The sequence below is a fragment of the Streptomyces toxytricini genome, from assembly GCF_014649915.1.
GTDB classification, from domain to species: domain Bacteria; phylum Actinomycetota; class Actinomycetes; order Streptomycetales; family Streptomycetaceae; genus Streptomyces; species Streptomyces toxytricini.
The window spans coordinates 180,995-278,374 of the sequence record NZ_BMTY01000008.1; the positions used below are offsets into that span (position 1 = coordinate 180,995).

Sequence of the window (97,380 nt, forward strand, 5' to 3'; positions counted from 1 at the left end):
AGAACAACCTCCCGGTCAAGATGCGCCTCGTGTCGTACGCCTTCGCCGGCGTCGAGCCGGAGGTCATGGGCTACGGCCCGATCCCCGCCACCGAGAAGGCCCTGGCGCAGGCCGGCCTGTCCATCGGGGACATCGGCCTGTTCGAGATCAACGAGGCCTTCGCCGTCCAGGTCCTCGCTTTCCTGGAGCACTACGGCATCGCCGACGACGACGCCCGCGTGAACCAGTACGGCGGCGCCATCGCGTTCGGCCACCCGCTGGCCTCCTCCGGCGTCCGCCTGATGACGCAGCTGGCCCGCCAGTTCGAGGAGCAGCCGCACGTCCGCTACGGCCTGACCACCATGTGCGTCGGCTTCGGCATGGGCGCGACGGTCATCTGGGAGAACCCGCACTTCGCCGAGGGAGAGTCCAAGTGAGCACCACCGCTGAGCTCCTGAAGGGCGCGGCCGAGCTGTTCCCGGACGAGGTCGTCACGTCGGCGCACGTCCGCCACCTGGAACTGCCGTACGGCGCGGGGCGCTTCGCGCTCATCACGCTGGACAACGGCTTCGACCACACCAAGCCGACCACCTTCGGCCCGCAGTCGCTGGCCAACCTGAACGCGGCGATCGACCAGGTCGAGCAGGAGGCCCTGGCCGGCTCCATCGTCGGCGCGGGCATCACCGGCAAGCCGTTCATCTTCGCGGTCGGCGCCGACCTCAAGGGCGTCGAGCTGCTGAAGCAGCACGACGAGGCGCTGGCCATCGGCAAGGGCGGGCACGACGTCTTCAAGCGCCTCGCCGCGCTGGCCGTCCCCACCTTCGCGTACTACAACGGCGCGGCGATGGGCGGCGGCGTCGAGGTCGGCCTGCACTGCACCTACCGCACGGTGTCGAAGGCCATCCCGGCCTTCTCCCTGCCCGAGGTCTTCCTCGGCCTGGTCCCCGGCTGGGGCGGCTGCACCATCCTGCCGAACCTGATCGGCGCCGAGCGGGCCGTCTCGGTGATCATCGAGAACTCGCTGAACCAGAACCGCCAGCTCAAGGGCAAGCAGGTCTTCGAGCTCGGCATCGCCGACGCGCTGTTCGAGGGTGCGGACTTCCTGGAGCAGTCCCTGCTGTGGACGGCCCGCGTCCTGAAGGGCGAGACCGAGGTCGTGCGCCCCGAGGTCGACCGCGGCGAGGCCTGGGACGCGGCCGTGGCCAAGGGCCGCGCGATCGCCGACTCCAAGGTGCACGGCGCCGCCCCGGCCGCCTACCGCGCGCTCGACATCATCGCGGAGGCCAAGGACGGCGACCTGCAGAAGGGCTTCGACGCCGAGGACACGGCCCTGGCCGACCTCATCATGGGCGGCGAGCTCCGCTCGGGCATCTACGCCTTCAACCTGGTCCAGAAGCGCGGCAAGCGCCCGGCCGGCGCCCCGGACAAGAGCCTGGCGCGCCCGGTGTCCAAGGTCGGCGTCGTCGGTGCGGGCCTGATGGCCTCGCAGCTGGCGCTGCTGTTCCTGCGCCGCTTGGAGGTGCCGGTGGTCCTCACCGACATCGACCAGGAGCGCGTCGACAAGGGTGTGGGCTACGTCCACGCCGAGATCGAGAAGCTGCTGGGCAAGGGCCGCATCAACCAGGACAAGGCCAACCGCCTCAAGGCGCTGGTGAGCGGTGTCCTGGACAAGGCCGAGGGCTTCGCGGACGCGGACTTCGTCATCGAGGCCGTCTTCGAGGAGATGTCGGTCAAGCAGAAGGTGTTCGCGGAGGTCGAGGCGGTCGCCCCGGCGCACGCGATCCTCGCCACCAACACCTCCTCGCTGTCGGTCAGCGAGATGGCCTCCAAGCTCAAGCACCCCGAGCGCGTGGTCGGCTTCCACTTCTTCAACCCGGTCGCGATCCTCCCGCTGCTGGAGATCGTCCGCGGCGAGCAGACGGACGACGCCTCTCTGGCCACGGCGTTCGCCGTCGCCAAGAAGCTGAAGAAGACGGCGGTCCTCACCAAGGACGCTCCTGCGTTCGTCGTGAACCGCATCCTGACCCGCTTCATGGGCGAGATCCAGAACGTCATCGACGAGGGCACCCCGGTCGAGACGGCGGAGAAGGCCATCGAGCCGCTCGGCCTGCCGATGTCCCCGCTGGTGCTGCTCGAGCTCGTCGGCCCGGCGATCGGCCTGCACGTGTCGGAGACGCTGAACCGCTCCTTCCCGGAGCGCTTCACGGTCTCCCCCAACCTGAAGGCGGTCGTCGAGGCCGGCAAGCGGGGCTTCTACGTGTACGACTCCGGCAAGCCGGAGCTGGACCCGGAGGTCGCGGCGCTCCTGGTGCAGGGCGACTCGGTGCTGACCGAGGAGCAGGTGCGGGTGCGCGTCCTGGACGCGGTGGCGCAGGAGATCGGCCTGATGCTGGAGGAGGGTGTCGTGGCCGAGGCCCAGGACATCGACCTCTGCCTCATCACGGGCGCCGGCTGGCCCTTCCACCTGGGCGGCATCACGCCGTACCTGGACCGCGAGGGCGTCTCGGAGCGCGTGAACGGCAAGCGGTTCCTGGCTCCGGGCGTGGCGAGCGTGCCGGCCTGAACCGCCGCGCGGCGGCCTGACGCCGTGTGAGCACTGCGGACGCCCGTCCCCCGTCGGGGGGCGGGCGTCCGCCGCGTTCGGCACGGGGTTTCGGCGGGGCGCGCCGCGGGGGCTGGCAGAATACGGACCGTGGCGCAGGACAAGAGGATTTTCAGCCGCCGGAGCGTGCTCCTCGGGGGCGGCGCGACGGCCGCCGCGGTGACCGCGGGCGGTGCGGCGTGGGCTCTGCGCCCCGGGCAGGAGTCCGGGTCCGCGTTCGGGTTCGGCTTCGGGTCGGGCTGGCGGGGCGGCTCGCAGCCGGTGGTGGGCGCCTTCGACATGCGCACGGGCGCGGAGGTCCTGGCGCCGTCGGCGCTGTTCAACTCGACGGGGCCGCAGTCGTTCGCGTTCGACGACACCAACGGGCAGGTGTTCACGCTCCAGACCGTGCAGGGCGGCCTCCTCCTCGACGGGGAGGACGGGCCGGTCGAGTACGGGGACCGCAAGTCCGCCGGCGATATGTGCCTGACCAGGATGACCGCGTCGGGGATTACGCTCGGGCACATGTATCTCCGGGGCTTCGGCCACGGAATTTCCTTCGGAGTGGAGCCGACGGGCCCGCGCACGTACATATGGCTCGAAGGGCGGGCGGATCCGGAGAGCGGCTATGGGCGCACGGTGGTGCGGGTGCCGTTCAAGGACGGTGCGGTGCTGAACAGTTCCGATGAATCGGTTCGGCATTTCGACCCGGTGCCCGGGTCCACCGATGTGTGCCCCGCCCTCGACCTGGCGGGCGGGCGGGTCCTGGTCAGCCACCAGCAGGGCGGGCTGCACCGGCTCTCCGTGTACGGCATGGAGGACTTCCTCGCGGGGCGGTTCACCCCGGCCCAGACGATCAAGGCGGGCGTGCAGGTCAAGGAAGAGGAATGGTTCCAGGGCTGTGCGCTGCACGGGGATTACGTGTACGTACTGACCGGCAAGCCGTACACCGGGAAAAACGGAAGCAATCCGAGGAAGTCGGGCGGCAACACGTTCGTGTCCGCGATCGACGTGCGCACGGGCCGGCCGCAGGGGCGCCACCACGTGACCGTGGCGCCGGACCTGCCCTACCGGGAGCCCGAGGGGATGGCGGTCCGCCAGGCGGCTTCGCAGCCCGCTTTGTGCGTGGGATTTTCGGTGAAGGCGGAGGACAGGCGCGAGCTGACGGTGTACGGGTTCACGGTGTGAGCAGTGCCGCCGCGGATGTGCCGCGGCATATTCGCAGGCCCCGCCGGTAATCATTGGCCCACGGTTCACGGCACGTTCAAGGGCCGTCCATGAGGCTGCTTATACTACTGCGACACTTCACGCGATTCTTATACCTCCATGGGGGAGGCTCCGCATCCATGGGCTCCAAGCGGCTGCGCGCCGTACTCGGCGTTCTGATCACCACTGGGCTCATCCTCAGCTTCCTGGGCATGCTGGTCGCGGTCGCGTTCGTCTCCCTCCCGCTCTTCGTCGGCTGCGCCGCGCTGAGCTACGTCGCCGACCTCATGCTCCACAACACCGAGTCGCCGACGCTGGAGAGGCTGCGCGACTCGCGCTTCGGCCTCACCATGCGCTTCCTGATCCGGCAGTTCCTGCTGCTGGGCCTGTGCGGCGCGATCGCCGACATCGAGTCGTTCGTGGCGCAGATGACCACCATCGGCCTGCTCCTGCTCTTCATCCTCCAGCTCGCCTACGGCGCCCTGCTCAAGCACGTCCGCAAGATGCGCAACGAGCTGCCGTTCACCACCCGCGGACTGGACCTGGAGGCGCTCGGCATCCGCCGCATGCCCCACCCGTTCCTGGTGAACAAGCACGTCCGCAAGACCCTGCACCTCGACATCCCCCTGGTCGCGGGCTCGCTGGCCACCATCGGGACGGACGACTGGCGCTGGGTCACGTACGGCATGATCACCACCGTCTTCCTCGCCTACTTCTTCCTGCTGGTGCTCGTCCCCGACGCGCGCAACGCGCTGAAGCTCCCGACCGCCGACGAGGCCATCGACGAGCTCAACCACCAGTTGGCCGAATACCGCCCCCAGGTCGCGCTGTACTTCACCTTCGCCGCCATCTCCAAAGACTTCATGTACCAGGTGAACATGTGGCTGGAGTCGCTGGAGGCACTGGACCTGCGCCCCATCATCGTGCTGCGCGAGCGGGCCACCCTGCGGTACCTGGACGCGACGCCGGTGCCGGTCATCTGCATCCCCAAGGCCGACAACCTCGCCCGCATCGAGATGCCCGAGCTGCGCGTCGCCCTGTACCCGGGCAACGCGGGCAAGAACGTCCACATGCTCCAGCGCGCCGAGGTCAAGCACGTCTTCATCGGCCACGGCGACAGCGACAAGCTCGCCAGCAGCAACCGCGTCAGCAAGGTCTTCGACGAGATCTGGGTGGCCGGCCGGGCCGGCCGCGACCGCTACGAGCGCATCAAGCACGCCGTCTCCCCGAACCAGATCGTCGAGGTCGGCCGCCCCCAGCTGATGCCCCTGCACCGCTGGACCGGCCGCGTCGCCGGCCCCGTGCCCACCGTCATCTACGCCCCCACCTGGGAGGGCTGGACCGACGACGCCTGCTACACCTCCGTCATCCCGGCCGGCGAGAAACTGATCAAGGCGCTGCTCGCGTACGACCGCGAGATCCGCATCATCTACAAGCCCCACCCGCTCACCGGCTCGCGCTCCGCCGAGGCCGCCGCAGCGCACCGGCGCGTCATCGCCCTCCTGGAGGAGGACAACGCCCGGCGCTTCGGCCGCAACATGACCGACTCCAAGGCCGCCGCGAAGAAGCTCGCCCGGATCGACAAGCGCATCGCCGAGCTGTCCGAGCGCGGCGTCCGCTCCAAGTACCCCGACCTCACCGAGGAGGAGCGGACCGCCCGCATCCGGCGCAGCCGCAACCAGGCCGGCGCCCTGTACTGGTCGGCCGTCCCGGACGCCGCGCACCACGTGGTGACCGAGCGGATCCCCGCCCTCTACGACTGCTTCAACCACTCGGACCTGCTCATCGGCGACATGTCGAGCGTCGTCTCCGACTTCGTGGCCACGCTCAAGCCGTACGCCATCTTCAACCTGGAGGGCCTGCCCGACCAGGACTTCCGCAACGAGCAGCGCACCGCGTACGCCTCGTACCTGCTGGACGCCGACTGCAACGGGCTGACCGAGGCCATCGAGGCCACGCTCCACCCGGAGCAGGACCTGATGGCACCCCACCGCGAGCAGCTCAAGGAATACCTGCTGGGCGGCGAGTACCCGCCGTCCATCGTCCGCTTCAACGCGGCCGCCAACGACCTGTACCGGCGGGGGCTGAGCGACTTCCCCGTCGAGTACCCCGACGAGGCGGCCTTCCCCGTGTAGCCGGACCGCGCCCCACCCCTCCCCCGCACGCCCCCGCGTGCCCCGCTGTGCCGCACCCCCAGCCCAGGAAGTAGGAGACCGTTGTCCTCCCATCCCGCCCCCCGCCGCACCATCGCCGTCGTACTCGCCGGGGGGACCGGCCAGCGCATCGGGCTCGAAATACCCAAGCAGCTCCTCAAGATCGCCGGAAAGTCGATCCTGGAGCACACCCTCCACATCTTCGAGAACGCTCCGGACGTCGACGAGGTCATCCTGCTGATGACCCCGGCGTACGTGGACGACGCCCGCCGCATCGTGGAGAAGGCCCGCCTCGCCAAGGTGACCGGCGTCCTGGCCGGCGGCGCCACCCGCAGCGAGACCACCCGCATCGCCATCCGGGCCGCCTCCGAGCGCCTCGCCGGCGGCGAGGACTGCAACCTCCTCTTCCACGACGCGGTGCGCCCGCTGCTGTCGCAGCGCGTGGTCCGCGAGTGCGTCGAGTCCCTTGAGCGGTACCAGGCCGTCGACGTCGCGATCCCCTCCTCCGACACCGTCATCGTCACCCGCACCCACGGCGACGACGGCGAGTTCATCACCGAGGTCCCCGACCGCTCGCGCCTGCGCCGCGGCCAGACCCCGCAGGGCTTCCGCCTCTCGACGATCGCCGCCGCCTACGAGCGGGCGGCCGCGGACCCGTTCTTCCAGGCGACCGACGACTGCTCCGTGGTCGTCAAGTACCTGCCGGACGTCCCCGTCCACGTGGTGACCGGCGACGACTACAACATGAAGGTGACGCAGCCCGTCGACGTCTTCATCGCCGACAAGCTGTTCCAGCTCGCCTCGCACGCCGCGCCCGCGCAGGCCGGCGAGGCCGCCTACCGCGAGCAGCTGGCCGGCAAGACGATGGTGATCTTCGGCGGCTCGTACGGCATCGGCTCCGACATCGCGCGGATCGCCGAGGGCTTCGGCGCCCGCGTCTTCGCGATGGGCCGCTCCACCACCGGCACCCACATCGAGAACCCCGACCACGTCGAGGAGGCGCTGGCCCGGGCCTACGCCGAGACGGGCCGGATCGACTACGTCGTCAACACCGCGGGCGTGCTCCGGGTCGGCCGCCTCGCCGACACCGACGACGCCACCGTCCGCGAGGCGCTGGAGGTCAACTACCTGGCGCCGGTGAACATCGCCCGCAGCGCCTACAAGTACCTCAGCGAGACCGGGGGCCAGCTGCTGCTGTTCACCTCCAGCAGCTACACCCGGGGCCGCGCCGAGTACAGCCTGTACTCCTCGACGAAGGCGGCCATGGTGAACCTGACGCAGGCCCTCGCGGACGAGTGGGCCGAGGACGGCATCCGCGTCAACTGCGTCAACCCCGAGCGCACCGCCACCCCGATGCGCACGAAGGCGTTCGGCCAGGAGCCGGAGGGCTCGCTGCTGACCTCCGAGTCGGTGGCGCTGACCTCCCTCGACGTCCTCGTCTCGGAGATGACCGGCCACGTGATCGACGTCCGCAAGCAGGACCCGACCTCCGCCCCGGCGTCGCAGCGCTCCGGGTTCGAGGCGGCCCTGGCGGACGTCCTGATCCGGACCACGGAGGACCAGGGGGTCTAGGCGTGACGTACGCACCGGAACAGCAGCAGGCACGGCGGCCGCGGATCTACGTGGCGGGCGGTTCAAACGCGGTCGGCCGCCCGTACACCTTCCTGCCCATGGCGGGCTGGACGCAGGCCCTCCCCCTCTTCCTCACCGAGGCGGTGGAGGTCGTCAACTGCGCCCGCGCGCGGGCCAGCTCGAAGAGCTTCCGCGAGCGCGGCCGGCTCCAGTGGATCCTGGAGGACATGGCCCCGGGCGACTACCTGCTCTTCTCCTTCGGCCAGAACGACATCAAGCCGGACCCCGGCCTGCACACCGAGCCGTTCTCCTCCTTCACGGAGCAGATGGCCGCGTACGTGCACGGGGCGCGCGAGCGGCAGGGCCACCCGGTGGTGATGCTGGGATACGAGCGGCGGCGGATCGACCGGCACGGCAACGTCGCCCGCTTCCTCGGCGACTACACCCTGGCCGCCCGGCAGCTCGCCGAGGACGAGCACGTACCGGTCGTCGACCTGTACGGGCAGAGCCTGCAGTGGTGGGAGGAGCTCGGACCGGAGGCGACCAAGGCGGTCTTCACCTACCTGCGCCGGGGCGAGCCGCTCCAGCCGGACGTCCTCGACGGGGACAACGTGCACGTGCGGGCCGAGGGCGCGATCGAGTGCGCCCGCTTCGTGGCGCGGAGCCTGCTGGAGCAGGGCGTCATCCCGGCCCACTGGGGCCGCGGCCTCGACCGCACCCGCTTCGACTACGACGAGATGGGCTGGCTGGACGAGGAGACGTTCCGCCGGCGCACCGCGTCCCGCGTGTCCACCTTCCCCGGCGCCTGAGGAGTCCCGCCCGTGAACCACCTCCTGTGCCGGGGCCGGGCCCTCGGCGAGGATCCCGCCCAGGGCGCCGTGTACGCGGCGCTGTACAGCTCCGCCGACCCGCGCCGCGGCGTGGCGCCCGGCGAGACGTTCCAGCTCGGCCTCTCCGTGGCGCCCGACGGGGGCGCCCCGCGCGGCTGCGCGTACCTGCTCCAGGCGCCGCTCGCCGCATCCGCCGAGGTCGTCGGCGTGCAGGGGCTGGAGTTCTTCCCGCGGCAGCGCTGGTTCCGGCTGCGGGCCGAGCCCGGCGAGAACGCCGCCGGCGTCCTGCACCTGCGCGTCCGCGACACCGCGGCCGAGCCGCGCATCCGCCCGCAGGTCATGGTGGGCGTACCGGACGCCACGGGCCGCCGGACGACCCGCACCGGGCGGCTCGACGCGGAGGCCCTGCCGGTGCGCCGGCCCGTCGCCCGCGGGCTGCGGCTGACGGCGGAGCCGGGCGGTACCGGATCGGTGAACGTGCTGTCCGCGTGCCCTCCGGGGTGCACGGCCGTCACCGTGACGACCCCCCGCAACGGCGACGCGCAGCTGTCGTACGACGGCTGGGTCACCTACACCCCGGCCCCCGGCTTCACCGGCTACGACCGCTTCGCGTACACGGTCGCGACCCCGGCCGGCGAGCAGCTGACCTCGCACGTCAACGTCTTCACCGGCCCGCTCGACGCCGTGCCCGGGGCGTTCCCCGCGCAGCCGTCGGAGGTCGCCTTCCGGCCCTGGCAGTGGCCCGAGCTGACCGGCGAGATGCCGTGGCCCCGCACCGCACCGTCCGCGACCGACCGATGAGGAACCCCGCAGCATGAACAGCGCCGTCGTGCACCCCGCCGACATCAAGGACGTCTCCGTCGCGGTCCGGGTGAGCAACCAGGCGGCGGCGCTCGACGCCTGCCTGGCCTCGCTCTTCGTCCAGACGATCGGCACGGACCGGCTGGAGGTCATCGGCGTCGACGACGGGTCGACGGACGAGAGCGGGTCGGTCCTGGCCCGGGCCGCGCACCAGTACCCGTCGTTCGTCCGGGTCGGGCAGGTCACGCAGGGCCTCAGCCCGGCGGCGGCCCGCAACTGGGCGCTCAGCCAGGTCCGCGGCCGGTACGTGATCTTCCTGGAGGCGGTGGACCGGCTGGCCCCGGACGCCCTGGAGCGGATGGTCGCCGCGGCCGACGCGAACGAGGCGGACGTCGTCCTCGGCAAGCTGGAGAGCTCCGGCCGGCACACCGTCCCGACCGCCATGTTCCGCAAGAACCAGGCGTACACCGACGCCTGGTCCTCGCGCGTGTACTGGTCGCTGACCCCGGACAAGCTGTTCCGGACCAGCCTGCTGCACCGGCGCGGGCTGTCCTTCCCCACCGACATGCCGATCGGCGACGAGCAGGTCTTCACCGCCGGGGCGTTCATCGGGGCGGACAACGTCTCCGTCGTCGGCGACGCGCCCTGCGTGGTCAAGGGCCCGGACCCGGCGGACCGGGCGACGCTGTCGGACCGGGTCGCGCTGGCCTCCCGGATGCTGGCGCTGGTCGCCTCGCAGGTGCCCGAGGGCCCGCGCCGCGACCGGCTCCAGGCGCGGCACCTGGAGGTGGAGCTCGGCAAGGCCACCGCCGCGGCCCTGCTGTCGGCCGCCGACCCGGCGGAGCGCGACCGGACGCTGTGGGAGGCCGCCGAGGTGCTGCGCACGCAGGCCGCCCCGGGCGCCCTGGCGCTGCTGCCGCGGATGGTGGCGGTCCGCTTCGCCCTGCTCGCGCAGGGCCGGCTCGCCGAGGCGCAGAAGATGGCGGCGTTCGAGGCGGACAAGGACCGGCCCGCGGTCCGCAAGACCGTGGAGGGCGGGCGGGTCTTCACCACCCTGCCGTTCTTCCGCGACCCGCAGGTCGGACTGCCGGACGGGCTGTTCGACATCACCGCCGACATGACCGTCAGCCACGAGCTGCAGAAGGCCCGCTGGGACGGCGCGATGCTGCTCCTCGACGGGTACGCCTTCTTCGAGCAGCTGTCGACGAAGGACCGCGCGACGCGCGTCCTGCTGCGCGAGCGGTTCACCGGCGCGCAGGAGAGCCACGCGGTGACGGCCCGCCGGGACGACACGCTGACCAACGCCAAGGGCAAGACGCGCGCCATGGGCCGCTTCTCGGCGCGGGTCAACCTGGCGCAGACCTCCAGCGGCTGGCCGCTCCCGCCGGGCACCTGGGACCTGTACCTGTCGGTGAGCTTCGAGGGCGTGACCCAGGAGGTGCGGCTGGGTACCCGGCGGGCGGCCGACCTGGACTCCACCGCGCGGATGCCGGTGCGCATCGCCGACGCACCGGGCGCACAGGGGATGGAGCTGGCCGCCACCCCGTACTACGCGGAGGACGGGGGCCTCACCGTCGAGGTCGCGCAGCGGATGCCGCTGCCGGGGCGCGGCTGACGCGTACGGGCCCGGCCGCCGCACAGGGGCCGGGCCCGCACCCGTTCCTGACGCGGGGTCAGGCGAGGTACTCCCACGGGCCGAAGGCCAGTCCCCCGGCGGCGGTGTCCTGCCGGGTGCACATCGGTACGCCCTCCTCGTCGAAGGCGGCGACGACGACGCGGCCGGCCGCGTCGACCGCGACCTGCGGGGCGCGGGCGCCGTGCCCGCCGAGTGAGGCCCACCAGGTGCCGTAGCCCTCGTTCTCCGTGACGTAGGCGGTGACCTCGACGTCCCCGTCGGCGCCGATCTGCGCCAGGACCGTGCAGTCGTAGCCGCCGAGCACCGCGCGGGCGACGCCGGGCGCGCCCCGGCCGCCGGCGCCGCCGAGGCCCATCAGGCCGCCCTGGACGCCCTGGCGGGGGGCCCGCCAGGCGACGAGCGAGCCGTCCCCGGGATAGCGCCAGAAGTACGTGGCCCGGCGCGGGCCCGTCTCGCAGACGGCGGCGCTGCCCGGGACGACCGGCGTCGGGATCCTGTCGGCGAGCCCGAACCGGCCCTGGCCCATGCCGGTCCAGCGGTCGGCGTGCCCCTGCCCGGGGGCGAGGACCTCCAGCGTGCCGCCGGCAGGCATCAGCGGGGTCACGTCCCCGCGGTAGGGCTGTCCGGACACCGGCTTCCACCCGCCCCAGACGCCCTCCGCGTTGCGGCTGCGCCGCAGGATGCCCGAGTGCCGCAGGGAGACGATGACGTGGGTGGAGCCGGATCGCTGGTTCACGGCGATCCGGGGCGGCCCGGACAGGCTGTCGTCGTCGGGCCCGCCGCGCAGCCCTGGCGTTTCGAGGCCCCGCCAGTCCATCATTCCGCGGCCCGACTGGAACTGGGTGGAGACGATCACCTCGGGGCTGCCGGATTCGCCCTCCGCGGAGCGCAGGGCGGCGAAGTGCACGTACCCCTCGCGGCTGCGGGCCATGGCGGCCGGACCGGCCCATCCCTCGACCTCGAAGGGCTCCGGCCCGGTCCAGCCCGTCCGGGGGGCTGCGGCCTCGGTCCAGCGGAGCAGGCCGCGCGGGGTGCACGCGTAGGCGGTCAGGCGGCCGTCGCCGCCGGCGAACAGCCAGTTCCCGACGGGCGGGGAGGAGCCGTGGGGGCCCCGACCGCCCTTGGGCGCGCCCTGCGCACCGCGAGCCGAAGAGGCAGTCCGGTCACTGCCTTTGCCTCGGATCACGCAGCTGTCCACCCTTCTGACGAATATGTCCGTTTTGGGGCCGGGGGTGTTCACCCGAGAGAACCAGCCACTCGAAAGCGTGTCTTATGATGCACCCCATTCGATGATAGAAGGGCACTGCCTCCATGACCGACCGCCCCTCGGCCACCCCCGCTCCCTCCCGGCGCAAGCCGCGGCGCGGCGGCAAGCGCGTCCTGCGGATCGTACTGCTGGCGCTGGCGGTGCTCGTGCTGGCGGCCGGCGGCGCCGGCTGGTGGGCGTACAGCCACCTCAACGGCAACATCGACAGCGTCGACCTCGACCAGGCGATCGGGGACGACCGCCCGAAGAAGGTCGTGCCGGGTGCCCAGAACATCCTCGTCCTCGGCTCCGACTCGCGCGCCGGCGCCAACGGCGATCTCGACCACGGCGACGTGGCCGGCGCCCGCTCCGACACCGCAATGCTGATCCACGTCCCCGAGGGCCGGGCGAAGGCCACCGCGGTGAGCATCCCCCGCGACACCCTCATATCCCGGCCCGAGTGCAGGAAGGCCGACGGCAAGACCGTCGCGCCCGCCGAGCGGGTCATGTTCAACTCGGTCTACACGCTCGCCGGGCCGGCCTGCGTGGTCAAGACCGTCGAGCAGCTGTCCGGGATCCGCGTCGACCACTTCGTCGAGGTCGACTTCGCCGGATTCAAGGGCCTGGTCGACGCGCTCGGCGGCGTCACCGTCACCCTCGACCAGCCGATGAGCGGCGCCAAGGGCGGCCTGAAGCTCGACCCGGGCACCCACCGCCTCGACGGCGAGCAGTCCCTGAAGTTCGTCCGCACCCGCTACGGCTACGGCGACGGCAGCGACCTCGGGCGCATAGGCCTCCAGCAGCAGTTCATGATCGCCATGCTGTCGGAAATGAAGAAGCAGGACGCCCTCGGCAACCCGGCCCGCCTGTACAAGCTCGCCGACGCCGGCACCAAGTCGCTCACCACCGACTCCGAACTCGCCTCGCTGACGGCGCTCGCCGACTTCGCGCAGAGCATGAAGGGCGTGAACCCGGAGACGATGGAGACCATCATGCTCCCGGTCGCCTACGACAAGGTCGACCCCAACCGGGTCGTCGTGGCCCAGCCACAGGCCGGAATGCTGTGGGAGGCGCTGCGCACCGACCAGAAGATCCCGGCGGAGGCGAAGAAGTCCCCCGCGAGCGGTTCCAAGGGCTGACGCGCGCGCAGGGTGCGACCGGTCGGGACCGGCCGCACCTGCGCCTTCGCAGGATCAGTACTTGGCGTCCTGGCCCACCTTCGCCAGGCGGCTGTTGCGGCGCCCGTAGGCGAAGTAGACGACGATGCCGACGGCCATCCAGATGCCGAACCGGATCCACGTGTCGACCGGCAGGTTGAGCATCAGCCACAGCGAGGCCGCCATCGACAGGATCGGGATGAACGGCACGAGCGGCGTGCGGAACGACCGGTGCAGGTCGGGCCGGGTCCGGCGCAGGATGATCACGCCGAGGGCGACCACGACGAACGCGAACAGCGTGCCGATGTTGACCAGCTCGGCGAGCTTCTCCAGGCTCGTGAAGCCGGCGACGACCGCGATGACCACGCCGAGCAGGATAGTCGCCCGGTACGGGGTGCGGTACTTGGGGTGGGTGACGGAGAAGACGCGCGGCAGCAGTCCGTCGCGGCTCATCGCGAAGAACACGCGGGTCTGGCCCAGCAGCAGGATCATGCACACGGTGATCAGGCCGACGGAGGCGCCGAGACTGATGGCGCCGGCGAAGAACGGCTGGTTCACCGATTTGAACGCCTCGGCGAGCGGGGCGCTCGGCGACATCTGCGCGTAGTTCTGCATGCCGGTGACCACCAGCGTCACGGCCACGTACAGCACGGTGCAGATGAGCAGCGAGCCCAGGATGCCCCGGGGCATGTCCCGCTGCGGGTTCTTCGTCTCCTCCGCCGCGGTCGCCACCACGTCGAACCCGATGAAGGCGAAGAAGACGAGCGAGGCCGCGGTGAAGATGCCCATGACGCCGAAGTTGGTCGGAGCGTACCCGAACAGCACTTGCACCAGGGGTGCGTGGAGGCCGCCCCCGGCGGGCTGCGGCTCGGCCGGCGGGATGAACGGCGAGTAGTTGTCGGCCTTGATGAAGAACAGGCCGGCGATGATGACCAGCAGCACCACGGTCACCTTGATGGCGACGACGATCGCGGTGATCCGCGCCGACAGCTTCGTCCCGACGACCAGGATCGCCGTCAGGACGAGCACCAGCAGGAACGCGAACAGGTCGAAGGTGCCGCCCGCATCCGGCCCGGACAGCGCGGCCGGCATCTCCCAGCCGAGGTTCGTCTGCATCAGGTGGCGGATGTAGCCGGACCAGCCGACCGCGACGACCGCGGTGCCGAGGGCGAATTCGAGCACGAGGTCCCACCCAATGATCCAGGCGGGCAGCTCGCCGATCGACGCGTACGAGAACGTGTACGCCGAGCCCGCCACCGGCACGGTGGACGCGAACTCGGCGTAGCACAGGGCGGCCAGTGCACAGACGATGCCTGCGGCGACGAAGGCCAGGGCGGTGGCGGGGCCGGCATTGTTGCGCGCTGCGATGCCCGTCAGGACGAAGATGCCGGTGCCGATGATGACACCCACGCCGAAGACGGTGAGGTCCCAGGCCGACAGCGACTTGCGGAGCGCGTGTTCCGGCTCCTCGGTGTCGCGTATGGACTGTTCCACCGTCTTCGTGCGGAAGGGGCTGTTGAGATCCGTACTCACCGACGCACCTCCGAAAGGCGACGACGCAACGGAACGGGCCGGGAGGCCCACCCCCTCCAGGGTGATCTCCCGGCCCGTGTGCTGCAACCGCGCACGGCCTCCGCGGCGGCGCGCCGCGTGGGTCCGGCTAGTCGACGGCGGCGGCCGGCTCGCTGTCGAGGCGGCCGTCCAGCTTGGCGACCAGGCCGGTGACCTGGCGGGCGATGTCCGGAGCGGTCAGGCCGATCTCGGCGAGGATCTCCTTGCGCAGCGCGTGGTCGAGGAAGCGCTGCGGGATGCCGAAGTCGCGCAGCGGGACGTCGACGCCGGCGTCGCGCAGGGCCTGCGACACGGCGGCGCCGACACCGCCGACGCGGCCGTTGTCCTCGACGGTGACGACGACGCGGTGCTGCTCGGCGAGCGGGGCGAGGGCCTCGTCCACCGGCTTGACCCAGCGCGGGTCGACGACGGTGGTGGAGATGCCCTGCCTGTCGAGGAGGTCGGCGACCTCCAGGCACATCGGGGCGAGGGCGCCGACCGAGACGAGGAGCACGTCCGGCCGGGTGACCTCGGGGGCCGGGCGGCGCAGGACGTCCATGCCGCCGATGCGGCCGACCGCCGGGACGGCGGGGCCGACGACGCCCTTGGAGAAGCGGACGACGGTCGGTGCGTCCTTGACCTCGACGGCCTCGCGGAGCTGGGCGCGCAGCTGCTCGGCGTCGCGCGGGGCGGCGAGCCGCAGGCCGGGCACGACCTGCAGGATCGACATGTCCCACATGCCGTTGTGGCTGGCGCCGTCGTCGCCGGTGACGCCGGCGCGGTCCAGGACGAAGGTGACGCCGCACTTGTGCAGGGCCACGTCCATCAGGACCTGGTCGAAGGCGCGGTTGAGGAAGGTGGCGTAGACGGCGAAGACCGGGTGCACGCCGCCGGTGGCCAGGCCCGCCGCCGAGGTGGCGCCGTGCTGCTCGGCGATGCCGACGTCGTAGATGCGGTCCGGGAACTCCTCGGCGAACTTGTTCAGGCCGACGGGGTGGAGCATGGCGGCGGTGATGCCGACGACGTCCGGGCGCTCGCGGCCGATCTTGACCATCTCGTCGGCAAAGACGGAGGTCCAGCTGGCGGCGGCCGTCTTCACGGGCAGGCCGGTGTCCGGGTGGATGACGCCCACCGCGTGGAAGCGGTCCGCCTCGTGCTCCAGGGCGGGCGTGTAGCCGCGGCCCTTCTGGGTGAGGCAGTGGACGATGACGGGGCCGCTGAAGCGCTTGGCGCGCTGCAGCGCGGACTCCAGGGCCTCGATGTCGTGGCCGTCGATGGGGCCGATGTACTTCAGGCCCAGGTCCTCGAACATGCCCTGCGGGGCGATGAAGTCCTTCAGGCCCTTCTTCGCGCCGTGCAGGGTCTCGAAGAGCGGCTTCCCGACGACCGGGGTGCGCTCCAGGATCTCCTTGCCGCGGGCCAGGAAGCGCTCGTAGCCGTCCGTGGTGCGCAGGGTGGCCAGGTGGTTGGCGAGGCCGCCGATGGTGGGGCCGTAGGAGCGCTCGTTGTCGTTGACGACGATGACGAGCGGGCGGTCCTTGGCCGCGGCGATGTTGTTGAGGGCCTCCCAGGCCATGCCGCCGGTGAGCGCGCCGTCGCCGATGACGGCGGCGACGTGGTGGTCGGCCCGGCCCAGCACCTCGTTGGCCTTGGCGAGTCCGTCGGCCCAGCCCAGCACGGTGGAGGCGTGGGAGTTCTCGATGACGTCGTGCTCGGACTCGGCGCGCGAGGGGTAGCCGGACAGGCCGCCCTTGGTGCGCAGCCCGGCGAAGTCCTGGCGGCCCGTGAGCAGCTTGTGGACGTACGCCTGGTGCCCGGTGTCGAACAGCACCTTGTCCTTGGGCGATTCGAAGACCCGGTGCAGGGCGATCGTCAGCTCGACCACACCGAGGTTGGGGCCGAGGTGCCCGCCGGTCTTGGAGACGGCGTCGACGAGGAAGGACCTGATCTCGGCGGCGAGCTGGGTGAGCTCCTCCTGGCTGAGCCGGTCCAGATCGCGCGGTCCCTTGATGCGGGTCAGCAGCACCCGTGCCTCCTTGCAGTTGCTGGCTGGTCTGTCGAGTCTAATGTTCCGTCGGCGACGCCGGTCATCGGGCTGCCGCAGGCGGGTCACAGCTTTGTCATTCCTGCACGGATCACCCCGGCGCCACACATCACATCCGGGTGCTTATCCGCACAATTGCCCGCACTGACGCACGCGGGGACGTACGCACGGGTGCCCGGCGCCACACGGGTGGCACCGGGCACTGTGACCGGTCTTACCGCCGGGGCGCGTCCTCAGACGCGTCCGGCCGTCCTCTGGGTCTTGCGGGTGACCGAGTCGATCACCACGGTGGCCAGCAGCACCGCACCGGTGATCATGTACTGGACGGGAGTGGCGATTCCCTCGAGGGCCAGACCGTACTGGATCGAGGTGATGACCATGACACCGAGGAGGGCGTTCCAGGTCCGGCCGCGGCCGCCGAAGAGGCTGGTGCCGCCGATGACGGCCGCCGCGATGACGTTCATCAGCAGGTCGCCGGCGCCGGCGCTCTGGTTCGCCGCCGCGATCTTGGAGGCCCAGAAGAGGCCGCCGACGGCGGCGAAGGTGCCCGCGATGGAGAAGACCGCGATGCGGATGCCGGTGACGTTGATGCCGGCGCGGCGGGAGGCCTCGACACTGCCGCCGAGGGCGAAGACGTTCCTGCCGAAGGTGGTGCGGCGCAGCACGAAGTCCGTTCCGACCAGGACCAGCACGAAGAGCACCACCGCGAGCGGGAGGCCCTTGTACTGGTTGAACACCGCGGCGGGGCCGAAGGTGAACACCGCGAGCAGGCCGGTGCGCAGCAGCAGCTCGCTCATCGGGCGGGACGGGACGCCCGCGGCCGCCCGGCGCTTGTTGTCGGTGAAGGCGGCCAGGAAGTACGCGGCCGTGGCGACCGCGGCGAGGCCGTAGGCGGCGGCCACGTCGGTGAAGTAGTACGTGGTCAGCTGTCCCACGACACCGTCGGAGTCGATGTTGACCGTGCCGCTGCTGCCGAGGATCTGGAGCATGGCGCCGGACCAGAACAGCAGGCCCGACAGGGTGACGGCGAAGGCCGGCGCTCCGATCTTGGCGAAGAAGAAGCCGTGGATCGCGCCGATCAGGGCGCCGCCGCCGATCGCCGCCAGGACCGCCACCCACTCGTTGACCCCGTTGGTGACCGCGAGGACGGCGAAGAGGGCGCCCGAGACGCCGCTGACGGAGCCGACGGAGAGGTCGATCTCGCCGAGCAGCAGCACGAAGATGATGCCGACGGCCATCATGCCGGTGGCGACCATCGTGATCGCGATGTTGGTGAGGTTCTCCGGGGAGAGGAAGTTCGAGTTCAGCCCCTGGAAGATGCCCCAGATCACGATCAGGCCGACGACGACGGGCAGCGAGCCGAGGTCGCCGGCCTTCATCTTGCGGCCGAACTCGCTCAGGTAGCCCGAGAGGCCCTGCTCGCGGACGAGCAGGCGCGGGTCCACGGCGGGGATGGCGTCGGCCGGGGCCGCGGGGTTGGCGAGCTGCGCCACGTCTTCGGCGTGGTGGTGGTGGGTGCTCACTTGCGGGCCTCCCCGGTGCGGGCCGCCCGGCGGGTCACGGCGTTGTCCGTGGCCCCCGTGATGGCCGAAATGATCTCTTCCTGCGAGGTTTCGGCGACCGTGAAGACACCGTTGTTGCGGCCCAGCCGCAGGACCGCCACACGGTCGGCGACGGCCTTCACATCGGCCATGTTGTGGCTGATGAGGATGACGGCGTGGCCGCGCTCGCGGAGCCGCTCCACCAGGTCGAGCACCTGTGCGGTCTGCTCGACGCCGAGGGCGGCGGTGGGCTCGTCGAGGATGACCAGCTTCGGCTCGCCCAGCATGGAGCGGGCGATGGCCACGGTCTGGCGCTGGCCGCCGGAGAGCGAGGCGATGGGGATGCGGACGCTGGGGATCCGGATGGACAGGGTGGTCAGGAGCTCGCGGGCGCGGCGCTCCATCTCCACCTCGTCCAGGACGCCGCGGCGCTTGAGCTCGCGTCCGAGGAAGAGGTTGCCGACGACGTCGATGTTGTCGCACAGCGCGAGGTCCTGGTAGACCGTCGCGATGCCCAGGTTCTGGGCGTCGTGGGGCTTGGTGATCGCCACCGGCTTGCCCTCCCACTCGATGACGCCGTCATCGATGGGGTGGACGCCTGCGATCGTCTTGACGAGCGTGGACTTGCCGGCGCCGTTGTCGCCGACCAGGGCGACCACCTCGCCGGAATGGATCTCGAGCTCTACGTCGGTCAGCGCCTGGACGGCGCCGAACCGCTTCGAGACCCCTCGCAACGCCAGCACGGGCGCAGCGGACACATGAACCATCTCCTTCGCCGCCAACGGCGGGGATGTCGTGCAAATAAGTGCAGGAGCGGGGTGGAGGAATCGTTTCTGCCCGGCGGCCCCGCCTCCGGCGGGGGATGGTGGGGCGGGGCGCCGGGCAGGCGCGGGGGTCCTGGGCCGGACCGGAGGCCGCGGGGGCGGGGCCTCCGACCGGGAGGACGCTGGGCCTACTTCAGGCCGAGGGAGGCGCAGGCGGTCGCGTACTTCTCGGTGCAGATCTCGTCCGCGGTGTAGACGCCGTCCTTGATGACAGTGTCCTTGATGTTGTTCTTGGTGAGCGAGATGACCGGGATCAGGACCGAGGGGACGCCCTGGGTGGTGGGGCTGTCGACCTTGTTGTTGATGATCCCGTCGATCTTCTCGCCCTTGGCGAGGGCGACGGCCATCTCGGCGGCGGCCTCGGCCTCGGGGGCGTACGGCTTGTAGACGCTCATGAACTGCTCGCCCGCGACGATGCGCTGCACGCCCGCGAGCTCGGCGTCCTGGCCGGTGACCGGCGGAAGCGGGTTCATGCCGGCGGCCTTGAGGGCGGTGATGATGCCGCCGGCCATGCCGTCGTTGGCGGAGTAGACGCCGACGATCTTGTCCTTGCCGAGGGCGGAGATGGCGCCGGCCATGTTGGTGTTGGCGTTCTCCGGCTTCCACTCCTTGGTGTCGTACTCCTTGCCGATGGTCACCTTGCCGTCGAGGACGGAGTGGGCGCCCTTCTTGAAGAGTGCGGCGTTCGGGTCGGTGACCGAGCCGTTCATCATGACGATCTCGCCGGACTTCGCCTTGTCGCCGAGGGCCTCCAGCAGGGCCTTGCCCTGGACGCGGCCGACCTCTTCGTTGTCGAAGGAGGTGTAGGCGTCGATCGGTCCCTCCGCCAGGCGGTCGTAGGCCACCACCGGGATGCCGGCGTCCTTGGCCCGCTTGACCGCGCCCGCGATGGCCTTGGAGTCCACCGCGTCGACGATCAGCACGTTCACCTTGTTGGTGATCATGGTGTCGACCTGGGAGTTCTGCGTGGTCGCGTCCTGCTTGGCGTTGGCGTAGACGACCTCGCCCTTGCCGCCCGTGAGCTGCGCGACCTTCTTCTCGATGAGCGGCTTGTCGAACTTCTCGTAGCGCGCGGTCTGGTTCTCGGGCAGGAGCAGCCCGACCTTGATCGCCCCGTCCGCGGCCGCGGCCGTGCCGGTGCCGTTCGGCTGGGTACCGGCCTCCTTGGCGCTGCCACAGGCGGCGAGGGAAACGGCTGCGGCGCCGGCGGCGACGACAACGGCGGCTCTACGCATACGCGTGTTCATTTCTTGAACCTCCCTGACGAGGCCGCAACGCTGCGGCCGAGGTGGGTGCGAGTCAACCCGGCCGCCACTTTGCCGTCAAGGAGTGAATCCTTAACGAGATGGCAACGGTGCCATCCGTTATCTAACTGAAGACAAGAGCTTCGGCGACGCGGAATCGGCCAAGAGGGTGGAATCGCCCATTTCGCTCAGGACCAGCGCGAGGGCGCCGAGCACCTCGGCACGACTGCCCAACGAGCCGGTCAGGACGGACAGTTGGCGGGCCGCGCTGGGGATGGCGTACCGCCCCACGGACTCGCGTATGGGGGCCAGGACGAGCTCGCCCGCCTCGGCCAGGGACCCTCCGAGCACGACGCGCGTCGGGTTCAACAAATTGCAGAGGTTCGCCACGCCGCTGCCCACGTGCCGGCCCACGTCGGCGATGACGCGGCGGCATCCGGGGTCGCCGTCGCGGGCCAGCTCGACCACCCGCTCCATGGTCAGCTCGGGCCCGTGGGTGCCCTGGAGCAGCGGCAGGACGTACCGGGCCGCGGCGAAGGTCTCCAGGCAGCCGCGGTTGCCGCAGCGGCAGACGGGGCCGGACTCGTCGAGCGTGATGTGCCCGATCTCGCCGGCCGTGCCGCCGGGGCCGCGGTAGATCTGGCCGTTGATGACGAGGCCGGAGCCGACACCGCTCGCCACCTTGATGTAGGCGAGGTCCTTGACCCCCCGCCCGCTCCCCCACACCAGCTCGCCGAGCGCGCCCAGGTTGGCGTCGTTGTCGACGTGCACGGGCACGCCCAGGCGCCGGGAGAGCTCCTCGCGCGGGTTGATCCCCGCCCAGCCCGGCAGGATGGCCGTGGAGCCCAACGTCCCGGACTCCACGTCGATCGGGCCGGGGACGCCCAGGCCCACCCCGATGACCTTGCCCAGGTCCACGCCTATGCCCGCGATCAGCTCGCCCACCAGGGCTTCCGCCCGGTCGAAGCCGTCGGCCCAGGAGGCGTCCACGTCCAGCGGGGCGGCCTCCTCGGCCAGCACGCGGTGGGCCAGGTTGCCGACCGCGACCCGCAGGTGGGTGTGGCCGAAGTCGACGCCGATGACGATGCCCGCGTCCCCGCTGAGGGAGACGCTGCGCGCCCTGCGGCCCCCCGAGGAGGTGTCGGTGACCTCGACCGTCCCGCCCTCCTTGAGCTCCCGGACGATGTTGGACACCGTGGCCGCCGACAGTCCGGTGGACCGGGCGATCTCCGCCTGGGTCAGCGAACCCGCGAGCCGTACGGCCCGCACGACCCGTTCGAGGTTCGCGCGGTGCAGCGAGGACTGCGATCCGGGAGTCTGCACGACTCATCCACTCCTGCCCATTGGGCGGCGGCAGGCCGCCGCCCTCCGGCCGGTGGCCGCGGCTGACGGCTCCGAGACCCCGGCGTCTCCAACTTGTGAACCCTTAGTCGAACCCTCGGACATCCACACGTCAAGAGGCGGACACGGAGCAAAACGGCCCTTATGGGTCATAAGTATGGGAGATGTCGAGCAGATCCTGCCATGGGCGGCCCGGACCGGCGACCGGAGGCCTCCGCGCGGCCGGGCTACTTCAGGGTGCCCGAGGTCAGCCCCGCTTGGATCTGGCGCTGGAAGGACAGGTACACCACCAGCATCGGCACCATCGCGAGGGTCACGCCGGCGAACAGCACCGGCAGGTCGGTCTCGTACCCCATCTGGTACTGGAGCTGGATCAGGCCCTGCGTGAGCATGTACCGCTCCGGGTCCGAGCCCGTCTGCGGCTGCATCAGAACGGACGGCAGGATGTACTGGTTCCACTGGCCCAGGACGTTGAAGATCCCGACGCTGATCAGGCCCGGCTTGGCCATCGGCAGCATCACCTGGAAGAAGATCCGCGTGTCGGAGGCCCCGTCGAGCACGGCCGCCTCGTGCACCGCCGTCGGCAGCGTCCGGAAGAAGGAGTGCATGAAGAAGACGGTGAACGGCATCGAGTAGGCGACGTACACCAGGATCAGGCCCTGGTAGGTGTTCAGCATGTCCAGGCGCTTGACCATGAAGAAGAGCGGCACGAGCGCCAGGAACACGGGGAACATCGCGCCGCTGACGAAGAAGAAGTACACCACCCGGTTGCCCGGGAAGGGGTAGCGGGCCAGCACGTACGCGGCCATCGACCCCAGCAGCATCGTCAGCGGCACCGAGAAGGACATCACGATCAGCGTGTGCGCGAAGTAGTCGCCGATCCCCTTGTCCCAGGCGCGCGCGAACGCGTCGAGGTTCCAGTTGGTCGGCCGGCTCAGCGCCGACCCGCCGATCTCGGAGTCGGTCTTGAACGAGCCGAGAGCCAGCCACACCAGCGGCAGCACGATCAGCACCGCCCACACGGCGAGGAAGCCGTGGGAGAAGACGTTCAGCACCGCACCGTCGGAGCGGCCACCGCCCGGCGCGGCGGGGCGGCCGCCGCCGGCCCTCTCCGCCGAGGACTCCCCGGGCGCCTTGATCACAGTGGTCATCGTCGTCTCCCGGTCAGAACTCGATGCGGTCGCGCCGGGTGGCGCGCAGCACGACGACGGAGAGGGCCATGGTCAGGACGAGCATCACGACCCCCATCGCGCACGCGTAGCCGCTCTTGCCGAAGTACAGGAAGTTGCGCATCAGCACGGTCGCCATGACCTCGCTGTGGTGGTCGGGGCCGCCGCCGAACTGCCCGGACGTCATCGTCGAGACCAGGACGAACATGTCCATGGCGGCGATGCCCAGGTAGACGGCGGACGTCTGCACCGAGTCCCACAGCAGGGGCAGCGTGACCCGGAAGAAGGTCTGGGCGCGCCCCGCCCCGTCGAGGAGGGCGGCCTCGTAGACGTCCTTGGGGACGGACTGCATGGCGGCCGAGAACAGGACCAGGTAGAAGCCGACCCCGTGCCAGACGACGACCAGCAGCAGGCACCACAGCACCAGGTCGGGGTCGTTCAGCCACTCGACGGGCCGCCCGGCGTCGACGAGGCCGAGCCGGATCAGCAGGCCGTTCAGCAGGCCGCCCTCGTCGCTGCGGTACACGGCGCCGAAGAGGACGGCGAGGATGGCGAGGGAGAGGACCTGGGGGAAGAAGTAGACGATCTTGTAGAAGGAGGAGCCGCGGACGCCGCGGACCCCTCCGGCCCCGCTGCGCCCTCCCGCGTTCACCATGAAGGCGAAGAAGAGGGCCAGCAGGATGGTGGTGGCGGGGACGAACACGAGGAGGAGCAGGTTGTGCCAGAGGGCGCCGCGGAAGACCCCGTCCTCCATGAGGGCCGCGTAGTTCTCCCAGCCGACGAAGTCGAAGGTGGGGGACTGGCCGGACCAGTTCGTGAAGGAGTAGCCGAAGGTCTGGATGTACGGCCAGATGACGAATGTCAGGTACAGCGCTAGCGGCAGGACGAGGAAGCCGGCGATGAAGCCGGCCCGTCCGCGCCCCCGGGCTACGTGGCTCATGGTGTCCGTCCGTCCCTAGGCGTCAGCTGCGGCGGTTGTTCTTCGCGTTGGGGTCCTTGGCAGCCTTGTCCACCGCGGCCTGGGCCCGCTTGATCCACTCCTTGGGCTGGATCCGCTTGGCCATCAGTTCATTGGACGCGTTCTGGATCTCGGTGTCCATTTCGCTGTACCAGTCGGGGTACAGGTACTGGAAGGTGTTGCTCCCGGCGGCCTTCACCGCGGCCACGGCGGAGCGGGTGCCGGGGCGCAGGGAGACCCCGGGGTCGACGCCGTCCTTGAGGACGGTGAGGGAGTTCGCCTGCTGGGCGAAGACCGTGGACCATTCGCGTGACAGCATCGAGCGCAGGAACTCCAGACCGGCGGGCTTGTTGGCGGCCTTCTCGGGGACGATGAAGGGCTCGCCGGCGCCGGCCCGGATGGCCTCGAAGGGCAGCTTGCTGTGGGGGAGCAGCGGGACCGGCAGGAACTTCATGTCGAAGTCCTCCGGGGTCTGCTTGAGCTGCTCGTTCTCCAGCCAGGAGCCGGAGGGGATGAACGCGGCCTTGTACTGGTTCCAGGCGGTCTGGGACTCCGTGTGGGTGAGCCCGTTGGTGCCGGCCATGAGGAGGCCCTTCTCGACGACCTCGTAGACGGCCTCGACGGCGGCGAGGGCGGCCGGGTTGTCGGCGAAGGCGTTGGGCTCCAGGTTGTCGATGGCCTTGACGGCGTCGAGGCCGCCCTTCTTGGCGATCAGGTCCATGATGACGACGTTGATGTAGTACGGGTACTTGCCCTGGTGGGCGAGGCCGCCGATGCCCGCGTCGCGGGCCTTGGTGCACACGTCGAGGAACTGGTCCCAGGTCTTCGGCTCGGTCCAGCCCTTCTCCTTGAAGAGCTTGCCGGAGTACCAGAATCCGAAGACGGTGTAGACGTAGTTCAGCGCGACGAACTTGCCGCCCTGGGTGCCCTGTTCGACGGTTCCGGGGATGAGGAGGTCGCGGACCTTCCGGGCCGGGTCGTCGAGCGAGGGCGCGTCGAGGACCGGGGTGAGGTCGGCGAGCTGGCCGCCCTTCGCCAGGACGTCGATCTTGATGGCCTGGGCTCCGGCGTCGTCGACGACGTCCGGCGGGTTGCCGCCGTTGAAGCGGGGCTGGAGCTTGGCCGCGATCTCCTGGGTGCCCAGGTGGGAGCTGGTGGTGCCCCACTTCTTGTCGAAGGAGGCCTCCCAGGCCTTGGCGTAGTCGTCGCCGAACCCGCCCTTGAAGACGACGACGTCGAGCTTGCCGCCCTTGGCTACGCCGAACGGGTTCTCCCTGGTGACGGCCGCCTTGCCGGGGCCGTTGGTCGCAGCCTCGCCGCCGGAGGCGCAGGCGGACAGGAAGCCCATCGCGGGCGTGGTGATGAGGCCGAGTGCCGCGGAGCGCTTGATCAGGTCGCGGCGGCCGAAACCGCCCTCGCCGGTGGATCCCATGCTCATGTCCTCGCCTTCGTCCGAGTGTGAAGGAGGCCGGGGAGCAAGGGCGTTGCGGCACGCGCGGGCACAGCCGCAGGTCCCCGCCCATCCCCCCGTCCGGCGCCGCTGGACCGCCGCGGGCCGGACGCGCACAGGTATAGTCCACTTCCACTGGTGTGAGCAAGATCATGCGCAGCCATGTCTGGCAGCTTTTCCGAGTTGAGACCTCGGTGAAACCTGGGGCCTCCGCCATCCGGACAGACGGGAAGGGCCGCACCCCCGGGAGGGGTGCGGCCCTTCGGCAGCGGCGCGCCGGGCGCCGCTCAGGCGGTTCAGCCGCGGATCAGGTTCCGCAGGACGTACTGCATGATGCCGCCGTTGCGGTAGTAGTCCGCCTCACCGGGGGTGTCGATGCGGACGACCGCGTCGAACTCGACACCGGTGTCGGTGCTCACCTTGACGGTGCGCGGGGTGGTGCCGTCGTTCAGCTCGGTGACGCCGGTGATGGAGAAGGTCTCCTCGCCGGTCAGGCCCAGGGAGGCGGCCGAGGCGCCCTCCGGGAACTGCAGCGGCAGGACGCCCATGCCGATCAGGTTCGAGCGGTGGATGCGCTCGTAGGACTCGGCGACGACGGCCTTGACGCCGAGCAGCGCGGTGCCCTTGGCGGCCCAGTCGCGGGAGGAGCCGGAGCCGTACTCCTTGCCCGCCAGGATGACCAGCGGGATGCCGGCGGCCTGGTAGTTCTGGGAGGCGTCGTAGATGAAGGAGACCGGGCCGCCCTCCTGCGTGAAGTCACGCGTGAAGCCGCCCTCGGTGCCCGGCGCGATCTGGTTGCGCAGGCGGATGTTGGCGAACGTGCCGCGGATCATGACCTCGTGGTTGCCTCGGCGGGAACCGTACGAGTTGAAGTCGCGGCGCTCGACGCCGTGCTCGGTGAGGTACTTGCCGGCCGGGGTGTCGGCCTTGATCGCACCGGCCGGGGAGATGTGGTCGGTGGTGACCGAGTCGCCCAGCTTCGCCAGCACGCGGGCGCCGGCGATGTCGGAGACCGGGGTGGTCTCCATGGTCATGCCCTCGAAGTAGGGGGGCTTGCGGACGTAGGTGGACTGCGGGTCCCACTCGAAGGTGTTGCCGGTCGGGATCGGCAGCGCCTGCCACTGGGCGTCGCCCGCGAAGACGTCCTGGTAGGACTTGGAGAACATGTCCTCGCCGATGGCGTTGGCGACGACGTCGTTGACCTCGGCCTCGGACGGCCAGATGTCCTTGAGGAAGACCGGGTTGCCCTCGGTGTCGGTGCCGATGGCGTCCTTGGTGATGTCCACCTTCATGGAGCCGGCGATGGCGTACGCGACGACGAGCGGCGGGGACGCCAGGTAGTTCATCTTGACGTCGGGGTTGATGCGGCCCTCGAAGTTGCGGTTGCCGGAGAGCACCGAGGTGACCGCGAGGTCGTGCTCGTTGATCGCCTTCGAGATCTCCTCGTCCAGCGGACCGGAGTTGCCGATGCAGGTGGTGCAGCCGTACCCGACGAGGTTGAAGCCCATCTTGTCGAGGTACGGGGTCAGGCCGGCCTTGTCGAAGTAGTCGGTGACGACCTTCGAGCCCGGGGCCAGGGTGGTCTTGACCCACGGCTTGCGGGCCAGGCCCTTCTCGACCGCCTTCTTGGCCACGAGCGCCGCGGCGACCATGACGTAGGGGTTCGAGGTGTTGGTGCAGGAGGTGATCGCGGCGACCGTGACGGCGCCGTGGTCGATCTCGAAGGAGGAGCCGTCGGCCAGGGTGACCAGGGTCGGCTTCGACGGGGCGCCGTTCGGGTGGTTCGCCGGGGCGTCGGAGGCCGGGAAGGACTCCTTGCCCGCCTCGTCCACGTCGTCCACGTAGTTGCGCACGTCCAGGGCGAACTGCTCGGCGGCGTTGGCCAGGACGATGCGGTCCTGGGGGCGCTTCGGGCCGGCGATGGACGGGACGACCGTCGAGAGGTCGAGCTCCAGCTTCTCGGAGAAGTCCGGCTCGGCGGCCGGGTCGAGCCACAGGCCCTGCTCCTTGGCGTACGCCTCGACGAGCGCGACCTGCTGCTCGGAGCGGCCGGTGAGCTTGAGGTACTTCAGGGTCTCGCCGTCGATCGGGAAGATCGCGGCGGTGGAGCCGAACTCCGGCGACATGTTGCCGATGGTGGCGCGGTTGGCCAGCGAGGTGGCGGCGACGCCCTCGCCGTAGAACTCGACGAACTTGCCGACGACACCGTGCTTGCGCAGCATCTCGGTGATGGTCAGCACCAGGTCGGTGGCGGTGGTGCCGGTGGGCAGCTCGCCGGTCAGCTTGAAGCCGACGACGCGCGGGATCAGCATGGAGACCGGCTGGCCGAGCATGGCGGCCTCGGCCTCGATGCCGCCGACGCCCCAGCCGAGGACGCCGAGGCCGTTGACCATGGTGGTGTGCGAGTCGGTGCCGACGAGGGTGTCGGGGTACGCCTGGCCGTTGCGGACCATCACGGTGCGGGCCAGGTGCTCGATGTTCACCTGGTGGACGATGCCGGTGCCGGGCGGGACGACCTTGAACTCGTCGAACGCGGTCTGGCCCCAGCGCAGGAACTGGTAGCGCTCCTTGTTGCGGCCGTACTCCAGCTCGACGTTCTGGGTGAAGGCGTCCTTGGTGCCGAACTTGTCGGCGATGACCGAGTGGTCGATGACGAGCTCGGCCGGGGCCAGCGGGTTGATCTTGGACGGGTCGCCGCCGAGCTCCTTCACGGCCTCACGCATGGTGGCGAGGTCGACGACACAGGGGACGCCGGTGAAGTCCTGCATGATCACGCGCGCCGGCGTGAACTGGATCTCCTGGCTCGGCTGGGCCTGCGAGTCCCAGCTGCCGAGGGCCCGGATGTGGTCGGCGGTGATGTTCGCGCCGTCCTCGGTGCGGAGCAGGTTCTCCAGCAGCACCTTCAGGCTGTAGGGCAGGCGGGCGGAACCCTCGACCTTGTCCAGCCGGAAGATCTCGTACGACTCGTCGCCCACCTGCAGCGTGCTGCGGGCGTCGAAGCTGTTCGCCGACACGACAGTCTCCTTCATGCATGAAATTCGCGCGTATAACCGCAATCCTGCCGCCACGCCCTGTGGCCAATCCGCTAAGGTAAGGCTAAGTTAGGTCACCCTTACCCGATGTGGCGGCTGCGGTACGCCTTCGGCAGATATCTCGATGTCGAGATAACTCTAGTGCATCCCCGCCGGAAGGTCATGCCCGGCATGCCCGCCCACTGCCGCGGCGGCGTCCGAACGGCGCAGTGGGGCCGCCCCGAAGCGCGCCCCGAACGACAGCCGCCGACCCGCGGATCGGCTGGGGACGTCCACAGGGGATCCTCGACGTGAACCGCACGGAGGAGACGGGTTTGCTCACGGAACACCAGCGGCGGCGGCGCGAACGCTACCTCGCCGCCGCCGTCATGCCGGCCCCCGCACCATGGCAGCCGCTGGGCAGCATCGCCGTCGGCGGACTGCTGGGCGTCGGCTTCGCCACCGACCCGGCGCGCGGACGCGACCTCGTCATGGTCGTGTCGAGCGCCGGGCACGGTCTCTTCGACGCGGTCACCGGCGAGGGGATCGCGCGCGACCGCGATCCCGATCCCGCCCACAGCACCCCGGACGCCCACCCGGACCTCGTCTGCCCCGGCCTCGGCCCCCTCGCGGGAACCCCGGTCCGCATCTCCGGCCTCTTCGGCGGCGGGCTGCACCGCACCACCCCGGACGGCTGGACGCTGGACGTCGTCAGCCCCGACTGGCCCCACGACCGCGTCATCCTCTCCGCCGACGGCGGAGCGAACAGCGGCCCGCCCGGGGGCACCTGGTGGCACGTCTTCCACTCCGAGCGCTCGGAACTCCGCGCCGCCGGATTCTCCCCGTCGGGCCTCGCGCTGGCAGTCGCCACCAGCAGCGACCTCACCCTCTGGACCCGCCCGGAACTCGACGCCGGGGACTGAGGGCGCTCCGGGGGGCGGGCCGTGCGGGTTGGCTTTACAAGCCCCACTTGGGGGCGACGCGGACAGCAGGCTCTCCCCGTCGCGGAGGGTGACCGTATCCGCCGTGGCGGAGCTTCCCGCGCCCAGGATCCAGCCGGCCATCTCGTACACGACCTTCTCCTCCGCCGGCGGCCCCGCCGCGCGCACCAGCGCGCGGAGCTCCGCGTCCACGGTGTCCCGGTCGGCCGTGGCGGCTTTCGCCGACGCTGACGACGGCTTCGCGCCGCCGCCGGGCCCCGCCCCTCGCCCCCTCACCGAACCCCGGGGGTGCCGTCCGGTGCGAACGCATGCCGAAACGTGAAGGCGTACGGCTCAGGACCGCGGTCGTGCAGGCGCTCCAGCCGCGACACGCCCTCCTGCCACGTGGGTATCTCCCCGTCGGCGACCCACCAGAACACGTACGGCGGGTGCCCGGTCCGCTCAAACCAGTCGTGACGCCTGTTCAGCGCCTCGCGGTGCAGTCCGGAGTAGATGGCGTCGCGGGCAAGCCGCAGACCGGTCCATACGGAGAGCGTCGCGGCCAGGGCAACACGGTCCGCCGTCCGGCCCTTGTCGTACCACCACGGCACGGCGAACTCGCCCCACACGCCCCAGTCCAACGCGAAGTGCGTGCCCCGACCGCCGGGCGCCGGCTCCGCATGGGCGACGTATCCGGGCTGCCGGGCGATCTCGGGGTAGACGGCCTCGCCCCCGTCGTGGAGTTCGCGCGTGAGCGGTCCGGGATCGGCCAGAGGCGCCTTCAGGACACCGAACGTGTACAGAGCAAGCTGAGGCATACGTCTCCCCCGATGGTTGGCGCCGTGCGCGACCGCCGCACGCCGAATGCCCCGTGAACGTAGCCACCTCTGCGCGCCTTGTCGAAGTTGCGTTTTTGCTCCCGAAATGGCCTCCCGCAGTCGGAGCCCCATCGACGCGCCCGGCAGCCGCCAAGCCAGCGGCAGCGCGTAGCGATCCGAAGCGCCGCGCCCCGCCGCCTGCCTGCTCCGACGGGAGCCAAGTGGGCCTCTCTGCCCCGACCCGTTCCCCCGGGGGCTTCCCGGCAGTCTTTCGGCGTTCCGGGGTGGGCCGTCCTGTCAAGGGTGGCCGAAGGCCATCGCGCAGCGACGCGACGACGGAGGAGGAGCGCCCTTGACAGGGCGGCCCACCCCGGAAGGACGATGGGACTGACGGGAAGCCCCCACCGCCGAGCCCCGTCCACTTCCCGAGCACGGGCACCGGCCCACATCGAAATCCGCTTGCCCGCCCCCCGCCGCCCTGCGAGCGTCCCCCGCATGCCCACCTTCACCTCGTACGACGGCACCCTCCTCAACTACCGCGTCCTGGACGGGCCCGGCCCGGACCTGGTCTGCCTCCCCGGCGGCCCGATGCAGGATTCCGCGTACCTCGGCGACCTCGGCGGCCTGGCCGCGCACCGCCGCCTGATCCTGCTCGACCCGCGCGGCACGGGTGCCTCGGCCGTCCCCGCGGACCCGGCCACGTACCGCTGCGACCGCCAGGTCGCCGACCTCGAAGCCCTGCGCCGGCACCTCGCCCTCCCCCGCATGGACCTGCTCGCGCACAGCGCCGGCGCGAACCTGGCCGCGCTGTACGCCGCGCGGCATCCGGAGCACACCGGACGGCTCGCACTGATCACCCCGAGCGTCGCCGCCACCGGCATCACCATCACCGCCGACCAGCGGCTGGCCGCCGCGCGGCTCCGCCGCGACGAGCCGTGGTTCCCGGCGGCGTTCGCGGCGCTGGAGCGCATCACCACCGGACAGGCCGGCTCCGACGACTGGACGGCGGTCGAACCCCTCTTCCACGGCCGGTGGGACGACTCCGCCCGGGAGTTCGCCGCCGACTCGGCACGCCGCAAGAACCAGGAGGCGGCAGCAGCCTTCGGCGCGGACGGCGCCTACGACCCGGACGCCCTGCGGGCCGCGCTCGGCCGCTCCGAGTCCCCCGTCCTCGTACTCGCCGGCGAACTCGACTTGCAGGGACCGCTCTCCGCGATGACCGAGTACGCCGCCCTCTTCGCACACGCCAAGCTCGCCGTCCACCCGGGAGCCGGCCACTTCCCGTGGCGCGACGACGCGGCCGCCTTCACCTCAACCGTGGCAGCGTTCCTGGCGAACTGACGCGCGGGGTGCGGGCAGGCCCCGCACCCCACATCCCCGCACCTCACGCCCCCGCCCCCAACCCCACCCCACCCCGACCACACCGTCACCCATTTGCCCGATTAACCACACAATCACCCCAGCCGCCTGACGGTCGATAGCACCCGTCCACCACACCCGACAAGCACCTCATCTCATATCTGAGATACGGTGCACCCATGGCAGACGACTACCTCGTACGCATCGGCAAGCTCATCCGTGACGCCCGGCAACACCGCGGCTGGACGCAGAGTCAGCTTGCAGAAGCCCTGGGCACCAGCCAGAGCGCCGTGAACCGCATCGAGCGCGGCAACCAGAACATCAGCCTCGAAATGATCGCGCGGATCGGCGAAGCGCTGGACAGCGAGATCGTCTCCCTCGGTTACGCCGGCCCGATGCACCTGCGCGTCGTCGGCGGCCGCCGCCTCTCCGGCTCCATCGACGTCAAGACGAGCAAGAACGCCTGCGTCGCCCTCCTCTGCGCCACCCTCCTGAACAAGGGCCGCACGGTGCTGCGCCGCGTCGCCCGCATCGAGGAGGTGTACCGGCTCCTGGAGGTCCTGAACTCCATCGGCGTCCGCACCCGCTGGATCAACGACGGCGTCGACCTGGAGCTCGTACCGCCGGCGGACCTCGACATGGACGCCATCGACGCGGAGGCAGCGGTCCGGACCCGGAGCATCATCATGTTCCTGGGCCCCCTGCTCCACCGCATGGACCAGTTCCGCCTCCCCTACGCGGGCGGCTGCGACCTCGGCACCCGCACCATCGAGCCGCACATGATCGCCCTGCGCCGCTTCGGCCTGGACATCACGGCGACCGAGGGCATCTACCACGCCAAGGTGGAGCCGAACGTCAGCCCGGACCGCCCGATCGTGCTGACCGAGCGCGGGGACACCGTCACCGAGAACGCGCTGCTGGCCGCCGCCCGGCACGACGGCGTCACCGTCATCCGCAACGCCTCCTCCAACTACATGGTCCAGGACCTGTGCTTCTTCCTGGAGGCGCTGGGCGTACGGGTCGACGGCGTCGGCACCACGACCCTCACCGTCCACGGCGTCCCGAACATCGACGTGGACGTCGACTACTCCCCCTCCGAGGACCCGGTCGAGGCGATGAGCCTGCTGGCCGCCGCGGTCGTCACGGAGTCCGAGCTGACCATCCGCCGGGTCCCGATCGAGTTCATGGAGATCGAGCTCGCGGTCCTGGAGGAGATGGGCCTGGACCACGACCGCTCGGCGGAGTACACGGCCGACAACGGCCGCACCCGCCTGGTCGACCTGACGGTCCGCCCGTCGAAGCTGGAGGCGCCGATCGACAAGATCCACCCGATGCCGTTCCCCGGGCTGAACATCGACAACGTCCCGTTCTTCGCGGCCATCGCGGCCGTCGCCCAGGGCCAGACGCTGATCCACGACTGGGTGTACGACAACCGGGCGATCTACCTCACCGACCTCAACCGCCTCGGCGGCCGCCTCCAGCTCCTGGACCCGCACCGCGTCCTGGTGGAGGGCCCGACGCGCTGGCGCGCGGCGGAGATGATGTGCCCGCCGGCCCTCCGCCCGGCGGTGGTGGTCCTCCTCGCGATGATGGCCGCGGAAGGCACCTCGGTCCTGCGCAACGTGTACGTCATCAACCGCGGCTACGAGGACCTGGCGGAACGCCTGAACTCGGTGGGCGCCCAGATCGAAACCTTCCGCGACATCTAGGTCTCCCGCCCCAACCCGGCCTCTCCCAAGGCGGCCGGGAAGAGAAGAGCGGCGTGACACACGGTTGCCCCGGACCCCCCGAGGGTCCGGGGCAACCGCCGTCACGGCTCTACCGGCTCGCGAAGCCGACGAAGGCGGTCCACGCCGGGCCGCCGACCACGAGCCCCGGGCGGCTCGTGTCTTTGGAGTCGCGGACGTGGACGCTGCTCAGGCGCTCGGCCACCTCGACACACTGGCCGCCCTCGCCACTGCTATGGCTGCTCTTGAACCAGGCGAGCGCATCATTCTCGCGCCTGGGCTGCTTCGCATTCATTGTCTCCCAGCAACCTCTCGATCAGAGCCCCGCCCGGTGTACAGACGGGCGCATCCCCGTCACGGCTCTACCGACCGGCGAAGTCGACAAAGGTAGTCCACGCCAAGCCGCCGACCACGAGCCCCGGGCGGCTCGTGTCCTTGGAGTCGCGGACGTGAACGCTATCCGGGCTCGCGGCCACCTCGACGCACTCCCCGCCCGATCCCGTGCTGTAGCTGCTCTTGAACCACGTCGACTCGTTCGCGGCCCCGGGGCGCTTTTCGGTGTTCATGACTCTCCCAGCAACTTCTCGACGAAGACCAGCGATGCCCGCGGAGTGAGCGCTTGGGCCCTGAGGAGGCCGTACTGCTCCTCCAACTCACGGACCGGCTTGCGATCGGTGTGCAACCGACTGTCCTTGTACCCCTCCACGTATGCGATCCTCCGCCCGTCACGCGTTTCGATCAAGGTGAAGGGGCCCTCAAGTCCAGCGTGCTCCTCCAAGTCGGTGGGTACCACCTGGATCGCGACGTTTCGGCGTTGGCCGGTCGACAGCACGTGCTGGAGCTGACCACGCATCACGGTCCGTCCACCCAGCGGTCGTCGCAGCACCGCCTCCTCGATGACGAAGCTGATCGTCGGCGACGGTCGCCCCGTCAGGATCTCTTGCCTCGCGAGCCGTGCCGCGACACGTTGCTCCACGATCTCCTCACTCAGCAGCGGCCGCGACATCGCGAACACGGCTCGGGCGTAGTCCTCGGACTGGAGGAGGCCCGGCACGGCCTTGGTCGCGTACACGTGCAGCTCGACCGCTTCCGCTTCCAGCCTGGCCGCATCGCGGAAGAACGCCGGATACTGCGCCCGCGCGACCTCCTCCTTCATCTCCTTCAGGACCTCGCCCGCGTCCAGCAGGTCGTCCGCCTGGTCGATGAAGCGCGGCGGCGGCACGCGCCGCCCCTGTTCGTACGCGGCGATGGTCGATGCCGAGTAGCCCAGCCTCGCCCCCAGCTCGGTCCGCTCCACCCCGGCCCGGACCCGGAACCGTTTCAGCTGGCGCCCGAAGACGCGCAGGATTCCGGAGCCGGAGTCCGGCGCGGCGTCGCCCGGGTCGTCGTCCTCCGACTGCCGGGTGGGTTCGCTCATGCCCGCCATCACCTCCACCGGCCAACGCCGCTCCGCATCGGCCGTCACGCTCCGCACCGCCTACACGCACCGACACCTCGCGTACCGCCACCGCCTGTAGGCGCTCCGTGTCTTACCGAGCGTAAGCAGCCCCCGGAAGCCTGTGCCCCATGAACAGCGAAACTTCCCCCGCACAAGCCACCCTCGAATTCTCGATGCGTTTCACGTCCTCGCCCCGCGGCGCCCGCCTGGCCCGTCGGCTCGTCTCGCACTGCCTCACCACGTGGGGCCACCCGTACGCCTCCGCGGCCAACCAGAAGCTGACGCTGATCGTCGCCGAGCTCACCGGGAACGCGGTCCGTCACGGCCACGTCCCCGGACGGGACTTCCACATCCGGCTGACCGGTTCGTCCGACACCCTGCGCATCGAGGTCACCGACACCCGCACCGAACGCGTACCGCTGCTCCCCGCGCAAGAGCCGCGCGAGGACGCCGAGTCGGGGCGCGGGCTGCTCGTCGTGGCACGGCTGGCGAGCCGCTGGGCGGTGGTGCCGCGGGTCGGTGCGCCGGGGAAGACGGTCTGGGCGGAGGTGTGCCTTTCAGGCTGTTGACCGGCACGCCCTCCCCCACCGCTCCGCCCGCCGGGGGCCGGGCGGGGCGGCCGGGGCGTCGACTCCCCAGAGCATGTCCGGCCGATCATGCGCCAGGCTGTGCGGACGTACGCGGGTCGGAGCCGGCGATACGTTCGGCGAACCGGCGGACCTGGTCCTCGACGGGTTCGTTCCCGGTGACGGCCATGGTGTAGTGGCGCCACGCCGTCAAGTGGAACGAGTCCTCGACGCGGAACCTCATCGTGATGTAGGCCTTCTCGCCACGGCCGCCGACAGAAACGCCGAGGCCCGGGGGCGGGGGCGGGCAGTTCCAACGCCGGTACCAGTCGAGGACGGCCAGCTCCCGGGCAAGGAGGCGTGCGGCCGTGTCGACCGGTTCCTCCCAACTGTGGTCGGCGACGAAGCGGTCCAGCTCGGCGTCGTACAGTTCTGCGTCGAAGTGGGAGTCCGGTGGCAACCGCACCCGGATGTCGTCGGTGTTCTCCCACGTCCACACCACCAGACCGCCACACCGCTGGATGGTCACGAAGACGCCTCCGCAGCAGCCGGTATCGCAGTAATTGTTCGACAGCTCGACCCGCCGCGGTTCACTGCCCGCCCTCAGCGGCCACGTTCCGGGCGGGCCGATCAGCATCTCGTGAAAGAGGCTCGAATCGCTCTCGGGGTGGATCGACTCCACGACGTCCACCCCGTCGATCATCAAACGGATCCGCGCCGACGGCCGCCATGACCCCGGATGCGCGGGGAGATGGCGAAGGGAAAGGACGTTGAACGGGCTGGAATGCTCCACCGGCCCATGATCACACCTCCAGAACCGAGGCAGCCAGACACCCACCGTTCCGCCGCGGGGCGTTCCAGCCCCTCGTCCCCCTTTGGGACGGCGGGGGCCGGCGGCGGGTCGGTGCGGGCACCGGCCGCGTGCTGGTGAGCGCGCACGATGGTGGAGTCGACCGCCCTGCTGGAGCAGACGCTCCCAGGTGCCGTCGGCCGACCACAGGCGGTGGCGTTCCTGCCGTCACATGGCCGGCACGACACCTTCGTGCCGGCCACCCTCCGGTCTGGAGAGGAAGACCCGGCGGGTTAGCAGCTCGATTTCCGTGACGACCACGGCGATCTCTCCGACCTCGAAGTCTTCCACCGGACTCACCGCTGGCCGGCCGTGGGCTTCTCTGAAGGGGGCCAGCCCGACAATCCCGTCCCCGAGGTCGACGAAGACGCCGAAGGGAAGCACCTTCTCAACCGTCCCGCGGAGTTCCTGGCCCACTGCTGTGCGGTCGGCGAAATCCTGAAGAGGGTCAGGTTCCAGTGCCTTCAAGGACAGCCTGTCCTCTGCGTTATAGGTGTCGAACCGGAGGAACTCGCACGAGACACGCTGGCCTGCCTGAACGACATCGGTGGCAGCGTCGATGTGCCGCCATGACGGTTCGGGGACGACGATGAACCCGACACCGGGTAAGAGGGGATGGGCAGGCCCGTCGTCCAGGGCTGCGAAGACCCCGAATCGTTCGATCGCCGCAACGGTGCCGGACAGGATGTCGCCGCAGTGCAGGGACTCCAGGAACGCCCAGAGTTCCGGGCTCTCAGACTGCCAATCCGGACACCCAGCCGCACACGAATTCGCTCGTTCACGCCCGGATCCGGCCACCAGCCCGTAGCTTGATTCGCTCAAAGCACCTGCCCTCACCCAGGAGTTCCCTGTGACCCACCCGCCCGGCGGCAGCCGGATAAAGGCGCGCTGCGCAGGCGCATTCGCTGCCATGGCCATCGTCCTGTCGCTCGCCGCATGCGACCCCGCGGCGTCCGGCACCGTCCCGAGCACCAGCGGTACGGCGAGCGCGCCGGTGACCCCGTCGGGGACACCGACTTCGAGCCCCACCCCCACCCCCACCCCCACCCCGAGCGCCGCCCCGAGCACGGCTTCGCCGACGCCGTCGGCCCCGCCGTCCGCCGAGCCCACCGCCAAGGCTCCGGCACCGGCCCCGCCCGCCCCCTCGCGCACACAGGCGCCCGCGCCGGCGCCCACGAAGGCGGCAACCGACTGCTATCCGAAGTCCAACGCCGGGAACTGCTACAGGGCGGGCCAGATCTGCCGAAAGGCCGACGTCGGCACCTCCGGCCGCGACGCCAACGGCCGCACCATCCACTGCCGTGAGGACAGCAGCGTCGGCCAGCGCTGGGGGTACTGACCGAAAGCGCACGGTCGTCCACGCACTGCCCCGGCAGCGGCCGGTCTTCCGGGAAGAGTTCCCTCACGACCGTGAAGGGCGACCACCCCGCGAGGAGGCCACGACATGAGCGATGCGTCCTGGGAGAAGTTCGGGCACCTGCCGGCAGCCGAAAAGCCCTGGGAGCGGTTCTCCTGGACGCAGTACGGCGGCGACCACGGGCCCGGCCTCGAAATCCTGCACACCGGGCCCGGGAAGCGCGTGCTGGAACTGGGCATGGGCAAGGGCGACAACCTTGCCCTCGTCGCGCGGACCGGGGCCTCGGCCGTCGGCGTCGACATCTCCGCCCCGCAGATCGAGGCGGCCCTCGAGCGGTTCGGCGGTCTGATCGAGGCCTGCCACGGGCGCGCCGAGGAGTACCTGAGCGGCCGGGAGGCGGAGTTCGACAGCATCTACTCCGTCTTCGGCGCGGTCTGGTTCACCGATCCCGCCGTACTGCTGCCGCTGGTCCGCCGGGCCCTGAAGCCCGGCGGCCGGTTCGCGTTCTCGCACCTCCCGCCGTCCGGCGAGTGCCCCGGCCCGCACGAGTACGACCTGTACGGCCCGGGCGACGAGCTCCTCGCCATCACCCGGTGGTGCTTCCGCCCCTACATGTGGGAGGAGAAGCTCCGCGCCGCCGGTTTCGCCTCGGCCTCGGGTCAGCGGCTTCCGTGCCCGAAGGACCGGCAGACGATCGGCACGCTCATCGTGCAGGCGACGGCATGAGCATCGGCCCCCTCGCCCGTCAGGGTGAATGGGCGGGCGACTCGCCCGGGGGTGGGGCGGGGTGCGGGCGATCATGGGTTGCGTGTGCACGCGACCGCGTGCCGGCGGAGCTCCGGAGGGCGGATCCATGGCCGACAGGATCACCATCGACACCGACGTCTGCATCGGCAGCAGCCAGTGCGCGCTCAGAGCGCCCGCGGTGTTCACCAGTGACGACGACGGCTTCGGGATGGTCATCCCGGGCCGCGAGGACGGCGGCGGCGACCCGATGCTGAAGGAGGCCGCCCGCGCATGTCCCGTACAGGCGATCACACTCCCCGGCACGTGACCTCGGGCTGGCTGCCCGCCGAGGAGTTCGCCGCGACCCTGCCCAAGGCCAGCGCGTTCGGCTGCCTGTTCTTCACCGACGAGGACGACCGGCCCGTGCAGCTGCGGGCCGTGTACTCGCGCAGCCACCCCTGGCAGTGGCCGGGCGGCTGCATGGACGAGGGCGAGCGCCCGTGGGAGACCGCGCTGCGCGAGTGCCGGGAGGAGACCGGCATCGTGTACGAGGGCCCCCGGCGGCTCCTGGCCACCGTCTTCGGGCTGCCGGGGAAGGAGTGGCCGCTGAGCTCCATCGGGTTCGTCTTCGACGGGGGGCGGTTGACCGCCGAGCAGCTCGACGGCATCGTCCTCGACCCGGCCGAGCACGACGACGTGCGCGCGCTGCCGCTGGAGCGGTGGCGGCCGCTGATGCCGCCGCGGGACTTCGAGCGGCTCGAGGCCGTCATGGAGGCCCGGCGGGCCGGGACCGCCGCGTACTTCGACACCTGGGACTGGGACGACTGACGCCGCCGTCCGGATACCGCCCACACGGCGATTTTCGGCCAGCCAGGGCAGCGGATCGGGCCCCTCCGCCCGGGGACGGGGCAGAATCAGCAGGCCGGAACAGGTCCGGCAGGGGTACGGAGTCGAGGGGGCGGCCATGGCCACAACGGGCACGGGGACGAGCACGGGAGCGAGCAGCGACACCGGCGCGAGCCCCGGCCGGCGGGTGCCCGTGCTGGCCGGGAATCCGCTGCTCGGCTCCCTCTCGGAGCTCACGTCCGACGCTCTCGGCACCTACCTGCGGGCCCACCGCGAGCACGGCGACGTCGTCCGGATCTCCGCGGGCCCGCCCGGGCTGCGCCAGGACCTGTACTGCGTCTTCTCCGCGGAGGGCGCGCAGCAGGTCCTCGCGTCGGAGTCGGCCAACTTCCGCAAGGACAACCCCTTCTACCAGGAGATCCGCGACTCCTTCGGCAACGGCCTCCTCACCAGCCAGGACGCGGACTACCTGCGCCAGCGGCGCCTCGTGCAGCCGCTGTTCACCAAGCGGCGCGTCGACGGCTACGCCGCGGCCGTCGCGGCGGAGGCCCGTACGACGGTCGCCGCGTGGGAGCGGCTCCCGGACGGCGTCGTCGACGTCTCCGAGGCGATGATGCAGCTCGCGCTGCGCGCGGTCGCGCGGATCCTGTTCGGGACGGACGTCGACACCACCGTCGACGTCGTCGACCGCTGCTTCCCCGTGATCACGGAGTACGTGCTGCGCCGCGGCTATTCCCCCGTCAACATCCCGCGGACCTGGCCGACGCCCGGCAACCGGCGGGCGGCGGAGGCGCTGGACGAGCTGTACGGGGTCTGCGACCGGATCATCGCCGAGCGCCGCTCCGGCGGGGAGGACGCGCAGGGTGAGGACCTGCTGGGGCTGCTGTCCGCGGCGTCGAGTTCCGAGGACGGCGCGTTCGACGCCGCCGAGCTGCGCGACCAGGTGCTGATCTTCCTGCTCGCGGGGCACGAGACGACGGCGACGTCCCTGGCGTACTCGCTGCACCTGCTGGCCCTGCACCCGGAGCAGCAGGCGCTGGCCCGGGAGGAGGTCGCCCGTGTGCTGGCCGGCCGGGAGCCGGAGGCGGCCGACCTGGAGCGGCTGCCGTACCTGACGCGGGTGCTGAAGGAGGCGATGCGGCTGTACCCGGCGGCGCCGGTGATCGGCCGCAACTCCGTTGCCGCGACAGAGATCGGCGGGTACGCGGTCCCGGGCGGCGCCAACGTGATCCTGGCGCCGTGGGTCACGCACCGGCACCCCCGCTACTGGCCGGACCCGGAGCGCTTCGACCCGGACCGCTTCACCCCGGAGGCGGAGGCGGGCCGGCCCCGGTACGCCTGGTTCCCGTTCGGCGGCGGGCCGCGCGCGTGCATCGGGCAGCACTTCTCGATGCTGGAGTCGGTGATCTCGCTCGCGGAGCTGCTTCGGGCGTACGAGTTCGAGGCGGTCGACCGGGACGTGCCGCTGAGCGCGGGCATCACCCTGCGCACGCACGGCGCGCTCCGCTGCCGCGTCCGCCGCGCGGCCGGCTGAGGGGTCCGTGGCCGCGCTCGTGTACTTCCGGAAGGTCTTCGAGACCGAGGGGCTCGTGGAGTACGAGTTCGGCGGCGACCCGGACGCCTCCGGGCGGCGGCTGGCCGTGGACAAGGCGTCCCGCACCTCGACGGTGCGGGACGGGCGGGTCGACCACGCGTTCCTGCTGGCCTCGCGGAAGCTCCGCGTGCTGTACGCGGAGCGGGGCGTGTGGCCGGAGCGCGGCATGAGCGCGACCTGACTACGGGTGCGGGCGCCCGTCAGGCCCCCGCCGACGTCGGCTGCTTGCGGCCGCGGAGGCGTTCGAGGTCGGAGGGGCGGACCTTGATGGCGAACACCGCGATGAGCGCGCCGACCAGGGTGAACGCGGCGGCGACCACGAACGCCGCGTTCACGCCGGCGGTGAGCACCTGGTCGCCCCAGGGGTCGGGCAGCCGGCCGGTGCGCCGGAAGGCGAGGAGCTGCTCCGGGGTGGCGGTGGCGAGGAAGTCGCGGGCCTGGGCGCGGCCCTCGCTGCGGCCGGCGGTGCCGAAGACGGTGACGAGGACGGACAGGCCGAGCGAGCCGCCGACCTGCTGGGTGGCGTTGAGGAGCCCGGAGGCGGCGCCGGATTCGCGGTCGGTGACGTGGGACAGCGCCATGAGGGTCAGGGACACGAACTGCAGGCCCATGCCGAGGCCGAAGAGGAGCATCGGCCCGAGGACGCTGCCGAGGTAGGTGGAGTCGGCGTCGGCCCGCGTCAGCCAGGCCAGGCCGGCGGAGCAGCACAGCGCGCCGGTGACCATGAACGGTTTGGGGCCGCGGACGGGCAGCAGGTGGGAGGTGATGCCGGCGCCGACGGCGATGATCGCGCTGACCGGCAGGAACGCGAGGCCGGCCTCCAGGGGGCTGAAGCCGAGGACGTTCTGCACGTAGAGGGTCAGGAAGAAGAACATGCCGAAGATCGCGCAGGCGAGGAAGAGCATGATGCCGTAGGTTCCGGCCCGGTTGCGGTCGGCGAACATGTGCAGCGGGGTGATGGGCTGCGTCGAGCGCCTCTCGTTGGCGGCGAACAGCGTCAGCAGCACCACCGCGGCGCCGAACGAGGCGAGGGTGAGCGGGTCGCGCCAGCCCTCCTGGGCGGCGCGGATGAATCCGTACACGAGGGACGCCATGCCGAGCGTCGACAGCAGGGCGCCGGCGATGTCGAAGTGCCCGGGGTGCCGCTCGGACTCGTGCAGGACTCGGGCGGCGAGGACGGCGATCAGCACGGCGATGGGGACGTTGACGAAGAGCACCCAGCGCCAGTCGAGCCACTCCACGAGCATGCCGCCGGCGAGCAGTCCGATCGCGCCGCCGGCGGCGGAGACGGCTGCGAAGACGCCGAAGGCCCGGCTGCGGGCGGGTCCTTCGCGGAACGTGGTGGTGATCAGGGCGAGCGCGGTCGGGGAGGCGATGGCTCCGCCGGCTCCCTGGAGGGCGCGGGCGGCGAGCAGTTGGCCCTCGTTCTGGGCGAAGCCGCCGAGCAGCGAGGCCAGCCCGAAGAGCAGGACGCCTGCGATGAAGACGCGTTTGCGGCCGAGGATGTCGCCGGCCCGGCCGCCGAGGAGGAGCAGTCCGCCGAAGGTCAGCGTGTAGGCGTTGACGACCCAGGCGAGGCTTTCGGTGGTGAAGCCGAGGGCCGTCTGGATGTGCGGCAGGGCGATGTTCACGATCGTGATGTCGAGGACGACCATGAGCTGGCACGAGGCGATGGTGAAGAGGGCGAGCCCGCTGCCGTTGCCGCGGCCGCCCGCGCTGCCGGTGCCGCTCGTGCCGCCGCCCGCGCCGCCTGAGCCGTCTCCCGCGCCGTCGGTCCCCTTGCCGGGTACTGCGTTGGGGTCCACCCTGCCGACGCTAAACCTGCTACCTCCGGTACACCACTCGAATGGCCTAAGCGAACACCACCGAACGCCACATGTACAGTGTGCCATTTCACATGGCACACTCCCCTCCATGGACGATTTCCTCCGGCTCTCCACCACCACCGGCCGCTTCGCGTACGGCGCACCGCGCGCCTTCTCCTTCGGCGACGACGGCCGGCTCCTCTGGTTCCTCCGCTCCACCGGCCCCACCGACCCCCGCGACTCCCTCTGGGTCCTCGACACCTCCACCGGCACCGAGACCCTCCTCGCCGACCCGCGCCGGCTCGCCCCCGAGCCCGGCCCCCTCCCCGAGGCCGAGCGCCGGCTGCGCGAGCGGATCCGGCTCACCGCCGCCGGCATCGGCGGGTACGCCCTCTCCGGCGACGGCCGCCACGCCGTCTTCGCCCTGTACGGCACCCTCTACCGCGTCTCGTACGCCGGCCCCGGCGCCCCCGCAGCACCGCCGACCGAGGTCCCCACCGCCGGGCCCGCCTTCGACCCGCGCCCCAACGGCGACGGCTCCCGCACCGCCTACGTCGCCGGCGACGCCCTGTACACCTCCCCGGGCGGCCGCGTCAGCCCAGCCGACGGCGCTCGCTGGGGCGTCGCCGAGTTCGCCGCCGCCGAGGAGCTCGGCCGCGACCGCGGCCACTGGTGGTCCCCCGACGGCGTCACCCTGCTGGCCGCCCGCGTCGCCGAAGGCGCACTCCAGCGCCGCCACTTCGCCGACCCGGCCCACCCCGAGCTGCCGCCCGAGGACTTCGCCTACCCGGAGGCCGGCGGGCCCAACGCCGACGTCCAGCTGTGGGTGCTCGGCCCGGGCGGCCACCGCGTGCGCATCCACTGGGACACCGGCCGCCACCCCTACCTCTCCGACGCCTGCTGGGAGTCCTCCGAGGAGATCCTGCTCACCGTCCAGGACCGGCTCCAGCAAGACGTCCTCCTGCTCGGTGCCGACCCCGCCACCGGCCGCACCCGCGAGCTGTCCCGCACCACCCACCCCCAGTGGGTCGACCCGCTCCCCGGCACCCCGGCCCGCCTCCCCGACGGCCGGATGCTCACCGCCGCCGACACCCCCGACGGGGCCGCCCGCACCCTCGCCGTCGACGGCCGGCCGCTGACCGGCGACGGCGTCCAGATCCGCTGCGTCGTCGGCCTCCACCAGGGCCGCCTGCTCGTCGAGGCCGGCCTGCGCGACCCCGCCGAGCAGCAGGTGCTCCTCCTCGACCCCGACTCCGGCGCACACACCGTCCTCGCCGACGACACCGGCGTCCCCACCGTGCACACCGCCGTCGCCTCGGCCGGATCGCTGCTGCTGACCGCCGCCAACCGCGACGGCATCCGCCGCACCCTGCACACCGCCGACGGGCGGCAGTTCACCCCCGGCGACCTCTCACAGCCGATGCCGTACCGGGTCGCCCCGCTGCTGGAGCGCGTCACCGAGCACGCCGTCCCCACCGCGCTCGTCCTGCCCCGCGGGCACGTCCCCGGCAGGCGGCTGCCCGTCCTCGTCGACGGCTACGGCGGGCCCGGCTTCCAGGACGTCAGCGCCGAGCCGCGCCGCTGGCAGTACCGCCAGTGGTGGGCCGACCAGGGCTTCGCCGTGGTGACCGTCGACAACCGCGGCACCCCGTACGTCTCCCCCGCCTTCACGCACGCCATGTACCGCGGCTTCTCCGAGGTCACCCTGGAGGACCAGGTCGCCGCCCTGCAGGCGCTCGGCGCCCGGCACCCCGACCTCGACCTGGGCCGCGTCGGCGTCCGCGGCTGGTCCTACGGCGGCTACCTGGCCGCGCTCGCCGTGCTGCGCCGGCCCGACGTCTTCCACGCGGCCTCCGCCGGGGCCGCGCCCACCGACTTCCGGCACTACGACACCGCGTACACCGAGCGCTACCTCGGCCTGCCCCAGGACCACCCCGAGGTCTACGAGCGGGACTCGCTGATCCCCGACGCGCCGAAGCTGACCCGGCCGCTGCTGCTCGCCACCGGCCTCGCCGACGACAACGTCCACCCCTCGCACACCCTGCGCCTGTCGCAGGCGCTGACCGACGCGGGCCGCCCCCACCAGCTCCTGGCCCTGCCCGGCGTCACCCACATGACCCCCGGCGGCGTCAAGGAGAAGCTGATGGCGCTGGAACTGGAGTTCTTCCGCCGCGAACTCGCCGCCTGAAGCCGCACGGCCGGAAACGGCGAAGGGCCCCGGAGCCGATCGTGTCGGCGCCGGGGCCCTCACCTTCCCGGGTTCACCCGTCAGTCACCCGGGAAGTGGCAGGCCACCTCGCGGGAGGCGGCGATCCGCAGCAGGGGCCGCTCGGTGCGGCACACCTCCTGCGCCTTGGGGCAGCGCGGGTGGAAGGAGCAGCCCGGCGGCGGCGCGGCCGGGCTCGGCGGGTCCCCCAGCAGGACGATCCGCTCCCGCCGCCGCTCCGCCGCCGGATCGGGCAGCGGTACGGCGGACAGCAGCGCCCGCGTGTACGGGTGCTGGGGGGCGTCGTACAGGTCGCGCTTCGCGCCGATCTCGACGATCCGGCCCAGGTACATGACCGCCACCCGGTCGCTGACCCGCTTCACCACGGACAGGTCGTGCGCGATGAACACGTACGACAGCCCGAGCTCCTCCCGCAGCCGCTCCATCAGGTTGACGATCTGCGCCTGCACGGAGACGTCCAGCGCGGACACCGGCTCGTCGGCGACGATCAGCCGCGGCCCGGTGGCCAGGGAGCGGGCGATGCCGATGCGCTGCGCCTGCCCGCCGGAGAACTCGTGCGGGTAGCGGTCGATGTGCTCGGGGATCAGGCCGACGAGCTCCATCAGCTCGGCGGCGCGGCGCCGGGCGTCGGCCGCCGACCAGCCCTGCACGAGCAGCGGGTCGGAGATGATCCGCGAGACGGTCTGGCGCGGGTTCAGTGAGGAGTGCGGGTCCTGGAAGACCATCTGGACGTCGCGGCGCAGGGGCCGCAGGGCGCGCTGCGACAGGCGGGTGACGTCCCGGCCGTCGAAGACGACCGAGCCCGAGGTCGGCTCCAGCAGGCGGACGAGCATCCGGCCGGTCGTGGACTTCCCGCAGCCCGACTCCCCGACGAGTCCGAGGGTCTCCCCCGCCGCCAGGTCGAAGGAGACCCCGTCGACGGCGCGGACCGGTGCGCCCCGGCGGCCGGTCGCGGAGCGCCGCCCGGGGAAGGCCATGGCCAGGTCGCGCACCGACAGCAGGGCCGCCGGGCCGGCCTCGGCCGGGCTCCCGGCGGGCGGCGCGGCGTGGGTGGGTGTGGTCATCGGGCCGCCTCCTCGGCGATGGGGGATCCGGCGTAGTGGCAGGCGGCCGCCCGGCCCGGGAGGTCCCCGTACGGCAGGAGCGGCGGCCGCTCCTGCGTGCAGCGGTCCCTGGCCACCGCGCAGCGCGGGGCGAAGGAGCAGCCGGGGGCGGGGGCGAGCAGGGAGGGCGGTGAGCCGGGGATGGCGCGCAGCGGGCCGTCGTCGCCGTCGTCCGCGAGGCGGGGCATGGAGTCGAGCAGGCCGCGGGTGTAGGGGTGGGCGGGGTCGGCGAACAGGGTGTCGACGTCGGCCTGTTCGGCGGCCCGGCCGCCGTACATGACGAGCACCTCGTGGGCGACGCGGGCGACGACGCCCAGGTCGTGGGTGATCATGACGATGCCGAGGCCGCGGTCCTGCTGCAGGCGGGCGAGGAGTTCGAGGATCTGCGCCTGCACGGTGACGTCGAGGGCGGTGGTGGGCTCGTCCGCGATGAGCAGGTCGGGCTCGCAGGCCAGCGCCATGGCGATCATGGCGCGCTGGCGCATGCCGCCGGAGAACTGGTGCGGGTACTCGCCCGCGCGGCGGGCCGGTTCGGGTATCCCGACCTCGCCGAGCATCTCGACCGCGCGTTTGCGGGCGGCCGCGCGCCCGCTGCGGAAGTGGACGCGGACGTGCTCGGCGATCTGCTCGCCGACGGTGTAGTAGGGGTGGAGGCTGGAGAGCGGGTCCTGGAAGATCATGGCCATCTTCCGGCCGCGGAGCCGGGACAGCTCCTTCTCGGACAGCCCCGTGAGCTCCTGTCCGGCGAGGCGTACGGAGCCCTCGACGTCGGCGCCGCGGTGCAGGCCCATGACGGCGAGCGAGGTGACGGACTTCCCGGATCCGGATTCGCCGACGATGCCGAGGGTGCGGCCGGACTCGACGGTGAAGTCGAGGGAGTCGACGGCGCGGACGGGCCCGCGGGGGGTGCGGAAGGTGACGCCGAGGCCGCGTACCGCGAGGAGCGGCGCGTCGGCGGTGCGGGTGGCGTCGGGAGCGTCGGTGGCGTCGGTGGCGGCCATCAGTACCTCACCCTCGGGTCGACGACGGCGTACAGGAGGTCGACCGCGAGGTTGGCGACGACGATGAAGAACGCGGCGAGCAGGGTGACGCCGAGGACGACCGGCTGGTCGGAGCTGACGAGTGCGCCGTAGAACAGCCTGCCGATGCCGGGGAGTCCGAAGATGGACTCGGTGATGACGGCGCCGGCGAGGAGTCCGCCGAGGTCCATGCCGAAGATGGTGAGGATCGGCGTCATGCCCGAGCGCAGGCCGTGTTTGACGACGACGGTGCGTTCGGGCATGCCCTTGGCGCGGGCGGTGCGGATGTACGGCTCGGCCATGGCCTCGATCATGGATCCGCGGCTCTGGCGGGCGTACATGGCGGCGTAGAGCAGGGCCAGTGCGGTCCAGGGCAGCAGGAGGTTGGAGGCCCAGCCGAGCGGGTCGGAGCCGAAGGGCGTGTAGGTGGGGTACGGCAGCAGTCCGGCGATGCGGATGACGCCGTAGATCAGCATCACGGAGGTGAAGTACACCGGCAGGGAGGCGGCGGCGACCGCGCCGACCATGAGGGCCTTGTCGGTGGCGGTGTCCTTGCGCAGGGCGGCGGTGACGCCGGCGCCGAGGCCGAGGACGAGCCACAGGGCGGCCGCCCCGAGGGCGAGGGAGGCGGAGACGGGCAGGCGGTCCATCAGCAGGTCCCACACGGGCAGGGAGTTCTCGTACGAGTAGCCCAGGCAGGGGAAGTCGCAGCGGACGGCGTACTGGCCGGTGCCGAGGGTGCGGCCGGTGAAGATGCCGGTGAGGAAGTCGGCGAACTGCCGCCACAGGGGCAGGTCCAGGCCGAGGTAGGCGCGGACGTCGGCGATCCGCTCGGGGCTGCACGTCTTGCCGCAGGCGGCCGCCGCGGGGTCGGAGGGAAGGACGTAGAAGATGAGGAAGGTGACGGCGGCGATGGCCAGGAGCACGCCTGCGAGGGCGAGCAGCCGGCGGGCGAGGTAGAGGATCAACTGCGGCTCCCCCTCGGGTCGAGGATGTCGCGCAGGGCGTCGCCGAGCAGGGTGAAGGCGAGGACCGCGAGGAAGAGGAAGGTGCTGGGGATCACGAAGTACATCGGGTCGGTCTCGTAGTAGGCCACGGACTCGGCGATCATCTGGCCCCAGGAGGGGGTGGGCGGGCGGACGCCGACGCCGAGGTAGCTGAGGGCGGCCTCGGTGCTGATCATGCCGGGAATGAGCAGGGTGGTGTAGGCGATGACCGGGCCGGAGACGCCGGGGAGGATCTCGCGGGTCAGGATCCGCCAGGAGCCGGAGCCGGCGACGCGGGCGGCGTCGACGTACTCGCGGTGCTTGAGGGAGAGGGTCTGGCCGCGGACGACGCGGGCGACGCCGGGCCAGCCGAAGACGCCGATGACGGCGGTCATGAGGACGATGCGGTTGACGTCCTTGGCGACGGACAGCATCGCGATCATGAAGATGAGGGACGGGAAGGACATCGTCAGGTCCATCAGGCGGGACAGGACGGCGTCGGTGCGGCCGCCGAAGTAGCCGGCGGCGATCCCGGCCGCGGTGCCGGTGACGACGACGATCGCGGTCGCGGCGAACGCGATGAGCAGGGAGACCTGCGCGCCGGTGACGACGCGGGCGAACAGGTCGCGGCCGGTGACGGGTTCGACGCCGAGCCAGTGCTCGGGGCTGATCCCGCCGAAGGAGCCGAGGGGGAGGCCGCCGAGGTACGGGTCGACGGCGGACTTGTCGAACTCCTCGGGGGACCAACCGCCCAGGGCGCCGAGCCAGGGTGCGGTGGCGGCCATCAGGACGAAGAGGGTGACGACGCAGAGGCTGATGCGGACGGCGGGGCGGCGGCGGAGCTCCCGCCGGGCGAGCTGCCAGGGGCTGCTGCCCGGGGGGAGCGTCTCGGCCGTCGCGGCCTCGGGGGCTGCGGTGGCTGTCATGGGTGTCGTGGGTGTCGTGGCTCGGGTCCCGCGGCCGCTCAGCCCTGGCTCTTCGAGGGGTCCTTGAGGCCGACGGTCGCGTAGTCGATGGTGCCGGTCCACACGGGGTGGCCGAAGGCGCCGGCGATGTTGGTGCCGACGAGGAGGGGCTTGCGCTCCAGCAGGACGGGGATGGAGGGCGCCTTCTTCATGATCTCGGCGTCCAGGTCGATCCAGGCCTGGTTGGCCTGCTTGGCGTCGGCCATGGCGTTGATCTCGTCGATGCGCTTCTGGACGGCCTCGTCGCGGAACTGGGCGTAGTTCCCCTGGTTGCCCTTCTCCTTGACGGTGCGGCCGTCGAAGACGAACGGGATCCAGGTGGAGCCGGAGGGGTAGTCGGGGCACCAGCCGGTGAAGGTCATGTCGGGGGTGGTGGAGAGGTCGCCGATGACGTCGTAGTAGGCGCCGGGGTCGACGGTGTCGATGACGACCTGGACGCCGGCGCGGGCCAGGCCCTGCTGGATGGCCTCGGCGGCGCCCTTGTCGCCGGTGGAGACGGAGAGGGAGACCTTCAGGCTCTCCTTCCCGGCGGCCTTGAGGAGCTCCTTGGCCTTGGCCGGGTCGCCGGCCGGGGCGATCTTGAGGGTGTCGGCCTGCTTGCCGCCGGTGAGGGCGGGCGGGAGGTAGGCGGTGGCGATCTCGTTGAGGGCGGGGCCGCCGCCCGCGGTGATGACCGCCTCCTTGTCGAGGGCGTAGTGCATGGCCTCGCGGACCTTCGGGTCGTTGAAGGGGGCGCGGGAGTTGTTCAGGTGCAGCATCGTGGTGCAGCCCTGGGACTCGGCGAGGAGGCGGGACTTGACGTCGGGCTTCGGCAGCACCTTGGGGGCGCTCTCGGGGCGCATGTCGGAGTACTGCACGGCGGAGGCGTCGGCGCCTTCGGAGGCGATGATGCGGTCGTCGATCTGGCCGCCCTTGAGGCCCATGACGACGACGAACTTGTCCGGGTAGGCCTTGCGGACCTGGTCGGTCGCGGGGTCCCAGTGCTCGTTGCGGACGAGGACCAGCTGCTTGTCCCGGTCGTAGGTTTCGATCTTGTACGGGCCGGAGGAGAACGGGCGGGCGTCGTACTGGGTGCCCTTCTCCTGGGACTGCGGGACGGGCGCGAAGGTGGGGAGGGTGGCGGTCGCGGAGAACTCGGCGACGGGCCGCTTCAGTTCGAAGACGATGGTGCGGTCGTCGGGGGTCTTCACGGAGTCGAGGTGCTGCCCCTGGAGCGGGCCCTTGTAGTTCTCGCCGCCGGCGAGGTACTGGGCGGCGTAGTCGGGGCCGCCGGTGAGGTCGGGGGCGAAGGACCGCTCGACGTTGTACTTGATGTCCTGGGCCTTGATCGGGGTGCCGTCCTCGTACTTCAGGCCCTCCTTCAGGGTGAAGGTCCAGGTGCGGCCGCCGTTGGAGGGGGTGCCGAGGTCGGTGGCGAGGTCGGGGACGAGCTCACTGCCGGCCTTGCCGGGCTCGGCCTTGAAGGTGACGAGGGTGCGGTAGAGCAGCCGGGTGCCGAAGTCCATCGCCGGCATCGTCCAGTTGCGGGCCGGGTCGAGGTGGGAGAAGTCCTGGTTCGACAGGACGGTGAGGGTGCCGCCCTTGACCGGCGTGCCGCCGAGGACCTTGCCGTCGTTGGCGGCGGCGGGGTTGGCGGCGCCCTTGTCGGCGGAGCCCTTCTTGGGGTCGGAGCATCCCGTCGCGCCGAGTGCGATGGCCGCCACCAGGGCGGTGGCGAGGGCGAGTTGGCTGCGCTTGGTCATGGTCACTCCAGTGAAGGGCCGCGCTCTATGATGTGACCGGTAACATAGTAATGTGAAATTGCACTGACAAGGGATCGGAACCGCCGTTATCCAGCCGTGTCCAAATCCGGCGGGAGGCCCTCCGCTCCAAGGGGCCGTCGGCACACCCGGGCAGGCGTGTGGCGCGCTGCTCCGGCTCCCCGGCGGGCGGGCACGCCGGACACGCGGCCGGCCCTGCCGGCCGGCAGGGCCGGCAGGTCAGCCGGTGAGGCCGGAGCCGAGGCCGCCCGGCGCGGGGCGGCCCACCGGCTCGTCGCGGCCCTCCGCCCACAGGGAGCGGACGTGGCCGAGGTGGCGTGCCATGCACGCCTCGGCCGCCTCCGCGTCGCCCGCGATCATCAGGTCGAGGAGTTCGAGGTGCTCTTCGGCGGAGGAGGTCAGCTTGCCCGCCTCGTCCAGGCCCGTGAGCCCGTAGAGGCGGGAGCGCTTGCGCAGGTCTCCGACGGTCTCCACGAGGCGCTCGTTCCCGGCGAGGCCCAGCAGTGTCAGGTGGAAGCGGCGGTCCGCCTCCAGGTAGCCGATGAGGTTGTGCTCGCGGGCACTGGTGACGATCTCCTCCGCGATCGGGCGCAGGGCCTCCAGCTGCTCGCGGGTGGCCATCCGGGTGACCTTGCCGACGGTCGGGACCTCGATCATCGTGCGGAGTTCGGTGTACTGGTCCAGGTCGCGTTCGCTGACCTCGGTGATCCTGAAGCCCTTGTTGCGGACGGGCTCGACCAGGCCCTCGCGGGCGAGGTCGAGCATGGCCTCGCGGACGGGGGTGGCGGAGACGCCGAGCTCGGCCGCGAGGCCGGGGGCCGAGTAGACGCTGCCGGGGCGCAGTTCGCCCGCTATCAGGGCCGCTCGGAGGGCGTGGCCGACCTGGTCGCGGAGCCGCTCCTGGGCCTTGATGAGACTGTGCTGCTTCAGGTCACCCATTGCTTGTCCTCCGAGAGATCGCAGAGGAACAGCGTACAATGTCACGTTTCGCTGTTCTTCCCGGCAGCCGCGTACAGCGCCACCGCCACGGCGAGATCCTCCCAGGCCATGCCCACGCTCTTGAAGAGCTGTGGACAACCGGCCGGGCCCGGCCCCGGCGCCCGCCCCGCGACCAGGTCGGCCAGGGTGGCCGTGATGTGGCCCGGCCCGATCGCGCCCTCCGCCTCCGGGACCAGCAGGTCCCCCGCCTCCCGCAGGGCCGCCGACCGGGCCTCGACGTACACGGCCGAGCGCCGCACCAGCGCCGTGTCCGTCTCCCGGGCGTCCGGCTCGTGCGAGCCGACCGCCACCACCACCGCGCCGGGCGCGACGAGCCGCCCGTCGAAGAGCGGGGTGCGGGCGGTGGTGCAGCACAGCACCAGGTCCGCTCCGTCGACGTCCGCCGCCGTGCCTGTCCGCGCCGGGATGCCCAGCGTGCGGGCGTGCTCCGCGAGGGCCTTGGCGCCCGGGCCGTCCGGGTCGCGGCCGACGATCACGGCCCCGGCCAACTCCCGTACGGCGGCGACGGCTTCGAGGTGCCCGTACGCCTGCGGACCGGTCCCGAAGAGCACCAGCCGCAGCGGCCGCCCGGCCGGGGCCAGGTGTCGCAGGGCCAGCGCGGAGACCGCCGGGGTGCGCAGCGCCGTGAGGGCGGCGCCGTCGAGGAGGGCGACCGGGCGCAGGGTGGGCCCGTCGAGGAGGAGGTAGGAGCCGGTGATCCGGGGCAGGCCCCGCGCCGGGTTCCCCGGCGCCACCCCGGCGATCTTGACACCGGCGTACGCCCCCTGCGCGGCCGGCATCAGCAGCAGTTCCCCGCCGCCCGGCACGGCGACCGCGCTGCGCTGCGGGCAGGACTCCGGATCGAGCCCGGCGCGCAGGGCTGCGGCCAGGGCGTCGGCCGCCGCGGCCGGGCCGAGCAGGGCGGTGGTCTCGGCGGCGCCGATCTGCCGGATCAAAGCAGGAACCCAGCGCCGAGCGCGTCGTGCGGGTCGAGCGTGAAGCGGTGCTCGCCGGTGCGGTACGCGCTGCCGGTGACCTCGGTGACGAGGCCGGCCGGGTCCGGCCCGGGCGCGGCGGCCCCGGGGACGATCCGGCCGGTGAACACGGTCCCCGCCACCGACTCGTGCAGCAGGGAGTCCTCCGGCCCGATGCGGCCGTCCTCGGCGAGGAGGGCGAGCCGCGCGGACGTGCCGGAGCCGCAGGGCGAGCGGTCCACCTGCCCGTCGGCGAAGACGGTGACGTTGCGCTGGTGCGGGCCGAAGGGCGTGTCGGGGAGCTCCTCGTGGAGGATCACCCCGTAGACGCCGGAGAGCAGCGGGCCGTCCGGGTGCCAGGTGGCGGGGTGTCCGGCGAGCGCGGTGCGGATCTCGCGGCCGGCGCGCACCAGGTCCCCGAGCGCGGCCCGGGAGACGTCCAGGCCGAGGTCGCGCGCCCGCACGGAGGCGTAGCAGGCTCCGGCGTGGGCGATGTCGGCCTCGGCGATCCCGAAGCTCGTGGCGACGGGGACCTTCCGCGCGCCCACCCGGGCCGCGACGTTGCGGAAGGTGACGCCGGTGGTGCGGCCGCCGCTGCGGTGGACGGTGGCGGCGACCCGGCCCGAGGGCACGTCGATCCGCACCCGGACGTCGCCCTCGTCGGGGGCGGGCACCCGGCCGGTGTCCACGGCCCAGGCGCCCAGCGCCATGGTGCCGTGGCCGCAGGCGGTGGAGTAGCCGTCCTTGTGCCAGAAGAGGACGCCGAAGTGGGCGCCGTCGTCGTCCGGCGGAACGACGAACCCGCCGTACATCCCGGCGTGCCCGCGCGGCTCCTGCACGAGCATGCGCCGTACGGAGTCCAGCGCGCCCGGCCGCGGCGCGGTGCCGGAGCCGCCGGGGCCGATCGCGGTGGCGCAGCGCTCGGCGACGGTGTCGCCGGGGGCGGGCGGGAGGCCGGGGTCGGCGGTGTCGACGATCCGGAAGGGCTCTCCGGCCGCGTGGTAGTCGGCGGTGCGCACCTCGGGCACGGCGGGGTCGTCCGCGGTCATAGCAGGAACCCTCCGGGGAAGGGGTCGGACGGGTCGAGGAAGTACTGGGCGGTGCCGGTGATCCAGGCCCGCCCGGTGACGGTGGGCACGACGGCGCCGTAACCGCCGACGGTGGTGCGGCCGACGAGCCGGCCGGTGAACTCGGTGCCGATGAAGGACTCGTTGACGAAGTCGGCGCCGAGGTCGAGGAGGCCGCGGGCGTGCAGCTGGGCCATGCGCGCGCTGGTGCCCGTACCGCAGGGCGAGCGGTCGAACCATCCGGGGTGGATGGCCATGGCGTGCCGGGAGCGGCGGGCGTCGGAGCCGGGGGCCGCGAGGTAGACGTGCTTGACGCCGGCGATGGCGGGGTCCTCGGGGTGGACGGGCCGGTCGGCGGAGCCGTTGATCGCGTCCATGATCGCGAGCCCGGCGGCGATCAGGTCGTCCTTGCGGGCGCGGTCGAAGGGGAGGCCGAGGGCGTCGAGTTCGACGAAGGCGTAGAAGTTGCCGCCGTAGGCGAGGTCGTAGGTGACGGTGCCGTATCCGGGGACGTCGGCCTTGAGGTCGAGGCCGGCGCAGTAGGCGGGGACGTTGGTGAGGGTGACGGCGGTGGCCGCCCCGTCCTCGACGCGGACGTCGACGGAGACGAGTCCGGCGGGGGTGTCGAGGCGGACGGTGGTGACCGGCTCGACGGCCGGCACCATGCCCGTCTCGACGAGGACGGTGGCGACCCCGATGGTGCCGTGCCCGCACATGGGCAGCAGGCCCGACACCTCGATGTAGAGGACGCCGAAGTCGGCGTCGGGGCGGGTGGGGGGCTGCAGGATCGCGCCGCTCATCGCGGAGTGGCCGCGCGGCTCGTACATGAGCAGGGTGCGGACGTGGTCCATGTGCTCGATGAAGTGGAGCCGTTTCTCGGCCATGGTCGCGCCGGGGATCACCCCGACGCCCCCGGTGACGACCCGGGTCGGCATGCCCTCGGTGTGCGAGTCCACCGCGTGGTAGATGTGGCGCGTGCGCATGGGTTCCCCCCGGTCGGCTAGTTGAGTCCCTCGGCGAGGGCCTTCTCGGTCGCGGCGCGGACGGCCGCCTCGGTCTCCCCGGTCAGCGGGTAGCGCGGCGGGCGGGTGGCGCCGCCCGGGCGGCCGGCGAGGTCCATGGAGAGCTTGATGGCCTGGACGAACTCGGTCTTGGAGTCCCAGCGCAGCAGCGAGTGCAGGGACTTGTACAGCGGCAGTGCGGTGTCCAGGTCGCCGGCGACGGCCGCCCGGTAGAGGGTGGCGCAGGCGGCGGGCAGGGCGTTGGGGTAGCCGGCGATCCAGCCGACGGCGCCGGCGAGGGCGAGTTCCAGCAGGACGTCGTCGGCGCCGATCAGGAGGTCCAGGCCGGGGGCGAGTTCGGCGATCTCGTAGGCGCGGCGGACGTCGCCGCTGAACTCCTTGACGGCGACGATGCTGCCGTCGGCGTGGAGCCGGGCGAGCAGGGCGGGCGTGAGGTCGACCTTGGTGTCGATCGGGTTGTTGTACGCGACGACGGGCAGGCCGGTGCGGGCCACCTCGGCGTAGTGGGAGCGGACGGCGTCCTCGTCGGCGCGGAAGGCGTTGGGCGGCAGCAGCAGGACGGAGCCGGCGCCGGCCTCGGCGGCCTGCTCGGCCCAGCGGCGGGCCTCGGCGCTGCCGTAGGCGGCGACGCCCGGCATGACGCGGCTGCCGTCGCCCGCGGCCTCGACGGCGGTGCGCACGACGCGGGCCCGCTCCTCGTCGGTGAGGGTCTGGTACTCGCCGAGGGAGCCGTTGGGGACGACGCCGTCGCAGCCGTTGGCGATGAGCCACGCGACGTGGTCGGCGTAGGCGTCGTAGTCGACGGAGAGGTCCTCGCGCATGGGCAGCGCAGTGGCGACCATGATGCCGTGCCAGGGGCGGGTGCGCGGGTCGGCGGCGGTGGGCGCGGGGGTGTGCGCGTCGGTCATGAGAGAGCTCCCTAGTGTGGTGTGTGACATTTTACTAGTGGGTTGAACTCGGCCACAAGACTCCGGACGGGCCGGGTCGTGCAGGCCGGGGGCAGAAGGGGGCGCAGCGCGCGGCGCGCCCTGCCGCCCGCGGACGTCAGCCGTCGGCGGGCGGCAGGCCGGCGAGCAGGCGCATCGGCACCGGACAGGACAGCGGCCGCCGGTCGGGCGCCTGCTCCTCGCCGGCGAGGGCGGCGACGGCCGGTCCGCACATCCGGCCCTGGCACCAGCCCATTCCGGCGCGGGTGAGCAGCTTGGCGGTACGGGCGTCCCCGGCCCCGAGGTCCGCGACGGCCTCCCGGATCCGCCCGGCCGGCACCTCCTCGCAGCGGCACACGTCCGTGTCGTCCCGCAGCCAGCCGGTCCAGCCCTCCCCGGGCCGGTGGGCCCGGCCCATCGCGTCGGCGAAGGCCCGCAGCCGCGCGCGGCGGCGCACCAGGGCCGCCGGGACCGGCCGGCCGGCGACGGCGTGGGCCGCGATCTCCCCCTCGACCAGCGCCGGCTGCGCACCGGCGATGCCGCCGGTCTCGCCGGCGGACCAGATGCCGGGGACGGAGGTCCGCTGGAGGGCGTCGAGGTCGAGCGCGGCGGTGCCGTCGGCGGCGCGGCGGGTGGCGCAGCCGAGGCCCGTGGCCAGCTCCAGCTGCGGGACCAGGCCGTGCCCGACGGCCACGGCGTCGCAGGGGATGCGGCGGGCGGTACCGGGCAGCGGCCGCCAGTCCGCGTCCAGGCGGGCCACAGTGACGGCCTCCACCCGGTCGGTGCCGTGCGCCTCGGTCACCGCGTGCCGGGTGAGCAGCCGCACGCCGTGGCGCAGCAGGGCCCCGCCGTACACGGCACCCTCGGCGAGCTTGGCGGGATTGCGGAGCAGGGCGGGCAGGGCGGGGGCGTAGCCGGTGTAGGCGGCGGCCTCGACGACGGCGGGTACCCGCGCCCCGGCGGAGGCGAGGGATCCGGCGACGGCGAGCAGCAGCGGGCCGCTCCCGGCGACGACGACGCGGCGGCCGGGCAGGACGAGGCCGCCCTTGAGCATGGCCTGGGCTCCGCCGGCGCCGACGACGCCGGGCAGGGTCCAGCCGGGGAAGGGCAGTTGGCGCTCGTAGGAGCCGGTGGCGAGGAGCACGGCGCGGGCGCGGACGGCCACCGCGTGCTCCTCGGGCCCGGCGACGGCGTGCAGCACCCAGGCGGCGGGGGCCCGGCCGGCGGCGTCCCCGGCGGGAGCGGCGTCCTGCGGGGCGTCCTGCGCCGCGTCCTGCGGGACCACGGTCCACACGTGGTGGCCCGGCAGGTACGTGACGCGGCCGGAGGCGGTGTGGGCGCGCAGGGCCCGCTCGCGGGCGGCGAACGCGGCCCAGCCGTGGTGGAGGGCCTCGGGCCGCTCCGCGCCCAGCTGCGGGGCGGGATGCCGGTAGAACTGCCCGCCGGGCCGCTCCCCCGCGTCGATCAGGGTGACGCGCAGGCCGAACCCGGCGGCGGTGACGGCCGCGGCGAGGCCGGCCGGGCCGGCGCCGACCACGGCGAGGTCGGCGAGGCCCTCCTCCGGGTGGTCGGCGGCGTCCTGGGCGCCGGGGCCGGGGAGGTCAGACGGCGAGGTCGGCACGGCCGGTCCCTTCCTGGGTGGTGACGGCGTCCCCGGGGCGGGCGGGGACCAGGCAGGCGCGCTGGTTGGGGCGGCCGTTGACGGTGACGAGGCAGTCGTGGCAGCTGCCGATCCCGCAGAACGCGCCGCGCGGGGCGCCGCCCTGACGGGTGGTGCGCCAGGCGAGGATCCCGGCGCCCCACAGCACGGCGGCGATGGACTGCCCGGCCTGGGCGGTCAGCTCGCGCCCGTCGAAGCGCAGGGTGTACGTGGCGTCGGGGCGCCCGCCGACGAGGTCGCGCGGGGACCGGCGGTGCGGGCGGTCGGTCATCGGCCGGTCTCCTTCGGCTGCGCCGCGGGATCGGGGAAGCGGTCCGGGCGGAAGGGGTGGAGCGGGAGCGGGGGTTCGGCGCCGGTGAGGGCGGCCGCGACGAGGACCCCGGTGGCGGGGGCCAGGCCGATGCCGGCGCCCTCGTGCCCGCAGGCGTGGAGCAGTCCGGGGACCCGGGGGTCGGGGCCGATGGCGGGGAGGTGGTCGGGGAGGTAGGGGCGGAAGCCGTGGTAGGCGCGCAGGACGCGGGCGTCGGCGAGGACCGGGAAGAGGGCGGCGGCCTGTCCGGCGAGGCGGCGCAGGGCCTCCGTGGACAGCGACCGGTCGAAGCCGACGCGCTCCCGGGTCGCCCCGATCAGCACCGGCCCGGCCGGGGTGCCCTCGACGACCGCCGAGGACTGCAGGGCCGCGGAGCCGCTCGCGACGTCCGCGATGTAGTCGGCGGCGTACACCTTGTGCCGTACGACCCGGGGCAGCGGCTCGGTGACGAGGACGAAGCCGCGCCGCGGCAGGACCGGCAGGGCGGTGCCGGCGAGCTCCGCGATGCGGCCGCCCCAGGTGCCGGCGGCGTTGACGACGGCGGGGGCGGCGAGTTCGCGGCGCGTGGTGCGCACCCCGCGGACGGCGCCGCCGGCGGTGAGGACTGCGGTGACCTCCTCGCCGAGGTGGAGTTCGGCGCCGGAGGCGGCGAGCAGGCGGGCGGCCGCCTGTGCGGGCTGGACCTGAGCGTCCTGGGGGTAGAGGAAGCCGCCCGCCCGCCCGGGCGCCAGGTGCGGCTCCAGTTCGCGCAGCTCGGCGGGGCCGGCCTCGACGGCCTCCACGCCGACGGCGCGCTGCCCTTCGGCGAAGGCGCGCAGGGCCTTCAGGGCGGTCTCGTCGGGGGCGATGACGAGGCCGCCCTTGGGCTCGTATTCGATTTCCTCGGGGAGGTCGGCGGCCAGGTCGCGCCAGAGGCCTGCGGACAGCAGGGCGAGGTCGAGCTCGGGGCCGGCCTCCTTGTCGGAGACGAGGAGGTTGCCCTCGCCCGCGCCGGTCGTCCCGCCGGCGACGGGGCCGCGGTCGACGACGGCGGCGCGGAGGCCGGCGCGTGCGGCGTAGTAGGCGCACGCCGCTCCGACGACGCCGGCTCCGACGATCACGACGTCCAGGGGATGTCTCTTGGGCACGGCAGTAATATGTCACATTCTTTTGCGGCTGCCCAGAGCGTGCAGCAGCGGATGGTCCGGCGGCCGGCCCTCCCCCCGCTCCGGGGGTCTCCCGGAAGGCAGGGCCGGCCGCCGGCGGCACGGGGTCAGCTGCGCAGCGGGCCCTCGCAGCTGTAGGGGGAGGTGCCGGCCGTGCGGTTGTCCCAGATCTCCACCGGGCCGAAGGAGCAGTTCATGTCCGCCAGGTTGTTGGAGGCCGCGCCGGCCCGGTCGAGGAGGAAGTAGTCGACCGTCTCGGACATGTCCTTGAAGTTCTGGTCGTCACTGCGCCAGTTCTTCAGGTTCGCGGTGATCCGGCCGGTGCAGGTGAACCGCCGCTTGCCGGGGTCGCCGTTCTCCACGCAGTCCGGCGTGTTGTAGGTGGCCGCAGCGAACGAGGACTTCACCGAGGCGAGCGCGGAGTCGCGCAGCTGCTCGTTCGGCGTGTACGTGGTGTTGGGCACGAACAGCTGGTCCACCTTGGCGATCTGCGCGTCCAGGAAGCGGTCGTAGTCGCGCTGGAGGTAGCTGTCCGAGCCGAGGCGGTGGCGCCAGGCGTCGTACTTCGCCACGTCGTTGTTGCGCAGGTGGGTGTACATCTCGCGGAGCAGGGACGGCTTCTCGGTCCACAGGAACTCGAAGAACGTGCCGGCGTAGCTGTAGAAGCGGAAGCCGTCGCCGTCGTACGTGGCGTTGAGGATCTGCCCGACGCTCATGCGGGGGCCGCCGCCCGCCGTGTCACCGATGATGCTCTTGACGAGCGACTTGCGCACGGCGATGCCGTCGGAGCGGGTGGCCCCGTCGAAGAACTCGGCCGTGCCCTCGTCCATGGCGGTGGTGCGGTCGCCCTCGTACCAGGGGCCCTGGCCGAAGAAGCCGTGCACGGCGAAGCGGCCGTTGAGGTAGTGCACGTACTCGTGGCGGAAGAGCTCTTCCAGGGTCAGGGTGGAGTCCTGCGGGACGCGGCGCTGGTAGGTGTAGAAGGTGGCGCCGTTCTCGATGTAGATGCCGCCGTTGTTCGTGTCGTACCCGGTCAGGATCGGGTGGTAGTTCACGTAGTCGGCGCGCGAGGCGTACAGCACGATGTTGAGGGTGCTGTTCGGGTCGCCGGCGAGCGGCTGGTCGGTGCCGATCACCCGGTGGTACTGCGCCTTGACCTGCTTGCTCGCGTAGTAGAGCTGGTCGACGGTGGCCCGGTCGAGGGCGGTGCGGACCTTGATGGCGCCGTTGTCGTAGGTGAAGGTGTTCGGGAAGAGCTGCTTCTCGATGTCCTCCTTGCAGACCCCGTACGGCTTGCACGCCTCGTAGAAGTTGAGCCAGGAGACGATCTTCGCCCACTGCTCGCTGCCGTCGCCGAAGGTGGTGCGGGCCGTCGACAGCAGCCCGCCGAGGTCGGCCACGGTCCGGTCCTTCAGGGAGGGGACCTGGCCGAAGCGGCCGTACTCGCCGAGGGCGTCGCGGGCGACCCAGGCGTTGGCGGTGCCCTTGAGGTGGCCGTAGCCGGCGAACGCCTTGAACAGGTCGCGGTAGGCCGGGTCGGCGGCGACCGCCGCGTGGAAGGCGGCGTCCTGGTTGCCCGGGTAGACGCCGAGGTAGTTCACCGACAGCGCGGCCAGTGCGGCGCCCGCCCAGTTCGGGTCGTGGTGGGTGGCCGGGTGGCCCGGGTCCATGGTGGCCAGGACCTTCTTGATCAGGCCGATCTGGTGGTGGCGCAGGCCGGGAGCACTGCCGGCGTAGAGGGCCTCGCGCAGGGTGCGGGCGTTGGAGGCGGTCGTGTCGAAGGTGCGGGCGGCGGCGCCGAAGTCGGCGATGGCGCGGCGCATGGCCTCGACGGTCGGCGCGTCGGTGACGTCGATCTCGGAGCGCGAGTGGTCGTGGTAGGCGACGGCGTGCAGGTAGGTGAACATCTCCTCCAGGTGGGAGGAGTTCTTGCCGTCGTGCGCCGCGGCCAGGGCGGATATGCGCCGGGAGACGGCCTGGACGTGGGCGTCGGACATGACCCGGGCCAGGCGGGCGTCCCAGTTCCAGATGATGCTGCGCAGGCAGCCGTCGGCCGTGACGGCCTCGTCGGCGAGGAAGTCGGCGAACTGCTCCGGGGACAGCCCCGTGACGCCGTCGAGGGTGCAGGGGACGCCGGCGGCGAGGGTGCGGCCGGTCGCGGGGGCCGCCGCGGCGGCCTTGCGGCTCTTCTCGCTGCGCTCGGAGGCCGGCGCGGCCGCGGTCGGGGCGCCGGGGGTGCGGCCCTGGGCGGCCTGGGCCGCCGCGGCGTCCGCGGCGGAGCGGGCGGCCTGGCCGCCGGGGGTGCGGCCGGCGCCCGGCGCGACGGCGGACGCGGGGGCCGCCTCCTTCGGCGAGGCGAGGCGGTCGACCTCGTCGAACGGGTTCCCGCCGCGCGCCCCGGCGGCGGGGGCGGCAGGGGCGGCGGCCGCACCCTGCGCCGGGGCGGGCACCGCGGTCTCGGCAGCCACCGTCACGGCCTGGCCCGCCGTGGCGAGGAGCGTGACCGCCACGGCGGTCGAGAGGAGGGAGGAACGCACAACTCTGTGCTGGGACACCAAGGACTCCTGGAAGGGGAGGTGGGGGACATGGCGGACACGGCGCGGGGGTGCTGCGTGGGACGTGCCGGACGAGCGGTCGTGCGTGAACTGCCCTGCGCCACACGGCATTTGACGGGGATTAACGCGCCGCGGTGTGAGCTGTAACATAGTAATGTGAAATTGCACTGACAAGACCTGTGCGCACACCAGTTCACGTCTTTCCCAGGGAGCCCCCGTGACCGAAGCCCTCTCCCGCCTCAACACCGGGAGTCACGACCTGCCGGTATCCGCCGAGTTGTCCCGGTACATGGCCGGCAACTGGGCCCCGTCACCGCTGCCGGACTCCGAGCGCGTCGCCGCGTACGCCGTCACCCCGGCCCGCCGCGCCCGCCTGTCCGCACTCTTCCCGGGCGAGCGGCTGATCGTCCCGGCCGGCGAGCTGAAGGTCCGCTCCAACGACTGCGACTTCCGCTTCCGCCCGCACAGCGCGTACGCCTGGCTCACCGGGCTCACCGGCGAGGACCAGGTCGGCCACGTGCTCGTGATGGAGCCCTCCGGCCCGCACGGGCACGAGGCCGTGCTGTACCTGCGCCCCCGCTCGCCGCGCACCGGCGGCAGCGAGGAGTTCTACCGGGACCGCCGGTACGGGGAGTTCTGGGTCGGCCGGCGCCCCGACCTCGCGGAGGCGGAGCGGCTGACCGGGCTGCGCTGCGCCCACCTGGAGGCGCTGGGCGACCCGGCCGGCCGCAACGCCGCGACCGACGCCGAGCTGGCCACCGCCCTGTCCGAGCTGCGCCTGGTCAAGGACGCCTGGGAGGTCGAGCAGCTCCAGCTGGCCGTCGACCACACCGCCGCCGGATTCGAGGACGTCGTACGGGCGCTGCCGCGCGCGCTCGCCCACCCTCGCGGCGAGCGGTGGATCGAGGGGGTCTTCGGCCTGCGCGCCCGGGCGGAGGGCAACGGCACCGGCTACGACACCATCGCCGCGTCCGGCGCACACGCGTGCGTGCTGCACTGGATCCGCAACGACGGGCGGCTCGACGCGGGCGACCTGCTGCTGCTCGACGCCGGCGTGGAGACCGACACCCTCTACACGGCCGACATCACGCGCACGCTCCCGCTGTCGGGGCGCTTCTCCCCCGTCCAGCGGCAGGTGTACGAGCTGGTGCTCGCCGCGCAGGAGGCGGGCATCGCCGCGCTTCGGCCGGGGGCGAGCTTCCGCGACTTCCACCGCGCGGGGATGCGGGTGATCGCGGAGGGCCTGGCGGACTGGGGCGTGCTCAAGGACGCCGAGGGCGACCTGCACCGCCGGTACACGCTGTGCAGCAGCGGCCACATGCTGGGGCTCGACGTCCACGACTGCGCCAAGGCGCGCGCGGAGACGTACCTGGACGGGGTGCTGGAGGAGGGCCAGGTGCTGACGGTCGAGCCGGGCCTCTACCTCCAGCCGGACGACGAGACGCTGCCGCCGGAGCTGCGCGGCATCGGTGTGCGCATCGAGGACGACCTGGTCGTCACCGCGACGGGGGCCCGGCTGATGTCGGGGGCCCTGCCGCGGACGGTGGCCGGGATCGAGGAGTGGATGGGCGGCCTGCTGGAGGGCTGAGCCCGCCGCCCCGGCCGCCCCGGCCGCGGCGCGGGAGGGGCGGCCGGGGCGGACGGCGGTGACGGCCCGCGCGGGATGCGCGGGCCGTCACCTGCCGGTTCCCTCCGGCGTGTTCGGGATGCGGAATGAACGGGCGGCTCAGTTCCGGTGTGCGGAGTTACTTGCCGCCACCACCACCGCCACCGCCGCCACCGTGGCCGCCGCCGCCGTGGCCGCCACCGCCGCCGTGGCCGCCGTTGCCGCCACCACCGCCGTCGCCGCCACCGCCGCCACGGCCTCCGCCGTCGTGGCCGTTGCCGCCGTTGCCGCCGTAGCCGCCGTCGTGGCCGTTGCCGCCGTAGCCGTTGTGGCCGTTGCCGCCGTAGCCGTTCCAGTCGTGGTCGTTGTAGTCGCGGTAGTCGTGCCGGTCGTAGTCGCGGTTGCTGTGGTGGACGTTGTCCCAGCACCAGTCGGGCCGGTCGTCCCACCGGTTCCACCGCTCGCAGCAGTCACGCCAGTCATGGCTTCCGCGCCGGTCGTCCGAACACCGCCAGTCCTGCCGGGTCTCCGGGGTCAGCGAGGTCTGCGCGGCAAACGCTCCGCTCACCGGCGTCAGGCCGAGAGCGACGCCTGCGGCGCCCGCCACGGCTGCCGCAATGATCCCACGGCGCATGATCATGCACCTCCGAGCATCTTGACAATTGATCCCAAAGGGGGCATTTCCACACTCCCCCCTTACCTGCTCCCTGTCAAAGGCCGCTCGCCGGCCCCGCACCCCGGGACCCCCCGCAAGCCGCTTCCCAACTGGGATCCCCGCCTTGTGGAATTGCTTCGGACGGACCGTCAAGGACGGCGATACCGTCCAGTTCGACCAGGGCTTCCTCGTCCCAGAGCCGGACGATGCCCACGACCGCCATCGCCGGGTAGTCGCGGCCCGCCAGACGCCGCCAGATGCGGCCCAGTTCGGGGGCGTGCGCCCGGTAGTCCGCCACGTCCACCGCGTACACGGTCACCCGCACCAGGTCCGCCGGCGCGCCGCCCGCCGCCGCCAGCGCCGTCAGCAGACCGGACAGGGCCCGCTCGAACTGCTCCGGCAGCGTCGCCCCGACCACCGCTCCGTCCGCGTCCAGCGCGGTCTGCCCCGCGAGGAACACCAGCCGGGAGCCGGTCGCCGCCACCGCGTGGGAGAAGCCCGTCGCCGGCGACAGCTCCGCCGGGTTGATCCGCTGCGGGCTCACCGGTACAGCTCCCGCGCGATGATCGTGCGCTGGACCTCGCTCGCGCCCTCGTAGATGCGCGGGGCCCTGACCTCCCGGTACAGGTGCTCCAGCAGGTGGCCCCGGCGCAGGGCGGCGGCCCCGTGCAGCTGCACGGCGTGGTCCACCACGTACTGCGCGGTCTCCGTCGCCAGCAGCTTGGCCATGGCCGAGCGGCGCGGGACGTCCGCGTCCCCCGCGTCGTACGCGCCCGCGGCCGCGTAGACCAGCAGCCGGGCCGCCTCGGTCCGGGTCGCCATCTCCGCCACCCGGTGCCCGACCGCCTGGAGGTCGCCGAGCACCCCGCCGAACGCGGTGCGGCTCGCGGTGTGCGCCAGCGTCGCGTCGAGGGCGGCGCGCGCCATGCCCACCGCGAACGCGCCCACGCTGGGCCGGAACAGGTTCAGCGTGGCCATCGCCACGGCGAAGCCGCGCCCGGGCCGGCCCAGCAGGTCCTCCGGGCCGACGGGGACCCCGTCGAAGACCAGTCTGCCGATGGGGTGCGGGGAGAGCATCTCCAGCGGCTCCCCGGACAGTCCGGGCCGGTCGGCCGGGACGAGGAAGGCCGTGACGCCCTTCGCCCCGGGAGCCTCGCCGGTGCGGGCGAAGACGGTGTAGAAGTCGGCCTCCGGGGCGTTGGAGATCCAGCACTTCTCGCCGCTGAGCCGCCAGCCGCCCGCCGCCCCCGGGTCGGCGCCGGCGTCGGGCTCCGCCGCGAGCGCCAGCGCCGCCGCGTCCGAGCCGGCCCCCGGCTCGCTCAGCGCGAAGGCCGCCACCGCCCGGCCGGCCCGCACCTGCGGCAGCCAGCGCTCCCGCTGCGCGTCCGTGCCCGCGCTGAGCACCGGGTGCGCCCCGAGCCCCTGCAGGGCCAGCGCCGTCTCCGCCTCCGTGCACCCGTACGCGAGGGACTCCCGCAGCAGGCACAGCTCCAGCGCGCCCGAGGTGAACAGCCGGTCCAGCAGCCCCAGCGCCCCGAGCTCCGCGAGCAGCGGACGGTTGACGCGTCCCGGCTCCCCCTTGTCCGCCAGCGGCCGCAGCCTCGTGGCCGACAGCTCGCGCAGCTGCCCGCACCACTGCTCCTGTTCCGCTCCGAGCGCGAATCCGGTCATCCGAACATCCCCGCTTCTATCGCGTCCTGTTGACTCCCGTCACCATCACGATACGCTCGTGGGGCAAGCGCACGGCCGGCTCCACCCGTTTCGGCCCCGACCAGGGGGCGCAGCCGTCGCAAGGGGGCGAACCCGCCTTGGAGCTCAAGCCTTCGGCCCATGCCGACACCTTCGCGCGCGACCACCTGCCGCCGCCGCACGCGTGGCCGGACCTGCTCTTCGAACTGCCCGAACTGGCCTACCCGGACCGCCTCAACTGCGCGGCGGAGCTGCTCGACGCCACCATCGCCCGGCTCGGGCCGGAGCGCCCCGCCTTCCGCAGCGGCACCGGCGAGACCTGGTCGTACGGGGAGTTGCGCGACCGGGTGGACCGCATCGCGCACGTCCTGACGGCCGACCTCGGGGTGGTCCCCGGCAACCGGGTGCTGCTGCGCGGCCCGACCGGCCCCTGGCTCGCCGCGTGCTGGCTCGCGGTGGTGAAGGCCGGTGCGGTCGCCGTCACCGTCCTGGCGCAGCAGCGGGCGCACGAGCTGGCGACGGTGTGCGCGATGGCCCGGGTGGGGCACGCCCTGTGCCACGAGTCGGTGCTGGAGGACCTCGCCCGCGCGGACGTCCCCGGCCTGCGCGTCACCCCGTACGGCGGGACCGGCCAGAAGGACCTGCTCCGCCTCGTCGAGCAGCACACGGAGCCGTTCCCGGCGGTCGGGACCTCCGCGGACGACGTGGCGCTGATCGCCTTCACCTCCGGCACCACGGGCCGGCCGAAGGGCTGCATGCACTTCCACCGGGACGTGCTGGCGATCGCCGACACCTTCTCCCGGCACGTGCTGCGGCCCCGGCCCGACGACGTCTTCGCGGGCAGCCCGCCGCTCGGCTTCACCTTCGGCCTCGGCGGCCTGGTCGTCTTCCCGCTGCGCGCCGGCGCCAGCGCCCTGCTGCTTGAGCAGGCCGTACCGCGCGTCCTGCTGCCGGCCCTGGCCGAGCACCGGGTCACCGTGCTGTTCACGGCGCCCACCGCCTACCGGGCGATGCTGGACGCGCTCGACGGCGAGGCCCACGACCTGTCGGCGCTGCGCCGCTGCGTCTCGGCGGGCGAGAACCTCCCCGCCGCGACCTGGCAGGCCTGGCACGAGCGGACCGGGCTGCGGATCATCAACGGGATCGGCGCGACGGAGCTGCTGCACATCTTCATCTCCGCCGCGGACGACGACATCCGCCCCGGCACCACCGGCCGCGTCGTGCCCGGCTGGCAGGCCCGCGTGGTGGACCGCTCCGGCCGGCCCGTCGCGGACGGCGAGCCGGGGCTGCTCGCCGTGCGCGGCCCGGTCGGCTGCCGCTACCTGGCCGACCCGCGGCAAGGGGACTACGTACGGGACGGCTGGAACCTCACCGGCGACACGTACATCCGCGATGCGGACGGCTACTTCCGCTACGTGGCCCGCGCCGACGACATGATCGTCTCCGCCGGGTACAACATCGCCGGCCCGGAGGTGGAGGAGGCGCTGCTGCGCCACCCGGACGTCGCCGAGGCGGCCGTCGTGGGCCGCCCGGACGAGCGGCGCGGCCAGATCGTCGTGGCGTACGCCGTCCCCCGTCCGGGCGCGGTCCTGACGGAGGACGCCCTGCGGGAGTTCATGCGCGCCGAACTGGCCCCGCACAAGTGCCCGCGCGCGTTCGTCTTCCTGCCCGAGCTGCCGCGGACCCCGACGGGGAAACTTCAGCGGTTCCGGCTGCGCGATCTACAGTGAACCCGTGGCCGAGCAGCACACCCCGCGATCCCTGATCGTCACCTTCTACGGCGCCTACGGGCGGGCCTTCGAGGGGCCCGTGCCCGTGTCGGCGCTGGTCCGCCTGCTGGGCGCCGCGGACGTGGACGCCCCGTCGGTGCGCTCCTCGGTGTCCCGGCTCAAACGGCGCGGCTTCCTGCTGCCCGCCAGGGCCTCGGACGGCTCCGCCGGGTACGAGCTCTCCGACGATGCGCGCCGGCTCCTCGACGACGGCGACCGGCGCATCTACGGCGACCGGGCCGTCCGGGGCACCGGCGAATGGCTGGTCGCGGTGTTCTCCGTCCCGGAGCAGGAGAGGCACAAGCGGCACCTGCTGCGCTCCCGGCTGGCGCGGCTGGGCTTCGGCGCCGTGGCCCCCGGCGTGTGGATCGCGCCGGCGCACCTGTACGAGGAGACGGGGCACACCCTGGACCGGCTGCACCTGACGGCGTACGTGGAGCTGTTCCGCGGCACGCACCTGGGCTTCGCTCCGACCGCGGAGGCGGTGGCCCGCTGGTGGGACCTGACCGCGCTGGCCAAGGCGCACGAGGAGTTCCTCGACCGGCACGAGCCGGTGCTGCGCGCCCTCCAGCAGGGCGGTTCGCCGACGCCGGAGCAGGCCTACCGGGACTACCTCCGGGCCCTGGACGGCTGGCGGCGCCTGCCGTACGCGGACCCGGGGCTGCCGCGCGACCTGCTGCCGTCGGACTGGCCGGGCGACCGGGCCGCGGCCGTCTTCGCGGAGCTCCACGCCCGGCTGCGGGACACCGGCGCCCGCTTCGTCCAGCCGTAGTCCGGCGGACGGCCGGGGCGGGCGGAATTCCGGGTGCGGCGCGGTGCGGGCGGGCGCCATGATGGGCCATGACCTGGACCTTCACCCATGATCTGGCGGCCTACCGGGCCGCGGCCGGGGCGGCCGTCGCCGCCGACCCCGTCTCGAACACGCTGCTGCTGACCGTGGAGGGGGCCCTGCTGCGTCGCGGCCCGCACGCCTTCTCGGACCGGGACCCGGTGTTCGGCTGGTGGACCGGCGCGGACGGCACGGTCGCCGGCGGCCTCCTGTGCACGCCGCCGTACCCGCTGGTCCTCGGCAGGGTTCCCGGCGAGGCGGTGGCGGCGCTGGGCGAGGCGCTGCGGCGGGAGCCGCTGCTGGGCGGGGTCGGCGGGTTCAATGCCCGGCGCGCGGACGGCGAGCGGCTCGCGGAGGCGTGGGGGCGGCCGGTCGGCGAGCCGGAGGTGCTGCGGCTGTACCGGCTCGGGGAGCTCGCGGCGCCGGATCCGGCGCCCCAGGGGCGGGCCCGGGCGGCCGTGGAGGCGGACCTGCCGCTGGTGCGGGAGTGGTGCGCCTCCTTCGCGGCGGAGGTCGGCGACCCGCCGCCCGGCGAGGGCGCGGCGCGGGACCGGGTCGCCGGGGGCGGGGTGCTGCTGTGGGAGGACGCCGCGGGCCGTCCGGCGGGGCTCGCCGCGTTCAGCCCGCCCGACGGCGGGACCTCCCGGATCGGCCCGGTGTACACACCGCCCGAGCACCGCCGGCGCGGGTACGCGGCGGGTGCCACGCATGCGGCGGTGGGCGCGGCCCGGGCGGCGGGCGCCCGGGAGGTGCTGCTGTTCGCGGACACGGCGAACCCGACGAGCACGGGGGTCTACCTGCGGCTCGGCTTCGTGCCGGTGGAGGACCGGGCGGTGTTCGCACCGCGCTGAGCGGTGCGGCCACCGCCCGCTGCCCGGCCGCTCAGCCCTTTCCGGTGGGCGGTTTGCGGCTGCCGGCCCGGTAGGGCGCCGGCCAGGGGGCGGCGGGGCCGGCGTACTCCTGGTCGGCGGCCGCGTGCAGGGTCCAGTGCGGGTCGTACAGGTGGGGTCGGCCGAGGGCGCAGAGGTCGGCGCGGCCGGCCAGGAGCAGCGAGTTGACGTCGTCCCAGGAGGAGATGGCGCCGACGGCGATGACGGGGACGCCGAGTGCGTTGCGGATCCGGTCGGCGTACGGGGTCTGGTACGAGCGCCCGAACTCGGGGGCCTCGTCGGGGACGACCTGCCCGGTGGAGACGTCGATGGCGTCGGCGCCGTGCTCTGCGAACGCGGCGGCGATGCGGACGGCGTCCTCGGCGGTGGTGCCGCCGGGCGCCCAGTCGGTGGCGGAGAGCCGGACGGTCATGGGCCGGTCCTCGGGCCAGACGTCGCGGACGGCGTCGAAGACCTCCAGGGGGAAGCGGAGCCGGTTCTCCAGCGGGCCCCCGTAGGCGTCGTCGCGGTGGTTGGCGAGCGGCGAGAGGAACCCGGACAGCAGGTAGCCGTGCGCGCAGTGCAGTTCGAGGAGGTCGAAGCCGCAGTCGGCGGCGCGGGCGGCGGCCGCCGCGAAGTCGGCGCGGATCGCGGCGAGCTCCCGGCGGTCCAGGGCGCGGGGGACCTGTGAGACGCCGGGCCGGTAGGGCAGGGGGGAGGCGGCGGCGACGGGCCAGTTGCCCTCGGGCAGGGGGTCGTCCATGCCCTCCCACATGAGTTTGGTGGAGCCCTTGCGGCCGGAGTGGCCGAGCTGGACGCCGAGGGCGGTGCCGGGTGCGCAGGTGTGGACGAAGTCGGCGATGCGCCGCCAGGCGGCGGCCTGCGCGTCGGTGTAGAGGCCGGTGCAGCCGGGGGTGATCCGGCCCTGCGGGGAGACGCAGACCATCTCGGTCATGACGAGGCCGGCGCCGCCGAGGGCGCGGGCGCCGAGGTGGACGAGGTGGAAGTCGCCGGGGAGGCCGTCGCCGTCGGCGGCGGAGTACATGTCCATCGGGGAGACGACGACCCGGTTGCGCAGGGTCAGCCCGCGCAGGGTGAACGGGGTGAACATGGGCGGGGTGCGGTCGTCCGGGCAGCCGAAGTCGCGTTCGACGGCGCGGGTGAAGCGCTCGTCGCGCAGCCGCAGGTTGCCGTGGGTGACGCGGCGGCTGCGGGTGAGCAGGTTGAACGCGAACTGCCGGTCGGGCTGGTCGACGTACCCGGCGAGTTCCTCGAACCAGCGCATGCTGGCGGCCGCGGCCCGCTGGGTGGAGGCGACGGCGGGCCGGCGGGCGGCCTCGTACGCGGTGAGTGCGGCGGGGACGTCCGGCTCGGCGGCGACGGCCTCGGCGAGGGCGAGCGCGTCCTCGACGGCGAGTTTGGTGCCGGAGCCGATGGAGAAGTGCGCGGTGTGGGCGGCGTCGCCGAGGAGGACGGTGTTGCCGTGGGACCAGCGCTCGTTGACGACGGTCCGGAAGCCGGTCCAGGCGGACCGGTTGCCGTGCAGCGGGCGGCCGCGCAGGGCCTCGGAGAAGACCTTGGCGCAGCGGTCGGCGGATTCGGCCTCGTCGCACAGGTCGAGGCCGGCGGCGCGCCAGACCTCCTCCCGCATCTCGACGATGACGGTGGAGGCGTCCGGCGCGTACGGGTAGGCGTGGAGCTGCATGACGCCGTGCTCGGTCTCGGCGATTTCGAAGCGGAAGGCGTCGAAGGCGAAGTCGGCGGCGAGCCAGATGTAGCGGCAGCGGCCGCTGGTCAGGGTGGGCCGGAAGTGCTCGGCGGCGGCCTGCCGAGTGGCGCTGTGGACGCCGTCGGCGGCGACGACCAGGTCGTGGGAGGCGGCGAGGGCGTCGGCGGGCGGGGCGGGGGTGCGGAAGCGGAGCGTGACGCCGAGGGCGGTGCAGCGTTCGTGCAGGACGTGCAGGAGGCGGCGCCGGCCGAGCGCGGCGAAGCCGTGGCCGCCGGAGGTGTGCATGCGGCCGCGGTGGACGATGTCGATGTCGTCCCAGCGGACGAACTCGGCGCCGAGGGCCCGGTACACCTCGGTGTCGGCGCGTTCGATGCCGCCGAGGGTCTCGTCGGAGAGGACGACACCGAAGCCGAAGGTGTCGTCGGGCGCGTTGCGCTCCCACACCTGGACCCGGTGGCCCTGCCGGGCCAGCAGGGCGGCCGCGTACAGGCCCCCCGGTCCTCCGCCGATCACTGCGACGTCGAGCGTGTTCCCGAGGGGCACGGCGCTACCTGCCTTCCCACTCCGGCGGCCGCTTCGCGGTGAAGGCGGCGTGGAACTCGGCGTAGTCCCGGCCGTTCATCAGCAGGGCCTGGGTGCTGGCGTCGAGTTCGACGGCCGCGGCGAGCGGCATGTCGAGCTCGGCGGTCAGCAGGGCCTTGGTCTGCGCGTACGCCAGGGCGGGCCCGGCGGCGAGGTGCGCGGCGAGCTCCGCGGCCCGTACGTCGGCCTTGCCCTCCTCGGTGAGCTCGCTGAGCAGGCCGATGCGCTCGGCCTCGGGGGCCCGTACGGGCTCGCCGAGCATGAGGAGGCGGGTGGCGTGGCCGAGGCCGACGACGCGCGGCAGCAGGTACGCGGCGCCCATGTCGCCGCCGGAGAGGCCGACGCGGGTGAAGAGGAACGCGAAACGCGCGGTGGGGTCGGCGATGCGGAAGTCCGCCGCGAGCGCGAGGACGGCGCCGGCGCCGGCGGCGACCCCGTGCACGGCGGCGATCACGGGAAAGGGGCATTCGCGGACGGCGCGCACCACCTGGCCGGTCATCCGGTTGAAGTCCAGGAGCTGCGCGGTGTCCATGGAGAGGGTGGCGCCGATGATCTCGTCGACGTCTCCGCCGGAGCAGAAGCCGCGGCCTTCGCCGCCGAGGACGAGGGCGCGCACGGACCGCTCGCGGGAGAGCTCGGCGAGCAGGTCGCGGAGGTCGGCGTACGCGCCGAAGGTGAGGGCGTTGAGCTTCTCGGGGCGGTCGAGGGTGACGGTGGCCACGCCGTCCTGCCGGGTCACCCGCAGGTGGCGCCACTGTTCTGTTGCCTGGGTGGAACCGGTGAAGGGGCTCACGCACCCGAAGGTATCACCGGATCCTGACTTCCGTCACGGAAACGCGATAGACGGGTGAGGGGGCGCGAATCGGGATCCCCCGCCCCTCCCCCGCACCGGGCCGTCAGGCGGTGCCGGCGGGTGCGGCGAGCGTGGCGACGAGCACGGCCTTGATGGTGTGGAGCCGGTTCTCGGCCTCGTCGAAGACGACGGAGTGCGTGGACTCGAAGACCTCGTCCGTCACCTCCAGCGACTCGAGGCCGTGGCGGGCGTGTATCTCGCGGCCCACGGCGGTGCCGAGGTCGTGGAAGGCGGGCAGGCAGTGCAGGAACTTCACGTCCGGGTTGCCGGTGGCGCGCAGGACGTCCATGGTGACGGCGTACGGGGCGAGGGCGGTGATCCGCTCGTCCCACACCTCCTTGGGCTCCCCCATGGACACCCACACGTCGGTGGCGACGAAGTCGGCGCGGGCGACGCCCTCGGCGACGTCCTCGGTGAGCAGGATCCTGGCCCCGCTGACGGCGGCGAGGTCGCGGGCCCTGTCGATCACGGACGCGGCCGGCCAGTAGGCCTTGGGTGCGACGATGCGCACGTCCATGCCGAGGAGGGCGCCGGTCACGAGGTAGGAGTTGCCCATGTTGAAGCGGGCGTCGCCCAGGTAGGCGAAGGCGATCCGCTCGACGGGCAGGGCGCTGTGCTCGGTCATGGTGAGGACGTCGGCGAGCATCTGGGTGGGGTGCCAGTCGTCGGTGAGCCCGTTGTAGACGGGCACGCCGGCATGGGCGGCGAGCGCCTCGACGGCCGCCTGGCTGTCGCCGCGGTACTGGATCCCGTCGAACATCCGGCCGAGCACGCGGGCGGTGTCCTTGACGGACTCCTTGTGCCCGATCTGGGAGCTCGCCGGGTCCAGGTAGGTGGTGTTGGCCCCCTGGTCCGCGGCGGCGACCTCGAAGGCGCAGCGGGTGCGCGTCGAGGTCTTCTCGAAGACGAGGGCGATGTTGCGGCCCTTGAGGCGGGGCTGCTCGGCACCCGCCTTCTTGGCGGCCTTGAGCTCGGCGGCCAGTTCGACCAGGCCGCGGAACTCGGCGGCGGTGAAGTCGAGCTCCTTCAGGAAACTGCGGCCGGCGAGGTCGATGGCCATGGGGGTACTCCAGGGTCGCGGGGCGGGAAGCGGGAGACCGGAAGTCTATACGATGCTCTGTATTGATATACAGACCCCGGGTGCCCTGCCCACGCCTTCCGCCCGGTGCTCCCCGCCTCCTCCCGATTCATCCTGCCTCGTCAGACGCCCTGCGCCCGCCAGGCTGCGCCGCCCGGCGCCCCGCCGCCCCTCAGACGGCGTCGCGTTCCACCGGACAGCTCATGCAGCGCGGCCCGCCCCGGCCCCGCCCCAGCTCGCTGCCGGGGATCTCGATGACCTCGATGCCCTCCTTGCGCAGGTGCGTGTTGGTCGTCACGTTCCGCTCGTAGGCGACGACCACGCCCGGCTCCACGGCGAGGACGTTGCAGCCGTCGTCCCACTGCTCGCGCTCCGCCGAGTGCACGTCCTGCCGGGCCGTCAGCACCCGGATGGCGTCCAGGCCGAGGGCCGCCGCGATGGCCCGGTGCATGTGCTCCGGCGCGTGGTCGGTCACCTTCAGCTCGTGCGCGCCGGCGCCCGGCTCGATGGTGTACGAGCGGAGCATGCCGAGGCCCGCGTACTGGGTGAAGGTGTCCCCGTCCACCATCGTCATCACCGTGTCCAGGTGCATGAACGCCCGCCGCTTCGGCATGTCGAGCGCCACGATGCTGGTCGCCGAGCCGGCGGCGAACAGGCCCCGCGCGAGCATCTCCACCGCCTGCGGGGTGGTCCGCTCGCTCATCCCGATCAGGACGGCGCCGTTGCCGAGGACGAGGACGTCCCCGCCCTCGATCGTCGACGGGTAGTCGGCCTGCCCCTGCGACCAGTAGTGGAAGGCGCCCGACGCCGTGAAAAGCGGGTGGTGCCTGTAGATCGCCTCGAAGTGGACCGTCTCGCGCTGCCGGGCCGGCCAGCGCATGGCGTTGATCGAGACGCCGTCGTAGATCCAGGCGGAGGTGTCCCGGGTGAAGAGGTGGTTCGGCAGCGGCCCGAGCAGGAAGTCGTCCAGGTCCATGGCGTGGAAGCGGACCGAGACGGGCTCGGCGTACCGCTCCAGGTACTCGCGCTTGGTCATCCCGCCGACCAGCGCCTCGGCGAGGTCCGCCGCCGGCAGCCCGTCGAAGACGGCGCGGAGGTGGTCGGTGGCGAGCGGGCCGTACTCCTTCTCGTCGAACACCCGGTCCAGGACGAGGTGCCTGGCCTCCGGGATGTCCACCGCCTCCCGGAGCAGGTCGCCGAACAGGTGGACCTCCACGCCGCGGTCCCGCAGGACGTCGGCGAAGCCGTCGTGCTCCTGCCGGGCCCTGCGCACCCACAGGACGTCGTCGAAGAGGAGCGCGTCCTTGTTGCTCGGCGTGAGCCGCTTCAGTTCCAGATCGGGCCGGTGGAGGATGACGCGGCGGAGCCGTCCGGTCTCGGAGTCGACATGGAATCCCATGGCGTACACGTTCGCAGACCGGACGGCTTTTTGATGCGGCGTTGGCGCAGGAGGTCCGGCGGACGGCCGGGACCCGCCCGGGCCGGGCGCCGGAGGCCGGGCCGGGCCGGGCGCCGGGCGTTCTCAGCCGAGGCCGAGGAGCGCCGAGGGGGCCCCGGTCAGCTCCGGGGTGGTCAGGCCGAGCTTCGGGGTGGTCAGGTCGGGGATGCCGAAGTTGCCTCCGTCGGGCATCGTCAGCGGCGCCCCGAGGACGACGCCCGGGGTGCGGGCGACCAGGTCGGTCGCCGGGGAGGTGACCGAGCCCTCGGAGTCGGTGGCGGGGTCGCCGAGCAGGTTCGGCACCGGCGTGCTGACGAGGGTGCGGCCGAGCTCCGTGCCGACGGGCAGGGACGGCACCACCGGGGTGGGCAGCAGGTCGCCCTTGTGGTGGCGGACCTCCGGCGCGCCGACGACCGGGACCGGGACCCCTGTGCCCACGCGCGGGGTGTCCACGCCCAGCGTGGTCTTCACGGCGTCCAGGGGCACGCTGACCGGAACCGAGTCGGCGGCGGCCGGGGCGGCGCCGCCGGCGGCCGCCATGCAGGTCATGAGCGCCGCAATGCTTCCGCGCGCGGTCATCTTCATAGGTGACGTTCCGTCCTTCCTGGTTCGCGGACACTCCGCTGCCCTGGATGAACGATCCCGCCGGCGCTTTCCCCGGCGTTGACCGGGAAAGTTCCCCCATACGACCTAATTCGGGGCCGTGCACGGGCGCCGCCTTTACGCGCCGCCCGCACACCGCCGGCGCGGCCGGCCCCCGGGCGGGGCCGGCCGGGGAGCCGTCAGAGCGGGGGAGGCGTCAGAGCCGGGGGTCGACCGGCTCCGACTCCAGGGCGAGCACCGCGAAGACCGCCTCGTGGACCCGCCACAGCGGCTCCCCCGCCGCCAGCCGGTCCAGGGCCTCCAGGCCGAGCGCGTACTCGCGCAGCGCCAGCGACCGCTTGTGGCCCAGCGCCCGCCCGCGCAGCCGGTCGAGCTGCTCCGGGCGCGCGTACTCCGGCCCGTAGACGATCCGCAGGTACTCGCGGCCGCGGACCTTGATGCCGGGCTGCACGAGCCGCCCCTTCCGGTCGCGGGCGTACGCCTGGAGCGGCTTGACGACCATGCCCTCGCCGCCGGCCTCCGTCAGCTCCCGCCACCAGTCGGTGCCCGCGCGGACGGAGTCCTCGTCGGCCGTGTCGACCAGGATCCGGCCGGTGCGGCGCAGCAGCCCCCCGCCGGCCGCCTCGTCGGCGGCGGCGAGCCGGTCCAGCCAGAACAGCTGCTCGTCGTGCGGGACGGCGGCCAGCGACCGGCCGGAGGCCGCGAGCAGCTGGAACGGCGCGAACCGCACCCCGTCGAGGCCTTCCGTCATCCAGCAGTACCGGCGGTAGGCCTCGGTGAAGCGGTCCGCGTCCTCGGCCCGCTCCCGCTGCCGGGCCAGCAGTGCGCCGGTGTCCACGCCGCGGGCCGCGGCGGCCTCCAGGGCCGCGATCGCCGCTGGGAACGCGGCGCGGGAGGCCGCGCCGACGGCCGCGTACTGCTCGCGCAGCAGGCCGCGCGACTTCAGCGACCAGGGCAGCAGCTCGCCGTCGAGCAGCAGCCAGTCCCCGTCCCCGGCGGAGGCCCGGCCGGGCGCCGCGAGCTCCTCCCAGAGCCCGGCGGCGGTGACCGCGTCCCGGATCCGGCCGAGGAACGCCTCGGTGACGGCCGGGTCCTGGAAGAAGGGCCTGCCGGTGCGCGTGTACACCGAGCCGGTGGCGGCGGAGTCGGTGCCGAAGCGCCGGCGGGCCGTCTCGGCGTCACGGCAGAGCAGGACGGTCGCGCGGGAGCCCATGTGCTTCTCCTCGCACACGACCTGGGCGATGCCGTCGGCCCGGTACTGGGCGAAGGCCTCCGCCGGGTGCTCCAGGTGGCCCTCCTCCTGCGAGGCGGCCGCCGGGGCCATCGTCGGCGGCAGGTACGGCACCAGCCGCGGGTCGACGGCGAAGCGGCTCATCACCTCCAGGGCCGCGGCGGCGTTCTCCTCGCGCACCGCGACGTTCCCGAGGTGGCGGGTCTCCACGACGCGCCGGCCGTGCACGTCGGCCAGGTCCAGCGGTCGGCCCTCGCGGCCGCCCGGCGCCTGCGCCGCGAGCGGCTTGACCGGCTCGTACCAGACCTTCTCGGCGGGGACGTCGACCAGTTCGCGCTCGGGCCAGCGCAGGGCCGTCAGCTTCCCGCCGAACACGGCTCCGGTGTCGAGGCAGATGGTGTTGTTGGTCCAGGACGCCTGCGGGACGGGCGTGTGGCCGTAGACGACAGCCGCCCGGCCCCGGTAGTCCTCGGCCCAGGGGTGGCGCACCGGCAGGCCGAACTCGTCGGTCTCGCCGGTGGTCTCCCCGTACAGGGCGTGCGAGCGGACCCGGCCGGAGGTGCGGCCGTGGTACTTCTCCGGCAGCCCGGCGTGGCAGACGACCAGCCTGCCGCCGTCCAGGACGTAGTGGCTGACCAGGCCCTCGATGAAGGAGCGGACCTCGGAGACGAACTCCTCCGGTTCACCGGCGAGCTGCTCGACGGTCTCGGCGAGGCCGTGCGTCAGCTGTACCTTCGAGCCCTTGAGGTGGCGGCCGAGCTTGTTCTCGTGGTTGCCCGGCACGCACAGGGCGCTGCCCGAGGCGACCATGCCCATGACGCGGCGCAGCACGCCGGGGCTGTCCGGGCCGCGGTCGACGAGGTCGCCGACGAAGACGGCGGTGCGGCCCTCGGGGTGGACGCCGTCGCGGTAGCCGAGCCGGTCCAGCAGGGTTTCGAGCTCGGAGGAGCAGCCGTGCACGTCGCCGATGACGTCGAAGGGGCCGGTGAGGTGGGTGAGGTCGTTGTAGCGCTTCTCGAGGACCACCTCGGCCGTCTCGGCCTCTTCGGCGGTGCGCAGGACGTGGACCTTCCGGAAGCCCTCGCGCTCCAGGTGGCGCAGGGAGCGGCGCAGTTCGCGGCGGTGGCGCTGGATGACGTGCCGCGGGAGCCCGGCCCGGTCGGGGCGGGCCGCGTTGCGCTGCGCGCAGACGTCCTCGGGCATGTCGAGGACGATCGCGACGGGCAGGACGTCGTGCTCGCGGGCGAGCCGGACCAGGGAGCGGCGGGCCTCCGGCTGGACGCTGGTGGCGTCGATGACGGTGAGCCGGCCGGCGGCGAGGCGCTTGCCGGCGATGTAGTGGAGGACGTCGAAGGCGTCCTTGCTCGCGCTCTGGTCGTTCTCGTCGTCGCTGACGAGGCCGCGGCAGAGGTCGGAGGAGATCACCTCGGTGGGCTTGAAGTGCGTGCGGGCGAAGGTGGACTTGCCCGATCCGGTGGCGCCGACGAGGACGACGAGGGACAGGTCGGGGACGGGGAGCACGCGGGGCGCGGCGGCTCCCGTCGCGGTGGCGGTGTCGGCGGTCATGCGGCCTCTCCCTCCTTCGGGGCGTCGGTGCGGGTGGCGGCGGTGGCGGGGCGGGTGGCGGTGGCGGGGTCGGGGTCGGGGTCGGCCAGGGTGAAGACGGCCATCTGGGTGGGCGGGCCGACCTCGGGGTCGTCGTCGCCGACGGGCGCGTAGGCGACGGTGTACCCGTGCCGGCCGGCGACGGCCCCGGCCCAGTCGCGGAACTCGGCCCGGGTCCACTCGAAGCGGTGGTCGGGGTGGCGGACCTGCCCGGCGGGCAGGGTCTCCCAGCGGACGTTGTACTCGGCGTTCGGGGTGGTGACGAGGACGGTGCGCGGGCGCGCCGAGCCGAACACCGCGTACTCCAGGGCGGGCAGCCGCGGCGGGTCGACGTGCTCGACGACCTCGCTGAGGACGGCCGCGTCGTAGCCGGCGAGCCGCTTGTCCGTGTACGTGAGGGAGCCCTGGATGAGGCGGACCCGGCCGGCCTGCAGCTCGCCCATGCGCTCCAGGCGCAGCCGCTTCGCGGCCACGGCGAGGGCCCGTACGGACACGTCGACGCCGACGACCTCCGTGAAGGAGGTGTCCTTCAGGAGCTGCTGCACCAGGGCCCCCTGTCCGCAGCCGAGGTCGAGGACGCGGGCGGCGCCGGCGGCGCGCAGCGCCGCGGTGACGGCCTCGCGGCGCAGCACGGCGAGCGGCAGCGGACGGTCGGCGGTGTCGGTGTCCTCGTCGACGGCGTTGTCGAGGTCCTCGGCCGGACTGCCGTCCGCCTCGGCGAGGCGGGCCAGCTCCAGGCGCTCCAGGGCGTCCCTGGTCAGCCGCTTGTGGCGGGCCAGGTAGCGGGAGGCGATCAGGCCGTGCTCCGGGTGCCCGGCGAGCCAGCCGTCGCCCGCGCGCAGCAGCTTGTCGACCTCGTCCGGGGCGACCCAGTAGTGCTTGGCGTCGTCGAGGACGGGCAGCAGCACGTACAGCTGCCGCAGCGCGTCGGTGAGCCGCAGCCGCCCCTCCAGGACGAGCCGCACGTAGCGGGAGTCCCCCCACTCCGGGAACCGCTCGTCGAGCGGGAGCGGCTCGGGCCGTACGAGGTCCCAGCCGAGGGGGCCGAACAGCCGGTGCACGAGCTCCGGCCCGCCGCGCGCGGGCAGGACGGGGATCTCGATCCGCAAGCCGCGCGGCTCGTCGACGAGGTCGGGGCGGGCGGCGCACCTGCCGTTCAGGGCGCTGCCGAAGACGCTGCGCAGCGCGACGGCGAGCAGTGAGGACGCGGCGTAGGGGCGGTCGTTGACGTACTGGGCGAGGGCGGTGTCGGGCGCTCCGCCCCGGCCCTTGCCCTGGCCGCGGCGGACGAGCGCGACGGGGTCCACCTCCAGCAGCAGGGCCGCCGTGCAGCGCTCCTCCCCGGCCTCGGGGTAGAAGACGTGGGCGGTGCCGTGGGAGGTGGTGAACGCCTGCGCCTTGCCGGGATGCTTGTGCAGCAGGAATCCCAGGTCGGTGGCGGGGCGCTCGGGGGTACCGGTGGTGGAGATCGTCAGGAACACGCTTCCGATTCTTGCCGCCGGGCCCGCCGGGCCGCCGCTCATTTTCCGGGGGCGGCCGTTCCGCGGGGGCGGTCCGGCGGGGCGGCCCGGACGTCGGACGCGAGGGCGGCGATGCGGCTGGGGCCGATCCGGCAGCAGCCGCCGACGAGGCGGGCGCCGGCGCGCAGCCAGGCCCCGGTCGGCCAAGGGGCGGAGGCGGCCGGATACGCCCAGGTCGCGGCGGCCGCGTCCCAGACGGAGCCGTCGTTCGGGTAGGCGAGCAGCGGTTTGCCGGTGGCGGAGGCGGCCTCCTCCAGGGCGGGCAGTACTTCCCGGGGGTCGCAGCAGTTCACGCCGACCGCGACGACCTGCGGGGACTCCTCGGCCAGCGCGAACGCCTCGGCCAGCCGCCCGCCGGCCCGGGTGCGGCCGCCGGCGACGGTGTACGACAGCCAGGCCCGGGCCCCGGTGTCGGCGAGGACCCCGAGCACGGCTTCGGCCTCGTCGGCGTCGGGGACGGTCTCGACGGCCAGCACGTCGGGCCCGGCGTCGAGGAGCGCCTCGATGCGGGGCCGGTGGAACGCCGCGAGCTCCCGCCTGCTCAGCCCGTACCGGCCGCGGTATTCGGAGCCGTCGGCGAGGACGGCGCCGTAGGGGCCGACGGAGGCGGCGACCCACACGCCGTGCCCGGCGGTGTCGGCGGCGCGGGCGGCGAGCCGGACGCTGCGGTGCAGCAGCCCGGTGGTCTCGGCGCGGCCGCGGCCGCGGGCGGCGAAGGCCTCGTAACCCACCTGGTAGCTCGCGGTGATCAGCACCTCGGCGCCGGCCTGCGCGTACGCGGTGTGCGCGGCCTGCACCTGGTCGGGCCGCTCGGCGAGAACCCGGCCGGTCCACAGGCCGCCGGACAGGTCGCAGCCCTGCTCGGCGAGCTGGTTGCCGAGCCCGCCGTCGAGTACGAGCGCCCGCGCGGCGAGCGCGTCGGCGAACGGCACGGTCGCCCGGGTCATGCCTCCCAGCCCCTCAGCGGATCCACACCTCCCATCCTGCACCTCCCCGCCCCCGCAGGGTGAATCTCCGTCAACCGGGAGCCGCCCCGGCCCGCGGCCAGTGACCGGCCGCCGACGGGGATCGTTTCCCCGGTCGGAGCCGGACCGCCCGGCCCGCGCGCCGACGGCCCTCCCGCCGGCGCGACCGCCGCCCCCTTCCCCCGAGGAAGGGCCGGCCGAGGAGGCCGCCGTGTCCCACGAGTCCGCACCCGAACAGCCCGGCCGGGACGACATGCCCCGCGACCCGGCCCCGGCCGATCCCCCGAAGGGCGTCCTCCAGCAGATGGAGGACCTGATGGCGGCCCTGAACGCAGACCTCTCCCGACTGGACGCCGAACTCCAGTCCCCCACGGACCGCAACCCGTAGCCCCCCACCGGCACGGGACGGACCCCGGGAAGCGGCTCAGGGGCCTTCCGTGCCGCCGTCGCCTGCCGGACGCAGCCCGCTCACGCCCTGCCGCGGGACTCGGCCCTGGGGGGCCGCCGTCATGGTGACCAGGGCGGAGGAGACGTGTGCCAAGGCGGGGTGCGCGGCGAGGAAGAGCGTTTCGACTCCCGCCAGTTCGTGGTTCATGCGGGCCATCGGCACCTCGTAGGCCAGGTCGGTGGCGCTGCGGACCCCGCGGACGACGACGTCGATTCCGAGGCGGCGGCAGTAGTCGACCAACAGGCCGCCGGTGTGGGAGTCGACCGTGACGTTGCCCAACCCGGCGGCCCCCGTCCGCAACCGCTCCAGCCGTTCCGGGATGGGGAAGCGGCCGTTCTCGGCCGGGTTGGCCATCACGCACACGACGACGGAGTCGAACAGCCCGGCAGCCCGCCGGAGTACGTCCAGGTGTCCTGGGGTGACCGGGTCGAAGGACCCCGGGAAGAGGGCTCGCATGCTCGGGGAGGGTAGCAGCGGCCGCCCCGCGCGATGGCGCGCCGGAGCAGCCCACCCCCCCTGCGGTCCCGGCTGTCGGCTCTGCCGCCCGCCCCGCGCCCGGACCCGGCCCGGCTGCGGGGCCGGACGGGGTGCCGGGTGCGCTTCAGGCCGCGCCGTGGTGGTGGGCCGTCAGGCGGCGGAGGAGTGCTCTGACCCGGTCGCTCGACTCGTCGGCCGCGTCGATCGACTCCATGCACTGCCAGTACAGCCCCTCGTCGTCCGTGCCGCAGGCCACCCCGACCAGGGCCATGCCGACCTCGCCGAGGAGGTCCTGGAGGCCGAGGAGGGAGCCCCGGACGTCGCTCACCACCGTCAGCTGGGCCGCGCGCGGCGGCTGGTCCGGTGCCGTGCGCTCACCGCGCAGGGCCGCTCTGTGGAACACCCCGCAGCCTCTGCCCCCCGCCTCGCCCAGGCCCCGCGCCTCCGATCTCAGTTCCCGCGGCCCGCTGACCGCGAGCCAGTGGCCCATGCCCTGGGCCAGGGCCTGGGCCTGCCAGGCCTCCCACACGATGTCCATCGCCGCCCCGCTGTGCGCCAGCGCGCGGCGGCCGGCCGCGATGAGCCGTACCGCATCCATATGCCGTCCCCCGTCCGCACGACATCCGCCGTTCTCACCACTACCCAGAGTGAGGGCAATGCGTCAGTAAAGCCAGGGGTATTCGGAAATCTCTGGACAGAGACAGGGTTGTGGACGACGCCCTCACTCCGAAGAGTGACGATGCGGGGTCGCAGGACCCGTCACCGGGAAGCGGAGCTCGTTCCTCTCGATCTTCGCGGCGAGCGCGTCCAGCACGTCCACCCCGAGGACCTCGCAGAACTGCAGCAGGTAGGCGAGCACGTCGGCGACCTCGTCGGCAACGCGGTGCGCGGTGTCCGGCTCTTCCATGACCCGCGCCGACTGCTCGGGCGTCAGCCACTGGAAGATCTCGACCAGTTCGGACGCCTCCACGCTCAGCGCGACGGCCAGGTTCTTCGGGGTGTGGTACGGCTCCCAGCCGCGGGCCGCCGCGAACTGCGCGAGGCGCTGCTGGAGTCGGTACAGGCGCTCGTCACCGGTCGTGCGCGGTCCGCTGTTCGTCTCGGGCGTGTCGGTCATGCCCCAGGTCTACCACCGCCGCCCCGGGGGCCTTGCGGGCGGCCGCCGCGGTGTCCTCCCCGACGGCCGCCAGGAGGCGGACGTGGCCGCGGCCGGCGGCGAGGAGGGCGAGGCGCAGCAGTTCGGCGTTCTGCCGCCGGTCCAGTCCGCGGTCGAAGCCGTCGGCGAGGACGGTGAGGGCCTGCCGGGCGGAGAGCAGTTCGGCGGCGGGGTCCATGGCGAGCACGCCGGGGCCGGTGAGCAGGACCAGGGCCAGGGCGAGGAAGCGGAGTTCGCCGGCGCCGAGCCGGCCGAGTTCGGTGGCGGGCCGCCCGGGCCCGCGGTCGAGGACGGCGGTGACGGGGCCGGGCTCGTCACGGGAGGTGAGGACGTCGAGGCCGTGGATGCGGCCCGCGCAGGCGGCCTGTGCGGCGCGGGCGAGCAGGGAGTGGCGGGTGGTGCACTCGTGGCGGGTGCGGCGCAGTACGTCGGCGAGGTTGGCGCAGTCGCGGAGCAGCCGGCCCTCGCCGTGCGGGGCGGGTCGGCGCATCCGGTGGGGCTCGGGGTCGCAGGCGAACGCGGAGCGGAGGGCGACGACGACCTGTTCGGCGGCGGCGAGGACCCGCCGCTGCCCGGGGGTGGCGCCGGCGACGCGCAGCGGGATGAGGGCGGTGCCGAGCCGGTCGTCGGGGAAGGGGGCGCGGGTGACGGCGGCGGTGCCGCCGGTCAGCCAGGCGGCCTGGACGCTGCGGCGGCCGGGGTCGCGCAGGGCGGTGCCGAGCAGGATCTCGCCGTCCGCGGTGAGGCGTTCGCCGACGATCCGCAAGGAGGGTTCGGCCTGCACGGCCAGGTCGAGGCGGACCGGGCCCGCGGGGCCGTCGACGGTGCAGCCGATCCGGAAGCCGCGGCGCCCCAGGGCGTCGGCGGGGGCCCGGTCGGGGACGAGGGCGGAGGGGTCGGGGAAGGCCTCGTCGAGGCCGGCGCCCGCGGCGAGGGCGGCGAGGGACTCATGGGCGGCGAGGACGTGGGACTTGCCGCTGCCGCTCGGCCCGGTGAGGAGGGTGACGGGGGCCAGGGGCAGGGCGAGGCCCCGGTGCGGTCCGAAGGCGGAGAGCCGCAGCTCGCCGACGACGGGCCGCACCGGACCGGCTCCCCCGGCGGCTCCGGTCGCGGCGGAGTCCCCGCTGCCCGGCGCCCCGTACCCGTACGGCGGGGCGGCCACGGCAGCGGCCGCGCCGGGCGCCGCCTGATGCCGCGCGGCCGCAGCGGCCGCGGCCGCCGGCCGCGGACCGGCGCGTCGGGTCAGACGGGACTGCTCGGGTACGGCGGGGCCGGGACGGGGCCGGGGCTCCGCCGTGTCCGGGGTGGCGTCCATGCGCCGGACGGTAGGCCCGCCGGGAACTCTCCCGGCACGCCGAACCGTTACCTCGGGGCGACCTTCCTACGATCGGGGGACGGCCGCGGCCGCGATCCCCTCGACCTCGGTGCCGACGGGCGCCAGCAGGAAGACGTTCCGGTCGACGCGGTGCATGCCGCTGCCGAGTCCGAAGACGACCCCGCTGCTGAAGTCCAGGATGCGCTTGGCCACTTCGGTGTCGGCGCCCGTCAGGTCGAGGAGGACGGGCACCTGCGCGATCAGGTACTCGGCCACCTCCCGCGCGTCGGCGAAGACCTGCACCCGGATCACGACGAAGCGCCGCTGTTCGGCGGCCGCGGCCCCGGAGGACGCGGGGATCGTGCGGTGGTCCACCCGTGAGGGCCACTCGTTGCGACTGCGCAGGGGAACCACCTGCGCGAGACCCTCCCACTGTTCGTCCGTGACGTCGTACCTGCTCACCGGGCCGCCTCGGCCGCGCGCTTCATGTGCATCCCCCCATCCTCCCTTGTTTCACCCGTTCAGCCCAACAACGACACGGCTGGCACGGGGGGCGCACGGAAACGCGGGCGTCTCGGCGGGGCGGGGTGTCCGCCCGACCGCCCATGGGTTAGGTTAGGCATGCCTAAGTTTGCAGTCCAGGACGATGGAGAGATCCGCATGCGCATGTCCGGTGCACCCGCCACCCCTGCCGCCGGCCGCCCCACCGGCGCCGAGCGCGTCCGCTCGATCCTGGCCGCCGCCCACTCGATGACCGTCGTCACGGACGGCGTCCACACCGAGGTGCGCCACCTCGACGGCACCGACCCGCTGGGCCGGCTGCACCTGCACCCCGCCGAGCCCGGCGGCGAGATGGAGGAACGCCCCTCGATCCGGCTGGAGTTCACCGACATCGCGCCCACCCCGGTCCGCGACCGGGTCCGCGCCCGCGTCACCATCACCGGACGCCTCCTCGCCCCGTACGGCGGCCAGGACGCCGAAACCCCCACCTGCGTCGAGTTCCTCCGGGCCGTCCTGGAGACCCCGGACGGCCGCCGCACCTCCATCGGCCTCGGCGAGCTGGAGGCGGCCTCCCCCGACCCCCTCGCCCCGTACGAGGCGGGGATGCTCACGCACTTCCTCGACGACCACTCCGAGCTCGTGACGCTCCTGCTGCGCCTGGTGTCCCCGCAGCCCACCGCCGGCCTCGTCCGCGCCCTGCCGCTGGCCATGGACCGCCACGGGATCACCCTCCGCCTGGAGGAGAGCCGCGGCCACCGCGACGTCACCCTGGCCTTCCCCTCCCCCCTGGACGACGTCGAGCAGTCCGGCGCGCAGATGCAGGCCCTCTTCAGCGCGGCCCGCCGCCGCTCGCACCGCAACACCCTGCCCGCCTGACGCCCCGGCGTACGGGGCCCCGGCGGGCGGGGCTCCGGCTCAGGCGGCCGCCCCCGCGTACCGGTTCGCCGGCCGCGGCAGCCCGTAGTGCTCGCGCAGCGTGCCGCCCTCGTACGCGGTGCGGAACAGGCCGCGCCGCTGGAGCTCCGGGACGACGTGGTCGACGAAGTCGGTGAGCCCGGTGGGCAGGACGGGCGCCATGATGTTGAACCCGTCGGCGGCGCCGCCGGTGAACCACTCCTCCAGCTGGTCGGCGATCTGCTCGGGCGTGCCGGCGTACACACGGTGGCCGCGGCCGGCTCCGAGGCGGGCGATCAGCTCCCGCAGCGTCAGGTCCTCGCGCCGGGCGAGCTCCGAGACGAGCGTGAAGCGGCTCTTGTTGCCGTTGATGTCCCGCTCCTCGGGCAGGTCGGGCAGCGGACCGTCGAGCGGCAGCCCGGCCAGGTCCACGCCGAGCATCCCGGACAGCTGCGCCAGCCCGTACTCGGGCACTTGGAGATCGGTCAGCTCCCGCTCCAGGGCCTTCGCCTCGGCCTCCGTCGAGCCGATGACGGGGGCGATGCCCGGCAGGACGACGATGTCGTCCCCGCTGCGGCCGTACCGGGCGGCGCGGGACTTCAGGTCCCGGTAGAAGGCCTGCGCGTCGGCGAGGGTCTGCTGGGCCGTGAAGACGGCCTCCGCGTACCGGGCCGCGAACTCCCGGCCGTCCTCCGAGGAGCCGGCCTGGACGAGGAGGGGGTGCCCCTGCGGGGGGCGGGGCACGTTGAGCGGGCCGGCGACGCCGAAGTGCTCGCCGCGGTGGGCGGCTGGGTGGATCCGGTCGGTGTCGGCGTAGACGCCGCGCTCCTTGTCGAGGACGACCGCGCCGTCCTCCCAGCTGTCCCACAGCCGGGTCGCGACCTCCAGGAACTCGGCGGCCCGCTCGTAGCGCAGCCGGTGCTCCAGGTGCTCCTCCCGGCCGAAGTTGCGGGCCTCGTCGGCCGTCCCGGAGGTGACGATGTTCCAGCCGGCCCGGCCGCCGCTGATGTGGTCGAGGGAGGCGAATTTGCGGGCCAGGTGGTACGGCTCGTTGAAGGTCGTGGACGCCGTCGCGATCAGCCCGATGCGCTGCGTCACGGCGGCCACCGCCGACAGCAGCGTCAGCGGCTCGAACCCGCCGAGGGCGTTGTGGCGCGCCTTGCCCCACAGGGCCAGGCCGTCCGCGAGGAAGACGGAGTCCAGCAGGCCCCGCTCCGCGGTGAGCGCCAGCTCCTGGAAGTAGCGCAGGTCGGTGACCCGTTCCGGGCTGCTTCCGGGGTGCCGCCACGCGGCGTCGTGGTGCCCGGCGTTCATGAGGAAGGCGTTGAGGTGGAGGGTCCGGCGTCGGGGTGCGGTCATGGCTGTTCCTCGGGGCGGTGGTGGGGCGCGGGGCCGGGACTGCGGTCCCGGCGGACGGTGGGAGGGCGGTGCGGTCGCGTCACGCGGCCGGGACGCGCCACAGGCTGAGGCGGCGTTCGGCGGTGACGAGGAGCTGGTTGAAGGCGACGCCGATCGCGGAGATCGTGACGATCCCGGCGTACATCTGCGGGATCGCGAAGTTGTACTGCGAGGCGTTGACGAGGTAGCCCAGACCGGCCTTGGCGCCGATCATCTCGGCGGCGACCAGGACGAGGATGGAGACGGCGCCGGCCAGCCGGATCCCGGTGAAGACGGCCGGGACGGAGGCGGGCAGGACCACCTTCCGGAAGAGCCGCGGCGTGGACAGGTCCATCGAGCGGGCCAGTTTGACCAGGGTCGGGTCGACGCTGCCGACGGCGCTGATCGTGTTCAGCAGGACCGGCCACAGGCAGGCGTACACGACGATCGACACCTTCGACGTCTCGCCGATGCCGAGCAGCAGGACGAACACCGGCAGCAGTGCCAGGGCGGCCGTGTTCCGGAACACCTCCAGCAGCGGGCCGAGCAGCGCCGCGACGGGCCGGTACCAGCCGATGAGCAGTCCGAGCGGCACGGCGACGGCGACGGCGATGCCGAAGCCGCCGAAGGACCGCAGCAGGCTGGCGCCCGCGTGCTCGCCGAGCTCTCCGTCCGCGGCGAGCTCCCACCAGGCGGCGGCGACCTCGCTGACGGGCGGGAGGAACGTCGGGTCCGCCAGCCCGGCCCGCGGCGCGGCCTCCCAGAGGGCGAGCAGCGCCAGCACGGCGGCGGACCGCAGCGCGGCGGCGCGCAGCCGCCGTGCGGCACGGGCCGCAGGGGAGGAAGGGCGCGCCGTAAGAGAGGCCGGGCGCGCCCGCGTACGGGACGGGACCGGCGGCGGGCTCCCGGACCCGGCGGCGGGCACGGCGGCGGAGGGCGCGGCCGGCGCCGGCGGAGCCGCCTGACCAGGGGCGGCGGGCGCCGGCGGTGCGGCCGAGTCGGCCGCACCGGCCGGCGTCGGCGCGGTCTGCGGGCGCGCGGCGGGATGCGTACGGGCGGTTCCGGTGGCGGTCATGCTGCTGCCTCTTCCTTCTCCAGTCGGCGGGCGCGCGCCACCTCGTCGTGGAGCAGCGTCCAGATGTCGTGGCGGTACCGGGCGAACTCGGGGCTGGAGCGGACGTCCTCGCCGTGCGCCCCGCTCTCCCGCGGGCCGAGCCGGACGGGCACGACCTCCTTGACCCGCCCGGGCCGGGAGGTCAGGACGGCGACCCGCTCCCCCAGGTAGACGGCCTCCTCGATGCCGTGCGTGATGAAGACGACCGTCTTGCCGGTGCGCTGCCAGATCCGCCGCAGCTCGTCCTGGAGGGATTCGCGGGTCTGCGCGTCCAGGGCGGCGAACGGCTCGTCCATCAGCAGGACGTCGGGGTCGTACGCGAGGGAGCGGGCGATGGCGACGCGCTGCCGCATCCCGCCGGACAGCTCGTGCGGGTGCCGGTCCTCGAAGCCGGCCAGGCCGACGAGGTCCAGGAACTCCCTGGCCCGCCCGGCCCGTTCGCGGCGCGGCACCCCGGTCGCCTCCAGCCCGAACTCGACGTTGCCGAGGGCGGTCCGCCACGGCAGGAGCGCGTACTGCTGGAAGACGATGCCGCGGTCCGGACCGGGCCGGGTGACGGGGGCGCCGTCGAGGAGGATCTCGCCGGAGGTCGGCCGGGTCAGGCCGGCGAGGAGGTCGAGCAGTGTGGACTTGCCGCAGCCGCTGGGGCCGACGACGACGAGGAACTCCCCCGCCGCTATGTCCAGGTCGATGCCGTCGAGGGCGGTGAAGGCGCCCCCGTCGCGGTCCTTCACCGGGAACGCCTTGGACACCGAACGGAATTCGATCTTCGCCATGGCGGGTCAGCCCTTCCCCAGGTCGTTGAACTCGTTGGTGTAGAGGTCCGAGGGGGCCAGCCGGCCCGGCTTGACCTCGCCGCGCTCGGCGAGCCAGTCCACCCAGAGCCGGAACTCCTCCTCCTGGATGCGGCCGCCCGCCGCGCCCACCCCGTACGAGCGCCAGTACTTGAGGGCGGAGGCGTCCTCGTTGCGGCCGCGCTTGGCGACGATCTCCGTCATGCGGGCGACGACCTCGTCCCGCGGGGTCGTCCGCGACCATTCGATGGCCCGGGCGACGCCGGTGGTGAAGGTCCGGACGGTGTCCGGGTTCTCACCGATGAACCGCTTCGTCATCACGTACGTGCCGGCGCTGAAGCGGCCCATCAGGTCGAAGTCGCTGAACAGGGGGCGGATCCCGCCGGCCGCGACGGCCTTGTCGCGCAGGATGCCGCCGAGCACGCCCACGTCGATCTGCTTCTGCCGCAGCGCCTGCTCGGTGCTGACGGGCGGCACCACCAGCGACTCGACCTTCGCCGCCTCGGCCTTCGGGATGTTGTTGCGGCCCAGGTAGATGTCGAGGAGGGCCTGGGCGTGCGCGCCGAGGGTGTTCATGCCGACCTTGCGGCCGGGCAGGTCGCGGGCCGTGCGGATCGGGCTGTCCTGAAGGACGTAGTAGCCGTTGTACGCGTGCTCGTCGACGCCGTAGTAGGAGATGACGGCCGTGACGGGCGCCTTGCTCGCGGCGAGCTTCACGACGGCGCCGTTGAACGCGCCGCCGAAGTGGGTCTGGCCGGTGGCGGCGGACTGGATGTCCTGCGGGCCGCTGATGGTGTTGCCGACCCATTCGAGCCGCAGACCGCCGAGGAGGCCGAGGTCGGCGGCGAGTTCGGGGAGCGTGACCGCGCCGGCGCTGCCCTGGTACTTGAGGGTGGTGACCTGCCCGGCCGGGCGGCGGGCGCCGCCGCCCGCGGTGGCCGTGCCGCAGCCGACGGCGGCCGCCGAGATGCCGAGCAGGGCGAGGAACTGTCGTCGGGAGGCGGTCGGGGCTGCGGGCATGGCGGTTCCTTGTCGGGGGCGGGGCGGCGGACGGGGCGGGGCCTCAGGGGGCGGGGGCGAGCGCCGCCGCGGCGGCGAGGGCGGCCGCGGGGGCGAGGGCGGCCGCGGGGGCGGGCACGGCGGCGGCGCGCACGGCCGCGGCGAACTCGTCGACCGCGTGGTACAGGTCGAGCTCCGTCTCCGGGCGCAGCCGGTCCGGTCCCGCCCCGCGCTCCACGGCGGAGTCCGGGACGAACCGGCCGGCCGTGACGTGGCGGGCACCGAGGGCGGTCAGCACCGGCCGCAGGGCGTAGTCGAGGCTCAGGACGTGGGCGAGGCTGCCGCCGGTGGCCACCGGCAGCACCGTCTTGCCGGCCAGCCCGTCCTGCGGGAGCAGGTCGAGGAAGGCCTTGAGCAGGCCGGTGTACGCCGCCTTGTAGACCGGGGTCGCGACGACGACGCCGTCGGCCGCGGCGACCGCCTCCAGGGCGCGGCGCAGCTCCGGCACGTCGCGGCGGGCGGCGAGGAGGTCGGCCGCGGGGAGCTCGCGCACGGCGAGGTGGGCCGTGTCGAAGCCGGCGTGGGAGAGGCGGCGCAGGACGTGCTCGGCGACGACGGCGGTGCGGGAATGCGGGGAGGGGCTGCCGGTGAGGGCGAGCAGGGTGGGCACGGTGACTCCTCGGGGTGCGGGCGGGGCGGGGGTGTGCGGCGGGCCGGTGGGCCGGTGTCAGGCGGTGGCGGCGGGTTCTGCGGCGGACGCCCCGGAGGGGATCCCGAACGGGGGCGCGGGCACGGCCTCCGGGCTCAGCAGGCGGGACGGCGTCCCGTCGGGCCCGACGGGCACGTCGCCGTCGACGGTGACCCGGCGCAGCACGCGCTCGTGGTCGTCGGAGTCGTCGACGCCGTAGTGCTGCGTCGCCCGGTTGTCCCAGATGGCGACGTCGCCGGCGCGCCAGTGCCGGCGGACGGTGTTCTCCGGGCGCTCGACGTACGCCTGGAAGAGGTCGATCAGGGCCCGCGAGTCCCTGCCCGTCAGACCGGCGATCCGCTGGACGAAATTGCCGAGGAGCAGGGTCCGCTCGCCCGTTTCGGGGTGGACGCGGACGACGGGGTGCTCTGTGAGGAAGGAGGTGGAGGTGAAGACCTCGCGGTAGGCGGCGAGTGCGTCCGGGACGTCGCCGGGGCGCAGGGCGGCGTAGTCGTACTCGTTGGTGTGGAGGGCGCGCAGGCCGTCGGCGAGCGCCTGGAGCGGTGCCGGCAGGTCGGCGTACGCGGCCGCGGTGTTGGCCCACAGGGTGTCCCCGCCGTACGGGGGGACGGTGACGGCGCGCAGGACGGAGAAGGCCGGGTAGGCGGGGACGAACGTGACGTCCGTGTGCCACTGGTTGGCGCGGGCGCCGTGGCGGGAGTCGATGCCGAGGGCGTAGCGGCCGTCGGCGGACGGCACGGTGGGGTGCGCGACGGGGGTGCCGAGCAGTGCGGCGAAGGCCTCGTGGCCGGCCTCGTCGAGGTGGTCCTGGCCGCGGAAGAAGACGACCTTGTGGGCGAGCAGCGCGGAGCGGATCGCGGCGACGGCGGCGGGGTCGAGGTCTCCGCCGAGGCGCACGCCGCCGATCTCGGCGCCGATGCGGCCGCCGATCCGGGTGACGGTGACGGCGGGGGCCTCGGCGGTGGTGACGGTGGAAGACATGGGCAACTCCTCGTTCGGTGATGCGTACGGCGTACGGACGGGGCCGCGCCGGGCGGTCCGGGTCATGGCGGACCGCGGGACGGCGCGGCGAGGGCGCGGTGGTGGAGCACACGGGTCCGGGCATGCGGAGCCGGCAGTACGGGAAAAGGGACGCGGACCCGAAGGGCCGCCCGGGACACGGACGGGCCGGCCGGCGCGACGGCCGGGCCGGACGACGCAGGGCGGACGGCTGCGGCCGCGGCCGGCCCCGGCCGGGGTGCGCGGCCGGGAGCCGTCGGCTCGGGCCGGACCGCGGGCCGCGGCGGGACCGGGGTCAGCCGGCCCGGCGCGGGGCCGGACCGCCGGAGGCGGCGGGAGGCGGGCCGGGGCGGGTCAGGCGGCGCGGGCGGCCGGACAGCGGCCCGGACACCGGCCCGGCGCGGTACAGGAGCCGGGGGCGAGGAGCCGCGGGAGGGTGATCTCGTTCGCGGTCATGGCAGGGAGACTGACAGCGGCCGCGGCACCGGTCAACCCCGGCCCAGATGGCCGGACCCGGCCGCTCCCGGCACTCCACGCGACTCCGGGAAACTGGGCCTGACCTGCGACTTCATGGTCCTCGACCAAGCTGCTGCACCCCGCCCGGAGGGCCCGCCCCGCTGTCCGGATTTCATCCCTCGGCAATGCGCCCGCCACGCCGCCGCGACCCGCGGCAACACCCGGCCCGCGCACTCCGCGCCGCCGGCCGGTCCGACACGCCCGCCGGGTCCGCCGTCCGGGCGATCCGTCGCGCCCGGCCGCACGGGGCGTACAGGACAAGCCGGCCAGGGCGCGCCGGGCACCGGCGCGGGGTTCCGGTTCTGCCCGCTCTTCCGTGCTCCCTACCCCCTCACATGAGAGGGGGAGATCACATCCAGTGCTTATGGTCGTCCCCACCGTGACCCCCCTAGCATTCGAGCCATGACGGTCCTGCCTGATGACGGGCTCTCCCTGGCCGCCGAGTTCCCTGACGCGACGCATGAGCAGTGGCAGCGCCTGGTAGAAGGCGTACTGCGCAAGTCCGGCAAGGACGTATCCGGCGGAGCCGCGGAAGACGCGTTGTCCACCCAGCTCGAGGACGGGCTCCTCACCCGCCCGCTGTACACCACGCCCGACACCCCCGCGGACACCGGTTTCCCCGGTTTCGCCCCCTTCGTACGGGGCGGCACCCCCGCGGGCGGTTCCGCCTCCGGCTGGGACGTGCGGCAGCGGCACCTCGGCACCGACCCCGCGCAGGTGAACGAGGCCGTCCTCGCCGACCTGGAGAACGGCGTCACCTCGCTGTGGCTGTGCCTCGGCGGGGGCGGCGTCCCCGTCGACGCGCTCGGCCGCGTCCTCGACGGCGTGTACCTCGACCTCGCCCCCGTCTCCCTCGACGCGGGCGCCGACTTCGAGGCGGCCGCCCGCGCCCTGCTCGCCCTGTACGCCGAGCGCGGCATCGCCCCGGACGCCGCCCGCGGCTGCCTCGGCGCCGACCCGCTCGGCCACGAGGCCCGTACCGGGGAGGCCGCCGACCTCGGCGCCGCCGTCGCCCTCGCCCGGGAGACGGCCGCCGGTTGGCCCGGACTGCGCGCCCTCGCCGTCGACGCCCTGCCTTACCACGAGGCGGGCGGCTCGGCCGCGCAGGAGCTCGGCCTGTCCCTCGCCGCCGGCACCGCCTACCTGCGGGCGCTGACCGCGGGCGGGCTCGGCGTCGAAGCGGCCCTCGGACAGCTGGAGTTCCGGTACGCGGCGACCGCCGACCAGTTCCTCACCATCGCGAAGTTCCGCGCGGCCCGCCGCCTGTGGGCCCGCGTCGCCGAGGCGTGCGGCGCCCCGCACGCCGGCGCGCAGCGCCAGCACGCCGTGACATCGCCCGTCATGATGACCCGCCGCGACCCGTGGGTGAACATGCTGCGCACCACCGTCGCCTGCATGGCGGCGGGCGTCGGGGGCGCGGACGCCGTCACCGTGCTGCCGTTCGACCACGAGCTGGGCCTGCCCGACGCGTTCGCGCGCCGCATCGCCCGCAACACCTCCTCCGTCCTCCTGGAGGAGTCGCACCTGGCACGGGTCGTCGACCCGGCCGGCGGCTCCTACTACGTGGAGCGGCTCACCGACGAACTCGCCGACGCGGCCTGGGAGTTCTTCCAGACCGTCGAGACGGCGGGCGGCCTCGCCGCGGCCCTGCGCTCCGGCCTGGTCGCCAACCGGCTGGCCGCCACCTGGGCCGAGCGCTCCGCGAAGCTCGCCAGGCGGCGCGAGCCGATCACCGGCGTCAGCGAGTTCCCGCTGCTGTCCGAGCAGCTGCCCGAGCGGCCCCCCGCCCCCGCGGCGCCCTCCGGCGGCCTGCCCCGCGTACGGCGCGACGAGGCGTACGAGGCGCTGCGCGCCCGCAGCGACCGGCACCTCGCCGCGACGGGCGCCCGGCCGCGGATCTTCCTCGCCGCCCTCGGCCCCGCCGCCGCGCACACCGCGCGCGCCACCTTCGCCGCGAACCTGTTCCAGGCCGGCGGCATCCAGCCGGTCCACGAGCCGGTGTCGGTGGACGCGTCGACCGCCGCCGCGGCGTACGCCGCGAGCGGCGCCGACGGCACGGCCGTGCTGTGCTCCAGCGACGCGCTGTACGAGGAGCAGGCCGAGGCGGTGGCCGCGGCCCTGCGCTCGGCCGGCGCGACGACCATCTACCTGGCGGGCAGGCCCGGCACCGCGGCCGGCGCCGCCGACGACCACGTCCACGCCGGCTGCGACGCGGTCGCGGTGCTGACCGGCGCCCTCGACCGGATGGGAGTGGCCCCGTGAGCGGCACCGAGATCCCCGACTTCTCCGCACTGCCCCTGCGCGGCGGCGCCCCGTCCGCCGGGTCCGAGGACCAGTGGCGCAGCGCGGTGAAGGAGGCGACCGGCAGCGACACCGGCGACCTGCTGTGGGAGACCCCGGAGGGCATCGGCGTGCAGCCGCTGTACACCGGGCGCGACCTGGAGGGCCTGGACTTCCTCGCGACGTACCCGGGCGCGGCGCCGTTCCTGCGCGGCCCCTACCCCACCATGTACGTCAACCAGCCGTGGACGATCCGCCAGTACGCGGGCTTCTCCACCGCCGAGGAGTCGAACGCCTTCTACCGGCGCAACCTCGCGGCCGGCCAGAAGGGCCTGTCCGTCGCCTTCGACCTGCCGACGCACCGCGGCTACGACAGCGACCACCCGCGCGTCACCGGCGACGTCGGCATGGCGGGCGTCGCGATCGACTCGATCTACGACATGCGGCAGCTGTTCGACGGGATCCCGCTGGACCGGATGTCGGTGTCGATGACGATGAACGGGGCGGTGCTGCCCGTCCTCGCCCTGTACATCGTGGCGGCGGAGGAGCAGGGCGTCTCGCCCGACAAGCTCGCCGGGACCATCCAGAACGACATCCTCAAGGAGTTCATGGTCCGCAACACCTACATCTATCCGCCGAAGCCGTCGATGCGGATCATCTCGGACATCTTCTCGTTCACCTCGCAGAAGATGCCGCGGTACAACTCCATCTCGATCTCCGGGTACCACATCCAGGAGGCGGGGGCGACGGCCGACCTGGAGCTCGCGTACACCCTTGCGGACGGGGTGGAATACCTGCGGGCCGGGCAGGGCGCCGGGCTCGACGTCGACGCGTTCGCGCCGCGCCTGTCGTTCTTCTGGGCGATCGGCATGAACTTCTTCATGGAGGTCGCGAAGCTGCGCGCCGCCCGCCTGCTGTGGGCGAAGCTGGTGAAGCAGTTCGACCCGAAGAACGCCAAGTCCCTCTCCCTGCGCACCCATTCGCAGACCTCGGGCTGGTCGCTGACCGCGCAGGACGTCTTCAACAACGTCACCCGCACCTGCATCGAGGCGATGGCGGCCACGCAGGGCCACACCCAGTCCCTGCACACCAACGCCCTCGACGAGGCGCTCGCCCTGCCGACGGACTTCTCGGCGCGCATCGCCCGCAACACCCAGCTGCTGCTCCAGCAGGAGTCGGGGACCTGCCGCACCATCGACCCGTGGGGCGGCAGCGCGTACGTCGAGAAGCTGACGTACGACCTGGCGCGCCGGGCCTGGCAGCACATCCAGGAGGTCGAGGCGGCCGGCGGCATGGCTCAGGCCATCGACGCGGGCATCCCGAAGCTGCGCGTCGAGGAGGCCGCGGCCCGCACGCAGGCCCGTATCGACTCCGGGCGGCAGCCGGTGATCGGCGTCAACAAGTACCGCGTCGACAGCGACGAGCAGATCGAGGTCCTCAAGGTCGACAACTCGGCGGTGCGGGCGCAGCAGATCGACAAGCTGCGGCGGCTGCGCGAGGAGCGCGACGAGGCCCGCACCCAGGACGCGCTGCGCGCCCTGACGAACGCCGCCGAGCGGGGCGCGGGGCAGGGCCTGGAGGGCAACCTCCTCGCGCTCGCCGTCGACGCGGCGCGCGCGAAGGCGACGGTGGGCGAGATCTCGGACGCCCTGGAGAAGGTGTACGGGCGGCACGCCGGGCAGATCCGTACGATCTCCGGTGTGTACCGCAGCGAAGCAGGGGAGTCCCCGTCCGTGGAGCGGACCCGTGCGCTCGTCGACCGGTTCGAGGAGGCGGAGGGCCGCCGTCCGCGCGTGCTGGTCGCCAAGATGGGCCAGGACGGGCACGACCGCGGCCAGAAGGTCATCGCGTCGGCCTTCGCCGACCTGGGCTTCGACGTCGACGTCGGCCCGCTGTTCCAGACCCCGGCGGAGGTGGCCCGCCAGGCCGTCGAGGCGGACGTGCACGTCGTGGGCGTGTCGTCGCTGGCGGCCGGCCACCTGACCCTCGTCCCGGCGCTGCGCGAGCAGCTCGCGGAGGAGGGGCGCGAGGACATCATGATCGTGGTGGGCGGGGTGATCCCGCCGGCCGACGTGCCGACCCTGCTGGAGATGGGCGCGGCCGCGGTGTTCCCGCCGGGCACGGTCATCCCGGACGCGGCCCACGACCTGGTCACGCGGCTCGCCGCGGACCTGGGCCACGAGCTGTAGGCGGGGGCCGGCCGGTGCCGAAGATCGACATCGAGGCGTACGCGAAGGGCGTCCTCGACGGGAAGCGCGCGCTCGTCGCGCGCGCGATCACCCTCGTCGAGTCGACGCTGCCCGCGCACCGCGCGCTGGCGCAGACCCTGCTGACGGAGCTGCTGCCGCACGCGGGGCGGGCCCGGCGCATCGGGATCAGCGGCGTCCCGGGCGTCGGGAAGTCCACGTTCATCGACGCGTTCGGCACGATGCTGACGGGGCTGGGGCACCGGGTCGCCGTCCTCGCGGTGGACCCGTCGTCCAAGCGGACGGGCGGGTCCATCCTCGGCGACAAGACGCGGATGGAACGGCTGTCGGTCGACCCGAACGCGTTCGTACGGCCCTCCCCGTCGGCGGGCACGCTCGGCGGGGTCGCCAAGGCCACCCGCGAATCGATGATCGTGATGGAGGCGGCGGGCTACGACGTCGTCCTCGTCGAGACGGTGGGCGTCGGCCAGTCCGAGACGACCGTCGCCGGAATGGTCGACTCCTTCCTGCTGCTGTCGCTGGCGCGCACCGGCGACCAGCTGCAGGGCATCAAGAAGGGCGTCCTGGAACTGGCCGACGTCCTGGCCGTGAACAAGGCCGACGGGCCGCACGAACGCGACGCACGCGCCGCCGCCCGCGAACTGTCCGGCGCGCTGCGGCTGATGCACCCCGCGGACGCGGCGTGGACGCCGCCCGTACTGACGTGCAGTGCGCGGGAGTCCACCGGGCTCGACGAGGTCTGGAACCGGCTGGAGCAGCACCGGCGGCTGCTGGAGGCGGGGGGCCGGCTGGCCGCGAAGCGGGCCGCGCAGCAGGTCGAGTGGACGTGGTCGATGGTCCGGGAGGAACTCCTGGACCGCCTCCGCGCCCACCCGGCGGTACGGGACCTGGCCCCGGCGCTGGAGTCCCGCGTGCGGGCGGGCACCCTGACGCCGACGCTGGCGGCGGACGACATCCTGAGGGCGTTCACGGGGGCGTAGCGGGCTGCCGTAGCCGGCGACGCGGCCACCGCTGCGCGGGGCCTCTCCCCCACCCCGCCCCTTCCCGAAACCGGGGACTCCGCCACGGCCCCCTCCGGCACTGCGCGCCTACCGCGCTCAGACGCCGCCCAGGCTCAACGGCGCCGCCGAGGCGGACCCCCGGGCAGCACCCACCGAAACCGGGCCGCTCCGCGCCCCTCGCGCTCAAACGCCGCGCGGGCTGAACAAGCTGCTGCGCAGCTTCCGGCAGCACCAGCCGTCGGGACGCCGGCACATCAGCCCGGCCGCCGTTGAGGCACCGGGACAGGGCGCAAAGCCCCCGAAGCGCCCCACGAGCCCCAGGTGCCGCTCCGCGCAGGAAATCCAGCCCCGCCGACACTTGAGGCGCCAAGGCGCGGGGGCAGAGCCCCCAAACCACACCGCGGCCTCAACTGCCGCTCCCCGGCGGGCAATCCAGCCCCGCCGGCGATTGAGGCGCGGGGGCACGGGGACAGAGCCCCCGAAACAGCGCCGCGGGCGCGCGCACTTCGCACCACCGCCGACCCGCCGCCGCACCACCGCCCCGCACACTCCAGCCCCGCCGGCGATTGAGGCCC

81 protein-coding genes and 1 pseudogene (1 of these 82 running past the window's edge) are annotated in these 97,380 nt (G+C 73.1%); 28 read left to right on the top strand and 54 right to left on the bottom strand.

Annotated features, from left to right (window positions below; all coding sequences use genetic code 11):
* The 8 genes from IE170_RS12465 to IE170_RS12500 all read left to right on the top strand — a co-directional run.
* Positions 1-416: the end of a thiolase family protein gene (locus IE170_RS12465; protein ID WP_125545943.1), read on the top strand. It extends 808 nt beyond the left edge of the window; 416 of the gene's 1,224 nt are visible here — the last part of the coding sequence; its start codon lies off the left edge, out of view; the stop codon is at positions 414-416.
* Positions 413-2,542 carry a 3-hydroxyacyl-CoA dehydrogenase NAD-binding domain-containing protein gene (locus IE170_RS12470; protein WP_189809393.1) on the top strand — a complete coding sequence of 710 codons (2,130 nt, stop codon included), beginning with the start codon at positions 413-415 and terminating at the stop codon, positions 2,540-2,542. The genes IE170_RS12465 and IE170_RS12470 overlap by 4 nt, the downstream gene beginning before the upstream one ends.
* Positions 2,543-2,671: 129 nt before the next feature.
* Positions 2,672-3,748: a phage baseplate protein gene (locus tag IE170_RS12475; protein ID WP_189809394.1), complete on the top strand. Its 1,077-nt coding sequence runs from the start codon at positions 2,672-2,674 to the stop codon at positions 3,746-3,748.
* Positions 3,749-3,906: 158 nt separating this feature from the next.
* Entirely contained in the window at positions 3,907-5,901 is a 1,995-nt protein-coding gene (locus IE170_RS12480) for a hypothetical protein (RefSeq protein ID WP_189809395.1), read from the top strand.
* A gap of 81 nt (positions 5,902-5,982) precedes the next feature.
* Positions 5,983-7,491 (top strand): bifunctional cytidylyltransferase/SDR family oxidoreductase, encoded by a 1,509-nt coding sequence (locus IE170_RS12485; protein ID WP_189809396.1) that lies wholly within the window; start codon positions 5,983-5,985, stop codon positions 7,489-7,491.
* 2 nt (positions 7,492-7,493) lie between these two features.
* Complete coding sequence (locus IE170_RS12490) at positions 7,494-8,300, top strand: rhamnogalacturonan acetylesterase (protein ID WP_189809397.1); 807 nt, start codon at positions 7,494-7,496, stop codon at positions 8,298-8,300.
* Positions 8,301-8,312: 12 nt separating this feature from the next.
* The gene (locus tag IE170_RS12495; protein WP_189809398.1) at positions 8,313-9,122 is read left to right on the top strand and encodes an Ig-like domain-containing protein; all 810 of its coding nucleotides are present in this window, start codon (positions 8,313-8,315) and stop codon (positions 9,120-9,122) included.
* Positions 9,123-9,135: 13 nt separating this feature from the next.
* Positions 9,136-10,737: a glycosyltransferase family 2 protein gene (locus IE170_RS12500; protein ID WP_189809399.1), complete on the top strand. Its 1,602-nt coding sequence runs from the start codon at positions 9,136-9,138 to the stop codon at positions 10,735-10,737.
* 58 nt (positions 10,738-10,795) lie between these two features.
* Here the strand turns inward: IE170_RS12500 and IE170_RS12505 are convergent, their stop codons facing one another.
* On the bottom strand, positions 10,796-11,944 hold the full coding sequence (locus tag IE170_RS12505) for a hypothetical protein (protein WP_189809400.1): 1,149 nt from the start codon (positions 11,942-11,944) through the stop codon (positions 10,796-10,798).
* Positions 11,945-12,069: 125 nt separating this feature from the next.
* Between IE170_RS12505 and IE170_RS12510 the strand changes: the two genes are divergently transcribed.
* Entirely contained in the window at positions 12,070-13,143 is a 1,074-nt protein-coding gene (locus IE170_RS12510; protein ID WP_189809401.1) for an LCP family protein, read from the top strand.
* A 54-nt stretch (positions 13,144-13,197) separates the two neighbouring features.
* Here the strand turns inward: IE170_RS12510 and IE170_RS12515 are convergent, their stop codons facing one another.
* The 10 genes from IE170_RS12515 to acnA form a co-directional block, all read right to left on the bottom strand.
* A complete protein-coding gene (locus IE170_RS12515; protein ID WP_189809402.1) occupies positions 13,198-14,694 on the bottom strand; it encodes an amino acid permease in 1,497 nt (498 codons plus the stop codon).
* A gap of 127 nt (positions 14,695-14,821) precedes the next feature.
* Positions 14,822-16,738, bottom strand: a complete 1,917-nt coding sequence (dxs, locus tag IE170_RS12520; protein WP_189809403.1) for a 1-deoxy-D-xylulose-5-phosphate synthase — start codon at positions 16,736-16,738, stop codon at positions 14,822-14,824.
* Positions 16,739-16,989: 251 nt separating this feature from the next.
* Complete coding sequence (locus tag IE170_RS12525; protein WP_229884705.1) at positions 16,990-18,249, bottom strand: sugar ABC transporter permease; 1,260 nt, start codon at positions 18,247-18,249, stop codon at positions 16,990-16,992.
* Positions 18,250-18,275: 26 nt separating this feature from the next.
* Entirely contained in the window at positions 18,276-19,064 is a 789-nt protein-coding gene (locus IE170_RS12530) for an ATP-binding cassette domain-containing protein (protein ID WP_189809405.1), read from the bottom strand.
* A gap of 185 nt (positions 19,065-19,249) precedes the next feature.
* Positions 19,250-20,368: a substrate-binding domain-containing protein gene (locus IE170_RS12535; RefSeq protein WP_189809406.1), complete on the bottom strand. Its 1,119-nt coding sequence runs from the start codon at positions 20,366-20,368 to the stop codon at positions 19,250-19,252.
* Positions 20,369-20,485: 117 nt separating this feature from the next.
* A complete protein-coding gene (locus IE170_RS12540; RefSeq protein WP_189809407.1) occupies positions 20,486-21,688 on the bottom strand; it encodes an ROK family transcriptional regulator in 1,203 nt (400 codons plus the stop codon).
* A gap of 245 nt (positions 21,689-21,933) precedes the next feature.
* Complete coding sequence (locus IE170_RS12545; RefSeq protein WP_189809408.1) at positions 21,934-22,857, bottom strand: carbohydrate ABC transporter permease; 924 nt, start codon at positions 22,855-22,857, stop codon at positions 21,934-21,936.
* 13 nt (positions 22,858-22,870) lie between these two features.
* Entirely contained in the window at positions 22,871-23,815 is a 945-nt protein-coding gene (locus IE170_RS12550) for a carbohydrate ABC transporter permease (protein WP_189809409.1), read from the bottom strand.
* Positions 23,816-23,837: 22 nt separating this feature from the next.
* Positions 23,838-25,265 (bottom strand): N-acetylglucosamine/diacetylchitobiose ABC transporter substrate-binding protein, encoded by a 1,428-nt coding sequence (ngcE, locus tag IE170_RS12555; protein ID WP_189809484.1) that lies wholly within the window; start codon positions 25,263-25,265, stop codon positions 23,838-23,840.
* A 314-nt stretch (positions 25,266-25,579) separates the two neighbouring features.
* Complete coding sequence (acnA, locus tag IE170_RS12560) at positions 25,580-28,297, bottom strand: aconitate hydratase AcnA (protein ID WP_189809485.1); 2,718 nt, start codon at positions 28,295-28,297, stop codon at positions 25,580-25,582.
* 332 nt (positions 28,298-28,629) lie between these two features.
* Here acnA and IE170_RS12565 point away from each other — a divergent pair, with 332 nt between their 5' ends.
* The gene (locus IE170_RS12565) at positions 28,630-29,217 is read left to right on the top strand and encodes a hypothetical protein (RefSeq protein WP_189809410.1); all 588 of its coding nucleotides are present in this window, start codon (positions 28,630-28,632) and stop codon (positions 29,215-29,217) included.
* A gap of 290 nt (positions 29,218-29,507) precedes the next feature.
* Here IE170_RS12565 and IE170_RS12570 read toward each other — a convergent pair whose 3' ends face one another.
* Complete coding sequence (locus tag IE170_RS12570; protein ID WP_189809411.1) at positions 29,508-30,032, bottom strand: DUF3291 domain-containing protein; 525 nt, start codon at positions 30,030-30,032, stop codon at positions 29,508-29,510.
* A gap of 495 nt (positions 30,033-30,527) precedes the next feature.
* Here IE170_RS12570 and IE170_RS12575 point away from each other — a divergent pair, with 495 nt between their 5' ends.
* Together IE170_RS12575 and IE170_RS12580 are read left to right on the top strand one after the other, a co-directional pair.
* A complete protein-coding gene (locus tag IE170_RS12575; protein ID WP_189809412.1) occupies positions 30,528-31,373 on the top strand; it encodes an alpha/beta fold hydrolase in 846 nt (281 codons plus the stop codon).
* A gap of 197 nt (positions 31,374-31,570) precedes the next feature.
* On the top strand, positions 31,571-33,100 hold the full coding sequence (locus tag IE170_RS12580) for a helix-turn-helix domain-containing protein (protein ID WP_189809413.1): 1,530 nt from the start codon (positions 31,571-31,573) through the stop codon (positions 33,098-33,100).
* A 109-nt stretch (positions 33,101-33,209) separates the two neighbouring features.
* Here the strand turns inward: IE170_RS12580 and IE170_RS12585 are convergent, their stop codons facing one another.
* The 3 genes from IE170_RS12585 to IE170_RS12595 all read right to left on the bottom strand — a co-directional run bounded on the left by IE170_RS12585 (position 33,210) and on the right by IE170_RS12595 (position 34,535).
* Positions 33,210-33,413, bottom strand: a complete 204-nt coding sequence (locus tag IE170_RS12585) for a DUF397 domain-containing protein (protein ID WP_189809414.1) — start codon at positions 33,411-33,413, stop codon at positions 33,210-33,212.
* Between the two features lie 67 nt (positions 33,414-33,480).
* Positions 33,481-33,684: a DUF397 domain-containing protein gene (locus tag IE170_RS12590; protein WP_189809415.1), complete on the bottom strand. Its 204-nt coding sequence runs from the start codon at positions 33,682-33,684 to the stop codon at positions 33,481-33,483.
* Positions 33,681-34,535, bottom strand: coding sequence for a helix-turn-helix domain-containing protein (locus IE170_RS12595; protein ID WP_223856389.1), 855 nt, complete (start codon positions 34,533-34,535; stop codon positions 33,681-33,683). The genes IE170_RS12590 and IE170_RS12595 overlap by 4 nt, the downstream gene beginning before the upstream one ends.
* A gap of 149 nt (positions 34,536-34,684) precedes the next feature.
* Here IE170_RS12595 and IE170_RS12600 point away from each other — a divergent pair, with 149 nt between their 5' ends.
* Positions 34,685-35,125: an ATP-binding protein gene (locus IE170_RS12600; protein WP_223856372.1), complete on the top strand. Its 441-nt coding sequence runs from the start codon at positions 34,685-34,687 to the stop codon at positions 35,123-35,125.
* 85 nt (positions 35,126-35,210) lie between these two features.
* Here IE170_RS12600 and IE170_RS12605 read toward each other — a convergent pair whose 3' ends face one another.
* Both IE170_RS12605 and IE170_RS12615 read right to left on the bottom strand, forming a co-directional pair.
* Complete coding sequence (locus IE170_RS12605) at positions 35,211-35,825, bottom strand: hypothetical protein (RefSeq protein ID WP_223856371.1); 615 nt, start codon at positions 35,823-35,825, stop codon at positions 35,211-35,213.
* Positions 35,826-36,140: 315 nt separating this feature from the next.
* On the bottom strand, positions 36,141-37,082 hold the full coding sequence (locus IE170_RS12615; RefSeq protein ID WP_229884701.1) for a S1 RNA-binding domain-containing protein: 942 nt from the start codon (positions 37,080-37,082) through the stop codon (positions 36,141-36,143).
* A gap of 334 nt (positions 37,083-37,416) precedes the next feature.
* Between IE170_RS12615 and IE170_RS12620 the strand changes: the two genes are divergently transcribed.
* The 5 genes from IE170_RS12620 to IE170_RS12640 all read left to right on the top strand — a co-directional run bounded on the left by IE170_RS12620 (position 37,417) and on the right by IE170_RS12640 (position 40,676).
* Positions 37,417-38,055: a class I SAM-dependent methyltransferase gene (locus tag IE170_RS12620; protein ID WP_189809417.1), complete on the top strand. Its 639-nt coding sequence runs from the start codon at positions 37,417-37,419 to the stop codon at positions 38,053-38,055.
* A gap of 127 nt (positions 38,056-38,182) precedes the next feature.
* Positions 38,183-38,383 (top strand): ferredoxin, encoded by a 201-nt coding sequence (locus IE170_RS12625; protein WP_189809418.1) that lies wholly within the window; start codon positions 38,183-38,185, stop codon positions 38,381-38,383.
* Positions 38,347-38,883, top strand: coding sequence for an NUDIX domain-containing protein (locus IE170_RS12630; RefSeq protein ID WP_189809419.1), 537 nt, complete (start codon positions 38,347-38,349; stop codon positions 38,881-38,883). Before IE170_RS12625 ends, IE170_RS12630 begins: the two co-directional genes overlap by 37 nt.
* Before the next feature lie 136 nt (positions 38,884-39,019).
* The gene (locus tag IE170_RS12635; protein WP_189809420.1) at positions 39,020-40,435 is read left to right on the top strand and encodes a cytochrome P450; all 1,416 of its coding nucleotides are present in this window, start codon (positions 39,020-39,022) and stop codon (positions 40,433-40,435) included.
* Positions 40,436-40,442: 7 nt separating this feature from the next.
* Positions 40,443-40,676 (top strand): hypothetical protein, encoded by a 234-nt coding sequence (locus IE170_RS12640; protein WP_189809421.1) that lies wholly within the window; start codon positions 40,443-40,445, stop codon positions 40,674-40,676.
* Positions 40,677-40,695: 19 nt separating this feature from the next.
* Here the strand turns inward: IE170_RS12640 and IE170_RS12645 are convergent, their stop codons facing one another.
* Positions 40,696-42,150, bottom strand: a complete 1,455-nt coding sequence (locus tag IE170_RS12645) for an MFS transporter (protein WP_189809489.1) — start codon at positions 42,148-42,150, stop codon at positions 40,696-40,698.
* Positions 42,151-42,409: 259 nt separating this feature from the next.
* On the opposite strand from IE170_RS12645, the gene IE170_RS12650 reads away from it, so the two are divergent.
* Positions 42,410-44,488, top strand: a complete 2,079-nt coding sequence (locus IE170_RS12650) for a S9 family peptidase (protein WP_189809422.1) — start codon at positions 42,410-42,412, stop codon at positions 44,486-44,488.
* A gap of 80 nt (positions 44,489-44,568) precedes the next feature.
* On the opposite strand, the gene IE170_RS12655 is transcribed toward IE170_RS12650, so the two are convergent.
* From IE170_RS12655 to IE170_RS12720, 14 genes are all read right to left on the bottom strand, one after another.
* Entirely contained in the window at positions 44,569-45,591 is a 1,023-nt protein-coding gene (locus tag IE170_RS12655) for an ABC transporter ATP-binding protein (RefSeq protein WP_189809423.1), read from the bottom strand.
* Complete coding sequence (locus IE170_RS12660) at positions 45,588-46,631, bottom strand: ABC transporter ATP-binding protein (protein ID WP_189809424.1); 1,044 nt, start codon at positions 46,629-46,631, stop codon at positions 45,588-45,590. Before IE170_RS12660 ends, IE170_RS12655 begins: the two co-directional genes overlap by 4 nt.
* The gene (locus IE170_RS12665) at positions 46,631-47,617 is read right to left on the bottom strand and encodes an ABC transporter permease (protein WP_189809425.1); all 987 of its coding nucleotides are present in this window, start codon (positions 47,615-47,617) and stop codon (positions 46,631-46,633) included. Before IE170_RS12665 ends, IE170_RS12660 begins: the two co-directional genes overlap by 1 nt.
* Entirely contained in the window at positions 47,614-48,561 is a 948-nt protein-coding gene (locus IE170_RS12670) for an ABC transporter permease (RefSeq protein WP_189809426.1), read from the bottom strand. The genes IE170_RS12665 and IE170_RS12670 overlap by 4 nt, the downstream gene beginning before the upstream one ends.
* A 38-nt stretch (positions 48,562-48,599) precedes the next feature.
* Complete coding sequence (locus tag IE170_RS12675) at positions 48,600-50,342, bottom strand: ABC transporter substrate-binding protein (protein WP_189809427.1); 1,743 nt, start codon at positions 50,340-50,342, stop codon at positions 48,600-48,602.
* Between the two features lie 237 nt (positions 50,343-50,579).
* On the bottom strand, positions 50,580-51,299 hold the full coding sequence (locus IE170_RS12680) for a GntR family transcriptional regulator (protein WP_189809428.1): 720 nt from the start codon (positions 51,297-51,299) through the stop codon (positions 50,580-50,582).
* 41 nt (positions 51,300-51,340) lie between these two features.
* Positions 51,341-52,294, bottom strand: a complete 954-nt coding sequence (locus IE170_RS12685) for an ornithine cyclodeaminase family protein (RefSeq protein ID WP_223856370.1) — start codon at positions 52,292-52,294, stop codon at positions 51,341-51,343.
* Positions 52,291-53,361 carry a proline racemase family protein gene (locus IE170_RS12690; RefSeq protein ID WP_189809429.1) on the bottom strand — a complete coding sequence of 357 codons (1,071 nt, stop codon included), beginning with the start codon at positions 53,359-53,361 and terminating at the stop codon, positions 52,291-52,293. Before IE170_RS12690 ends, IE170_RS12685 begins: the two co-directional genes overlap by 4 nt.
* Complete coding sequence (locus IE170_RS12695; RefSeq protein ID WP_189809430.1) at positions 53,358-54,362, bottom strand: proline racemase family protein; 1,005 nt, start codon at positions 54,360-54,362, stop codon at positions 53,358-53,360. The genes IE170_RS12690 and IE170_RS12695 overlap by 4 nt, the downstream gene beginning before the upstream one ends.
* A gap of 17 nt (positions 54,363-54,379) precedes the next feature.
* Positions 54,380-55,309 (bottom strand): dihydrodipicolinate synthase family protein, encoded by a 930-nt coding sequence (locus tag IE170_RS12700; protein ID WP_189809431.1) that lies wholly within the window; start codon positions 55,307-55,309, stop codon positions 54,380-54,382.
* Positions 55,310-55,445: 136 nt separating this feature from the next.
* Positions 55,446-56,948, bottom strand: a complete 1,503-nt coding sequence (locus IE170_RS12705) for an FAD/NAD(P)-dependent oxidoreductase (protein WP_189809432.1) — start codon at positions 56,946-56,948, stop codon at positions 55,446-55,448.
* A complete protein-coding gene (locus tag IE170_RS12710; protein WP_189809433.1) occupies positions 56,929-57,258 on the bottom strand; it encodes a (2Fe-2S)-binding protein in 330 nt (109 codons plus the stop codon). The genes IE170_RS12705 and IE170_RS12710 overlap by 20 nt, the downstream gene beginning before the upstream one ends.
* Entirely contained in the window at positions 57,255-58,424 is a 1,170-nt protein-coding gene (locus tag IE170_RS12715) for an NAD(P)/FAD-dependent oxidoreductase (RefSeq protein WP_189809434.1), read from the bottom strand. Before IE170_RS12715 ends, IE170_RS12710 begins: the two co-directional genes overlap by 4 nt.
* 125 nt (positions 58,425-58,549) lie before the next feature.
* Positions 58,550-60,997 carry a collagenase gene (locus IE170_RS12720; RefSeq protein WP_189809435.1) on the bottom strand — a complete coding sequence of 816 codons (2,448 nt, stop codon included), beginning with the start codon at positions 60,995-60,997 and terminating at the stop codon, positions 58,550-58,552.
* Between the two features lie 217 nt (positions 60,998-61,214).
* On the opposite strand from IE170_RS12720, the gene IE170_RS12725 reads away from it, so the two are divergent.
* Complete coding sequence (locus IE170_RS12725) at positions 61,215-62,585, top strand: aminopeptidase P family protein (protein WP_189809436.1); 1,371 nt, start codon at positions 61,215-61,217, stop codon at positions 62,583-62,585.
* Between the two features lie 157 nt (positions 62,586-62,742).
* On the opposite strand, the gene IE170_RS12730 is transcribed toward IE170_RS12725, so the two are convergent.
* The 3 genes and pseudogenes from IE170_RS12730 to IE170_RS12740 form a co-directional block, all read right to left on the bottom strand.
* Positions 62,743-63,243 carry a hypothetical protein gene (locus tag IE170_RS12730; RefSeq protein WP_189809437.1) on the bottom strand — a complete coding sequence of 167 codons (501 nt, stop codon included), beginning with the start codon at positions 63,241-63,243 and terminating at the stop codon, positions 62,743-62,745.
* A 166-nt stretch (positions 63,244-63,409) separates the two neighbouring features.
* Positions 63,410-63,802, bottom strand: a pseudogene (locus IE170_RS12735) (RidA family protein); the annotation flags it as partial.
* Positions 63,799-64,929, bottom strand: a complete 1,131-nt coding sequence (locus IE170_RS12740) for an acyl-CoA dehydrogenase family protein (protein WP_189809439.1) — start codon at positions 64,927-64,929, stop codon at positions 63,799-63,801. The gene IE170_RS12740 and the pseudogene IE170_RS12735, both read right to left, overlap by 4 nt.
* 137 nt (positions 64,930-65,066) lie before the next feature.
* Between IE170_RS12740 and IE170_RS12745 the strand changes: the two genes are divergently transcribed.
* The 3 genes from IE170_RS12745 to IE170_RS12755 all read left to right on the top strand — a co-directional run bounded on the left by IE170_RS12745 (position 65,067) and on the right by IE170_RS12755 (position 68,396).
* The gene (locus IE170_RS12745) at positions 65,067-66,677 is read left to right on the top strand and encodes an AMP-binding protein (protein WP_189809440.1); all 1,611 of its coding nucleotides are present in this window, start codon (positions 65,067-65,069) and stop codon (positions 66,675-66,677) included.
* Positions 66,678-66,681: 4 nt separating this feature from the next.
* Positions 66,682-67,488: a PaaX family transcriptional regulator gene (locus IE170_RS12750; RefSeq protein WP_189809441.1), complete on the top strand. Its 807-nt coding sequence runs from the start codon at positions 66,682-66,684 to the stop codon at positions 67,486-67,488.
* 68 nt (positions 67,489-67,556) lie between these two features.
* Complete coding sequence (locus tag IE170_RS12755; protein WP_189809442.1) at positions 67,557-68,396, top strand: GNAT family N-acetyltransferase; 840 nt, start codon at positions 67,557-67,559, stop codon at positions 68,394-68,396.
* A 31-nt stretch (positions 68,397-68,427) separates the two neighbouring features.
* Here IE170_RS12755 and IE170_RS12760 read toward each other — a convergent pair whose 3' ends face one another.
* The 8 genes from IE170_RS12760 to mmuM form a co-directional block, all read right to left on the bottom strand.
* Positions 68,428-70,686 (bottom strand): bifunctional salicylyl-CoA 5-hydroxylase/oxidoreductase, encoded by a 2,259-nt coding sequence (locus IE170_RS12760; RefSeq protein WP_189809443.1) that lies wholly within the window; start codon positions 70,684-70,686, stop codon positions 68,428-68,430.
* A 4-nt stretch (positions 70,687-70,690) separates the two neighbouring features.
* Positions 70,691-71,518, bottom strand: coding sequence for an enoyl-CoA hydratase family protein (locus IE170_RS12765; RefSeq protein ID WP_189809444.1), 828 nt, complete (start codon positions 71,516-71,518; stop codon positions 70,691-70,693).
* Positions 71,519-71,621: 103 nt separating this feature from the next.
* On the bottom strand, positions 71,622-72,638 hold the full coding sequence (argF, locus tag IE170_RS12770; RefSeq protein ID WP_189809445.1) for an ornithine carbamoyltransferase: 1,017 nt from the start codon (positions 72,636-72,638) through the stop codon (positions 71,622-71,624).
* A gap of 190 nt (positions 72,639-72,828) precedes the next feature.
* Positions 72,829-74,055 (bottom strand): arginine deiminase, encoded by a 1,227-nt coding sequence (locus tag IE170_RS12775; protein ID WP_189809446.1) that lies wholly within the window; start codon positions 74,053-74,055, stop codon positions 72,829-72,831.
* Positions 74,056-74,178: 123 nt separating this feature from the next.
* The gene (locus tag IE170_RS12780; RefSeq protein ID WP_189809447.1) at positions 74,179-74,679 is read right to left on the bottom strand and encodes a hypothetical protein; all 501 of its coding nucleotides are present in this window, start codon (positions 74,677-74,679) and stop codon (positions 74,179-74,181) included.
* A gap of 214 nt (positions 74,680-74,893) precedes the next feature.
* Complete coding sequence (locus tag IE170_RS12785) at positions 74,894-77,494, bottom strand: polynucleotide kinase-phosphatase (protein ID WP_189809448.1); 2,601 nt, start codon at positions 77,492-77,494, stop codon at positions 74,894-74,896.
* A complete protein-coding gene (locus IE170_RS12790; RefSeq protein WP_189809449.1) occupies positions 77,491-79,014 on the bottom strand; it encodes a 3' terminal RNA ribose 2'-O-methyltransferase Hen1 in 1,524 nt (507 codons plus the stop codon). The genes IE170_RS12785 and IE170_RS12790 overlap by 4 nt, the downstream gene beginning before the upstream one ends.
* Positions 79,015-79,052: 38 nt before the next feature.
* A complete protein-coding gene (mmuM, locus tag IE170_RS12795; protein ID WP_189809450.1) occupies positions 79,053-80,000 on the bottom strand; it encodes a homocysteine S-methyltransferase in 948 nt (315 codons plus the stop codon).
* A gap of 229 nt (positions 80,001-80,229) precedes the next feature.
* Here mmuM and IE170_RS12800 point away from each other — a divergent pair, with 229 nt between their 5' ends.
* Positions 80,230-80,406, top strand: coding sequence for a hypothetical protein (locus IE170_RS12800; protein ID WP_189809493.1), 177 nt, complete (start codon positions 80,230-80,232; stop codon positions 80,404-80,406).
* 36 nt (positions 80,407-80,442) lie between these two features.
* Here IE170_RS12800 and coaD read toward each other — a convergent pair whose 3' ends face one another.
* The 5 genes from coaD to IE170_RS12825 form a co-directional block, all read right to left on the bottom strand.
* Complete coding sequence (gene coaD / locus IE170_RS12805) at positions 80,443-80,922, bottom strand: pantetheine-phosphate adenylyltransferase (protein WP_189809451.1); 480 nt, start codon at positions 80,920-80,922, stop codon at positions 80,443-80,445.
* A gap of 145 nt (positions 80,923-81,067) precedes the next feature.
* Complete coding sequence (locus IE170_RS12810; RefSeq protein WP_189809452.1) at positions 81,068-81,541, bottom strand: DUF6099 family protein; 474 nt, start codon at positions 81,539-81,541, stop codon at positions 81,068-81,070.
* 123 nt (positions 81,542-81,664) lie between these two features.
* Complete coding sequence (locus IE170_RS12815) at positions 81,665-82,060, bottom strand: nucleotide pyrophosphohydrolase (RefSeq protein ID WP_189809453.1); 396 nt, start codon at positions 82,058-82,060, stop codon at positions 81,665-81,667.
* Positions 82,014-83,414, bottom strand: coding sequence for an AAA family ATPase (locus IE170_RS12820; protein WP_223856367.1), 1,401 nt, complete (start codon positions 83,412-83,414; stop codon positions 82,014-82,016). Before IE170_RS12820 ends, IE170_RS12815 begins: the two co-directional genes overlap by 47 nt.
* A gap of 66 nt (positions 83,415-83,480) precedes the next feature.
* Positions 83,481-83,876, bottom strand: coding sequence for a cell division protein SepF (locus IE170_RS12825; RefSeq protein ID WP_125545981.1), 396 nt, complete (start codon positions 83,874-83,876; stop codon positions 83,481-83,483).
* A gap of 198 nt (positions 83,877-84,074) precedes the next feature.
* On the opposite strand from IE170_RS12825, the gene IE170_RS12830 reads away from it, so the two are divergent.
* Positions 84,075-84,791: a DUF2470 domain-containing protein gene (locus IE170_RS12830; RefSeq protein WP_189809454.1), complete on the top strand. Its 717-nt coding sequence runs from the start codon at positions 84,075-84,077 to the stop codon at positions 84,789-84,791.
* A 39-nt stretch (positions 84,792-84,830) separates the two neighbouring features.
* Here the strand turns inward: IE170_RS12830 and IE170_RS12835 are convergent, their stop codons facing one another.
* The 6 genes from IE170_RS12835 to IE170_RS12860 form a co-directional block, all read right to left on the bottom strand.
* A complete protein-coding gene (locus IE170_RS12835) occupies positions 84,831-86,168 on the bottom strand; it encodes an LLM class flavin-dependent oxidoreductase (RefSeq protein WP_189809455.1) in 1,338 nt (445 codons plus the stop codon).
* Between the two features lie 79 nt (positions 86,169-86,247).
* Positions 86,248-87,261, bottom strand: a complete 1,014-nt coding sequence (locus tag IE170_RS12840) for an ABC transporter permease (protein WP_308428386.1) — start codon at positions 87,259-87,261, stop codon at positions 86,248-86,250.
* Positions 87,258-88,076 carry an ABC transporter ATP-binding protein gene (locus IE170_RS12845; protein ID WP_189809456.1) on the bottom strand — a complete coding sequence of 273 codons (819 nt, stop codon included), beginning with the start codon at positions 88,074-88,076 and terminating at the stop codon, positions 87,258-87,260. Before IE170_RS12845 ends, IE170_RS12840 begins: the two co-directional genes overlap by 4 nt.
* Positions 88,077-88,082: 6 nt before the next feature.
* A complete protein-coding gene (locus IE170_RS12850; protein ID WP_189809457.1) occupies positions 88,083-89,114 on the bottom strand; it encodes an ABC transporter substrate-binding protein in 1,032 nt (343 codons plus the stop codon).
* Between the two features lie 43 nt (positions 89,115-89,157).
* Positions 89,158-89,763, bottom strand: coding sequence for an NADPH-dependent FMN reductase (gene ssuE / locus IE170_RS12855; protein ID WP_189809458.1), 606 nt, complete (start codon positions 89,761-89,763; stop codon positions 89,158-89,160).
* 57 nt (positions 89,764-89,820) lie between these two features.
* Positions 89,821-90,783, bottom strand: a complete 963-nt coding sequence (locus IE170_RS12860) for a TauD/TfdA dioxygenase family protein (RefSeq protein ID WP_189809459.1) — start codon at positions 90,781-90,783, stop codon at positions 89,821-89,823.
* Positions 90,784-91,719: 936 nt separating this feature from the next.
* On the opposite strand from IE170_RS12860, the gene IE170_RS12865 reads away from it, so the two are divergent.
* Genes IE170_RS12865 through meaB form a run of 3 tightly spaced genes read left to right on the top strand, consistent with a single transcriptional unit; the run spans position 91,720 to position 96,784 of the window.
* A complete protein-coding gene (locus tag IE170_RS12865) occupies positions 91,720-93,579 on the top strand; it encodes a methylmalonyl-CoA mutase family protein (RefSeq protein WP_189809460.1) in 1,860 nt (619 codons plus the stop codon).
* A complete protein-coding gene (gene scpA / locus IE170_RS12870; protein ID WP_189809461.1) occupies positions 93,576-95,786 on the top strand; it encodes a methylmalonyl-CoA mutase in 2,211 nt (736 codons plus the stop codon). The genes IE170_RS12865 and scpA overlap by 4 nt, the downstream gene beginning before the upstream one ends.
* A gap of 14 nt (positions 95,787-95,800) precedes the next feature.
* A complete protein-coding gene (gene meaB / locus IE170_RS12875; RefSeq protein WP_189809462.1) occupies positions 95,801-96,784 on the top strand; it encodes a methylmalonyl Co-A mutase-associated GTPase MeaB in 984 nt (327 codons plus the stop codon).
* Positions 96,785-97,380: the final 596 nt, after the last annotated feature.

Coding starts and splice junctions, on each gene's coding strand:
- IE170_RS12480 (WP_189809395.1), top strand. CDS start 3,907: ATGGGCTCCAAGCGGCTGCGCGCCGTACTCGGCGTTCTGATCACCACT.
- IE170_RS12500 (WP_189809399.1), top strand. CDS start 9,136: ATGAACAGCGCCGTCGTGCACCCCGCCGACATCAAGGACGTCTCCGTC.
- IE170_RS12510 (WP_189809401.1), top strand. CDS start 12,070: ATGACCGACCGCCCCTCGGCCACCCCCGCTCCCTCCCGGCGCAAGCCG.
- IE170_RS12530 (WP_189809405.1), bottom strand. CDS start 19,064: ATGGTTCATGTGTCCGCTGCGCCCGTGCTGGCGTTGCGAGGGGTCTCG.
- IE170_RS12535 (WP_189809406.1), bottom strand. CDS start 20,368: ATGAACACGCGTATGCGTAGAGCCGCCGTTGTCGTCGCCGCCGGCGCC.
- IE170_RS12545 (WP_189809408.1), bottom strand. CDS start 22,857: ATGACCACTGTGATCAAGGCGCCCGGGGAGTCCTCGGCGGAGAGGGCC.
- IE170_RS12550 (WP_189809409.1), bottom strand. CDS start 23,815: ATGAGCCACGTAGCCCGGGGGCGCGGACGGGCCGGCTTCATCGCCGGC.
- ngcE (WP_189809484.1), bottom strand. CDS start 25,265: ATGGGATCCACCGGCGAGGGCGGTTTCGGCCGCCGCGACCTGATCAAG.
- IE170_RS12570 (WP_189809411.1), bottom strand. CDS start 30,032: ATGCCTCAGCTTGCTCTGTACACGTTCGGTGTCCTGAAGGCGCCTCTG.
- IE170_RS12575 (WP_189809412.1), top strand. CDS start 30,528: ATGCCCACCTTCACCTCGTACGACGGCACCCTCCTCAACTACCGCGTC.
- IE170_RS12580 (WP_189809413.1), top strand. CDS start 31,571: ATGGCAGACGACTACCTCGTACGCATCGGCAAGCTCATCCGTGACGCC.
- IE170_RS12585 (WP_189809414.1), bottom strand. CDS start 33,413: ATGAATGCGAAGCAGCCCAGGCGCGAGAATGATGCGCTCGCCTGGTTC.
- IE170_RS12590 (WP_189809415.1), bottom strand. CDS start 33,684: ATGAACACCGAAAAGCGCCCCGGGGCCGCGAACGAGTCGACGTGGTTC.
- IE170_RS12595 (WP_223856389.1), bottom strand. CDS start 34,535: ATGAGCGAACCCACCCGGCAGTCGGAGGACGACGACCCGGGCGACGCC.
- IE170_RS12600 (WP_223856372.1), top strand. CDS start 34,685: ATGAACAGCGAAACTTCCCCCGCACAAGCCACCCTCGAATTCTCGATG.
- IE170_RS12605 (WP_223856371.1), bottom strand. CDS start 35,825: ATGATCGACGGGGTGGACGTCGTGGAGTCGATCCACCCCGAGAGCGAT.
- IE170_RS12620 (WP_189809417.1), top strand. CDS start 37,417: ATGAGCGATGCGTCCTGGGAGAAGTTCGGGCACCTGCCGGCAGCCGAA.
- IE170_RS12625 (WP_189809418.1), top strand. CDS start 38,183: ATGGCCGACAGGATCACCATCGACACCGACGTCTGCATCGGCAGCAGC.
- IE170_RS12630 (WP_189809419.1), top strand. CDS start 38,347: ATGTCCCGTACAGGCGATCACACTCCCCGGCACGTGACCTCGGGCTGG.
- IE170_RS12635 (WP_189809420.1), top strand. CDS start 39,020: ATGGCCACAACGGGCACGGGGACGAGCACGGGAGCGAGCAGCGACACC.
- IE170_RS12645 (WP_189809489.1), bottom strand. CDS start 42,150: ATGGTCGTCCTCGACATCACGATCGTGAACATCGCCCTGCCGCACATC.
- IE170_RS12650 (WP_189809422.1), top strand. CDS start 42,410: ATGGACGATTTCCTCCGGCTCTCCACCACCACCGGCCGCTTCGCGTAC.
- IE170_RS12655 (WP_189809423.1), bottom strand. CDS start 45,591: ATGACCACACCCACCCACGCCGCGCCGCCCGCCGGGAGCCCGGCCGAG.
- IE170_RS12660 (WP_189809424.1), bottom strand. CDS start 46,631: ATGGCCGCCACCGACGCCACCGACGCTCCCGACGCCACCCGCACCGCC.
- IE170_RS12670 (WP_189809426.1), bottom strand. CDS start 48,561: ATGACAGCCACCGCAGCCCCCGAGGCCGCGACGGCCGAGACGCTCCCC.
- IE170_RS12675 (WP_189809427.1), bottom strand. CDS start 50,342: ATGACCAAGCGCAGCCAACTCGCCCTCGCCACCGCCCTGGTGGCGGCC.
- IE170_RS12680 (WP_189809428.1), bottom strand. CDS start 51,299: ATGGGTGACCTGAAGCAGCACAGTCTCATCAAGGCCCAGGAGCGGCTC.
- IE170_RS12690 (WP_189809429.1), bottom strand. CDS start 53,361: ATGACCGCGGACGACCCCGCCGTGCCCGAGGTGCGCACCGCCGACTAC.
- IE170_RS12695 (WP_189809430.1), bottom strand. CDS start 54,362: ATGCGCACGCGCCACATCTACCACGCGGTGGACTCGCACACCGAGGGC.
- IE170_RS12700 (WP_189809431.1), bottom strand. CDS start 55,309: ATGACCGACGCGCACACCCCCGCGCCCACCGCCGCCGACCCGCGCACC.
- IE170_RS12710 (WP_189809433.1), bottom strand. CDS start 57,258: ATGACCGACCGCCCGCACCGCCGGTCCCCGCGCGACCTCGTCGGCGGG.
- IE170_RS12730 (WP_189809437.1), bottom strand. CDS start 63,243: ATGATCATGCGCCGTGGGATCATTGCGGCAGCCGTGGCGGGCGCCGCA.
- IE170_RS12740 (WP_189809439.1), bottom strand. CDS start 64,929: ATGACCGGATTCGCGCTCGGAGCGGAACAGGAGCAGTGGTGCGGGCAG.
- IE170_RS12755 (WP_189809442.1), top strand. CDS start 67,557: ATGACCTGGACCTTCACCCATGATCTGGCGGCCTACCGGGCCGCGGCC.
- argF (WP_189809445.1), bottom strand. CDS start 72,638: ATGGCCATCGACCTCGCCGGCCGCAGTTTCCTGAAGGAGCTCGACTTC.
- IE170_RS12775 (WP_189809446.1), bottom strand. CDS start 74,055: ATGGGATTCCATGTCGACTCCGAGACCGGACGGCTCCGCCGCGTCATC.
- IE170_RS12780 (WP_189809447.1), bottom strand. CDS start 74,679: ATGAAGATGACCGCGCGCGGAAGCATTGCGGCGCTCATGACCTGCATG.
- IE170_RS12785 (WP_189809448.1), bottom strand. CDS start 77,494: ATGACCGCCGACACCGCCACCGCGACGGGAGCCGCCGCGCCCCGCGTG.
- mmuM (WP_189809450.1), bottom strand. CDS start 80,000: ATGACCCGGGCGACCGTGCCGTTCGCCGACGCGCTCGCCGCGCGGGCG.
- coaD (WP_189809451.1), bottom strand. CDS start 80,922: ATGCGAGCCCTCTTCCCGGGGTCCTTCGACCCGGTCACCCCAGGACAC.
- IE170_RS12810 (WP_189809452.1), bottom strand. CDS start 81,541: ATGGATGCGGTACGGCTCATCGCGGCCGGCCGCCGCGCGCTGGCGCAC.
- IE170_RS12815 (WP_189809453.1), bottom strand. CDS start 82,060: ATGACCGACACGCCCGAGACGAACAGCGGACCGCGCACGACCGGTGAC.
- IE170_RS12820 (WP_223856367.1), bottom strand. CDS start 83,414: ATGGACGCCACCCCGGACACGGCGGAGCCCCGGCCCCGTCCCGGCCCC.
- IE170_RS12830 (WP_189809454.1), top strand. CDS start 84,075: ATGCGCATGTCCGGTGCACCCGCCACCCCTGCCGCCGGCCGCCCCACC.
- IE170_RS12835 (WP_189809455.1), bottom strand. CDS start 86,168: ATGACCGCACCCCGACGCCGGACCCTCCACCTCAACGCCTTCCTCATG.
- IE170_RS12840 (WP_308428386.1), bottom strand. CDS start 87,261: ATGACCGCCACCGGAACCGCCCGTACGCATCCCGCCGCGCGCCCGCAG.
- IE170_RS12845 (WP_189809456.1), bottom strand. CDS start 88,076: ATGGCGAAGATCGAATTCCGTTCGGTGTCCAAGGCGTTCCCGGTGAAG.
- IE170_RS12850 (WP_189809457.1), bottom strand. CDS start 89,114: ATGCCCGCAGCCCCGACCGCCTCCCGACGACAGTTCCTCGCCCTGCTC.
- IE170_RS12860 (WP_189809459.1), bottom strand. CDS start 90,783: ATGTCTTCCACCGTCACCACCGCCGAGGCCCCCGCCGTCACCGTCACC.
- IE170_RS12865 (WP_189809460.1), top strand. CDS start 91,720: ATGACGGTCCTGCCTGATGACGGGCTCTCCCTGGCCGCCGAGTTCCCT.